The 82,971-nt window shown below is 33.1% G+C and carries 53 protein-coding genes and 2 tRNA genes (1 of these 55 cut by a window edge); 32 read left to right on the top strand and 23 right to left on the bottom strand.

What is annotated here, in order from left to right:
* Positions 1-198: 198 nt before the first annotated feature.
* The 3 genes from AC4FQ3_RS13650 to AC4FQ3_RS13640 form a co-directional block, all read right to left on the bottom strand.
* On the bottom strand, positions 199-4,668 hold the full coding sequence (locus AC4FQ3_RS13650) for a T9SS type A sorting domain-containing protein (protein ID WP_491182196.1): 4,470 nt from the start codon (positions 4,666-4,668) through the stop codon (positions 199-201).
* A gap of 279 nt (positions 4,669-4,947) precedes the next feature.
* Positions 4,948-5,133 (bottom strand): class IIb bacteriocin, lactobin A/cerein 7B family, encoded by a 186-nt coding sequence (locus AC4FQ3_RS13645; protein ID WP_165587183.1) that lies wholly within the window; start codon positions 5,131-5,133, stop codon positions 4,948-4,950.
* Between the two features lie 121 nt (positions 5,134-5,254).
* Positions 5,255-7,267, bottom strand: a complete 2,013-nt coding sequence (locus AC4FQ3_RS13640; protein ID WP_491182195.1) for a M13 family metallopeptidase — start codon at positions 7,265-7,267, stop codon at positions 5,255-5,257.
* 213 nt (positions 7,268-7,480) lie between these two features.
* On the opposite strand from AC4FQ3_RS13640, the gene AC4FQ3_RS13635 reads away from it, so the two are divergent.
* Positions 7,481-8,176 (top strand): pseudouridine synthase, encoded by a 696-nt coding sequence (locus AC4FQ3_RS13635; RefSeq protein ID WP_042563928.1) that lies wholly within the window; start codon positions 7,481-7,483, stop codon positions 8,174-8,176.
* Positions 8,177-8,249: 73 nt separating this feature from the next.
* Here the strand turns inward: AC4FQ3_RS13635 and AC4FQ3_RS13630 are convergent, their stop codons facing one another.
* Positions 8,250-8,708 carry an RNA methyltransferase gene (locus AC4FQ3_RS13630; protein WP_042563926.1) on the bottom strand — a complete coding sequence of 153 codons (459 nt, stop codon included), beginning with the start codon at positions 8,706-8,708 and terminating at the stop codon, positions 8,250-8,252.
* Positions 8,709-8,940: 232 nt separating this feature from the next.
* Here AC4FQ3_RS13630 and AC4FQ3_RS13625 point away from each other — a divergent pair, with 232 nt between their 5' ends.
* Together AC4FQ3_RS13625 and AC4FQ3_RS13620 are read left to right on the top strand one after the other, a co-directional pair.
* Entirely contained in the window at positions 8,941-10,077 is a 1,137-nt protein-coding gene (locus AC4FQ3_RS13625; protein ID WP_491182194.1) for a helix-turn-helix domain-containing protein, read from the top strand.
* An 88-nt stretch (positions 10,078-10,165) separates the two neighbouring features.
* Positions 10,166-10,720 (top strand): porin family protein, encoded by a 555-nt coding sequence (locus AC4FQ3_RS13620; protein WP_042563924.1) that lies wholly within the window; start codon positions 10,166-10,168, stop codon positions 10,718-10,720.
* Positions 10,721-10,893: 173 nt separating this feature from the next.
* Here the strand turns inward: AC4FQ3_RS13620 and AC4FQ3_RS13615 are convergent, their stop codons facing one another.
* Complete coding sequence (locus tag AC4FQ3_RS13615) at positions 10,894-12,018, bottom strand: acyltransferase family protein (protein ID WP_491182193.1); 1,125 nt, start codon at positions 12,016-12,018, stop codon at positions 10,894-10,896.
* Positions 12,019-12,406: 388 nt separating this feature from the next.
* Here AC4FQ3_RS13615 and AC4FQ3_RS13610 point away from each other — a divergent pair.
* The 25 genes from AC4FQ3_RS13610 (at position 12,407) to AC4FQ3_RS13490 (ending at position 45,201) form a co-directional block, all read left to right on the top strand.
* Positions 12,407-12,478: transfer RNA gene (locus AC4FQ3_RS13610), tRNA-Glu, on the top strand.
* A 307-nt stretch (positions 12,479-12,785) separates the two neighbouring features.
* Entirely contained in the window at positions 12,786-13,880 is a 1,095-nt protein-coding gene (locus AC4FQ3_RS13605; protein WP_042563921.1) for a Ppx/GppA phosphatase family protein, read from the top strand.
* Positions 13,881-14,511: 631 nt separating this feature from the next.
* Positions 14,512-15,114, top strand: a complete 603-nt coding sequence (locus tag AC4FQ3_RS13600; protein WP_073397202.1) for a Pvc16 family protein — start codon at positions 14,512-14,514, stop codon at positions 15,112-15,114.
* Positions 15,111-15,953, top strand: a complete 843-nt coding sequence (locus tag AC4FQ3_RS13595; RefSeq protein ID WP_491182192.1) for a hypothetical protein — start codon at positions 15,111-15,113, stop codon at positions 15,951-15,953. The genes AC4FQ3_RS13600 and AC4FQ3_RS13595 overlap by 4 nt, the downstream gene beginning before the upstream one ends.
* An 18-nt stretch (positions 15,954-15,971) precedes the next feature.
* Positions 15,972-18,065 (top strand): phage tail sheath family protein, encoded by a 2,094-nt coding sequence (locus tag AC4FQ3_RS13590; protein WP_491182191.1) that lies wholly within the window; start codon positions 15,972-15,974, stop codon positions 18,063-18,065.
* 30 nt (positions 18,066-18,095) lie between these two features.
* Positions 18,096-18,524: a phage tail protein gene (locus AC4FQ3_RS13585; RefSeq protein ID WP_042563917.1), complete on the top strand. Its 429-nt coding sequence runs from the start codon at positions 18,096-18,098 to the stop codon at positions 18,522-18,524.
* 2 nt (positions 18,525-18,526) lie between these two features.
* Positions 18,527-18,973 (top strand): phage tail protein, encoded by a 447-nt coding sequence (locus AC4FQ3_RS13580; protein ID WP_042563916.1) that lies wholly within the window; start codon positions 18,527-18,529, stop codon positions 18,971-18,973.
* Positions 18,974-18,975: 2 nt separating this feature from the next.
* Positions 18,976-19,134, top strand: a complete 159-nt coding sequence (locus tag AC4FQ3_RS13575) for a DUF5908 family protein (RefSeq protein WP_165587182.1) — start codon at positions 18,976-18,978, stop codon at positions 19,132-19,134.
* Positions 19,135-19,136: 2 nt separating this feature from the next.
* On the top strand, positions 19,137-19,820 hold the full coding sequence (locus AC4FQ3_RS13570) for a CIS tube protein (RefSeq protein ID WP_491182190.1): 684 nt from the start codon (positions 19,137-19,139) through the stop codon (positions 19,818-19,820).
* On the top strand, positions 19,820-21,565 hold the full coding sequence (gene vgrG, locus AC4FQ3_RS13565) for a type VI secretion system tip protein VgrG (protein ID WP_491182189.1): 1,746 nt from the start codon (positions 19,820-19,822) through the stop codon (positions 21,563-21,565). The genes AC4FQ3_RS13570 and vgrG overlap by 1 nt, the downstream gene beginning before the upstream one ends.
* A 4-nt stretch (positions 21,566-21,569) precedes the next feature.
* Positions 21,570-21,860 (top strand): PAAR domain-containing protein, encoded by a 291-nt coding sequence (locus AC4FQ3_RS13560; RefSeq protein ID WP_073397195.1) that lies wholly within the window; start codon positions 21,570-21,572, stop codon positions 21,858-21,860.
* A gap of 2 nt (positions 21,861-21,862) precedes the next feature.
* Positions 21,863-22,273 (top strand): GPW/gp25 family protein, encoded by a 411-nt coding sequence (locus tag AC4FQ3_RS13555; protein WP_042563912.1) that lies wholly within the window; start codon positions 21,863-21,865, stop codon positions 22,271-22,273.
* A 364-nt stretch (positions 22,274-22,637) separates the two neighbouring features.
* Entirely contained in the window at positions 22,638-25,817 is a 3,180-nt protein-coding gene (locus AC4FQ3_RS13550) for a baseplate J/gp47 family protein (protein WP_491182188.1), read from the top strand.
* Positions 25,805-28,507 carry a baseplate wedge protein gene (locus AC4FQ3_RS13545; protein ID WP_491182187.1) on the top strand — a complete coding sequence of 901 codons (2,703 nt, stop codon included), beginning with the start codon at positions 25,805-25,807 and terminating at the stop codon, positions 28,505-28,507. Before AC4FQ3_RS13550 ends, AC4FQ3_RS13545 begins: the two co-directional genes overlap by 13 nt.
* Positions 28,508-28,519: 12 nt before the next feature.
* Positions 28,520-31,948 (top strand): PKD domain-containing protein, encoded by a 3,429-nt coding sequence (locus AC4FQ3_RS13540; protein WP_491182186.1) that lies wholly within the window; start codon positions 28,520-28,522, stop codon positions 31,946-31,948.
* Entirely contained in the window at positions 31,949-33,556 is a 1,608-nt protein-coding gene (locus AC4FQ3_RS13535) for a contractile injection system tape measure protein (protein WP_491182185.1), read from the top strand.
* Between the two features lie 13 nt (positions 33,557-33,569).
* Positions 33,570-34,469, top strand: a complete 900-nt coding sequence (locus AC4FQ3_RS13530) for a DUF6734 family protein (RefSeq protein ID WP_491182184.1) — start codon at positions 33,570-33,572, stop codon at positions 34,467-34,469.
* Positions 34,470-34,528: 59 nt separating this feature from the next.
* On the top strand, positions 34,529-35,782 hold the full coding sequence (locus AC4FQ3_RS13525; RefSeq protein ID WP_491182183.1) for an eCIS core domain-containing protein: 1,254 nt from the start codon (positions 34,529-34,531) through the stop codon (positions 35,780-35,782).
* A gap of 21 nt (positions 35,783-35,803) precedes the next feature.
* The gene (locus AC4FQ3_RS13520; protein WP_491182182.1) at positions 35,804-39,730 is read left to right on the top strand and encodes an eCIS core domain-containing protein; all 3,927 of its coding nucleotides are present in this window, start codon (positions 35,804-35,806) and stop codon (positions 39,728-39,730) included.
* Between the two features lie 16 nt (positions 39,731-39,746).
* The gene (locus AC4FQ3_RS13515) at positions 39,747-40,637 is read left to right on the top strand and encodes a hypothetical protein (protein ID WP_491182181.1); all 891 of its coding nucleotides are present in this window, start codon (positions 39,747-39,749) and stop codon (positions 40,635-40,637) included.
* A gap of 40 nt (positions 40,638-40,677) precedes the next feature.
* Positions 40,678-41,499, top strand: coding sequence for a peptidoglycan-binding protein (locus AC4FQ3_RS13510; RefSeq protein ID WP_491182180.1), 822 nt, complete (start codon positions 40,678-40,680; stop codon positions 41,497-41,499).
* Between the two features lie 3 nt (positions 41,500-41,502).
* A complete protein-coding gene (locus tag AC4FQ3_RS13505; RefSeq protein WP_491182179.1) occupies positions 41,503-42,807 on the top strand; it encodes an ATP-binding protein in 1,305 nt (434 codons plus the stop codon).
* Positions 42,808-42,938: 131 nt separating this feature from the next.
* Positions 42,939-44,465, top strand: a complete 1,527-nt coding sequence (locus tag AC4FQ3_RS13500) for an ArnT family glycosyltransferase (RefSeq protein WP_491182178.1) — start codon at positions 42,939-42,941, stop codon at positions 44,463-44,465.
* Complete coding sequence (locus AC4FQ3_RS13495; protein ID WP_491182177.1) at positions 44,465-45,001, top strand: DUF4269 domain-containing protein; 537 nt, start codon at positions 44,465-44,467, stop codon at positions 44,999-45,001. The genes AC4FQ3_RS13500 and AC4FQ3_RS13495 overlap by 1 nt, the downstream gene beginning before the upstream one ends.
* Positions 45,002-45,128: 127 nt before the next feature.
* Positions 45,129-45,201, top strand: a tRNA-Met gene (locus tag AC4FQ3_RS13490).
* 483 nt (positions 45,202-45,684) lie between these two features.
* Here the strand turns inward: AC4FQ3_RS13490 and AC4FQ3_RS13485 are convergent.
* The 12 genes from AC4FQ3_RS13485 to AC4FQ3_RS13430 form a co-directional block, all read right to left on the bottom strand.
* Positions 45,685-50,382: a hypothetical protein gene (locus AC4FQ3_RS13485; RefSeq protein WP_491182176.1), complete on the bottom strand. Its 4,698-nt coding sequence runs from the start codon at positions 50,380-50,382 to the stop codon at positions 45,685-45,687.
* A gap of 114 nt (positions 50,383-50,496) precedes the next feature.
* Entirely contained in the window at positions 50,497-52,959 is a 2,463-nt protein-coding gene (locus AC4FQ3_RS13480; protein WP_491182175.1) for a TonB-dependent receptor, read from the bottom strand.
* A gap of 7 nt (positions 52,960-52,966) precedes the next feature.
* On the bottom strand, positions 52,967-54,310 hold the full coding sequence (locus AC4FQ3_RS13475) for a PKD domain-containing protein (protein ID WP_491182174.1): 1,344 nt from the start codon (positions 54,308-54,310) through the stop codon (positions 52,967-52,969).
* A gap of 79 nt (positions 54,311-54,389) precedes the next feature.
* Positions 54,390-55,688: an IPT/TIG domain-containing protein gene (locus tag AC4FQ3_RS13470; protein ID WP_491182173.1), complete on the bottom strand. Its 1,299-nt coding sequence runs from the start codon at positions 55,686-55,688 to the stop codon at positions 54,390-54,392.
* 23 nt (positions 55,689-55,711) lie between these two features.
* Positions 55,712-56,557, bottom strand: coding sequence for a hypothetical protein (locus AC4FQ3_RS13465; protein WP_491182172.1), 846 nt, complete (start codon positions 56,555-56,557; stop codon positions 55,712-55,714).
* A gap of 873 nt (positions 56,558-57,430) precedes the next feature.
* On the bottom strand, positions 57,431-61,234 hold the full coding sequence (locus tag AC4FQ3_RS13460; RefSeq protein WP_491182171.1) for a fibronectin type III domain-containing protein: 3,804 nt from the start codon (positions 61,232-61,234) through the stop codon (positions 57,431-57,433).
* A 4-nt stretch (positions 61,235-61,238) separates the two neighbouring features.
* Positions 61,239-66,374 carry a T9SS type A sorting domain-containing protein gene (locus AC4FQ3_RS13455; RefSeq protein ID WP_491182170.1) on the bottom strand — a complete coding sequence of 1,712 codons (5,136 nt, stop codon included), beginning with the start codon at positions 66,372-66,374 and terminating at the stop codon, positions 61,239-61,241.
* A 4-nt stretch (positions 66,375-66,378) separates the two neighbouring features.
* The gene (locus AC4FQ3_RS13450; protein ID WP_491182169.1) at positions 66,379-68,367 is read right to left on the bottom strand and encodes a fibronectin type III domain-containing protein; all 1,989 of its coding nucleotides are present in this window, start codon (positions 68,365-68,367) and stop codon (positions 66,379-66,381) included.
* Between the two features lie 346 nt (positions 68,368-68,713).
* Entirely contained in the window at positions 68,714-69,019 is a 306-nt protein-coding gene (locus tag AC4FQ3_RS13445; RefSeq protein ID WP_491182168.1) for a hypothetical protein, read from the bottom strand.
* A gap of 176 nt (positions 69,020-69,195) precedes the next feature.
* Complete coding sequence (locus AC4FQ3_RS13440; protein ID WP_491182167.1) at positions 69,196-69,726, bottom strand: hypothetical protein; 531 nt, start codon at positions 69,724-69,726, stop codon at positions 69,196-69,198.
* A gap of 2 nt (positions 69,727-69,728) precedes the next feature.
* Entirely contained in the window at positions 69,729-70,346 is a 618-nt protein-coding gene (locus AC4FQ3_RS13435) for a cysteine hydrolase family protein (RefSeq protein WP_491182166.1), read from the bottom strand.
* 238 nt (positions 70,347-70,584) lie between these two features.
* Complete coding sequence (locus AC4FQ3_RS13430; protein WP_491182165.1) at positions 70,585-71,442, bottom strand: leucine-rich repeat domain-containing protein; 858 nt, start codon at positions 71,440-71,442, stop codon at positions 70,585-70,587.
* Between the two features lie 180 nt (positions 71,443-71,622).
* On the opposite strand from AC4FQ3_RS13430, the gene AC4FQ3_RS13425 reads away from it, so the two are divergent.
* Positions 71,623-72,111: a DUF1761 domain-containing protein gene (locus AC4FQ3_RS13425; protein WP_042563884.1), complete on the top strand. Its 489-nt coding sequence runs from the start codon at positions 71,623-71,625 to the stop codon at positions 72,109-72,111.
* 118 nt (positions 72,112-72,229) lie between these two features.
* Positions 72,230-73,384, top strand: coding sequence for a peptidogalycan biosysnthesis protein (locus AC4FQ3_RS13420; protein ID WP_491182164.1), 1,155 nt, complete (start codon positions 72,230-72,232; stop codon positions 73,382-73,384).
* Here AC4FQ3_RS13420 and AC4FQ3_RS13415 read toward each other — a convergent pair.
* Positions 73,381-74,250, bottom strand: a complete 870-nt coding sequence (locus AC4FQ3_RS13415) for a diacylglycerol/lipid kinase family protein (RefSeq protein WP_491182163.1) — start codon at positions 74,248-74,250, stop codon at positions 73,381-73,383. The genes AC4FQ3_RS13420 and AC4FQ3_RS13415 overlap by 4 nt on opposite strands.
* A 62-nt stretch (positions 74,251-74,312) precedes the next feature.
* Between AC4FQ3_RS13415 and AC4FQ3_RS13410 the strand changes: the two genes are divergently transcribed.
* A complete protein-coding gene (locus tag AC4FQ3_RS13410; RefSeq protein ID WP_491182162.1) occupies positions 74,313-75,275 on the top strand; it encodes an App1 family protein phosphatidate phosphatase in 963 nt (320 codons plus the stop codon).
* Between the two features lie 581 nt (positions 75,276-75,856).
* Here AC4FQ3_RS13410 and AC4FQ3_RS13405 read toward each other — a convergent pair.
* Positions 75,857-77,770: an ABC-F family ATP-binding cassette domain-containing protein gene (locus tag AC4FQ3_RS13405; RefSeq protein WP_491182161.1), complete on the bottom strand. Its 1,914-nt coding sequence runs from the start codon at positions 77,768-77,770 to the stop codon at positions 75,857-75,859.
* 74 nt (positions 77,771-77,844) lie between these two features.
* On the opposite strand from AC4FQ3_RS13405, the gene AC4FQ3_RS13400 reads away from it, so the two are divergent.
* Entirely contained in the window at positions 77,845-78,228 is a 384-nt protein-coding gene (locus tag AC4FQ3_RS13400) for a DUF983 domain-containing protein (RefSeq protein WP_491182160.1), read from the top strand.
* Here the strand turns inward: AC4FQ3_RS13400 and AC4FQ3_RS13395 are convergent.
* The 4 genes from AC4FQ3_RS13395 to porM all read right to left on the bottom strand — a co-directional run.
* Entirely contained in the window at positions 78,209-79,282 is a 1,074-nt protein-coding gene (locus tag AC4FQ3_RS13395) for an NAD(P)/FAD-dependent oxidoreductase (RefSeq protein ID WP_491182159.1), read from the bottom strand. The genes AC4FQ3_RS13400 and AC4FQ3_RS13395 overlap by 20 nt on opposite strands.
* 75 nt (positions 79,283-79,357) lie before the next feature.
* Entirely contained in the window at positions 79,358-80,347 is a 990-nt protein-coding gene (gene porN, locus AC4FQ3_RS13390) for a type IX secretion system ring subunit PorN/GldN (RefSeq protein WP_491182158.1), read from the bottom strand.
* Positions 80,348-80,568: 221 nt separating this feature from the next.
* Positions 80,569-81,558 carry a type IX secretion system ring subunit PorN/GldN gene (gene porN, locus AC4FQ3_RS13385; RefSeq protein ID WP_042563878.1) on the bottom strand — a complete coding sequence of 330 codons (990 nt, stop codon included), beginning with the start codon at positions 81,556-81,558 and terminating at the stop codon, positions 80,569-80,571.
* A 44-nt stretch (positions 81,559-81,602) separates the two neighbouring features.
* A protein-coding gene (gene porM, locus AC4FQ3_RS13380; protein WP_042563877.1) for a type IX secretion system motor protein PorM/GldM crosses the window boundary here: on the bottom strand, positions 81,603-82,971 show its 3' portion. The gene runs 173 nt beyond the window's last position; only the last 1,369 of its 1,542 coding nucleotides appear in the window; its start codon lies beyond the right edge, outside the window — the gene reads right to left on this strand; the stop codon is at positions 81,603-81,605.

The raw sequence follows: 82,971 nt of genomic DNA, 5'->3' as shown, positions 1-82,971 counted from the left end.
ATAACAGGGCTAAAAATGAGTTGTAAATCTATTTTAGGATTAAGTATAAATATGTAAACTTTTTTCAGGACGAGACAACTTTGCGTTCACGGGCGGGACGCTCGCGTCAGCAGGGGATTCGTGAGAAAGCGGGAAAACAAAAAACCACATTTTCAAACGGATAAAAATGTGGTTTTTAACTTATAAATATTTTTTAATTTACTCGATTATTATTTTTCTAACAACAGTAGATCCTTCACTTTCTAAATACACATAATAAATCCCTTTTGGGAATCCTGATAAATTGATGCTATTAGTGTTTGAACCATTAGTAAATTTCGTAGCTGTTACCAACTTCCCTAATACATCGTACACGCTTGCTTTTTCTAACACAATGTTGTCAATGTGTAATTCTCCTTTGGTCGGATTAGGATAAACTGCGATTTTCTCAAAAACCACATCTTCGATTCCTAAAGTACAAGCTGTTTTCGAATAAATTGCTGCTGCATCTTTGGCTGTTGACCAATTGGCATTAGCATAAGCAACATCATCTACCACAATACAGGATAGTGAAACATTCCTTTTGAAGTTGACATTTGTCAGTTTGCTATTGTTTCCATTGCTTAAATTCAAAGTAGTCAATTTATTATTAGAACAATTTACATCTGTAAGAAGAGTATTCTTAGAAAGGTCTAAACTTACGATTAGATTGTTAGAACAACTCAATTTGGCCAACAATACATTTTTAGAAACATCTAAGACCGTTAGTTGATTAGCAGCGCTGGTTTTAGAATTGATTTTTTTAGTGGTTGTTACGATACCATCACAATACAGTTCTGTAAGCTGGGTGTTTTTAGAAACATCCAAAGCCGATAATGCATTATTGGAACAATCTAAATATTTAAGTGCAAGATTGGAAGTCAAATTTATTGAAGTCAATAAATTTCCTTGACAGTTTAAAGTTTCTAATTTTGAAAAATATTCGATTCCTGACAAACTGGTGATGCCGGAATTGGATACATCTAAGCTGGTTACATTTGATATATTTGTCAGCAAAACCGTACCGTTTTTACCATCTTTATCAACTCCTAGAGCGATTAATTGGTCTTCAAACGTACTGCTAACTGCAACAACGCCAGAACAATTATCAGAATAACTTGCTGTAGCATCTTTGGCTTTAGCCCAATTGGCATTAGAATAAGCAACATCATCCACCTGAATACAGCTTAAATTAGCGTTGTTTGTAAAATCATTGTATAAGCTTAAATTAACATTCTTTCCATTCTTCAAATTTAAACTTGTTAATTGATTATTAAGACAATATAAACCCGACAAAGCGATATTTTTAGAAATATCTAAATTATTCAATTTATTATCATTACAATATAAATTTTTCAAAGCAATATTTTTAGAGACATCTAAAGTAGTTAATTGATTACGATCACAACGTAACTCTTTTAAAGCTGTATTCCTGGAAACATCTAAGGCCGTTAATGTATTAAGATAACAACTTAAAGACTGTAAAGCAGTATTTGTAGAAACATCTAAAGTAGTTAATTGATTACTAAAACATTCTAAGGTAGTTAAAGGAGCATACTTAACATTTAAAGTAGTTAATTGATTACCTAAACAAGATAGGTAGTTTAAAGCAGTATTTCTAGAAACATCTAAAGTTGTTAATTGATTAGAATCACAAAATAAAGTGCTTAAAGACATAAAATCCTGAATTCCGGTTAAATCCTCGATGGAACTATCAGAAACATCCAAATAACCCACTGAAGAAACATTAGAGGTCAACACTTTTCCGTCAGGAGTACCGGAATCAATCCCCCTAGAGATCAATTTTTTTTCAAAATTTACATCTGGGATAAGGGTGTAAGTAAAAGATGCACAACTTTCACTATAACTGGCCGTAGCATCTTTTGCTGCACCCCAATTAGCATCAGAATAAGCAGCATTATCTACTTGTATACAGCTTAAATCAGGGTTGTTTGTAAAGTTTTTGGTGATTAAATAGCTGTTATTTCCATTCTTTACATTTAAACTCGTTAATTGATTTGAACTACAGTTTAAGGAATTTAAAACAATATTCTTAGAAACATTTAAAACCGTTAATTGATTTCCGCTGCAATTTAATGTATTTAAACCCACAAAGGCTTGAATACCGCTTAAATCAGCAATAGCACTATTGGATACATCCAAAGAAGTTAATGTGTTTATTTTTTTAGTTTGCACTTGTCCATCAACTGTGCCAGAATCAATTCCTAAAGAAATTAACTTTTTTTCAAAATTCACATCATAAATAAACGTGTAAGAAAAGCAATCTGGATTATAACTTGCAGTTGCATCTTTGCTTGTAGCCCAATTGGCATTAGAATAAGCAACACTGTCTACCTGAATACAACTTAAATTAGGGTTGTTTGTAAAATTTTTGGTAATTAAATTAACATTATTTCCATTTTTTAAATTTAAACTTGTTAAGTTATTAGAATAACAATTTAACTCCGTTAAATAAGTACTATTAGAAACATCTAAAACTGTTAATTGATTATTATAACAATTTAAATTTGTTAAACCAATACCCTTAGAAACATCTAGACTTGTTAATTGATTATTATGACACTTTAAATCTGTAAAAGTATAATTAAAACTATTTTGAAAAAGATTTAGGCTTGTTAATTGATTGTCATAACACCATAAAGATCTTAAAGAAGTAATTTTAGCAATACTCAAATTTGTTAATTTATTAGAATAACAATATAAAATTCTTAAAGCATTATTCATAGAAACATTTAAAACCGTTAATTGATTCTGAGAACAATTTAAGTCCAGCAAAGCAGTATTCTTAGAAACATCTAAAGCCGATAACTGATTATTTTCACAATGCAAAGTCTCTAATCCTACAAAATTTTGAATTCCGGTTAAATCAGTAATAGAGCTTGAAGAAACATCTAAAGAGGTCAATGTGTCTATATTAGATGTTAACACTTTTCCGTCAGGAGTTCCAAAATCAATTCCTAAAGAGATTAATTTTTTTTCGAAATTCACATCAGGAATAAGAACGTATGAAGAGCAATTTGTGCTATAACTTGTCGTAGCGTCTTTTATTGAAGTCGCACTCCAATTCTTCTTAGAATTAGTTTCATTATCTACCTGAATACAACTTAAATTAGGGTTGTTTGTAAATTTGTAGGTGCTAAAACTAGAATTATTTCCGTTCTTCAAATTTAAACTTGTTAATTGATTTGAATTACAGTCTATATATCTCAAAACCGTATTCTTAGAAACATCCAAAGTTGTTAATTGATTTGAGTAACAATACAGCTCGACTAAAGATGCATTCTTAGAAACATCTAAAGCCGTTAATTGATTCGAATAACAATATAAATATATTAGAGCAGTATTTTTAGAAACATCTAAAGCTGTTAATTGATTAGAATAACAATATAATTTTGTTAAAACAATACTCTTAGAAATATCGAAACTTGTTAATTTATTAGAATAACAATGTAATTCTTTTAAAGAAACATTTTGAGAAACATTTAAGCTTGTTAATTGATTCGAATAACAACGTAAATTTGTTAAAGCAATATTCTTAGAAACATCTAAGGATGTTAATTGATTATCGTAACAATATAAAGAGGTTAGCGCAACACTCTTAGAAACATCTAAAGCCGTTAATTGATTAGAAGCACAAACTAAACTTGTTAAAGCAGTATTCTTAGAAACATCTAAAGCTGTTAATTGATTAGAATCACAAACTAAACTTGTTAAAGAAGTATTCTTAGAAACATCTAAAGTCGTTAATTTATTAGCGCTACAATTTAATGACTGTAAAGCCACAAAATCTTGAATTCCGGTTAAATTAGTAATAGAACTACCGGAAATATTTAAAGTAGTTACTCCAGAAATCTTAGATGTTGGCACTTTTCCGTCAGGAGTTCCAAAATCATAACCAAGTTGAATTAACTTTTTTTCGAAATTCACATCAGGAATAAGAGTGTATTGAACAACAACTGAGCAATCTAAACTATAACTTGCCTTAGCATCTTTGGCTGTCCAATTGGCATTAGCATAAGCCACATTATCTACCTGAATGCAGCTTAAGTCATTACCATTAAAGGCACTATTTGTCGATAATTTAGAATTATTTCCATTCTTCAAATTAAGTCCCGTTAATTGATTGTCAGAACAATCTAAGTATGTTAAAGCTGAATTCTTAGAAACATCTAAAGTCTTTAATTGATTCTCATAACAATGTAAAATTGTTAAAGCCGGATTTTTAGAAACATCTAAAGTTGTTAATAGGTTATGATAACAACGTAACTCTGTTAAAGCAGTATTCTTAGAAACGTCAATAGTCGTTAAGTAATTGTTTCCAAAACTCAAGTATGTTAAAGCAGTATTCTTAGAAACATCTAAAGAAGTTAATTGATTGGTATCACAAAGCAAAGATTTCAAAGCAGTAAAATCCTGAATCCCGGTTAAATCGGTAATGAGACTTACTCCCCTAACATTCAAAGTAGTCAGGGTGTTTATTTTTGAAGTCAAAACTTTACTATCCGGTACGCCGGAATCAATTCCCTGACGGATTAGTTCTGCTTCAAAATACAAATCGGGGATCAGGGTGTATTGGGCAAAGGAAGATACGCTAGCCAAAAATAGTATAAAGAGTAGCTTTAGTTTCATAGGCGAAATTTTTGTTAAATTAATGCGTCAAATGTATAGAATATTAACTAATATCTTACGTAAACTGTTAAAGAAATAAAAAAGAGAGGAAACAAGTTCCTCTCTTCTTAAAAAAATATAAATTTATTGTTGAAGATAGCATATCATTATTATACAATCAACAAAGTAAGAGCATTAGTTTAAGTTTTTTGTTTGAAAATTTTACTGCCTTTGTATGGGGTAGCTTAACCTCTTAAATTTTCCATGTCTTACAATAAATATTTTTTTGCAAATTCATTATTAATCTGCGAAACAACATCCTCCACCAACTAGAGGATACTCTGGAGGACATGGTCCAGTTTTTAAAATGGCCAGTCCACTTGCAATCCCTTTAACGCAAATTTCTGTTATTCCGCCATTTACCGCTTTTAGCTCATTTTTAGTTAATTCTTGAGCTCCGTCTAATTTCAAAATTTTTTTTAACATAATATAAGGTTTTAAAAAATTAGTTAATACCCCAATCATTTAAAGACACTTGGGATTTTTGTCTATGCTCGCGCAAGAATTTTTCTATATTTTATAAATTGAAGCGTTCGTGAGTGGGATACTACCAAATTGTTATTCTGTCTTTCTTCGGCAAAAACATTTTATCTCCAGGTTTTACATTAAATGCTTCGTAAAAAGGTGTAGTATTCATTAAAGGACCATTTACACGCCAATTTGGTGGAGAATGTGGATTGTTGTTAATCCACAAACGCAGGAACTCGTCTTTCATTTTTACTCGCCATATTTTGGCTATAGAAATAAAGAAGCGCTGGTCTGGAGTAAAACCATCAATTTTTGTGTTTCCTTTTCCTTGTTCGGTCATTTTAAAAGCATCGTAGGCAACTGCTATTCCGGCAATATCTGCTGTATTTTCGCCAACTGTCATTGCGCCATTAATGTGCAGATCACCTAAAACGGTATATGTACTGTACAAATCGATAACTTGTTGTATTCTTGACTTAAACTGTGCATAATCCTCTTTTGTCCACCAGTTTTTTAAGTTGCCATCCTTATCATATTGAGCACCCTGATCATCAAAAGTATGTGTTATTTCGTGACCTATAACCATTCCGATACCTCCATAGTTCAGTGCATCATCTGCATTATTATCAAAATATGGGGCTTGTAAAATACCTGCAGGAAAAACAATTTCATTTGCAGTAGGATTATTATATGCCGTAACTGTTGGAACTGTAGTATACCATTCTGATTTATCGACTGGTTTGCCCAATTTTGCCAATTGAAATTGATATGCAGTTGTAGCGGCCGAAACCATATTCTCAAAATAGGTATTCCTCGCTATATGTACCTTGCTATAGTCTCTCCATTTGTCCGGATATCCTATTTTCTTAGTCATGGCTGCCAATTTTTCTTTCGCTTTTTGCTTCGTACCCTGACTCATCCATTTCAGGTCATCAATTCTATTGGCATACGCTTTTTGCAAATTATTCACGAGGATTAACATGCGTTTTTTGGCATCTTCAGAAAAATATTTCTTTACATACAATTCACCCAACGCTTCGCCTAAGTAAGTGTCAACGACATTAGCCATTTTTTCACCACGTGATTTTTGAACAGCCTGACCAGAAAGCACTTTGGTATATTCAAATGAAGCATCTACAAAAGGTTTGCTTAAATCATCTGCATATCTTTCTAAAGAATTTGCTTTCAGGTAAATTTTCCAATTATTAATAGGGATGGCTTTTAAGAGCTTATTAAGCGCATCATAATAAGCAGGCTGGCCTACATTAATAAAATCGGTTTTAGCACCTAAATTATTCAAAAAAGTGTTCCAGTCTATGTTGGGATGTCTTTTTACAAGATCTGTCAGAGCTATTTTATTATAATTTGCCTGTACATCACGAAGTTCAACTTTTGTTTTATGCGAAACGGCGAGTTGTTTGTCAATATCGTAAACCAAATCAGCATTCTTTTCAGCCTCTTTGACATTGCTGCCTGTTTGTTGAAATAATGTAGCAAGGTATTTTTTGTACGCTTCCTGTATGGCAACAGTTGATAAATCTGATTTGAAATAATAGTCCCTGTCAGGCAAACCAATTCCCGTTTGATAGCTTTGGGCAATGTTCATACTGCTGTTTTTTTCATCCGGTCCCACTCCAAAACCTATAATAGAAGAATTGCCCACTTTTTCTTCAGTAACTACAAAATTCATTAAAGAAGGTAAATCGCTAATTGCTTCAATTTTGGCAAGCAGGGGTTTGATAGGTGCATAACCGCGTTTATCAATCGTTACAGTATCCATACCTGATGCATAAAAGTCTCCTACCTTTTGTGCTATACTTCCTGCCGGATTTTTGCTTTGCGAAATACTGTCCAATATTCCTTGCAGGCGAATTCGTTGTGGAAAATTCATAAACATATAGGCACCAACTCCGGCTTGGGATGCAGGTATTGATACAGAATCGTACCATTTGCCATTTACATATTTAAAAAAATCATTACCAGGCCGCAATGTGGAATCTATTCCAGTGATCGCAATATTTTTTTTACCTTCATGTTTTGAGCACGCTGTAAAAGCTAAGAATGCTACGAAGAGCATTAATGATTTTTTCATAATCTGGACTATTTCTATTAAAATGAACTGAAAAACGGCAGAACAATATACGAATTCAGTTTTTAATTTTAAAGTTTTTATTAGAAATACTACTTATAAAAGTCAGAATTATAAGCGGTAATCCAGCATAACGTTCCGGGACTACGAAGAAAGGTATAAAAACAAATAAGTCATAAAAGTGGTTTTAGTCGAAATCTCTTCTACTTTTGCCAAATGTTAGAAATTCTTTACCAGGACGAATATATTATAGCCATTAATAAACCAAGTGGATTGTTGGTTCACAAATCATTTTATGCACGCGATGCAAAAGTTTATGCTATTCAGGAATTGAGAAATCAAATCGGGCAACACGTTTATCCTATTCATCGGTTGGATCGCAAAACATCTGGCGTATTGTTATTTGCGTTGGATAAAGAAGTTTTGAAAATTATGAATGATCGTTTTGCCACACGCGAAGTCGAAAAAAAATATTTAGCCATTTTACGTGGCTGGTCACCCGAAGAGCTAACGATTGATTATGATTTAACCAATGATGATAACATCACACAAAATGCAATAACATACTTTCATCGTTTGCAAAATGCCGAAGTCGGGTTAGAATTTAATAATAAACCAACATCACGATATTGTTTGGTAGAAGCAATTCCTGAAACTGGACGTATGCATCAATTACGAAAACATTTCAAACATATTTTTCACCCCATTTTAGGAAGTCGTCCACATGGCTGTAACAAACAAAATAAATTATGGCTGGAGAATTATGACCTCAAAGGAATGATGCTTCATGCCCATCAATTAATTTTTAATCATCCAATAAAAAATGAACAACTAATCCTGAATGCAAAGATTAACGAAGAGTTTAGCAGAATAGGTACTATTCTTAATCTGGATTTGAATAAGTATAAATAGAAACAACTTTGCGTTCACAAACAGAACCCTCGCCAGCAGAAGAATAATTACTTATAATAACTGAGGTTTTATTTTAAGATCTCGGTTTAGGCAAATTTCTGTCGTACATAATAATAGTTCCTGCCACAGCCACATTCAGACTTTTTACCGATTTAAATTTTACTAGATGATGGCATTTATCCATAACTTTTTTGGATAGACCATGATCTTCTGCTCCCAATAAATAAACACAACGTCTTGGATGCTCAAAAGTTTCTAAATCAGAAGCTTTTTCGTCTAATTCTACACCAACCAATCGTGCCCCTTTTGGTAAGTTTTCAAAAAAAGCTTCAAAAGTATCATAATGAAAATAAGGAATTGCTTTTACCGCATCATGAGTATCAGAGGCTTGCTTGGCATATCGATTACCAATGGTAAAAATAAAAGTCGCACCTAAATTTTGCGCCGATCTCCATAAAACACCCAAATTTTCAGGCGTTTTACCATTTTGTATTCCAATCCCAAAATATTCATTTATAAAATTATCATTCATAAGGGCAAAAATACAAACTGCAAATATAAAAATCAATTTTTATTGAGCTGAAAGAAAGAGCTTCTTCGGGAAAGAGGCATTTTAGTTAATCATTTCTTAATCCGTTAAAAAAGTCATCAGTATTAATATAAATTCGTCTTATCAATTCGCATGAAATTAACTATGTTTTAAAAATGGTTAATTACCATAATATCCCAAAACAGATCTTAAAAACAACTTTTATATTAAAAAATTGATATATACTACACTTTTAAATATTGCGGTTTTTCAGGGAATAGTCTTAGGCTTAATTATTTTAAAGTCTTCTTTATTCAATAGTAATTCAAATAAATATCTGGCATACTTACTATTTACATTTTCAATTATTTTACTGAACCATGTTTTTGAGATCGAAGATGCATTTACTCCCTATCCTTTTCTACGCTTTATTGACCACATTGAATGGGTATTTCTAATTCCTGCTTTCCTATTCCTGTTTATTATAAATCGGATTGATGATACTGTAAAAAGCAAACAAAAAAATTATTTGTGTCTTATTCCATTTGCCTATTCTGCTGTTCTTAATATTACACAAGATCTTGATCATGTTGCAGGAATTTACACTATTCCTGAGGTAGGTATTGATGTAATCAATATACTTGGTCTGATCCATCTTGCTTTAGCCGTTACATTCATGCCATTCCTACCGATTTATTCTTATTTTATGATAAGACATTTAAAAGATTCACAGGAAAAAAAATGGATAATTACTTTATTAACAATTATTTCTTCATTGGTATTCGCTTTTCTTATTACCGCTCTAGCCGGCTTATTTCTTCAATATGACATTTCTTCTACTATGAGCGTCCTGGCTTTATCTGCAACATTCATAATTCACTGGACGGCTTATATAGGCATTTACAAATACAAACTCGCCAAGAATAAAGATGCTGTTTACAATTTTCTAAATAATGATTTCGCTATTTCATATGGTAATCTGGAAATTGTAGAAAATAGTACACCAGAAGAATATAGGGAATCTATCACGGTAGATAATCTTTATTTTCAAAAACTGGAACTTCTCTGTAAAGAGCATCACATTTATACGGACAGTACATTAAACAGAGAAAAAGTCGCCGAAAAACTAGGCATAAGCGCCGGATATGTTTCACAAATTATAAACACAATAACAGGAGACAATTTTGCCAATTACATCAATCAATATCGGGTTGAAGCTGTTAAGGAAATGATGTCAAATTCTGAATATGAAAAATATAATTTGTTGACGATGGGATTAGAATCTGGTTTTACTTCAAAAACAACTTTTTACAAAGCCTTTAAAAAAGTTACGGGCCAGACACCAAATGAATATAAAAATACCAGCAAATAAGTACCGTTTTATACACTTTTAAGCTTTTGAAACCTCGCCTAATTTTTCTTAAGTGAATTTTGCATCAAATAATTCAAAAACACTTTTTATGAAAAAAATTTTATTACTAGCTGTCGTTACAGTTTTAGGATTTACAAATGTTAATGCCCAGGAAATTAAATTTGGTGTTAAGGGAGGTTTAAACTTTGCAACTATTAGCGGAGATAATACCAAAGGTATTGATGTTGTAACATCATTTAATTTTGGTGTTGTATCTGAAATTCCCATTTCAGATAAATTTTCTTTTCAACCTGAATTAATGTATTCTGGTCAGGGATACGGCTTCAATGATAATACAGTTGCCTTAAGTTATCTGAACGTTCCTTTAATGGGAAAATATTATGTTACAAAAGGATTAAGTGTTGAAGCCGGACCGCAAATAGGATTTTTACTTGCTGCTAAAAATGAGAAGACAGATGTAAAAGATTCATTTAATACTGTTGATTTTGGTGTTAATTTTGGTTTGGGCTACAAACTTGAAAACGGACTTAATTTTGGCGTAAGATACAATCTGGGATTAACTGATATTAATAATGTAGATAATTCTTCTTTTAAAAATAAAAACGGGGTATTTCAAGTATCTGTTGGTTATTTCTTTTTCTAAAACTTAGTAATATCATCATTTTGACACTAAGAATACTTGGAAAAATATTTAAATAATTAAACTAAAAATCCTTATTCAAAAAATGAATAAGGATTTTTTTTTACAATCATAACTAGTTATTAATCTTGTGAATATGCTAAAAAAACAATTGGCTGACTGTTTTCTAAATAACATTATATTTCCTTTATGGTTTTGTTCCTTATTTTCATAAATGGTTTTTCTATTGTCAAGTGAAGAATATATGCCCCTAAAACACAAGTTATCAAACAAATTAGAAGCATTATATTATTCTCTATTTCAAAATGTTTTAATAGTTTGTGGGTTGTGGTAATTATTCCTTTATGTGTCAAATAAATTGAAAAAGAAAGATTAGCTATAAACGTTGTAATTTTTGAATTCATTTTATATAAAAAACTTGTAGGACTAATCGAACCTATAACCATAAAACCAAAGCCAATTGCAATTAATGGAAATCCAAAAACAGATACTTTGAAAGTCTGTAAGTCTTCACATAAAAAATAAGCACCTGTCAAAATACATAAACTTAATACAAGAAACTGATTACCATATTTTGAAAGTTTGATCCATAAATTTGGTAAAAATTGATAAATTCCTGCAATAGAAACACCAACTAAAAGTCCGTCTAAGCGATTGTAAGTCGGATAGTAAATAAATTTATACCAATACATCCAACTATTTTCTTCACCAATTTTCGGCAGATATAAGTAATTAAAACTGTAAAATCTAATTGCAAAACCAAATAAAAACAAGCCTATTAATAGCCAATATGATTTAGAGAACAGTTTTGAAGTCTGTAGAAATATTAAAATAATGGGTAAAAAAAGATAAAAATGTTCTTCTACGCATAGCGACCAGCAATGTGAAAATGTTCCATAATCCTTTAAATTAAGATCAAAATTTTGAGTAAAAGTAAGAAATCTCCAAATTGAAGGCAGTGCTTCTTTTTCCCTGAAATACGGGATGCAAAAATAAATTCCAACTGTTGCTAAATAGGCAGGAACAATTCTAAAAAATCGTTTGATAAAAAAAACTTTAAATGAAATTAATTGCCCTTTTTTAATTTGTAGAAATAGCTGAGAAGAAATTAAAAATCCACTTAACACAAAAAACAAATCAACTCCTGTCCAGCCAAATGAAGCTACATCCGGAAGCCATTCGGGCTTTCCATCACTTATAATATAATAATGAAAAAAGAAAACCAAAATAATAGCACAAGCTCGTAAATGATCAAGCCCATATAGTTTTTCATGAACTTTAATTTCTGATTTATCTATCACTGTATATATTTCTAATTTTAAGTTTAATTTTTCGCTGAATTGTGAACAAACATAACACTTAACTTTTAACTATACCTAAAAAATTTCATTGAAAAAATTTCGATATGTAGCCGTAAAAAACCAAAAGAATATTCTTTCAAAACAAATAACTTTAAAAATAATTTTCAATTTTATCAAAAATTATCATTTTAATAAAAGAAGAAAAAAAACACTTTTCTATGTAATCCAAAAAATTATTAATCAAATAAATACATCTCGAACAGCTAATTTTATTTACGATTGATTATTAACAAATGTGATATTTTGGGAATAACTAAAAACAATTTCTTAAAAAAAATTTTTGTCAATTCTAAAATTAATTGCATTTTTGCACCCGCATAGAAAAACAGGCCCGTTCGTCTATCGGTTAGGACGCATGGTTTTCATCCATGTAAGAGCGGTTCGATTCCGCTACGGGCTACAAAGAGAAAGCTTCAGAGAAATCTGGAGCTTTTTTCGTTTTAATCAGTTTCACTATTAAATCAATTTGACGAATATTCTTTCTCAACATCCTGGAAATAATAAAAATCGTACACAATTGTCCTCAAAACACTATCCTGCTAATTAAATTCCATATTTTGCAATAACTGCATTTATCTTAGTAAATGTTTTTATAAATTTGTGATCTTATATTAAAACCCGTTATTTTTAATTTAAAATTATGACTTTCGCATAATTACTTTAAAAACTTTATTCAAATAAATATATTTTAACCATAATTAAATCAAATGCTTAAAAAAAACAGACCCCAGGTTCTTATTCTTATTCTTTTAAATTTACTTTTTTCCATTAATGCATTTTCGCAAAAAAGTCTTTATGCAGGAATTGAAATAGGTCGCAGAGCTATAAAAGTTTCAGTTCTGGATGTAAACAATATCAAAAAAGCTGATTATAAGATTCTTTATTTCTGGACTGAGAGAATTAATTTTGCCGAACATATTGATAAAACCGGTGAACTTACTCAGGACGATATTGACAGAACAAGTACGATAGTTGTTGATCAATTAAAAAAAATAAGAGCAGAATATAAAATGCCTGAAGAAAACATCTTTCTTGTGGCTGCTCCTCTTTTTACATCTGCCCGCAATATTGACGTTTTAAGAAATAAAATAACTTCTCAAATTAACAAAGATGTTGAGATCCTTAATGTTAACGAAGAAGCTAAAACGCTAGTTAAAGGTGCTATCCCGCCGGTTGATTATGCTAACGCTTTTCTGCTTGACATTGGCGCGCAAACTACCAAAGGAGGATATATCGATGAGCTTAAAGATGACAAATTAGAGTTTATTCCTTTAGAGCTTAATTTCGGCACAATGACACTTACCGATGCTGTACAAAAAACGGTTGTAAACCAAAACCAGGTTAATGATATGTCGGTATATCAGGAAAAATCTTTTGATTTTAATTCGGTGCTGCTTAAGAAAGTAAAAGAAATGTTTGACAAAAATCCTCTTTTATCAAAAAAGGATAAAATGTATTTATCAGGCGGGGCAGTTTGGGCGTTTGCAACTCTATATTACAATGAAAACGTTAAAGAACATTATGTTGCTTTAAGTAAAGAAGATGTTATTAATTACGATGCAATCTTAAAGAATAATTTCACCAAGTTTACTACTCTTGCTAAAACTAACAAAGAAGCTGCCAGAGTTTTAACCACCTATGACCAGAAATACTTAATTTCTGCAAATAACATTTTATTATCTTGTCTGGAAAGCATTCCGGATTTAGAAAAAAAGAAAATATTCTTTGTAAAAGAAGGACAAACAATTTGGCTAATCTCATACATTGCAGATCGCTCTAAAAAAGTAAATACTAATTTTTAATATAGTTTTTCTAGTAAAAAAAGCCTTAGAATTTTAAATTTCTAAGGCTTTTTTGTTATCTAAAAATCATATTTTAATTGCAGCAAATAGACTTACATTAAAGTAAATAGGATATTAAAAAACTACAATAAACTTACAAACATATACTTAGCATTAATATTCTGCAAAACAGGTTTCTCATACATTATTACGTTTTAAACAGCCAGAATAAATTTCACCTGAAAAACTCAAACTTCCGGCTATTCCAAATTCTCCATTTTTTGTTCACGCTTAAATCTAAAATTTGAATGTTTTAGATTTTTTTTCACTAAAATTTTACCGATTTCAATAAATTATGACGTTTGTTTTTTTACAAAAGATAAAATCAAATTTTTCATAAGATTTAAATGCCTGTAAATCAACATACTAGCAAATAGTTTAACCCTAAAAAAAAGGGTCCTTTTCCCCTTTTTTAATACACTCCCGTTTTTCTACTTTAGACAAACCTACCAGCCTTATTTCTATTTCAGTTTTAAAGCAAAGTCAAAAGCCTCTATTTTTATTTTTCTACCTACATATTGATAATGAGCTTTTTAGCAATTTATCATAACTATATAAGTACTGATTTTTAAAATTAAAACTTTATCACAAAATGGTTTTTGAAGTTATTCAAATAATTGCAGAACAAGTAAACAACTATCTCGACGAAATTGGGTTAGAAAAAACCGTTGTGGCTGAAAATATTGCTTTTTTAGAATCTCAAAACGAAACCGTATCCGGAAATTTAGAAGACAAAGTAGCCCTTACCCTAATCAATTTGGATGAGGAAGCTACTTTAAAAAACTTTCCCAATCATTCTGTTGAAAATGCTAAAACAATTTATAAAAATAGCGTCATCAATTTAAACCTGTATTTACTTTTTAGCGCCAATAGAAATATATACATCAACTCGCTTAATGATATTTCAAAAATCATTGCATTTTTTCAAGGAAAAAGACTCTTTACACAAGCTAACACTATTTACAACAGAAATAATATTGCAATGGCAAATATTGATGATTTCAGATTTTCAGTTGAACTCTACACGCCCACTTTTGAGGAACTGAACTATATCTGGGGAACATTAGGAGGCAAGCAGCTTCCCTCTGCTTTATACAAGGTAAGCATGATACAAATTGAACGCAATATTGCACAAGCCGAAGGACAGCTTATCAGCAAATTTAAAGGTTTAACAAAAACAAAAGAGCAATCATGAGTTTTGATTTTACATACGAACTATTATTTGAAGTAACGCTTTTTCACAATTATTTTCTGAATAGCGGTGAAGATACTTATACAGGAATGTCTTTAGCAGATAAAGAAAAAATGCTGCAAAAATTCGACAGCGGTTCTTTTGCAACTATAGTTCCAACTGTAGAAACCAAAACGAGATTAAAAAATTATAAAATGACTTTTAAGCCAACCAAAACGGGTTTTCTGGTATACACTAAAGTGAAGGAAGCTGATGAAACTGATCCGTTTATAAGTATTCCGGCAGATTTGAAACTGGACTTTAAAATCTCCATCAACGATTATCAGTTTGAGAATTATACCGATTTGGATTTTGTCCTAAACCAAATGTTTTTATTCAGTAACGTCAAACCTTTAACTGAACCCATAACGTTTAAATACATTCCAAAAAACAATGAAAATTTCCTGATTTCAAATGATTTTTTAGTATCCGAAGAAACAACAGCACATTTTTTATGCGAACTCCATTCACCAGAAAGACAAGATGTTTTCGGAATCATCTCTTTGACAATGAAAGGCGATACTAATCCGGGAAATATTGTGACTAACTCGGGTAAAATACTAAGCCCTCATTTTAAAATTCATTTTGACAATAGAAAAACGTTCTGGAAATACATCAACAAAAAAACAAAAACCGAGATCAAAACCGATACAGTAAAACCCCTAACCTATTCGGGTTTTGTTGAAATTGACCCTCTCACCGATTTTACACCCAAAGAGCCGGTAAACAGCCAGTATCCAAATCCTTCTGTAAAATCAATAACAAAAAGCAATGGCGATTATTATTCGGAAATATTTATTTAATAATTAAAACAATCAATTATGGCAACAACTTACAAAACACCTGGTGTATATATTGAGGAAATCGTAAAGTTCCCTCCCTCTGTAGCTCAGGTTGAAACAGCGATTCCCGCTTTTATTGGCTATACTGAAAAAGCTACGAACAAGATTAATGGAGATTTAAAATTACAGCCAACCAGAATCACATCTCTTTTAGAATATGAACGTTTTTTTGGCTTTGCAAAACCAGAAACAACAATTAGTGTTACAATTAATGATGTTTCCGGTAATAGTGGCGACACGAGATCTATTATTGTAGATCAGCCAACTTCAAAACAACCTTTCTTAATGTACTATTCAATGCAGTTGTTTTTTGCAAATGGCGGCGGTCCTTGTTACATTATTTCAGTTGGTCGTTATGGAAATGATTTAGATGAAACAGACTCTCCGGTTACAGTAATCACCAATAGCGATGCACTCAATGATGGATTGGCAGAATTAGAAAAAGTAGACGAACCAACACTAATTTTATTTCCTGACGCAACAAAAGTAGATGGAATACTTCCAGATAGTTTTTATGGATTATACAACAATGCGCTTGCACAGTGCCATAATCTTCAGGACAGATTTACCTTAATTGACACTCTAAGTTACGACGAATCAAGTCCAACAGATCCTAACATAGACGCTTTAAGAAATATAATTAGTTCTGAAAAAGATACTATTAAGTACGGTGCAGTTTATTATCCTCACCTGGAAACCATATTGGACTATGCTTTTGATGCCAGTAAAATTACAGTAAAACATTACTCCTATACAGCAAAAGCATATGATCAAATTGCTGCAGGATTGGAGCTTATAGAAGGCCCTGCAGGAATTGACGCAACCGTAGCCAAATTGGTTGACGATTCTGTTGCAGGAGATATTGCCGGTCAGGTCAGTGACATGTTTTTACAAATGTATAGTAACAATGCAACGGGTTTTAATTTAGGAGTGACTTTTGTTACCGACGCAGCCAAAAAAACAGCTTTTTTAAAAAACCTGGATAAAGTACTTGCTACTTTAGAAAGTTTAACACTTTTGAGAAACTCGCTAAACGACGAAGCAAATGCTGCAATCAGTACAATATCTGATGAAGATATGGTTATTGCAGGTAATATCTCAAGTGCCTTGACTGCCTTTAATTTGAATTTTACTGCCACAAATAAAATTGATTCTGTATATAAAAATTTAAAAACATTAAAGAAAAAAATACAGGATGAGAACACAGCAGCTAAAATGCTTAAAATTATATCAACCGATGATGTAAGTTTTGATAAAGAATTAAAAAAACTGCTAATCTATGATCAATTGAACCTTCAAACGGGAATTACAGGACTTACAAATAATTTTTCCGGTGTTAAAGGAACGTTGCTTACACTTTTAAACCACATTAAATCTGTTAACGGAAAAGATGTAAATAATGGAGCATTAAACGGAAGAAAATTAAGCGCTTTAGAAGATATTGACAACGCAACGTTCAATAAAATACTTACTGAAATTTACAATCTGCCTATAACACTTCCTCCAAGTTCTGCTGTTGCAGGGGTTTATGCCAGAGTTGATCGTGACAGAGGCGTATGGAAAGCTCCTGCAAATGTAAGCCTGAACTATGTTATAAAACCAACCGTTAAAATAACAAATACAATTCAGGATAATTTAAATGTTGATACTGTGGCCGGTAAATCCATCAACGCCATCAGAAGTTTTACGGGCAAAGGAACCTTGATTTGGGGATCAAGAACCCTGGCAGGTAATGACAACGAATGGCGTTATGTACCGGTACGACGCTTCTTTAACATGGCAGAAGAATCTATCAAAAAAGCAACCGAACAATTTGTATTTGAGCCTAATGATGCCAATACCTGGATAAGAGTCAGAGCGATGATTGAGAATTTCTTAATTCTTCAATGGAGAGCCGGAGCTTTGGCCGGAGCAAAACCTGAACAGGCTTTTTATGTTAGAATCGGAATAGGACAAACCATGTCGGCTTTGGATATTTTGGAAGGCAGAATGATTGTTGAAATCGGAATGGCAGTAGTTCGTCCGGCAGAGTTCATTATCCTTCGTTTCTCTCACAAAATGCAGGAATCTTAATTAAATATCAACATTAAAAAAATATAGATCATGAGTTATCCATTACCAAAGTTTCATTTCTCAGTTGACTGGGGAGGAACAAAAATAGGCTTTACAGAAGTCTCCGGATTAGATGTAGAAACTGAAGTTATCGAATACCGTCAGGGCGCAAGTCCAGAGTACAGTAAAATCAAGATGCCGGGCATGCAAAAATTCTCTAATATCACCTTGAAAAGAGGAACTTTTAAAAGCGATAATGAATATTACAACTGGTGGAATACGGTAAAATTAAACACTATCGAAAGAAGGGACATTACCATCAAATTACTGAACGAAGAACACGAACCGGTGATTACCTGGAAAGTAAAAAATGCATGGCCAACCAAAGTTCAGTCGACTGATTTAAAAGCCGATGGAAACGAAGTGGCGATAGAATCAATGGAATTGGTTCATGAAGGTTTATCGATTCAAAATGATTAATCATGGCTAACTATTATCCGCCTGTTGGTTTTCACTTTTTAGTTGAATTTGAAGGTCTTGGCTCACAGGCAAAAGACCATCAGTTTCAATCGGTTTCCGGTTTATCTGTTGATATTGAAACTGAAGAGATAGCCGAAGGTGGTGAAAACAGATTCAAGCATAAACTTCCGGTAAAAACAAAATATCCAAACCTGAGTTTAAAAAGAGGAATGCTCATAGATTCTGCAGTAATCGACTGGTGCCGGGATGCTATCGAAAACTTCTCGTTTAAGCCAGTAAATCTGACAATCAAATTGCTCAATGAACAGCATCAGCCTTTGATTTCATGGAATGTGGTTCATGCTTATCCTGTAAAATGGGCTGTTGAGGATTTTAATGCTCAGGAAAGTAAACTCGTTGTAGAAAGCTTTGAACTCACATACAATTATTTCACTTTACTTAAAAGTTAGTCATGCCGATAGAAATAAAAGAGCTTCACATCAAAATAAATGTGAGTGAAGGATCAAAACCGAATTCTGCTGCCAGCGCTCCAAAAAGCAAAGGCGAAGATCCGGTAGCGGAATGTGTAGAACAGGTAATGAAAATTATTGAACGTAAAAAAGAAAGATAGCCATGGCTGGAGAATTAGAAAAACTTAAAGTTGTTGCTTACAGTGATCCGGAATTTAACACAAAAATTGCCGATGGTGAATTTTCTACTTTAATGAATCCGGAAAAGTACACCTATCATTATAAGATTGAAACCGATGAAAATCAGGCTGCAGGCACAAGTACGGTTTCTCCAAAGTTCAATAAAAAATTACCCGAAAATCTGGAACTCGATTTTGTTTTTGACCGAACCGGAGTAATTAACGGCTTCGAAAGTGTTCCAAATGGAATTATGGATGACATTGATAAATTCAAAAAAGTCATCCTTGATTACAATGGCGACGAACACAAGCCCAATTACCTGATTATTTCGTGGGGAACATTGCTTTTTAAAGGTGCTTTGACCGAAATGAATATTGAATTTAAACTCTTTAAACCAAACGGAACGCCAATAAGAGCAATTGCAAAAGCAAAATTTCAGGGTTTTGTTGAAGATCAGTTAAGGGCTGCAAAGGAAAACAATAAATCGCCGGATTTGACACATTTCAGAACCGTAAAAGATGGTGATACATTGCCTCTGATGTCCTTTAATATCTACGGAGATTCTAAATATTATCTGGAAGTTGCCCGGGTGAATAACATTGTCAATTTCAGAAAATTAAAAACAGGGCAAAAACTATTTTTCCCACCCTTACAAAAACAATCCTGATGAACAATAGCGGAGTCATACAAACCAGTAAAAATGCCGATTTAGTAACGCATAAAATTTTAATTGAAGGAACAGAATTATCTAAAACCTATCAGGTAAAAAGTATTGTGGTACAAAATGAGGTCAACCGGATCCCTATGGCTCAAATCGTTCTGACAGACGGAGAAGCTTCTGAAAGAGATTTTAAATTAAGTAATGAAGATTTACTGATTCCGGGGAAAAAAATTGAAATAACGGCCGGTTATCACAATGACGAAGAAACAATTTATAAAGGCATTGTCATCAAGCATTCTATTAAAATAAAAAGCGGGACTTCGTTATTGATTATCGAATGCAAAGATGAAGCGGTAAAACTTACTATTGGCAGAAAAAGCAAATATTTTTATGATGTAAAAGACAGCGAAGCATTTGAGGAAATTATTGGTGCTTACGGATTACAAAAAGATGTAGAAGCGACCAATTTCAGCCACAAAGAACTTGTTCAGTACAATACATCCGACTGGGATTTTATGGTTTCGCGGGCGCAGGCAAACGGCAAACTTTGTTTTGTTGAAAACGGTAAAATTACCATTAGCAAACCAAACGTAAAATCATCATCTGTTGAAACAGTAACTTTTGGAGCCAGCTTATTAGATTTTGATGCTGAAATAGACGCCAGAAATCAATTTGCAAAAGTGTCTTCGTATAGTTGGGATTACAGCAATCAGGAATTGGTTGAAATTGAAGCAAAAGATCCGGGTATTTCCTTAAATGGAAACTTAACGGCATCAGATTTAGCCGAAACCATCGAACTGGAAAACCTCGAGTTACGTCACGGCGGAGCAATCACCGAAGCTGAACTTCAGGATTGGGCAGATGCAAAATTACTTTTTCAGCAATTATCAAAAATTCGCGGAAGAGTGAAATTTCAGGGAATTCCGGCAGTAAAACCCAACACCATTATTACGCTTGAAGGCGTTGGTGATCGATTTAACGGAAAAGCCTACATCACGGGAGTTTTTCATGAAATATCAGAAGGAAACTGGACTATTGATGCGCAATTCGGATTGAATCCGGAATGGTTCTCTGAAACATTTGACATTAATACGCCAACCGGTTCCGGAATTATTCCCGCAATAAAGGGACTTCACACCGGAATTGTAACACAGCTCGAAAGTGATCCGAATGGAGAAGACCGAATTTTGGTGAAGATTCCAATCATCAATAATGAAGAACAGGGAATTTGGTGTCGCGTAGCTTCTCCTGATGCGGGAGAAAACAGAGGCATTTTCTTTAGACCTGAAATTGAAGATGAAGTTATCATTGGTTTTATTAATGAAGATCCAAATAATGCCATCGTTTTAGGAATGCTTCACAGCAGCGGAAAACCTGCTCCGATAACGGCTTCTGATGATAATCATCAAAAAGGAATTGTTACCCGAAGCGAAATGAAAGTTTTGTTTGATGATGAGAAAAAATCAATTGGAATTGAAACTCCGGCAGGAAAAAAAATTACGCTTGACGAAGACAAAGGTGTTATTGTTATTGAAGATGAAAATTCGAACGTAATCACCATTGACAGCAACGGAATAAAAATGGAAAGTGCCGGAAACATCGAAATAAAAGCAACCGGAGATGTTAAAATTGAAGGAACGAATGTTTCGATAAGTGCCACCGCACAATTGAAGGCAGAAGGAAGTGCGGGCGCAGAATTATCGTCTGGCGCAACAGCCATCTTAAAAGGAAGTATTGTTCAAATAAATTAAAATTATGGGAGCACCAGCAGCAAGAGTTTCAGATATGCATGTTTGCCCAATGGTAACTGCAACGGTTCCGCATGTGGGCGGGCCAATTTTACCTGCCGGCGTACCAACCGTTTTAATTGGCGGAGTTCCCGCAGCCTGTGTTGGCGACATGGCGACTTGCAGTGGTCCGCCGGATAGCATCGTAATGGGGTCATCAACAGTTTTAATTGGCGGAAAACCAGCTGCCAGAATGGGTGATTCAACCGCACACGGCGGAACAATAGTAGCCGGATTAGCAACAGTTTTAATAGGATAGTTATGGAAAGTGAGCAAGCTTTTTTAGGCACCGGATGGAGTTTTCCTCCAGAATTTAAAAAAACAACAAAATCTGTTGTCATGATTTCTGATGAAGAGGATATTAAGAGTAGTCTGGAAATTTTATTATCGACCAAAATTGGAGAGCGTATTATGCTTCCAAAATATGGATGTAATATGGATGAACTTCTTTTTAATCCGCTAAACAGAACATTAAAAACCTTTGTAGCTGAATTAATAAAAACCGCTATTCTATATCACGAACCAAGAATTGATGTAGAGAAAATCGACATCAGTCAGGGAGATGACTTAAATGGTGAATTACTAGTGGTTTTAGATTATAAAGTAAGGGCGACCAATTCCAGAACCAATATGGTATATCCTTTCTATAAAGAAGAAGGAACGAATATTTGAATTAAAAATTGAGAATCAAAAATTAAAAATTTTGTGTGTTGAAATATTTGTCCACAGAACATAGCTTTTTTTGATAACGATTTGCAGGCTGAGCGAAAGTCGAATGTCAGGCTGAGCGTCCCGAGACTTCGGGAGAAGCACACGTGCCAATTGGGGAGCCCTTCTCCCGAAGTCTCGGGACGCTCAGGGTGACAATTCAAAAACAAACTATAAGAGAGAAATCTGCTGATCTGCAAAATCTGCGAGAAAAAATTTTAAAACAAAAAAGGAATACCTACAAGGTTTTGAAAACCTTGCAGGATTAGCAGTAAATAAAAGATTAAAAATAATTACACCTCAGCGAAGGTTAATATTTAATAGTATTATGTGTAACAACAGCGACCATACAAACGATATATTATTCAAACGAAATGGCACAGACCAAGGCGATCGCCTGAATACTATTCTGGATCCCAACAATTTGCAGCTTCATGACTTTGATATGGAAGATTGGTTAGTTTTTACCTATAACTTCGCCAAACAGGTTAATTTTTTTGAAACAAATGACAGCCAAAATCCAGCTGGCAACTGGCAGGAAATCTTTGATCATTTTGGTATTCCCAAAGATATTTCTAACAGAAATGACAAGGTTTATAATAATGTAAAACAAAATGTTTCAAAAATACTTCGCAACATTGAGTTTGAAGGCACATTAACACCACATATGACTCTTTTTGTGTGTTTCTTAAAACTATTGGAATTATCTAAAACACGTTTTAATTTAATTACAAAAAAACACCTTGATTTCTTCTATAAAGACATTTTGCAAATCGAAAAACTTCCTGCAAAAGCAGATAAAGTGCATGTTATTTTTGAATTGGCTAAAAAAAGTATCGAAGAAAGAATTGCTCCGTTAACCGAATTAGATGCCGGAAAAGATGCTGCAGGAAACAAACTTATTTACAAAACTACCGAAGAATTAATTGCCAATAAAGCTCAGATTACACAGCTTAAAAGTGTTTATAATGATATTGACCGAGGCAAAATAAAAGCCAGCGAAGTAGCAAACTCGCTTGACGGAAAAGGAGAAAGCCTTAAAGAAGAATCAAAATACTGGTTTCCTTTTGGATATACTGCTGTCGAGGAAAATTATACTGAACTACAGGCGGCTAAACTTGGTTTTGCAATTGCTTCTCCCCTGTTAGCATTACAGGAAGGAGAACGAAATATTGATATTACAATCACTTTTAACAAGGTTCTTGACTTTAAACAAGAATCCTTTACCACAGAGGATCTTGTAAATAATATCAGTGTTTTTTGCAGTGGTGAAAAAAAATGGCTGGGTGAATTTAAATTGGATGGCGAGGCTTCGAGTATTTCAGAAGATCAATTAAGACTTGTTTTTCAGATTTCGAAAGATACTCCGGCAATTGTCAATTACAACCAAAAAATATTGGGCGAGCATTTTTCCAGTACACATCCTGTTATTCGATTTTTAATTCATACTGAAAATACAGAAGGACATTCTTTATTTAGAAATTTAGTCACAAAAACCGTTAATAACATTAATGTAAAAGTAGATGTAACAGATGTTACCTCTTTATTGCTGGAAAGCGACACAGGTTTGCTTAACGCCGCTAAACCCTTCTACCCTTTTACAACCCAGCCTACAAAAGGTTCTTCATTTATAATAAATTATCCTGAAATCTTTTCGAAAAAATGGAAAAATATTGACGTTACCATCAATTGGAAAAATACACCAAACTCTTTCGTAACACATTACGCTGCTTATAAAACCAACTTTCTGGACGGAAACGAGAAGGCAGATCCCATTGTAGGTAAAGATGAATATTTTACAGCTACAGCAGCTGTATTAAATAAAGAAAACTGGGTAAAGAAAGATGAAGAAGTTGTATTGTTTAAAGTAAACGAGGCTACGAAGGGATATGAAACTGATTTTTCTGTAAAGGAAGATAATTACGAGATTGACAAAAGCGGTCCGATACGATTGACATTAAACCAATCCTTTCTGCATTCTTTATACCCAAAAATATATACGCTTGCGATATTGAGCAAAGATGCAAAACCAACGATTCCAAACGAAGCTTATACGCCATTTATCGAAACCATCAGTTTAAATTATACCGCAGAGGAAACTACAAGTTTTACCAATCAAACCGAAGAAGAATACCAGACAGATCGTATAAGATTATTTCACGAAGCTCCTTTTGGACAAAGTGAAGAGCATTTGTATCTAAAAAAACTAGCGCAGCAAAAAGCAGTTCTTGATGTAAATAATACCATTGCAAGCCACCTGGTTCCTGATTATTGCAACGGAGGCGAATTTTATATTGGTCTTGACGAAGCAGAAGTTACACAGCAAATTTCCTTATTGTTTCAGATATTAGAAGGAAGCGAAAATCCGCAGGCTAAATCTTTTACAGGAAAAGAAAAAGTACACTGGTTTGTGCTTTGTGATAATCAGTGGAAAAATATTGAAAACGAACTTTTGGCCAATTCCATAGATAATTTCTTAAAATCGGGTATCGTAAAATTTACTATCCCGAAACAGGCAACAAAAACCAATACTTTATTGCCCGACAACCTCATCTGGATCAAAGCCAAAATGCACAAAGCTTATGATGCTGTCTGCAAAGTTATCGATGTAAAAACACAAGTCGTTACCGCCGAATTTTTTAACAATGAAAATGAATTATCGCATTTAGAAAAAGGATTACCTGCCGAAACGATTTCTAAATTGATTAACAGAATTACACAAGTCAAAAGTGTTTCGCAGCCTTTTAATTCTTTTGGAGGAACACCTATAGAATCTGATAATACGTATTACAAACGTGTAAGCGAACGCCTTCGCCATAAAAACAGAGCGATAACACTTTGGGATTATGAACATCTCATTCTTCAGGAATTTCCAGAAGTATTTAGAGTAAAATGTCTTAACCATACCAATAACACAACCAATTCGTTTCTTTCTCCCGGCGATGTAACCCTTATTGTGGTTCCGGATATTATCAACAAAAATGTATTTGATATTTATGAGCCAAGAGTTAGCACAGCAACCTTAAATAAAATTCAAAATTACATCAGCAATTTAAACAGTATGCACGTCGATGCAGTAGTTATTAATCCGGAATACGAACAAGTGGTGGTTAAATTAAGTGTCAAATTTTATGCTGAATATGATGAGAATTTTTATAAAAAACAATTGAATGAAGATATAGCAAAATTCTTGTCTCCGTGGGCATTTGATACTTCTCAGGATATTCTTTTTGGAATTGAATTACACCGAAGTACCGTAATTGACTACATCGAAAAATTATACTATGTAGACTATTTAGCCGAATTGGAAATGGCAAAACTTGAAAACAATCCAGAACCCGAAAATCCAAATGATGCTGCTTATCAGGCCAAATTGGAATTTCTGCCAATAGTCTCTCCGTCAGACCCAAAACGCATTCTTGTATCGGTAAAAAATCACATTATTTCTACAGATATAAAAACTTGTAAAGATCCAATTATTCAACTACCAGAAAAATGTCAGTATTAAACCCACATAGCACTATTCCTAAAAAAGTTGCCACCGAAAACGACCTGGATTTCTTTTACCTAAGAAAAAAAGGTATTGAATATATCGAGCAGCTTGGAGGCAAATTATGGACCGATTTTAACTCGCATGATCCGGGTATCACGATGTTAGAAATGTTATGCTATGCCATAACAGATCTTGGCATGCGAATGAATCTTCCTATCGAAAACATATTGGCTTCAGATCAAAAGAGCAAGGGAATTGCTTCACAGTTTTTTAAAGCGTCAGAAGTATTGCCTACAAGTCCTGTAACAGCACTCGATTACAGAAAATTGTTTATCGATATCGACGGCGTTAAAAATTGCTGGCCGGCAAAACATAAAAAAACGGTTTATGTAAATTGTAAAGAAGATAAATTATCCTATGATTCTAAAGATTTTAACGAAGTTCCGAGAGGTTTTAAAAAGGAGTTTAATCTTAAAGGTTTATATGATCTTTATGTAGATTTTGAAAGTACAAATCCTTTGGAAATTAACAAAGTTAAAAACAAAATCAGAGAAAAATACCATGCCAACAGAAACCTGTGCGAAGATCTGATCAACATTATAAAAGTAGATGAATTTCCGATAAAAATATGCGCCAGTATTGAGGTAGATACTCAGGCCGATGAAGAAATGGTTCACGCGCTTGTATTGCATGCACTTGATGGCTATTTATCAACAACAGTCAATTTTTATTCTGTTAAACAAATGATGGATAAGGGATATACTTCCTTAGAAATTTTTGACGGTCCTATTCTTGAAAATGGTTTTATAGACACCAAAGAGTTAATCGAAGCCGAACTAACCAGTGAAGTACGATTATCTGATATTATAAAATTAATCATGAATGTGCCGGGGGTTATCTCCATCAAAGATATCGCTATGGGAGATTGCGGAGATGGCGATGCAAATTTAAATCAATGGCTAATTTGCCTTAAAGAATATCAGAAACCGATAATTTGTTATAAAAGTGTTTTCAATTATAATAAAGGTTTACTGCCGTTAAATATCGATAAGGAACAAGTAGCAATTTATCTTGACGAAATTGATGCTGCAAAAGATGCGGCCACTGCTTTTTCAAGTCAAAATAAAGAACTGAAATTACCCGACGGAAGCTATCTGGACATAGAAAGTTATACAACGATACAAAATGATTTTCCGGATACTTATGGTATTGGAGAAGATGGTTTGCCAACAAGAGCCACAACAGCCCGAAAATCTCAGGCAAAACAACTTAAAGGTTATCTTTTATTTTTTGATCAGATTTTAGGAAGCTATTTTAAACATTTAGGACAGGTGAATGAAATGCTTTCGGTAAGCGGTAATCTTACCAAAACATTTTTTACTCAGGCTATAAAAGATATCGACGGGCTTAGTGAACTGGTTTCCAATTACCCAGAAAACAATGATGAACATCTTACAGAAATTCTTTTTGAAAAACTGGATAATAATATAGAGAGAAGAAATGATATTCTGGATCATCTTTTAGGCCGTTTTGCCGAAAGTTTTTCTGAATATGTTTTCATCAACAAAAGTATTTATGGCAATGCTACAGACGAAGTGGTACTGAAAAACAAAGAAGATTTTCTGAAAGATTATAAAATCGTAAGTAAAAATCGGGGCAACTCTTTTAACTACTACAAACAGCCCAATAGTAATTTATGGGATACCGATAATGTTTCGGGAGTAAAAAAGAGGATATCCAGACTTTTAGGAATCAAAGATTATAATAGAAGAAACCTGTCTGATTCTTTTGTTGACTTATATCATTTTATTGATTCAGACAATCAGCTTGTTTACCGATGGAGAATCAGAGATACAGAAGACAATATTGTACTCTCCGGAACTACCGAATATTATGATACTTCGGCGGCCAACAGAGAACTATATTTTGCGGTTTTGCAAATTATTCAAACCAGAGAACACGATGTTGAAGAAGCTTTTAAAAAAGGAATTTCAGATCCTGAGGTTATTGGCAACATTCAGATTCATCAGGCAGATTCAGGCAAATATTCTTATGACATCATTAATCCGTTAATTACAGACGAAGACAACCCTGACCGAATTATTGCAAAACGATATACGTATTATGATACTTTACAGGAACTAAAACAATCTATTCTGGATTTGATTTATTTCATGAAAGAAGTTTTTACAGAAGAAGGCATGTTTATTGTCGAACACATGATGCTTCGTCCCGATGTAAATCTGATTACCGGAAATCCGGAAACATTTTTACCGATTTGTACTGATGAATGCAAAAGCTGCGAACCGCTGGATCCCTACTCCTATCGCATTAGCATTGTCCTGCCCGGATATACGCTGCGTTTTGCCAATACCGATTTTAGAAATTATATGGAAAAGGTCATTAAAGAAGAATTGCCATCGCACGTATTAGCAAAAATTTGCTGGATCGGGTACAGGAAAAATGAAATCGATGACCCGCTCGAAAATGAACTTGTGCAGTTTGAAAACTCTTATAAAGCATATTTGTTTGCCAAAACAGCACTGAACCAGGAACAACCGGAAACAGAATTAATATCATTTATTAAAGCTCTCTCCCACCTTAGCAATATATATCCTACGGGAAGATTATTTGATTGCAGCGACGAAAACGAAAATCAATTCCAAAAAATAATACTGGGAAAAACAAATTTAGGATCACTATAAATACCATTCAAAATGTTAGCAAAACTTTCAACCATAACAACTTTGTACCGAAAATTTACAAAAAATCAGGTACTTACAGAAGGACATCTTAACGAGATTGTAGATTATTTTGATGATCAGGACCGTATTTCCAGAATTGGTCTTAGTGGTGTAGGCATCATTTGCGGGTTTCAGGTTTCTTATAATGAATCGGCAAAAAACATCTCCATAACACAAGGCAACGGAATAACGACTGATGGTGATCTTATCCATTTATACAATACTATTCCTAACGGCGAAAAAGTCATTGATTTTGAAAGCAAACAATACACGCATTACAAAGTACACGACAACAAAAAAGCAGCTTATAAACCTTATTTCTACAATGGCAGCGATCAGCTTGAAATTTTCGAACTCTTAACTTACGAACAACAGGCGCTTGACAGTGCCAATACTTTCCCTATAGAATTTCTTAAAGAAAATACAGGATTAGATCTTACTGATGCCGTAATTTTATTATATATAGAAACTTATGAGAAAGAGGCCGATCTGTGCGTAAGTCTTTCCTGCGATAATCAGGGATTAGAAATTATTGGCAATCACAAAGCTTTATTGGTTAGTAAAGCAGTTGCAGATCAAATTAACAGCCATGATATAATTTTCAACGCAGTCAATTTTGCTAACCTGTATTATAACCTGCCATCGGTAATTTCAAACCGTATCGTTTTACATCCCGAAAATTTTATCAATTATACCGAAATCAAAAAAACATTCACCAACGGTATATTCAAAAACAATGTGATAAAAAAACTGAACGAAGGTTTTGAAATCCTGCTGAAAAGTTTACAAATGCCGGAAATTTTAAATTCAATTCAAAAAAATCTGGCAGAATTATTTGATTTTGATGAGAATAATGTCCCTCCCGATTTTCAATACAGATACGATCTTCTCAACGATTTAATAGATACTTATAACGAGATAAAACACTTACTAGCTCATATGGATGGTGAATTTTGCTGTCCGGATTTAAAATCTTTTCCCAAACATTTAATGCTGGGAGAAATCGTAAAAACCAAACCGTATTTTGAATACCGACACGGTTTTTACAAATCGCCTTTGCTTACCGGTCAAAACCTTAGTACAGCCAATGATTGTTTGCCATTTGACTTGTTTAATGAGCCCGTAAAAGAAGAGGAAGTTTATGAATTTATTATCGATCCGGAAGGTAAGGAAATCAAAATTTGCTACGGAAAAAATACCGATTTACAGCAATTATACAGCCTTATAAAACGCGCTGTACAATTATTGGCCAATTACAATGTCAATTTTAATGACATCAAAATTACGCCTAGTTTTGAGTTGGGTAGTTTAGGTAAAAAAGCGATTCCGTTTTATAATAATGTTGGAAATCATCTTATTGAACTTTGGGATTACGAAAAAACAGCAATAGCAAAACAATACAGCAACAGAAGTTACCACGACCAATATTTGAATACAAAACAACCGCTGGAATTTATCTCAGACCATGATTTTTACAGAATTGAAGGGCATCACGGAAAAAATTACAAGGAAGCCTTAAAAATGATTCAGGAAATAAGACGTCAGCACGGTTTAGGGTTTAATGTTGTCGTACTTGGCGTAACTGATTATGAAGCAAAAGAAGTTATAGAGAATTTTACTTCGTATTATCTCAACAAAAATCATGGCTATGAACACAAAGCAGGTGTAGCACCGGGAGGCACGTTTATCATGATTTATATTGAAGACGAATACAGATCGTATCCGTATTATTATTCAGAAGGAAATTCCTTAGCAGGCGATTTTGAAAGCGAAGGCAGTAAGGAAGAAGCAATTGTATATAATCCCATCATTGCCGATTTTACTTTGCCTTATTTGTGCTGCGACGATAATGTAATATCGCTGTCTTTACCTGTAGACAAACTTTGTTTTGATGAAAAAACTTCCTATTATCCATTTCATGTAACGCCAACCGGAGGTTATGTCAAAGCAGATATCAGCGAATATTTGAATGGAGGAGTTACAAAAAATGAATACGGCGAATTTGTTTTTGATCCAAAACTCGTGAGCGAAGAACTTATAGGACAACCCATAACTTTTACGGTCAATAACATCGAAACAAAATGTGAAGTAACCATTTTTAGAAAACCAAAATTTGATTTTACAACCGTAATCACGCCATCAGAAGAAAGCAATGAAGTTACTGTTGATTTTATTATTACGAGCGATAATCAGGACAAAATACAATACGTTTGGGATTTTGGTGATGGAAGCGGTATCATTATCACTACTGAAACAAAAATCCAGCATATCTATACCTATGAATCGCCAGTAGAAGACAGTTATAGTTTTCCTGTAAAAGTGGTTGGAGATAATGGCAACTGCAGCTATACCGTAAACCATTCGGTAACTTTTGAAATTGCAGATATCAAAGTTAGTATTGACGTTAATACTGTCTGCAGAAATGACGATACTCCGTATGTTTTCACCATCGAATCTAAAGGTAAAAAAGTAATATTAAGCGGCGACGGCGTTTCTTTCGATGAAGATACAAAACAATATGTTTTTATTGGTTATGATGTTCCTCCAGAAGTAAACAAGGTCGTGGTTTACGTAAATGGCAAACCTTCGGATATTGTCATTAAGATGCTAAATCTGCCAATAGCAAAATTTGATTATACTATTGAAAATGATAACCTGACCTTAATCAACAATTCTGAAGACGCTGTAAAATATGTATGGGAAATAGCAGGAGTAGTATTTGAAACCGAATCAACCGAACCCTTAATAAGCTCGATTTCAAAATATGAAAGTGCATCCATTCAGGTAACACTTTATGCCTACAGTAAATATTGCGGTGAAGATACCGATGGTCCAAGAGACATACCGCTTATAGAAAGAATTCCTATAGACAACTGTACAAAAAGTGTCAACACCTTTATCAAAAAAACAAAACTGATGTTTAAAGAAATAGACAGTCTGCCTGAATTAGAAAAATTTGGTAAAGACACTATTTTTATCAAAACCGAAGTTGAAAAGCAAATTCAAAATGTAGCCGAAAAAACAACTGCTTACATAAATGGTGAATTCAACCATTTATTAGTCGAAATGTTTACAGACAGTCTTTACAACAAAGTATTAGTTGCTACAGATACTACAATAAATAGTGAAAAAATAGCTCTGAGTTCCCTTACCGAAAGTCATATCGAGCTGTTTTATTTTATCCTAAAATGCCAGCAAACAAAAAACATCAAAGAATTTACTGATCAGATTAAATCTGTTTTGGATCGTATTAACGCGTTGCTGGTAAGTCTTAAAAAAGTCAAATACAATACAGATCCTAAGGGAACATTAAAAATATTCCTGTCAGATATGAAAGTTGTATTTAATGATGTCACTTTTATAGTAGACGAAATCAACAAACAAATAAACTATCTAAGCTAAATGCAGACTGCGAACCAACATATTATCAACAAGCTATTTCTTGAGGTTAATACGCCTTCAAAAGACAAGGCGTATTACCTGAAAGACAATCTAAACGCGTTTTTAAAAGAGGAAGTTTTTCCTCTTTTAGAAGCTTATTTTGATACGCTTCATGATAAAATGCCATTGCAGAGTATTCAGATAGAAAAATTAAACATCGGTTTTTCAATGCCTGCTGATTTTGATTTTAGTACCCTAAAAATCGAAATCATAAATCAGTTTCAAAAACAAATAGAACAACAAATTGACAAGGGCTTTCCTGATACAACAAATTATAACCTGGTACCTGTCAAAGAAAAAAACATCAATGAATTTTTCAGTTTTTTACAAACCGGAACTACTTCGTGGAGCGCTCTTTCAAAAGATATTCTCAACCTCAGCACAGAGAATCAATTTGAAAAAATGATCAGCGAAAAAGCTTTTGGTTTAAAATTAAAAAAGGCATTAGAAAATCGACAAAGCAGAATCAGATTCATCAAACAATTATCCGATAATCAGATTTATAGTATTCTTGCGAAAACATTTCTTTTCGAATTAAATGCTGCTGAACAAACAACTTCGGGAAATAGTAACAAAATAAAAGACACTATAAATGCCGTTATTTCAAAATCAAAACAAGGATTACATCAGAGAAATCTAGTTTGGGATCTACTTATTTCGCAATTATTAAAGGAAAACGAAAGTCTAATACAGAAAAAATTAGTTGATCTGTTTACTTCTTTTGATGTTATTAAAAAGTACCCTTCAACATTTGTTTTAGAAATTATAAAGAAGCAAATAGTAAATCAATCCGTTTTAGAAATACTAATTAATCTGGAAAATGAAGTTTTGCATGTAGCGAATATTCTCGAACAAAAAACTTCAGAAACACTTCAAAACAAAGACAGTAATTTATCAGAATCAAATTTTACAAAACCCGATAAATCTTCTGTTTCGGATGATAAAAAAGCTGAAGAAATAAATTTGGTTTTCGATACTAATAAAGAAATTTTCAATAATAATAATAAAGATGTTAAAACAGAAGAAATTTTGAATTCTGATTTGTTATTAAATGAAGAAATCCTTGCTGAAACCGCTACTGATTATTACGTAAACAATGCCGGATTAATTCTCATTCACCCTTTTTTAAAACAGCTTTTTGAGAATTGCAAATTACTCCATAAAGATAATACCATAAATGATCCCGAAGTTGCGGCGCATCTTTTACATTATATCGCCACGACCAAAGAACAGGATTATGAACACGAAATGCTGTTCGAAAAATTCTTGTGCAACATTCCGGCAAACCAAACCATAAACAGAAATATTACACTATCAGAAGAATTAAAAAATCATAGTAATGAAATGTTACTGGCCGTTCTGGAAAACTGGTCAATCATAAAAAATTCTTCTGTTGCCTTATTACAAAACGAATATTTACAAAGGCCGGGAAAAATAATATTGTCTGAAGATCATCCGAAAATTATTGTCGAAAGAAAAACACAGGATATTTTGCTGGATAAAATTACCTGGAATTTAGGAATTGTAAAACTGGCCTGGAAAAACAAAATAATTTTTGTTGACTGGTAATAAATAAATGAAGATGAGCACCGAAAATAAAACATTTATGAAAGAAGAACCAAGAATTATCTACAGTCTGGATACTTTTCCTTTACTAAATAACCGCTGGCAAGTGGGCAATAAATTGAAGGAAACCATCTATATGACGGCTTTAAGCATTTTATACAGTCATCTCTGGTACAAAGACATTGAACTTTATACTGACGAAACTGTGTATAAATTCTTGTATATGCTGCCTTGCAAAGTCACAAAAGTAAGCAATGAAAAAAATAAAGAACTCTGGATGAAATCGAAAATTCATGCTATTGAAAAACAGACAAAACCCTTTGTTCATCTCGACACAGATGTGTTTATAAAAAACAAAATCAACTTTAATTTCGACACTGTAATACTGGAAAGAAAAGAATGCGGCTACGAAATGCATTATAAAAGACAAATTGATTTTTTTTCTCAATATACCAAACAACTACCCTATTGGCATTCTAATTTAGGACACGCTTATGGTTGTGGCATATTGGGTTTTAATGATCTCAAACTTCGTGACAATTTTGTAAACGCCTATTACGATCTGGAACAAATTTATATGGCACATCGCGAAGAATTTGCTCCCTTAAAACAACAAGGATTTGAACCCTGCATTGTTATCGAACAATACAATCTGGCAGCGATTTTAAATTATTACAACATCACGCCAACCTTATTGCTTAAAGGACAAAATATCACCGAACATGGCAAATATGCCAATGAATTAGGTTATAGCCATCTCTTTGGTCTTAAAAAGTACAAAAAAAACATTACAGACGAAATTGAATACCGACTGTTTAAAATTTTTCCGTATTGGTATGACCAAATAAAAATTGAATTAGAAAAACATCAAATACTGCAAAAAGAAGATGTGAATCCTAAAATTATGGTTGCTTAAAATAAGCCAATTACGAGTAAAGAAATAATTATCTGTTTTAAATTATAAAAAATGAAGCTATGAGATCTTTAGAAAACAGAAAACAGGACAAGCACTCGCCTTCTCCTTTTTTTGAACCAAAAATTCAGAAAAAATTAAAAACAGGAACGGCAGGTGATCAATTTGAAGTAGAAGCCGATAGAGTTGCAGATCAGGTAACAAACAATCGTTCTTCTGGCGGAGGACTTTTGCAATCGAAAGAAGAAATTCAGCAAAAACCCATTTCAGAAACTATTTCTTCTGTTCAGGCAAAAGATATGAAGGAAGAAAAAGAACCCGTTCAGAAAAAATCGGATAAAAAAGAGGAAGAAAAACCCGTTCAGAAAAAAGGAAAGGACGAAGAGAAACCCGTTCAGAAAAAATCAGATAAAAAAGAAGACGAAAAACCTGTTCAGAAAAAAGGGAAGGACGAAGAAAAACCCGTTCAGAAAAAATCGGATAAAAAAGAGGACGAAAAACCGATTCAGAAGAAAGGAAAGGACGAAGAAAAACCCGTTCAGGCGAAATGCGACAATTGCGAAAAAGAAGATAAAGTTCAGAAAAAAGATCAAAAAGAAGAGGAAAAACCAGTTCAGAAAAAAACAGAAAGTGCAGAAAATGACATTCAGAACAATGAATTGGAAGGAAAATTGGAAAGTTCAAAAGGAAGCGGAAATCTTTTAGACCAAAAAACAAAAAGAGAAATGGAATCAGGTTTTGGCAGCGATTTCAGTAATGTAAAAATCCATACCGATTCAAATGCCGTTCAAATGAGTCATGAACTAGGCGCACAGGCTTTTACCAACGGAAATGATGTTTATTTTAACGAAGGAAAATACAATCCTGATTCTAAAGAAGGAAAACATTTACTGGCGCATGAATTAACACATACTGTTCAGCAAGGAAATCGAAGTAAAAATGTTCAAAAACAAAGCAATGTTGTGCAATTAGCCACAATACCATGGAATATAAACCAATGGACAACACACAAACGTGTATCAAACAACTTTAGTGTTGGCAGTGGTGGTTCTATACAAGTGAGTTCTAATTTGGGTTGGGTTGGTCCGCCCAGATGTAGTGATATAGCCAATGCAATAGAAGTTAAAATATACAGAAGTGCAGATTACTGGTTTGATAGTAATGTGCATTCCGAAACGATTTCATTATCAGGAGGAAGTACCTCGGTTTCAGATTTAAGCAGCGGCACTTATTATGTCGAAATTTATTTGGGAGGGAATAACGGAGATCCAACGCATTGCAGTTTAACCGGAAATATTTCTATAACAACATCATAACGAGACTATAAAAGCTTTTCTATGTCAGCATTTAGCCAAAAATCAAAATCAAATCCTTCCAGCCCATCTGCTTTTAACTCAAGACAGGGCGACGATTTTTTTGGTGTTCAGGCAAAGCTCAACATTGGAAAATCAAATGATAAATATGAAGTTGAAGCCGATAGTGTTGCGGACCAGGTAGTATCAAAAAAACAAAACAGTACTTCCGAATCTTTCTTTAGTCCATCGCCTGCTGTTCAAAAAAAATTAAATGAACCGAAAAAGGACGAAAATACTGTTCAGAAAAAATCATTAGTAGAAAATATCACTCCTGTTGCTCAGTTAAAAACAGAGAAAGAAGAAACCGTCCAAAACAAAACTGAAGTTACTAAGACTGCCGAAAAAACTCCAAAACCAAAACCCCTTGTTCAACAAAAGAAAACCGACGAGGAAATTCAAACCAAAGGAGACGAAGAAATTCAGGCAAAAGAAGAAGATAATGAACTTCAGATGAGTCCGGCCGCAGCATCGGGTTCGTCTGACAGTCCTAATATTGAAAGCACTTTAAACAGTAGTAAAGGCGGAGGTTCTCCCCTTTCGGGAAAAATTAAAACCGAAATGGAATCCGGTATTGGAGCCGATTTCAGTAATGTGCGTATACACAATGACTCCACTGCTGTGCAAATGAATCAGCAATTGGGCGCACAGGCTTTTGCAACCGGAAACAATATTTATTTTAACGAAGGAAAATACAATCCCAATTCGCAGGAAGGCAAGCATTTACTGGCTCACGAATTAACACATACCGTTCAGCAGGGAGCTACTATTCGCAAAAAACCACAAGAAATATCCTCTGCTCCCGAAATGATTCAAGGTTCGTTATTGTCCTTTGCGATTCCCGGTTTTATAAAAGACAACGTCAGACATATTCCGGGTTATACACTGCTTACAGTTGTAGCAGGTTATGATCCCTTGAATGATGTAAATGTCGATAGAAATGCCATCAATCTTATTGAAGGATTTATGGGATTGATTCCCTTTGGGACAGCCATATTTGATAAATTGCAGGAATATGGCATTATTGATCGTGTTTTTGATTGGGTCAACAATCGTTTGAGTGAATTGGGCCTCAGTATGGACGCGTTACTCAAACTCGTTAAAGATGCTTGGGACGAATCTTCAGTTACAACTTTCATAGATGTTGCCAGAACTAAATTTAATGAATTAGTACATCGGGTAACTACTTTCGCAACTTCGCTTGTCGATCAGGTAATTACCTGGATCAAAGAAGCCTTGATTGGTGTTGCTGAACCTCTACTGGCTGAAAACAAAGCCTGGTCATTAATCAAAAAAATAATCAAATACGATCCATTACGCGATGAAGCAGTCAATGCAACAACAGTAGAAATATTAGAAGATTTTCTAATCTTAATAGACAAGCAAACAGAGCTTGAGCAAATGCGCGAGAAAGGCACGCTGCAAAAAACTGCCGACTGGCTTGACACTCAGGTTGGAACTTTCAATTCGTTATTAGGCGAGCTTCGCGGACTTATAACTTCCGCATGGGATGCTATTCAGCCTTCTAACCTAATGAATATTGCTGATAATCTTACAGCACTTGCAGCTCAGGCGGGCGGGTTCCTGCAACGTGTTTGGGATTTTGCCTCTGGCGTAGCGCTCAAAGTATTAGAACTTGTTAAAGACTCATTGTTAGGATGGCTGTCTTCACAAGCCGCAACCGTAAGAGGTTATTCTTTGATAAAAGTAATTATAGGGCGTGATCCATTTACCAATGAAACTGTCGAAAGATCGGTTCCAAATCTCATTAGAGGTTTTATGAGTTTGATGGAAGGCGGCGAAGAACAATACGCCCAAATGGTTGAATCTGGTGCAATAGCCAGAATTGCCGGCGAAATTGAAGCGGCTGTTGCTACTCTAAACATGACGCCTGCTTCAATTATTCAACTCTTTACAGATCTTTGGAATTCGTTTACCATCAACGATCTTATAAATCCTCTTGATGCTTTCATTAGAATTATCGACAAATTCGGAGAACCAATCGGCAGACTGATTGCTTTTGTGGCAGAAATCATCAGGATTGTGATTATGGCGATTCTTCAAATCATGAATTTCCCATTTGATCTTATAGGAAACATCATTACCAGAGCTTTAGAAGCAATTGACGATATTAAAAAAGACCCAATTGGTTTCTTAAAAAATATCTTTAAAGCCCTGAAACAAGGATTCATTCAGTTCTTCGACAATATTGTTACCCATTTAATCAATGGTGTAACGGGCTGGCTTATGAGCGAATTAAAAGATGCCAATATTCCTGTACTTACTGATTTTACTTTAAAAGGTGTTATTACTTGGGTAATGGAAGTATTGAATATCTCAATGGAAAAAATCTGGGAAAAACTAGCGGCACATCCACGCATAGGACCTGCAAGAGTTGCCAGAATTAGAAGCATGATTAATACGCTAGAAGGCATTTGGACATTCATTAAAGATGTACACGAAAGAGGAATGGCTGCTATTTGGGATAAAATTCAGGAACAGCTCAGTAATTTATGGAATACCGTTCTCGATGCTGTAAAAAACTTCGTGATGGAACGCATCGTAAACCGCATAACAGCCAAGCTTTTAAGCATGTTAGACCCAACCGGAATCATGGCAATTATAAACGGGGCAATAGCTTTCTTCAACGCCATACAAAGTTTTATAAAATACCTGCGTGAAATGCTCGAAGTCGTTAACTCTTTTGTCAACGGTGTCGCAGATTTAGCCAAAGGCAATGTAACAACAGCAGCCAATTATCTGGAAAGAACTATGGGACAAGCTATGCCGGTCGTGATAGGTTTCCTTGCCAATCAGGTCGGATTAACAGGAATTGGGGCAAGAATTGGCGAAATGATTATTTCTGTACAACAAATGGTTGATGAGGCGCTTACTTGGCTGGTGAATAAAGCTGTTGATACGGGAATGAATATGTTGGATAGAGTTATGGGAAGAACTCAACCGGAGGCTGCTGCAGCACCCGGAGGCAACGAACAAAATTTTGAAGTTTCCACCCCTACTCATATGAAGGCTGCTTCTCATACATTAAAAGCCGAAGTGATTAACGGCAAATTGCAGTTTATTTTACAATCTGATCCGGTTATTATTGAATCAACATTAGTGCAAATTATAGCTGATATGCCCGATAACAATCCTAACAAACAAGTTCTCACTGGTTTTCTTGGGATTGTTAGAGATATTGAACACGATTATAGCGCAAATGAAAATGAAATTTTAAGAGGGGTAACTGCCAACACTCCTGAAACTCGACGTGCCGCCAAAGAAGCCTATATTCTTAGAAGACAAGCAGAAATTTCGAATACTTTACAAAATGTGGCAAATCTATTTCAAATAACAGAACTCAATGCATTCTTTGCTGCGGCTCCTTCACAACGTTATATCCCAGGAAGCAGCCAGCAGGAAATTGGCGGATTTATTAGATCCAATTTATATGACAATATGCATTCCTGGTCTACTTTTAGAGATAATTATATGAGTACTCACCTCACACCGCTTATTTCCAGAATAAATGGAGTTAAAGCAACAGGAAATATAACTTCATGGCAATTATTAAAAACAGAAGGAGTAATAGAAGAAAATGCTGATATTACAAATTATAACCCATCTACAATTATTTATGCGCTAGATCATGACACTCCTGTAGCACAGTTATGGAATAGTCAGGGATATGATGCAGATAATGACAGTACAAGACGTAATCATTTTTTAGATACAAATAATTTAAAAATAATGACCCGAAGACAAAATTCTGCAAAAGGATCTGGCGGTATACAATATACTAAATATGTAGGTCCTAACTTTGTTAGTAGTATTGCCGATGGAGGTGCTAAGAGTGCAAAACGTATTGCAGGGCAAAAATTTAGAGATGCCAGTGGTAATGAGATTAATTAACATAAACTAAAAGAAAATGTTTTACAAAATTGAATTTCCCGTATTCTCATTTGATATTAATGGAGCGGATTTAATTGCAATCATCTATCAAAGTAATGGAAAAAATGAGTTGACAATTAGGGATCTAAAACTAAACAAAGAATTATTTTTTTATCCTTTAGAAACCTCTGTGTTACATGTAAAAATACGATTTTTAAATACTGAAAAAGCAGTTTGTTTTGATGGCAATAAAATAATATTTATTGATTTCATTAAAAATAACATTTCTACAATCAAACACGATATTGACAACTGTACGATTATTAAAGACAGAATAATTGCTATTTCAACAAAAGGCGAAATTTTTATAATAAACTCAAACAAAGAAATTTCTGTATTGGGTTTAATTGATAATTATGTTTCAACAAAAGAAATTTATTCATCTCAATTAATTGATTTTTCATACGAAGAAGGCAATGTTATTATTGCTTGTAACTCTGAATTTTACTTCATAAATCATATAACTCCTAATTCAGTTCTAATAAAATTTGATTTGAAAAATATGGGTAAAGTAAAATACATCACCATTGGCAATTCATTAGATTTTATAGGATGTATCGTTGAAGAGCATAACAAATTGATTTCCCTGTCAAAAAACAAATCTAATCTCATATCAAACGACTTTTTAGACATTCGAAATTGTGCCTGCATTAAAATTATTGAAAAAACAGACTGTATTATTATCGCATCCAATGTAGGATATCTTTCCATTCTAAATATGAAATCATTATCACTCATTTATTCCGAAAAAAAACATTCCAACACAATAAGGGATTTAAAATTTGATAATGACTGCATTTATACCTCTGGTGATGATGGATTAATTGTTAAAACCGATATAGATAAATTAGATTTAAAAAAAGCATAATCAGATAGAAACTATTTTGAACATTTAAAACAATAAAGTCATGCAAAAAACATCCTACCAAAAAGAGCTGCTTATAAAAGCAACACAACAAAAAAAAGGAGTGAATAACAACAAAAAAGACGTTGAAAAAATTCAGTCCTGGCTAAATTTATTTGCTATACAAAATCCAGAATCAGGAACCGCAACCGGAATTGATGGTGATTTTGGTCCGGCGACAGAAAAAGCAGTCCTTAATTTTCAAAGAGTTAACAACCTACCGCAAAACGGAATTGTAGATCAAAAAGTTTTTGACATACTTGTATCTCCTCTTAAAAATGCTTTTGAAAATTCAGTATCAGGCAATAATTTGAGAGAATTAGTACTGAATACAGCCAAAAACCATCTTAAAAATCACCCTTTCGAACTTGTCATCAACAACCAAAGCAATACGGGTCCATGGGTGCGAAGTTATATGGACGGTCATGAAGGATCTGAATGGTTTTGGTGCATGGGATTTGTTCAGGCGATAATTGATCAGGCGGCTTCTGTTCAGGGAAAAAATTTCAAAACCCTGATGCCTTTAACTTATAGCTGTGATACTGTTGGCGTAACCGGAATTCAGAAAAAAATAGTAACTCGTTTTCAAACGGCAAGAACCAATCCGGCTTTGATAAAACCTGCAGATATATTTCTGATTCAAAAAACAACAAACGACTGGTTTCATACCGGAATTGTAACTGCTGTTAATGGCGATTTAATTGAAACAATTGAAGGTAATACCAATAGTGACGGTTCGCATAACGGAAATGCTGTAATGAACAGAATCAGAAATTACAAACAATCAAAAATAGATTTTTTCTCAATCGAATCTTTAGTCGCATAAAAGATGGAAAACTTAATCACACACTTAAAAAACCAATTTGTATTTCAGCTTGACCAACTTTTTAAGGCAGAAAGTCCTATGGAAAAACCCGTTTCAACACAACAGGGTTCTGATGGATTTATCAGCGAATTTATTATCGAAAATAACCTGACTGAAACGGATATTCTTTTACTGGTTTTGGCACTTATTCCGCATATTAAACCCGATTTTTTAAGTTCTATTATTGCCGAGTATTTACCTAACGGAGGCGAATTACCCGAGTTTGGCGGTATAAAAACAAAAAATCACCGCGGAATCCTGCCAACCGGAGAAACAGCACAATTTTTAATCGCAGGAAATGATCTCGAAAACCGAATGTCATTTTACAATTACTTACACAATGAGTCCTTTTTGTATCAAAAAAGAATTATCAAAATAGAAACTGTTCCATATGGTGAGCCTAAACTAAGCGGCTTGCTAATTTTAGAAGACGAATACATCGAAAAATTCATAACCGGAAAAATTTTAAAACCTCAGCTTAGCAGCATTTTTCCTGCTCAATTAATCGAAACCCAATTAGAATGGGAAGATCTGATACTTAATTCCTCCACTTTAAATCAAATTAAGGAAATAGAAACCTGGCTCAAATTCAACGAAATTTTACTTCACGAATGGGATATGAAAGCCAAGATAAAACCAGGTTTCAGAGTCATGTTTCACGGTGCGCCGGGAACCGGAAAAACACTTACGGCTTCCCTACTTGGAAAATACACCAAAAGAGATGTATACCGAATTGATTTATCTACAGTGATTTCAAAATACATTGGTGAAACCGAAAAAAATCTTTCTTCTCTTTTTGACAAAGCCGCTGATAAAGAATGGATTCTCTTTTTTGATGAAGCGGACGCCGTTTTCGGAAAAAGAACAAATGTTAGGGATGCGCACGATAAATACGCTAACCAGGAAGTTTCGTATTTGCTGCAGCGTATTGAAAATCATCCCGGATTGGTAATTTTGGCTTCTAATTTTAAAACAAATATTGATACAGCTTTCACCAGACGATTTCAATCTATTATTGAGTTTGAAGTACCTTCTTATAGCGAACGCTTAAAACTTTGGCAAAATAATTTACCAAAAGGAATTAGAATTGCTGAAGATGTAAATCTTAATGAGATTTCAAAAAAATACGACATTACTGGCGCTAATATTGTCAATATCATTCAATATGCCTGTTTGAGAACATTAGAAGATGAGAACGAAAGTATCAACCTTGATCACTTGCTTCAGGGGATTAAAAAAGAATATGCAAAAGAAGGAAAAATGATGTAAACCAAATTTAGTACAAATTATTGTTTGATTTATTACTGCAAAATTCTGGTTTTAGTTTCGGTTTAAAATAAATTATATATTAGCTAAAGAAATTAAAACCAAAAACTTTAGTCATAAAAACCAAACGCTCAATGACCAAAAAAACCATAATTTTAATCGGATTTATAATTTTAAAATTTGCTTTACAATATTTATTATTAAGCCCTGAATATGATTTGCAGCGTGACGAATACCTACATCTCGATCAGGCACATCATTTAGCCTGGGGTTATTTGTCGGTTCCACCAGTAACTTCCTGGTTTTCATATCTTATTTTTTTGCTTGGAAATTCTGTTTTTTGGGTCAAATTCTTCCCTGCCCTTTTTGGAGTTTTAACGCTCATAGTCGTCTGGAAAACTATTGAAGTTCTTAAAGGAAATTTATATGCTTTAGTTTTAGGTGCAACTTGTATTTTGTTTTCATCATTATTGCGAATTAATATGCTTTATCAGCCCAATTCACTAGATGTTTTGTGTTGGACAACTTTTTATTATGCTGTTATTCAATATATCACAACCGAGGAAAAAAAATGGTTTTATATTGGTGCTGTCATTTTTGCTTTTGGTTTTTTAAATAAATACAACATTCTTTTTCTGCTTATTGGTCTTTTCCCGGCACTATTACTTTCTGAACAAAGAAAAATATTCACCGAAAAAAAGCTTTATTTAGCCTTGATTTTAGGATTGATATTAATTCTGCCGAATCTTTTATGGCAATACAACAATCATTTCCCTATTGTGCATCATATGAAGGAATTGGCCGAAACACAATTGGTCAATGTAGATCGTTTAGGATTTCTTAAAGAACAATTATTATTTTTTATTGGTGCATTATTAGTGATTTTTTCATCGTTATATTCTTTGTTATTCTTCAAACCTTTTAAAAAATATAAATTTTTCTTTGCATCAATTATTTTCACACTAGCGGTCTTTTTATACTTTAAGGCAAAAGCTTATTATGCAATTGGTTTATATCCAATTTATATCGCCTTTGGATCTGTTTTTCTTTCCGAAATTTTAAAAACAGGCTTGAAGCGTTATTTGCAGCCCGTATTTATTCTGATTCCGTTGTTGCTTTTTATTCCGATGTACAATTTAGCTTTTCCAAATAAAAGTCCGGAATATATAGTTGGACATCCGGAGAAATATAAAAAACTGGGAATGCTTCGCTGGGAAGATGGAAAAGATCATAAATTGCCACAAGATTTTGCCGATATGTTGGGCTGGAAAGAACTTGCCCGCAAAACAGATTCTATTTATGCCAAACTTCCAAATCCCGGGAAAACCCTCGTACTTTGTGACAATTATGGTCAGGCTGGCGCGATTAATTATTATACAAAAAAGAGAATTAAAGCTGTTTCTTTCAACGCCGATTATGTAAACTGGTTTAATCTTGATGTACAATATAAAAACCTAATCAGAATTAAGGAATTTGAGGAAAACAATATCGAATTGAAAGAAACAAGTCCTTATTTTGAAAATTCAAAAATTACAGGCGAAATTACTAATCCAAACGCCCGTGAATACAAAACCACAATTTTTGTTTTCACCAATGCTAAGGTCAATATTAATAAAAAGATAGAACAGGAAATTAAAGAAGAAAAAAATTATAGTAAATAATGACAGACTTTACCAAGATAGAATATTTAAAAAATGGGAATCAAAAACAGGTTCTGGCTTATAAAATACTGTCAGAGTACAAAGTCTTAGCAAACATTGCCGAATTTGACCCCATTTTAGTTGGAACCATTCCGATAAATATTGATATCGAAAACAGCGATCTTGACATTATTTGTTACTGGAAAAACAAACCAGATTTTATTGAAAAATTGGAGTCTTTTTTTGGAAATAAAAATGAATTAACAATTAGAGAAACAACAATTGACAATGAAGAAACAGTCATCGCAAATTTTAAAATAGAGCGTTTTGAAATTGAAATCTTTGGACAAAATATTCCCACCAAAAATCAAAACGGTTATAAACATATGATTATAGAACATGAGATTTTGCAGTCTAAAGGTGATAAATTTAGATTAGAAATTATTAAACTCAAACAAAAAGGTTACAAAACCGAACCGGCTTTTGGTTTTTTATTAGGCTTAAAAGACAATCCATACCAAGAATTACTAAATTACAAAATTGATTCTGCCTCTTAAATCACTTTGAAAAAAAACACAAACAGCTGTATGTTAATGAGTTATTAAATTTAATAGTACTTAAAAAAATATTTTCAATTTTTCTTTGGATAACCGTATATACTGCTTATCTTTGCACCCGAAACATCGCGGGATAGAGCAGTAGGCAGCTCGTCGGGCTCATAACCCGAAGGTCACAGGTTCGAGTCCTGTTCCCGCTACTAAATAAAAAACACCACTTGAAAAAGATGGTGTTTTTTTCGTTTATAGCACTTTGTATTATGGAAGAATTTGTTGTTATATTCTCTTTTCTGAAAAATTCAATAAAAACTATACTGGCTTTACTTTTTAATAGAAAGATTCAAATCCCATGATTTTCTTGAAACAATCTGGATCTTTTTGGTTTTGATTCACATTATTTTATTAATATCTGGCTCATAAGCATATTTTCAGCTTTACTTCCCCTTGCATAGCTTTTACAAATATATCTTTGATTACCTGACTTTAATTTCGCCATATTTTTATCATTTTTTTAATTTCACCAACACATCCAACACCAAGATCGGTTTGAAACACTTTATCGATTTAAGAACATTATAAAATAAAAAAACAACCCGAAGGTTGTTTTTAATTATAAATCATTGATTGAGAATATTATCTAATATCAAAATGTTTAGATATATCACCAAATTTAACTCAAATCATTATCTAAAATTATTATTGTTTTTATATTTATAGACAAACTCGTTCGACTGTTTATCTCCCGGAAGATTGTACTTCATTACTATTTCATAGTTTCCATAGCGCATAAAGAGAAAACTAGCACCCATAAAACGTTTGGCAATTGAATCGGCACTTGCATCTCCATTAACATAAGCGTTAATAATTTGGTTGTTTAAATCAACCCAATCCTGTTTGTAAAGCAATGGCATATTATATTTAAATGGAAAATTCCCTTTTGTCCATGCCTGGTTCACATTATTCTCTATGCTGGACATGTAATATGCATTAAGCGGAATTGCTTTTGCAGGAATAACGCCCAACTCTTCTGTATCTCTATTGTTGATAGAAAAATTACCATTTAGCGGATAATCTTTATATAAGTACGGGAATATATCAGCATTATAATACTCATCATTTAATTTAGACTGCGCAATTATTAAAGCTTTATTATCACTATAAGTAGCTCCTTGCAACTCAGTCAAATCAAATGCTTCCTGACTTGAAATAGTGTTAGTCAGATAAATAACATCTGAGTACAAAACTCCAAAATTGTAATTTTGCGTGTTTATCGCATTCATTTTAGAATTGAATGTTTTGTATTTACTTGTATTAAATGAGTAAGTTAAACGTTCAATACTACCTTCTGCTTTTGATAATGCATCAGCTTGATTTTCTTTTATCTGTATATCATTTCCATCTTCGCTAATTGTATTTGTTTTTGTTGCTGCTGTAGTATTTTTTTGTGCAGCTTGTTTCAAATTACTTACTATAGAAAAGTTGTATTTTTTGTCCTGGTTAATATTTGGCAAATCATAATAAATTTCATTTGAGCCGGTATTATAATTAAAAGCTGTTGCCTTTGAATTAGAGGTTCCGTCTTCATCTACTTTGATACTGGTTTCCCAGCTGCCATCTTCAAACAAGTAATCCTGACCACGCTTAAGTTGAATATAACCTTTTGGATATTCTTCTTCCAGAAAATATTTTTGATCTACAACAGGATAAGAATACTTAACGTTTGTAAGCGGAATATGATTAGGTGCACCACCTGTTGTAAAGAGTCTTTCTTCATATTCTGTTGCTACCTTTCCATCGACTTTTATAGGTTGAAAAACGCCATTTATCATCTTTTGAAAACTAACTTCAACCTGAACTTTAAGTCCTTTATTTGGTGGCAAAATGTCTGATGATACAAAACTAACTTTATCTTTCATTGTTCCCCATTCGAAAACACCTGGAATCTCTGTAGCTCCATCAAAAACCTTGAATTTTTCTAATATTACTTTATAGGTCACATCTCCTGCATCTTCAGGAATTACAAAAGCTTCGTTTACTTTCATTGAAAAAGCAGCTTGTGGTACAGCAAAGACATCTACATCAGTTGAACTTTGTTTTGGAGTTACATCTGTTATCAATTTAAGTCCTCCTAATGGAGATGCATTTTCAAACTGACATTCCTCTCCTAGTTCAAATTTAAAACGGAATTTTCCTTTTATTAATCCTCCAAGAATATTCATGTTTCCGGCCACATAACCTCGCATCCAAACCGGATTTGGTAATTTTGCCTGTAATAAAACTGCAGCTCCTCCTGAGATAATTGGAACTTTGAATTTTAAAAATGATAGTTTAACTCTAATACCTAATTCACCCTGCAGATAAGCATAAGATTGTCCGTTAGCATACCATCCGTTTATACCTACCTGATCTCCTGTATTAGAACATCTTGCTTCCTGATAATCTTTAAGCATAATATCGAATCCCATTCCTGCCTGAAAACGGGCATAAAAAAGCAAGAAACTTAAATCTCCGGTATCAAAATCTAAGCTGGCACCAAAGGCTAAACCACCTCCATTTGCCAAAGCATTTTCGTCACGCATATAATCTAATTCCTGAGCATCAACGCCTAAAATTTGCGCAACAATCGCAGGCGGCGGCGGACTTCCCGGAAGAACTGTTCCAGCCATAAAGTAACTTGTTGTTTTTAAGAACATTCCGGCTACCCCTATTTTAATACCACATCTGTCATCTGGTGTTCCCATATACATGTACCAGTCTTTTGGATCTTTATGGAAAACTCCCCAAACTGCTCGTCCTCCCGGTCCTATTCCTGAAAGGAAATTACCTGGCGTATTAATATATACATCTGTTGTAGCATGCATCGAATTATTTTCAAAATCAAATTCAATAGCCGCTGCCATCTTTATTCCTACCGCTGCTGATAAATCTCCGGGAATAGCTTCTTTAGCTTCCGGAATATATTTACTGGCAAAAGAACCTTTAAGATCACTATCTGTAACTCCTAAGAAACTTTTCTTTGATGTAACATTTGAAGACACTTTGGTCATTAAGTCGGTAACATTTTTTAGCCCCGGTATTTTGGCCATAACATTGGCTTTACCAAAAATGGCTAATCTGTTTATCCCTCCTTTTGAATTAAAAGCCATTTCAAATCCGGCTTCACCATCACAAACAGTTTCTGAACCAACACTAAAATAAATCAAGGCTTTAAGTCCTAAACTTATTTTTTCATCAGGAGTGTAACTAAGCCCTGACAGTGAAAAATCACCTATGGATAAATCTTGATTTCTTCTCATTTTATAATAAGCTCCTCCTCCAAAACCATTAATCATAAATGGTGATGGTACAGGAGGCCATTTAACAGCAGAATCAAAATACCAGTATCTAAAAGTAGAGCGCCCAAAAATAGCTTTAGCCTGCACATTAACAACTCCCGCAACATCAACCACCAGATCTGCATTGAATCCATCTCCATATACGGGATCTTTTTCCATCAGGATAAGACCTCCTTTAATGGTTAATCCGCTAAACTCACAATTAATATTAATGGCAGATAAATCCAAACCATCGTATCGGCTTCGCTGTCTGTATCCGTCATCATACATTTTACCTTTTATACCAATTCTGGCTGTGGCACCGGCACCAATACTTTCCATCAGATTAATTCCTAAATCAAAATCGATTCGGGAATTATCTCCATTAATGGCGACGTTTATATTTCCAATTGAAACAGGGAAATTACCAAAAGCAACTGTGCCTTTATAGCCCATATTTCGAACTGAAATAATAGGTGAAACGGTTTGCAATTGTAAATTCTCAAAAGAAATCCCTTTAAAATCAACTGTTTTTTTTCCTTCAACATCCTTTTCATCAGATGCTCCTTTATTAGTTCCGAAAGTAACTGTTCCGTTTAAATTGGCTTTTGGCAAAAATTTTCCGTTAACCAATTTTAATTCCACAGAACTATTAGGTAATAACAGGGCTTTTGCTTTCCAGATATCAAAAGCTATAGAATCTTTTGTAACAACAATTAATTGCTGTTCTTCCATGGAAATAAAACCATTATAAGCCAAACCTGCTCTATTTGTTTGGGCTGGTTTCGCCGGAGTTGTTGCTGTATTTGCTGTTCCAGTAGCTGGTGTTGTAGTAGTTGGTGTTGCAGCAGCGGCTGTGGTTTCTTTCTTTTCCGGCGTTGCTTTACTTATTGGCAAAAGAATCTGACCGCTCAAATTTGCTTTTACAAAAGTATTGGCGGCGATTGTTACATCAATATGGTCCAGAGAATAAGCCCACGATTTTTCCTGACTTGTGATACCGCGATCGAGTGGAAAAACATTATCTGCATAAAAAGTTCCCGAAACTCCATATTTATCTATAATAAGATTTTGTGCTCCTACATGAAGTCTTTCTTTACTTGATGCAGTATCAGTAGTTTGAAATTCTTTTGGCAGACCTACATCAAAAGTTTGAATGAACACACCTTTCCAGGCTTCCTGACTTGGCACTAAAAGTGCGTTTTTTGCATAATATTCAGGAAATATTACGGTCGGATCGTTTTTTAAATCACTTAAATCTAAAACTGCATTACTGACTAAAAACTGAAAATTACCTTCAAAATCCTTACCGTTTCGTTTGTCTTTTAATGTAAAAGGCTGCAAGCTTACATTCACCAAAATATCATTCCAACTACTTGCCATAAAGCTAAACTCTCCTCTAACCCTATTTGGTATTTGAACAGTTTTTCCGTTATAATAGGTTTTTGGAACTGTAATCTTTGCTTCGTCTACAGTTTTAGTTACAGGATCAATTGGTAATATAAGATTTCTTGAAAACTCTACTGCTCCAGAAATTTTCATTTCTTTAAAACCGTCGCAGTCAATCGTTACATACGTTAAATCCTTAACATCTCCGGTTGCCATTTCAAAACCTCCATATAGAGACACTTGCCATTTATTATCGCTAAACGGAATATCTACATTGCCCAGTAATACCAATTTAGCTTCGCCCATAATACCTCCCTGATGCGATAATTTTACATTATCAGCACCAAAAAACAATTGCATTGGCTCCCCATTTTTGTCTTTTTGCGGAATATCAACTCGACAAAAAACAGTTAAAGTGGTATATTCCGGTGAAAAAACAGCTTTGGTAATCCCGATAGAATACTGAACATTGTTTACTGTATTTCGAATTCCGATTGGTAATTCTACCAAATCCTGATTCGAAAATTTATCTACCCAGCGATCAGAAGCTTCTATTTTTTCAATAGCGCTCGAAGCTGCACCTGCTTCTTTTGGGGCTGCAAGATCCTGCCCGTAAGAAAAGACAACTGAAAGTAAAATAAATAATACCGATAGATGTATTTTGTAAAATTTTTTCATAAGCAAATAATCATATTTTTTTGTAAATGAAGCATAATAACTTCTCTATATTTTAAGCCTGACTTCTATTGAAACGATTCTAAAACCCTTCTTATAAAAAAGAGCAATATCCTTTTAATTAATCTTTAAATATTTAAATTCAACTTCATCATCTTTGACATTTTTAAGGGCTAAATCATGATAAAAAGGAATTAATTTGATTTTTAATTCTTCAATTACTTCTGTATCTGTTTTTTTCTCTTTCATCATTTTAAAGAATTGATTAAGTTCTTGTTTATTAAAATTTGAAAGATTTTCATTTTGGTGAATTTCAGCTGCAGGCGTATTCGCCAATATTGAAATTTCATTAATCATCCATCTATGAACTAATAAAGGCTGTAATTTTTTATTTTTTCGCTCAACTAATTTTAAATACGATTTATAACTTGTTTTATCTGTTATATCTTCTTCATTTACACCGTGTAGTTTATGTTTATTCACTCTTCCAAGCGCCATAACATAATCATTTTCAAAACCTTCATCTTTTCGATTCATTTCTTCTCGTAAACTTTTTACAGTTTCAAGAATATAATTGTTGTACTTGTCTAAGATGTCATTATTTAAATCATATGCTTTTAAATAAGTCAAAGCTTTTTCTTTAAAACTTTCATCATCAGGAGTCAAAGTTGTAAGGGTCAGTAAATGCTGCAATTCATCTGAATCTTCCTTTGGAATTGGTCTTAAAGCAAGCTGGAGATCCTGTAATTGCTTTATGATTTCATCTCTGGTTCCCTGATATGTCTTTTCTTTATAATTTATTTTTAAAACAGGATTTAAAACAATTTCCTTTTCTTTTTTAGGTTCTTTTTTTGCCGGTAATTTTACTTTATCAATTGAGTATGCGTAATTGAATGTAGCTGTTAAATCATTAAATTTCTGAGTATTTGTACTGCTTCTAAACATCGAAATAATATTCATACTAAAATTATGTTGGTCTAGCAGCGTATAGCTATTATTGAACTTAATCCCAAAAACAGAACTCGAATTCATATCTCCCTGAGAATTATTATACAGAAATCCCAAATTAGTATTTAGCTTGTCTTTAAATAACTTCTTTGAGGCTCCAACTGAAGCTCCGGTTGAGGAACTATTGTTTATACCCACTTGATTATTAGTGTAATTAAGTGAACTGTTTAAACCTACTTTCATCTCAATAAAATTTATCGAATGTGCTAAATTATAATTTTGAACGGTACTTGCCTGACCTCTGCGTATCACTCCTCCCTGCTCATTTGCCTGACCAGCAATACTATAATTGAAATTTAAATTTTGATTTCTTTTGCTTCCAAAAGCATAAGACATATTTACATTTGCATTTTGCGACAATTGTCTATAATCTAAAGTATCGGATACTACTACATTTGGGTTGTTTATGAGTTCAAACTGATCCAGCTTTTTATTTGTGTAAGTTGAAAAATTAGAATAACTACCCGTAATATTAATTTGATCTGTTACTCTATAATTCATGTTAATGGAACCAACAACACGCTTGGTATCCTGCTTTTTTTCTTTCGCTAAATCGTCTCTTTGAAATCCTAAACTGGTCGATACCGTAATTTTATCCTGATAAAAGGGACGCGAAAAACGCAGCGCTATATTCTCTAAATCGTTATTAAAATATAATGCACCTAATGTATTGTAATTAGGATCTATACGCTCATAAGTTAGTCCTACAATGCTTTTTTGAATATTATAATCAAAATTTACATTTAATGCGTTCATAAAACTTGTACTTTCTTTACTGGAAAATAACTTATCTCTAAAATTTCCACCAGAAAGGGTATTACTTCTGGTATCATCGGTTAGAACAGACAAAGCATATTCAACATTTAAATTTAAATTTTTGATTACAGATGTACTAAAAGTCAAACTGTTTACAAAATTTTCTTTTGGTGTTACTCCTTTGTCAGTAACCATTGTTAGTGAATTAACATCGTCTTTGGCGTAAAACCCAATCCAGCCAAGTTTATATCTTTCTTTTTCAAAACCTATTTTTGCTCCGTAACCAAAACGTTGGTATACCGGAATTCCGCCTAAAGCTTCTTCTTCTGAAACTGCTTTTAATAATTGCCCTCCCATTAAGGTTATTTTAAAAGGGCTTTGCGGAGTAAGTTCTAAACCAACTCCTTTAAACGGAAAACCACTTAATGTATAAGGCGAAAAAGTCATACTTACATTGCCTATATAAGCTTTTACCCACTTATATTTTGGCATAATACTTAATCTGTTAAAATCAAATGGGGCTGTATAACCTAAGTTATTTCCCTGATTGGTAATACTATAAAATAACGGAACGCTAAAATTAAAAGCACTAATATTTAAATTTCCTGATAACAAATAAGTAAAAGGCTCACGTGAATTTTGCGTATCAGCATTAGATGTATAATACATCATATTCGCATTCACATTTCCTGTTACTTTAAAATTTGGCTTATAAAAATTCTCTAAATCTACATCTTGAGCATATCCCTTCCTGCAAAAACAACAGGCAAAAACAATACATAACCAAAACAAGATCTTCTTATTCTCTCTCTTCATTTATTGGTTATTGTTTTTGTACTTTGATGTCACATAAAATATAAGAACCTGCTCCGTTCTTAACCATATCTTTAATTTTTATGGCTCCTTTTCTTCCGTCTTGTGTTTTAAATAAAATGATTCTTGGGTAGATCAAACCAAACTGCTGTTCTCCCGCAGCGCTGTAACTTATGTTTAAAGATTTTATTGGACTGTCATTTACCATAGCGTCAAACTGCGATTCTGTGAAATTTAACCCACAGTTACACAAATTTTGAGAGTTTATAAAAATGGTACTTTGAGCATTTTGCAATGACAAAAATCCATAATTATTGGCCTGATCCGGAGATATAAATCTATTATAAGTAAAATTGCTGTTTAATCCCTGAAAAACGATATCTATAAGACCACTATTTTGGTCGTTTATTTCATTTGCTTTGTAAACCTGTCTCGTTACTGTCGAGAACATGGCACCAATATTATTGTTGTTATGTGCCGAATTTATTCCTAATTTAATATTAGTTAATGTGCGCAAATTAGTATCTGGTAAAACCGTAATAGTCGATTTAAAAATTTGGCTTGTTTTGTCATTAAAGGCTTCTAAAGTAACTTCATGGCTACCAGCACTTGTAAAAACAACTTTAGGATTTTCTTCTGTTGAAATAGATGGATTTCCACCTTCAAAACTCCATTTATAACTTGTTGCACTAATTGATTTATTAGCAAAATTAATGGTTACGGGAGCCTCATTATCATCGTCTTCAAAATTTGGTTCATACGAAAACAGGCTCACTAAATAAGGAGCAACAGTTATGGTTTGAGTTTGTTTTTCTGACTCAAAACCATTTGAAACAGTTAGTGTTATAAGATGATCACCTGGAGTTGTAAACACCACATTTGGAGGAGTTTTACCTGTAAAAGTTGCTGGAACTCCATCCTGAAAATCCCATTTAAAAGTTAATCCTTCTCCAATAGTAGCGTTCTTTAAAACTACCTCAACCGGAGAGTAATTGCTTTTTATAATTTCATGGGTAAAGTCAATATTAATTCCCTCTTTTATTACTACACTTTTACTAAATTCTTTACGTTCTCCGTCTACATTTGTAGCTATTAATTTAATGGTATAAGTTCCTTGCTTTTTATATAATACTTCACCCGGATTTTTTGCAGACGAAATAGCGGGATCACCACCTTCAAATGTCCATTCGTAAGTATCTGCTCCGGTAATTTTATTATCAATTTTAATAATGACAGGTATTGATTCATCTTCGTTGGCATACGAAGTCGTAAAATCACCCTCTATGACTATAGCGGTTTCCTGGTAACAAGAAGTAATAACAATAAATAAGAGTAAGAGTAAAGTTTTTTTCATTCAATTTATTTTAAAACATTACAGCTTTTTTAAGGCTGTAATGTTTTTTATATTATATAAAATTTCTACTGCTAAAAAATTACAAATAGCGTTTGATTATTTTATCTGTAGAAATAGCCCAAACAACATTGTTTTTATAACTTATTCCTCTAATAGATTGGTCATGTGTATAATCCAGAATCCACGAAACTCCGCCATCTGTAGTTTTGTAAATTTTATTTTCTAAAACTGCCCAACCTGTATTAGCATCTTTAAAAGTAAATTTTGTAAATTTTTCTCCGGTATAAACTTTACTCCAAGTATCACCTCCATTTATTGTTTTGTATATTGATGAATTACCTATTAAAAGAAAACCATTTATCTTGTCGGCAAAAGACACTTCAGCTACAAATGAATTTGGTTCATTTATCAAATAATGCTCTTTCCAACCGTCTGTTTCATTATTTTTAAATAAAATGAAAGGATAATATATTTTTCCAACTGTTTTTTGACCAGCAGCCCAAATATGATTGTTATCAATTTCAGCAGATCTGCTTATAGATCCATCCTCATATCCTTCATCCTTAAAATGGGCATCATAAACTTGCGAAAAATCTACTCCATTAGTCGTTGTATAAACATCTCCTTTTAGAGAAATAATTGTTCCATTTTTCATATCAGAATCAACATAAACAGAGTAATAACTCCCCCCTTTTGCTGTCTCGATAAAATCCATTGTTGAGGAGCCTCCAACTGGTACTTTTTGAATCCAAAAGGATGTATCAGCCCAGCCTTCGTCATTTTTAGTAGCAGAAAAAGCACCAGAAAACCCAGTTCTTCCCCATTCTTTAAACGTAATACCTCCATCTAATGTTCTGTACACTCCACTTCCACCATAATCTGCCATAGAATAATACATGATTTTATCATTAAAAATCTGCATATTATAAATTTTACTATCTTTTTTTAGAACATTTTCCATTGTAAACCATTCCGAAATTGAAGCCTTAGGTAAAATACCTATATTCCCTTGGTAATCATTCTTAACTTCGTTGCTAACTGTTCTATTCTCAATTGTCAAAGATAATTTTGGTACTAACTTTTCAGTAGCTGGTAATTTGAATACAATTTCATTAGCTGTCGATGAAACAATTGTTGCTGCAACACCATCAAAAGTTATTGTGATATCGCTTATTTTATCTGAAAAATTTTCGCCGTAAATACTAATTGTTTCCCCAGTTTCCCCTGAATTTTTAGAATATGATGTTGCTTTTGCTGTTTTTATGATAACAACAGGCGGTTCTGGAGTTGGCTCTGAATCACTTCCTGAATCTGAGCTACAACCGTTTAGAACTAAAAAAAGTTGTAATACCGCTACTAATAAAATTCTCTTTTTCATTTTTCTTTTTTATATATTCTTAATTATTTTTTCTCCAAAGATGGACTTCCTAAAGTATAACCGTTACCTACTAATACCCTTGCGATATTCATAGCCGTAATATCTTTACTCATTTTATATCCTATAGGATTACCTCTATTATCAAAAGTAGCTTTTAGAACTTTTTTATCGAATGTAATCAGCTCCTGATTTAAAAATTTATCATAACCTGAAACCATTCCTGCTTTTGCAAACCATGTCGCTATCAGATAACCATCTAAGTCAGTAACTTCGTATTTTAACTCTCCGTTTGTAGAAGGTGAAGTCATTTTGATATACCCAATTTTTTTATCATCTGGATCTTGATTTTTTGCCTTTACGCTATAAATAACACCTGTATCATCAATTGCTAACTGATAGGTATCTGCCAGGCTGTTTGCTTTGTCAATATCACCTTGGACTCCCAATTTTTTTGCGGCTATACCTGCTGATGGTCCATTAATAAAACTTTCAATTGTTTCTTTATTTAAACCTTCTGCAGTAATATAATTTCTGTCAAACAGTTCATAAATAATACTTCTGTCATAATTAAAGGCACTGAATTTTCTGCTCTTATTCTTAAATTCTAATTCGTTTGACTTTCCTGTAGCTTCATCTTTAAGTTCAATCCACGGAAGGTCCATTGAAGTATCGTTAGGAACACTCTTTAACTCAGCTGTCACGTGATAACTTTTATCTAAATTGTAAATTTTAAAAATTGGTTTTTTACCTTCTATGTAACCAATTATTTTTTCATCGAGTTTAATTTCTCCTTTATCGATTTTTATTTTTTGTGCAAAACTGCAAGTGCTTATTAGCACAATTAGTAGGGTCAAAATGTTTTTTTTCATAGTGTTTATTCTTCTATTTATCTTTTGTTTTTGAAAGTTCTATTTACTTTCGATATTGATAATTTTTAATTATCAATAATTTTTTTTATTTGTCTTATATCATATCTTAAATGGTTAATATTAAGCGCGCTAAGTTAATAAATTTTGTAAGATAAATACTGCTTTTTATCACAACCTCATTATTTTCTCGCTGCGTTCAAGAATATTTTGCTCTAAACGCTATTAACTAGAATGCTATTTAACAATTTTTTGATGAGGTATTAATAATCCATGCCGTGCGAAGTCTCCCACTTCATTTCCTCTCCAATCTATTACAAAATTGTATTTATTTTATTTCAATGAACATTTTTTTTACAATCTATATCTTACTTTATTTTAACAAGAAAGATGTATGCGCAAGCGGGAGATTACCATCAAGCTCTAATCGTCTACATTCTCAAACATTAACTATTTTCTCCTTTTATATATTTTCGATAATATTTCAATATATATAATGGAAAAAAGGCAAGCATAATAGGTAAAAAAATAGAAAAAAAGGCATTCGGAAACTTAAATAGCATAATTTCAATGAGTATAATAATAAAATAAGAAATAACCGGAATTATAAAAAAATGTTTCTTTTCATTTTCTTTATCAAAATAGATAAATACAGAAGAGCAAAATAAAAGAGAGTATAAAAAAAGATTTAGAAAAAAAATTATTAATTCTCCTTTAGTTCTAACGTTTCCTTCGAAATGCAAATTTGTAAAAAATAATATCAACAGAAAACCTATTATGTAATTAAACATTATGAAAAAACCAGATTTATATGAGATATAAACTAGAAAAATAAGAAGACTGACTTGAATTAGATTACTTAGCATATTTATATATTTAATCAATTGTTATTACAAAAGCCTCAGTAGTATTATATGAATTTGGTATGCCTGCACCTTGTGAAGCAAATATTGAACTATTCACAACTAATCTTTTAGTTCTCGTAACTTTTATCTTATTTGCTGGAATCCCTTCTTCTGTAAGATATTTAATTGTGAATTCTGTTGCATCGATAGCTACTTTTTCGTAATTTGTAATAACCGCTGCATCAACTGACGCAAGAAATCTACCATCAGCATAAAACAAAGGAATGTAAAATCTTTTTTGTTTACGAAACTTGGTTATTTCATAATCTATGATACCTTTCATCGAACATTTATTTTTCACAACAAATCTTGTCATTTTCTTAAAAGTTTCCAAATTCAATTTGGAACTATCAAGCTTGAACTTCTCAGAAATTAGCCATGCTAAATTTTGAACATAAAATAAGTACCAATCAGTTCTTAAATAAATCATATCAGGATACCCCCCATCTGAATTAAAATGATCCGTTGTAGGACCATTTGTTCCATACATTATAAAATCTGAAGTTGAATTTTTTAAATAAATATCCTTCAAGACTGCTTTTAAAGTTTTCCCTTGAAAAATAACCCTTTGATGTATTTCATTGTCAAGGAAATCAAATCCATATTTGTTAAGATAATAATTAAAAAATTTTATCCACGGTTTTACATTATAAGACAAACTTGCACCTTCGTCCATTTTCCATGCAGCCATGTATTTTTGTTTTGTGATTGAATCCATACCTTTTAAATCAGCTGTCTCTTTAACATCATCTGGTACTAAGTTATTAATTTTTGTATGAGCATAAGTATCTCCAAATCGATGTAAAAGTTCTCCCAGTTGTTCAACATCGCTTGTAGGAGTATTTAAAAATTTTATTGCAGTCAAAAATTCTTCAATCCCATGAAATCCACCAGTTAATGAATGAATATCTTGTTGTGGTCCACCAGGATGTCCCCAAGTATCATTTAACTCAAATTTCGTTTCACTATGAATTGTAGTATCTGGTGCTTCCGTTGCCCTGGCCAACTCCATAGCTTTGTCAGGATTCATACCCATCATAAGAGAAACTAAATACACTGTAGAATAATGCCCATCCGTTTCGTATTGTCCCTCACTATCCCCTTGAAATAAATACAATTTAAATTTAGGGTCATTAATTTGTTTCCAGTCATTATGCCAAAGCTTTGAACCATTATTATAATCCATTAAAAAATCAGTTTTTCTTTCGTCATTTTTATTTGTAAACGGATGTTCTAATCCAAAAATACCATGGCCTAATTCATGTGCCGCTATTGCTTTATTATCAGTATTAAAAACATACCCAAATTGCCCTTTTAAAGGCATAAAACCTTGAATATTTGACTTATTTGAAGAAAGGTCAGAGTATACCAAATAATAAGCATCTTGCTTATAATCTTTTAATTTTTTTACTAAATCATTAATCTTTTGTTGCTCATCAGTATACGTTTCAAAAAAATCACTGTCACCAACTTCAATCTTTTTATCCGCATCAGTGTAATCAATTTTTTCAGACCTGATAATATTCAATTTTATACCTGCTTTACTATATATAACATTTAAGTCATTTTCAGCAGTGGATGGAATTTGAGTATTTTTATTCAATGGTACTAATACTAAATTCACTTCTTTCTGTGAAATATGCACCAACATAAAAGCTCCAATAACTTTCCATTTATCTCCTTGTTTTATTGTTGCTAATATTTGCTCTTCGGCATAACTAAAGCTTCCTTTTACAGTTAGTTCAAAAACTTTAGCATTTCTTTTAAAGTCTATTTTAGCACCGTTTTGGGTTTTAAAAACAATACTGTCCAATTTTACATTGGTATCTGTTACTGTTACTGTAGCTAACATTATATCAGTATTCCCATTTAAAACTGCTTTGTAAGGCAATACTACGTCGCCTACTTTTTTGTATAAGTTTTGTACATCAACAGGTGCTTTCTCCGGCATTACATCAAAAGCATATTTACTTCCATTGCCAGAAAATGCAATTGAAATTCCTTTGGCAGTAAATGCTGTCGCCTGACCGTTTTTATCTACTCCATCTGTATTTTCAGGAGTTGGCTTTCCTCCCTGAGCAAATTCAGTACCTTGATTGCTGCCATTTCCACTGCTATCTACGTTATAAACTTTAGGCGGAATGTCATTTCCTTCAGCATCTTTTCCTCCACTATCTGTGATAACTGTATCTTTTCCTCCGGGAATGGTTACTTGCTGTCCATCAATACCATTTACAAGTATATCACCATTGGCATTAATAACGATATCTTTTATTATAAACGGAACAGTTTCTTCGATCTGTCCTCCTTGACCTTCACCAGTAAAATCTTCAACATCAGCAATATTTTTCCAATCAGGATTATAGCTTGTCTCAACAACACCGCTAATCAACTGATAATCTGTATTTATCAAAATATTTTTAAACTCTACCGCAATTTTGGTATCTGCTAAGTAAGGTACAATGATATAACCTCGTCCTGAATACGGGCTATGTTGTTCTTCTAACTGTAAAACAGTAACCGGAAAATCTCCAGCTTTAAAGGTTTCACTTTGAATTAAGTTATCCAGTACTTTTTGATTCTGAATATTAATTTGAGGAACAATACCGCAATTATATGCCGGAACTCCACTGGTTTCAGTAGGTGTTGTAAAAGTGTTTATTCCTGAATACGTAAATGACTGAACGCCTTCGCTTACAGGGTCGCAACTTGAGCCTACTCTAAACTGATAGGTAACACCTGGTTCTAAATTGGTGATTAAAGTTTGTTTATTTAAACTGTTTGATGAAAACCACTGCGCGTTGCGAACATCTTGCTTTTTGTATTGTACCTGATAGCGCGTATGTTCAGGCACTCCTTCCCAAGTGATTTTTACACTTTTAGAACTCTGAGATTCACTTAATAAAAAGGTCGGAGCAGCACAGGAAGCCGTGTACTTAAAAGAATATATCTCGCTATAGCCATCATTTTTAAAGACTGCATTCTCTGAAAGTCCGGTAGTCGATATAGCTCTTACACGCCATGCGTATCGCAGGCCTGGAGTAAGAATTGGCATGCTTAAATTATACAACAAAGCGGTTCCGAAAAGTGTTTCCTCGTATAAAATGGGAGACATTTGAAACCCAATTTGAGGATCTAAGGTTGGATCGATTAGCTGTTTTAATTCGAATTTATACGATATATTGGTCGCATTTATTTGACGTGGCGTCCAGGTAAATAAAATATTCGGAAATTCTGTCGACGCAATTTGCTCGTTTTTTTGTGGCGTATTTAATAATGGCGGATCATTTAAAATCAGATATAAACTGGCACAACTTTTCTGTGAGATCTTTTGGTTGGTTAAAAAATCATACATCTCAAAACAAAAATTGTACATTCCTTCCGGCAATGGATTAGCATATTGAGCCGGAGAAATTCCCTGTAGATTTTCTAATCTAAAAAGGGCGGAAATATCGGTATTGGTCAGCGTTTGTAATTCGCCTCCATTTATAAAAATAGGTCGTTGTCCTTGTATAAAATCACTACTCTGTATATTAAGTCCGTTGCCTTGTATGTATAATTTTAAACGTACCTGCCTTTGCGATATAGAAATATCGGTAGGATTTATCAGCAACTGCATTTTAGTATCCATACTAGTCGCATAATCTGATATTTTGACGCTGTACGGACTATTAAAAACAGGTGTTAACTGAACTGGATATAATTGCGCATATCCGGTTACACTAAAAAACAGAAAGAGAACAAATAAATGTATGTTATTGAAAAGGTTTTTCATTTTTTTAATAGATGATAATTTTTTTAACCAATGTTTGTTGTCCTGTTTCTAATACCAGAATATACATTCCGGATTCTAATGACGTCTCAAAATCTATTTCATATTTTTTCTTTCCTGAATCATTTTTCTGAATCATCGTATTTTGTCCCGTCGTAGCAAATAACCTTAAATTTACAGCACTAATATTTTCTAAAGTTACAAGTGCTTTAAAATTACCATTACTTGGATTTGGAGTTACAATAAAATCTACAATAAATTGCGATGTAGTACCTGTATTTGGTAAACCACTTCGTTTTTCAACGGTAATATTTTTACTGAATGTTGCGTAACATTCTCCTTGCGTTTGCTCTAAACCAATGGCATATACGCCTGTTGCATCAAACTTAAGGGTTATGTATTTTTCCTTTTGTTCTACAATTTTTACTCCGTCAGGAATTACCCATTTGGTACTTTCTCCAAAAGGATTACTGGTATTCACTAAGATTACTTCCTCATCTAAATAGGCTTGTGAACTCAATAAAAACTCTGAACTAATAATAGCCTGACTTGTTTTTATTACAATTTCATCTTCGCTAATGCAACCTAGTCCTGAGGTTACTTTTACATGATAAGTTCCTGCTTTTGATACATTTATTTTTGCTTCATTTGATGTAAAGCCATTTGTAGAAGTCCAGCTGTATTGTGCATTTTCGTCGGCAATTGTAGCATCTAATTCCAGACTTTGTTCACTACATAATGTTCTGTCTGGACCAATATTAACAATAACTGCTTCCGGATCTTTTAAAACAAATCTCTTTTTGTACACACAACAATCCGGACAGGTTATAGTCACTTCATAATTTCCTGCTTTCAGATTATTTAAATCTTTAGTAGTAGCTCCAGTGTTCCATAAATAGCTGTATGGTAAGTTTCCTCCAGTAACATTTAGTTCTATTGAACCATCATTTCCTTTAGAACAAACTGGGTTTATAATACTTTCTGTGGTTAATATTCCATTTGGATCACCTACAAAAATACTTCCCTGAACGACACATCCTTTTGCATCTGTTACTATTACAAAGTAATTATTTGTTGTAATGTTTTCTATTTTAGGTGTTATCTCACCATTTGTCCACTCGTAAGTATATGGCGGAGTTCCTCCTGTAACATGCGCTTCTGCCCAACCATCATCTCCTGTTGTACAGCCAACATCAAACTTGGTGAAGGATAATTGTAATTTTGAAGGTTCCGGCATATTTTGTGTAGCGTCTTTTTCTTCAACCAAAACATTATTGATATAAGTTCCCAATTTTATTCCGTTAGCATCTTCAATATTCAGGGCGTAATTGCCATCTGATAAATTTTCTGCAGTTTCATCGTGATCGTTCCAGATAATCCAGGAATTACCTTTTTGTTTTTTCCATGTATAAAAATAAGGTAATCCATTGTTTTTTGTAGCCTCTAACTGAATTCCACCTTTTACATGAGCGAACAGAATACCATCCTGAGATTCATCTCTTTGATTGTCTTGTGGATTTGCATCTGTTTCATTTCCAAATTCATTACCTACATTACAAGAAATAGTACGAACTACCTCAAAAGTTACTTCAAGCGGATCCGGATCATCTAAAGTTGTAATAGAATTGGCAACTGTACAGCTTGTTTTATTTTTAGCCGCATCGTAATTTGCATCACGAACCGTTAAGCTATATAGTTCTTCGCCAACTCCATTTAAAGAAATAGTGTATATATCATTATTAAAATTGGTAGTGGTTGTAGTTTGTATTATTCCTTTACTGTTTTTCCATTCAAACCAATAGGTATTGTCTGAAAAAATGGTTCCACCGGTAACTTCTACAACAATTTTTCCATTGGTTGCCTTATAAAAACTCGGGTTCAGAACTTCTTTATATTTTATAGAAATAGGTGTTTTTGGTTCGGTAATTGTAACCTCTGCTTGTGTAGTACATCCTCTAAAATCTGTAACAGACACCAAATATTTACCCGCTTTTAAAATTGTATTTTCATCAGTTTTCACCTCATTCGACCATACATATTCATACGGAGGTGTACCTCCCACAGCACTTGCTGTAGCCCAACCGTCATTTCCACCGTTACAAAAAACATCACCATGAGTAATAGTTACAGATAATTTTGATGGTTCTTCCATTAATTGAGTAACATCTATTTGCTGTGTTAGTACATTATTAACATAAGTTCCCAGCATAATACCATTTCTGTCCTTCACGTTTAAGGCATAATTTCCATAAGAAAGATTAGAAGCGGTTTCACTTGTAATATTAGGCAAATCTGTCCACGAACCATTTTCCTCCTGTTTTTTCCAATAAAAATAATAAGGCAATCCATTATTTTTATCTAGTGCAAGCGGAGTTCCCCCTGTTACATGCGCCTTCAAAATTCCATCCTGCGATTCATCTCGTTGACCGTCTTGTGGTGTTGTATCTTTATCGTTTCCAAATTCATTACTTGTATTACACGAAATAGTTCTAACTATTTCGAATACAACTTTTAAAGGATCAGGTTCATTTAAGGTTACTTTTGACTCTAAAACAGAACAATTAACAATTTGACTCGCAGCTTCGTTATAATTTTTATCTTTAATTGTCAAAAAATAATCATCAGCCGGAACTCCATTTAGTGTAATGGTATAAACTCCATTTTCTATTATGTCAGTTGTAGTTTGTATTATTCCTTTACTATTTTTCCATTCATAATTATATGATTTATCATCATATGGTGTTCCACCCGTTATCTTCGCTACGATTCTTCCATTTGTAGCTCCTGAAAAAGTAGGTGTAAAAATCTCTGCATAATTAATTTTAACTTCTTCTGTTGGCTCACCAATTGTGATACTATCTTTTATAAAACAGCCATTTGCAGCTGTAACTTCTACAAAATATTCTCCTTTTGTTAAGTTCGAAATTTTGTTTCCTTCAATAGTTCCCGTCCCTACATTAAACCATTTATACTTATACGGAGCTTCTCCTTTGGTTACGGTTGCTATAACCCAGCCATTCTTGCCTCCATGACAGGAAACATTTAGCGAATCAAATACTAATTCCAGTTTCTTTGGCTCTAAAATTTCTTGTGTTGTGGGAATTGCTGTTATTAAATCTTTTGTATCATAAGTTCCTTTTACAATTTTATTAGCATCTTCAACATTTAGCGAATAGATTCCTTCTGAAAGGCCAGTTGCTGTATCGGTTTTATAATCTTCTAATTTATCCCACTTACTTGTTTCTGTATTGTATTTTGACCAGTTAAAGATATAAGGCAAACCACCATTTTGTGTTCCGGTAAACTTAATACCACCTTTTACTGTTGCTTTTAAAATTGCATCTGAAACGACAGTCTCATCTCCGGTTGGATCTAAATTTGCTGTATTACAGGAAATTCCCTGAATAATTTCTAATTCAATTTCAATTGGATCAGGATCATCTAAAACAGTTACTAAATCAGTTACTTTTAATGGATCTAAAGTACAGTTTCTGGCATCTGTAATATATAATGTATAAGTATCAGCAGGTACATTGTTCAGTGTAATAGCAAAAATATCATTTAAAAAAACAGCTGATGATTTACTCGCTGCGACGGTTTCATCCTTACTATTCTTCCAAATATAGGAATATGAATTTCCACTAATTGGAGTGCCCCCAGTAATTGAAGCCGTAATTTTACCATTTTCTGCTTTGTTAAAAGTTGGATTTACCGAAGTAATTTTCACTAATTCAAGTGCACTTGCAGGCTGACCAATATTTTCTGATAATTCTTTATCATTATTGTCTGCTTTTTTTGCTATACAGCCAACAATATCATCTGAATTTCTTAATTTTCGTACTTTTATATAACATAATTCCAAAGAAAGTCCGCTTATGGTAGTTTTATCAACATCTGAAAAATTCTTCCAGCTTGATCCTCTATCTGTTGAATATTGATAAATACCATTTTCAATACCTCCTGTAGCCAAAATGTCAATTTCGCCATCTGCTCCTCCAAAACAATTAATATCTCTTTTCGTGACAACAGAAAAATCAACAGGTGTTGGTGAATCTATATTAAAAATATAAGGATCAATCTCAGTATGTGGAGATCCAGTACTTGATCCGTTTATAAATCCTGTAAATGCAATTCCGTATTGTCCTTTTGAAAAATCACATGGAAATTTGTAACTATTGTTTCCATCAAGAGAAATTAGATCTTGTGGCCCCTGTGATGAACATACAACTGACATCCATTTTCCCTCTTTTTCGTCAAATTGTCTAATACTAAAAGTCAATTTTTCTGTATTGAATAATGGTCTGTTGAATTTTAAAATCAGCTTACCATCTTTGCTATCAAAACAACTCGTTTTTTCTTCTGTCTTTGAGACTATTTCCGGAGCAGATTGTCTAATTACATAAGTTACAGGCTTAGAGAAAACAGTACACGCCTTTTGTCTAAAATAGATGTTTTTTCCATGATTTTCTCCAGCATTTATTCCTAAAATTTCTTTAGCACTAGCACTAAAACTTGATTTTTCAGCAAATTGCGGCATATCAATCCAACTATTAGGGTCTTGTAGATTAAGCGAATATTGCCAATTATACTCTGATGAGGAAAAACCTGTATTCGATGCTATCGTGATTTGTTTGTCCGTAGGTAATTCATTCTTGTTCCCAGGATCCGCAATTACAAGAATTGGGCGAATTTTTACATTAAAAGAGGAGCTTCCTATTCCATCTCCATCATCTACCACATTTTTAAATTGCTTAAATTCAAAGGTGTAATCTAAGCAATGAAACTTATCTGTAGTAGTAATCCTTCCGCTATTATTAGGCCTGTTTCCTCTGCAAGATTGTCTATCATATCTGGAAGCAGAAAAAAACATTGACACCGGAATTTTATCTGCTGTAAATGTAGTTTTTACATTAGTGTATGTATCAGTAACTCTGTTATCACTGTAAGTGATATTTAGAGGGTTGTAGTTATCCCCTGGAGTCTTAAATTCGAGAGTCACAAATGCTACACCACAATTGTGATGTTCATCTCCATAAGCCCAACCATTAAAAACAACTTCGTATGAACCTAATTCTGGAACGGTAGCCTGAGCAAACCCAAATCCTGAAACCAATAAAATGATGAATAAGTAAATTTTCTTCATAGGCTTAATATATAACTGTTAAGGTTTCTGCCTTTGCAGGGCTGTCGCTTTCCAGATTAGGAATCAAATGATATTCGTATTCCTGATTAATTTGTAAATTTTTATCTTCTAAAGTAAAAACGTTTGCGTTTAATTCCTTCCATAAAGTTGGCGGAGTTCCTTTTACATTTTTGTAAATACTTAATCCCAGGACTTTGCCTTTATTTTTTGCATAATCCCAGCTTAATACTATCTTTTTATTTTCTCTATCTGGTAATCCTTGCAAAAATGTAATTACTTTAACAGGAGTAAAGTTTAATACATTTACGGTTATTATAGAATGATCTAATGAAGACCAAAGATTACTTTTATCTTTTGCCAGAATAGCGTACTGGTATGTTTTTCTATTTTCTACCCTGTCATCTGTAAATTCCTGAATGGTATCATTTATCTGTTTAATCTCCAGCCATTTTTCCTGTCCTTTCTCTCTCCTTCTAAGGCTATATCCTACTACATCTTCACTATAACTGCGTATCCATTTTAAATGTACTTTGCCATCTTTATTATCATAATCCTTAAAAATCGGAGCCGCTGGGGGAATTTTATCGGGTTTATCCAACACCAAAACATCAGATGGATCTGAAATATTAAATCGCATGTCTTCGGCAGCAATTCTATAATAGACTTTGCTGTTGGTCATTTTAAGACTTACGCTGTCTTTGTAATTATTTCCCACATACGATTTGTGATAAATATCTACAAATTCTTCATCTGGATTATTGGCTTTTAAAATTCGATAACCTCTTAAATCTTTTTCCAGATTGGCTTTCCATTTCAGTCTCACCACTCCAAGGCTATCTATTACACCTTCTAATCCTATTGGTTTTGCAGGAGGTATAGAATCTACGGGCTGAACCAACATACTTTGAGAAGTCAAACGCTGGTTGTTTTTACCAACAACAGAAATGGTAAAATAATTGGACGGATATAAATTCTCCTTAAAATTGAGTTTTCTCTCCGAAGGAGGAATTATTTTAGAAACTACTTTATACGGACCTTTGTCATTATTGGCTAAATTGATTTCATAACCCTGAATAAAACCTTCAGAATCTTTAGGGTAATCCCATTCTAAATTAACCTCGTTTGAGTTAACAATATTATAATCTACAAGCCTTGCCGGAGTAACTATAGCAGCCACCCCTTTTGCAGTAATAGGTTTTGTCAATTCTCCTTTTTCTCCAAATGAAGTTATACCATATAACCTATATTGATATATTTTGTCGTTTACGCTAAGCGTATCGATATAATACATCGATTTTGAAGGATGCTCATCTTTATCGTTCAGGTTTACTAAAGGCGTAGTAGCGATGGGACTAAAGTTGACTCCGTCTGAAGATTTCTCTACCATAAAAGAAGTGTAAATTCTTTTAAAAGTTTCATAATCCCATGATAGCATTACTTTTTTATCATCAGGAATTGCAATAAAATCAGTAGGAGCAGGTAAAGCGGTATAATCTTTCAGACCAATCATATAAGATGATTCCTTGACCTTTGGACTTTCGAAAACACTCACCTGATAAGCATAAACTTCATTTTTCTTTACATTCGTATCTACAAGTCCCCAACCTGCCTTTAATGCACCTTCAAAGCTCATATCGGCTGCATATAAAGCAAAAGTATATCGCTGATCCAGTTCATCGGCCATATTTACTATTTTAGACAAATCTCCCTCTTTCGCTGCAGTTACTTCAAAACTTTCACCATAAATAGATTGAGCTATAATAGCTATATTATTATCTTTTTGTACTAAATCAAGCCATGAATCTAAAGGCTCAGGCACTAATGGTTTTGGAGTAAGCAGTATTTTTTCGGGTTTTGGCAAAACAACACCATCCCTCAATATAGTTGTCCTTGTAATTACAAATCCTTTTTTATTTGCTTTTTGCCATTCGCTTGGTGAGTTTATTGCCCAACGAATCAAAATTTTATCTTTTTGAGCTCTGGCATTGACCATTACAGTAGCTTTTTTGGTCTGAGAATACGATAAGGATACAAATAATATGAATAAAAAAAGAAGCTTGCTTTTTGACATTAATGTGTAATTATTTCCATGTTAAAAAAGGCAAAAATAATGTTTTATATTAACTAGCAAACAGATGTTTGCTAAATAAAAACAATAAATTAGGGTAAATAGAACATTAATTTAAATATTAGTTAGTAAATACCAAGAAAATACCTATATTATTTAATTATATTAAAAATCGAATGAAATTATGCAATGCGTTTAACGGTGAATTTCAGATAAAAAAAAGACTGTCCAGAAATTGAACAGTCTTTATTTTTTTTATCAATTCTAAAGCCTAAGCCATAAACAAAGCATATTTATTATAATTATATAAAACCTGATCATATGGCACTAAAAGTGGTGCAATTTTTTCTGAAGACGCATTAAATCTAATTCCGTTATGCTTTCTGAATAAATAGATCTCTTTTAAACAATTTGACAAACTTTGGTGAATTGATGTTGTAAAAGTTGGCAATTGTTTGTCGCCTACCAACAAATCAATTTGGTAATTTGAACTACTTTTAGAAAGATTGTTTCCAATGATTCTTATCGTAAATGTGGTCGATTTTCCATATTGTTCACCTTGATACTGTATTACCATAATTTTAGTATTTAGAGTTTTAAAATTAGTTTTTCCTTCACTTCAGATCGTATTCAATATTAAAGTTATGAAAAAAAAAACATGTTGTTTCACAAACTGATTCTTAAATATCAATTTATAGCAAAGTTACTATAAATTCCATTTCAAGAATTTTTTATTTAAGACTTAATAATAATTTAATTCCAAATATCTGCAATTGCTTTACGTTCGATATTAATAGCAAATAAAGGTGTTTCCTCTTCATTATGTAATACAACATTTTGCAGCATCTGACTTTTTACAATTGCTAAATCAGTAATATTAATTGATTTTAATAACGCTAAAAACTCTTCGGTTGCGCTCACAATTACACGATTAGAAAACTCACAGCTGTCATTAGATAACGCTGTAACTTTTAACTCCCAGGTAATCCTCAATTTAGTTGCTCCAAAAGAAGAAATTGAATCTGATACAGAATTTACTCTGCAATGATTTCTACCGCCTATTTCTTCAATATAATGCTGTACTAGAAGATTATCGGCAACTTTTTCAACATTTATTGACATTCTTTTTCCATCTTTTGAAATTGAAATTCCGCCAGCAATATGCCCTTCTGAGCAAGATTGATATTCATGATCTTTCAATGTAAAAAGCCATTCTGAAAGATTTATTTTTTCTGCAGCACAATGAATTTTTACTGTTGCAGTAGATTCAGCAAGTATTTCCATATTTATGACTCTAAAGATTTTACAAATTCAGCTGCAGATAAAAGAGAATGCCCGTAATTGGGAAAATTAGTTTCTACAGTAGCTTTTATTTCTTCCTGATTAAAAGCACCAATTCCGTCCTTAATTAAGGTAACATGATAACCTAATTCAACACCATATCTTGCAGTAGAATCAATACAGGTATTTGCTCGCATTCCAGCAATTATAATATGATCGATATCGTGCATTTTTAAAAGAAAATCCAAGTCAGTATTAGCAAAACCACTTGCTGTCCAATGATTTTGCGCTATTAAATCTCCATCTTCCGGCAAAAGTTCCGGATGAAATTCTGCACCCCAGCTCCCCTCTTCAAAAAGCGTCAAATTTTTACTACCATTATGTGATGGAGAAAAAAATTTCCAATTTAAATAATCTCCTTTTTGAGTATGTCTATGTGGTGCATAAACAATTTGAATTTTATGTTTCCTTGCTGCCGCTAAAACATTTTTCATATTCTGAACGACATTTCCATTCTGGACAGTTTCTTTTACAAAAGGCCAAAGTTTTCCATTCTCAGAAAGGAAATCATTAAAAGGATCAATCAATATCAATGCGGTTCTTTCATTTTGATAAACACTCATAATTTTATATTTAGAAATTAAAAATATTTAGCCTCAAAACCTAAACCAAATCATAACTAATTAATTTTAAACAACTTACAATAAGCAAGATTGTTTAAATATCACTATTACTATGATTATCATCGAAATATCAAAAAATACGGCAAAAAAAAACCGTAACGAGAGTTACGGTTTCAACAATTAACTAAATATATTTAATCAACTTGTTAACGAGAGTAAAATTCATTCATAAGCACGATTAATTTTGGGTAACAATTGTAGTTTCTTTTTCAGTATTAATTTCTAGTAAAACAGGATTCCCGTTTTCGTCAAGCATAGTCATATTTAAAACATCTAATACGGCTAAGTTCTTAGAAACAGTTCCTTTAAATTTATTATGAGACAAATTCAATTCAGTTAAATTATGTAATTTTTCAAGTCCACCCGGAATTTCACCTTCCAAATTATTATCAAATAAACTTAAATTTTGCAAAGCATGAAAATTTATAATTTCAGGATTCAAAATTCCTGTAAGTTTATTATTATTCAAAAGTAATACTTTTAAAGTAGAAATTTTATATAATGAATCAGGTAAATCGCCTTTAATTTCATTATTAAACAAAGCAAGAATTTCCAATTGTGCTAACTGCCCGATTTCCAATGGTAATTCTCCTGAAATTTTATTTTTAAAAAGTTCTAAATCTTTAAGTTTTTTTAATTCGCAAATAGATTTCGGTAAAGATCCGGTTAATTTATTATCAGAAATATTCAAAATTTCAAGTTCTTTCAAGTTTTCGATTGCATTTGGCAATGACCCTTTAAGATTATTTTGATGCAAATCGATGCCTTTTAAAAATATCAAATTAAAAAATTCAGAAGGAAGTTCTCCCTGCAAATTATTATCAGATAAATTCAGTGCAATTACTTTTCCATTTTCAACCTGAACACCATACCAATCTAAAACAGAAGTGGATAAATCCCATTTTATTTTCCAATGCTTCCCATTTGTCGCATTATAAAATTTAATTAAGGCATTTTTCTCTTTTTCTGAAACAGTATCTGCATAAATATTCAATGAAAATATAAAAGCTAGAAAAATTGGGGCTAAGCTTTTCATAACAAAATTTGGGGTTTGTTTCTGCGTGTAAAAATATACTTTTTACAGATAAAAAACATATGGTGTAGATAAACTGTTAATAAGTAAATATTTAATCGTATTTTTACTACTTTTTTAAATATTCAGAAATAAATTAAATTTTAATTAAATTTGACCAACTAATTATAAAAACCTCATATTATGGAAATTAACTTTATCGCATTATTATTAGCTGCAATTGTAACCCTTGTAGTTGGTTTTATTTGGTACAATCCAAAAGTTTTTGGAACGATCTGGATGAAAGAAAATAATTTGACACAAGAAGAACTTCGAACAGGAAACATGCTCAAAATTTTTGGGTTAACCTATGTTTTCTCTGTTATGATTACAATGACACTTATGTCATTAACAATTCACCAGTCTGGAGCTATTGGAATGGTTGGCGGACCACCAATGATAGATAGCGCAAAACCATCATTTCAAGCATTTATGACAGATTACGGAATGGCTTATCGTACTTTTAAACACGGAGCACTTCATGGGTTTATATCCGGTCTGTTTTTTGCTTTTCCAGTAATTGGAATTAATGGATTGTTTGAAAGAAAATCATGGAAATACATTTTTATTCATGCCGGATACTGGCTTGTTACACTAACTTTAATGGGCGGTATTATTTGTGCATTTGCTTAAAAATATAAAAATCAAAACCCGTTTAAAGTAAATCTTAAACGGGTTTTTCTTAATAATAACTTAAACAAGTCCTGTTATTATAAATATTATCTAATTTTGAAGAAATTAGCAATTACTCTTGAATACAACTTATTCTTTTCAATTATATAAAAGCGCATCATTACTACCCATAGAATGGAATTCGCTCGCAACTGAAAACATTTTTTTAACTCGGGAATACCTCGAAGTGCTCGAAAAATCTTCTCCGGTAAATATGATTTGCCATTTTATCGGAATTTTTAAAAGTGAAAAATTAGTTGGAATTGCTTTAACCCAATTTCTCTTTACGGAAAAACTGGAATCTTTTGGCGAACGTGACCAATGTTTAAAAACATCTGTACGTAATTTTGCCTTCAAAAAATTTGCGTCACATGTTTTATTTATTGGCAACAATATGCTGACTGGCCAAAATGCGTTTTCATTTGTCGAAAATGTAAATCAGTCTAAAATTATTAAAACACTCCATAAAGCCATTAATGAACTTAAAAAAGAACTTAAGTCAATTGGCAAAAAAGTGCATATTACCAGCATAAAAGATTTTACCGAAAGTGAAATAGAACCATTAAAAGCTGAATTTAAAAATAATTTTACGTTTTCGACTCAGCCTAATATGATTTTCGAAATCAATAAAAACTGGAAATCAGAACAAGATTATATTGATGCACTCTCTAAAAAATATCGGGATCAATATAAACGTGCAAGAAAAAAAATGGACGGCATCGAAAAAAGGAAAATGCCTTTGGAAGAGATTATCAAACATGAAAATGTGATTTATGATCTTTACTCCCATGTCGCCAAAAATGCACCTTTCAATACTTTCTTTCTGGCTAAAAATCATTTCAGCACTTTTAAGGAAATCATGAAAGAGAATTTTCTTTTTTACGGTTATTTTTTAGACGGAAAACTAATTGGCTTCAATACTTTAATCAAAAACGGAACTGTAATGGACACTTATTTCCTGGGCTACGACGAAAGTATTCAACGCGAAAAAATGCTGTATCTTAATATGCTTTACGACATGATTGCCTATTCTATCAATCAGGGTTTTACCGAAATAGTTTTTGCACGAACAGCGCTTGAAATAAAAAGTTCTGTTGGTGCAAAACCATTAAAAATGTACGGTTTAATTACACATACTAATGCGTTAATTAATAAAAACATAGGTAAATTATTCGATTATTTAGAACCAAAAACCGATTGGAAAGAGCGAAATCCGTATAAAGAAATTAGTTAAGGAACCGCAATTTTCATTTGTTTGTGTAAAATATGAATTTCTAAATTAGTTTGAGCACCGCAATATTCTCCATCAATTTGAAAATTAACCGGATAATCCGTTTTTATAGTCGCTTTATCTGTCGAGATAATTACCACATCATCTGAATCCAGAGGCATATTTCCGGTAATAATTTTTCCGAGCAATAATACATCCAGACTTTTTAAAATCACCAATTCAAATCTGCCATCGTTCATAGCGCCATTTGGATTGATCGTAACACCTGTTCCGTATTTCTGCGAATTGGCAATTACAATAATTCTGGCTGTATGTTCCACTGTTTCTTTATTCGTGGTAATCGTTGCTACAAAAGGTGCGGCAGATTCAACTAAAGTTGTGTAGGCTTGCAACGCATAACCCCAAATTCCGCGTAGATTACTTTGTTCGTAATTTTTTACCAAGTCAGCATTGATTCCAATATCGCTTAAATGGATACTTTTTTTGCCGTTAATACAAATCATATCCATTTCGATATAATGATTGAGAAAGGCAATTTTTAGGTTTTCCTCGATCGTTGTCGGCAAACTTAAATCAACAGACAGGCCATTTGCAGATCCTGCAGGCAAAATTCCAATGATAATGTCCTGATCTTCCATCGCTTCGGCAACCATTTTTATGGTCCCGTCACCTCCGGCAACAATAATTCGTTCTGGCTTATATTGATCATAAAGTGATTGTATTTGTCTTAAATCGCTTTTGCCTGTAGTTTCATAAACTTCAAGATCAAAATGATTTGTAGTTGCAAACTCTTGTACGGCTTCTATTAAATCTGTTTTATCCAGATCTCCCGAAATTGGGTTCACAACAAATATGATATTCTTTTTCAAAATTTTATTTTTTTAACCGATTAAAATAATTAATTTACAGTCTACATAAAAATACACAATTAATGAAACCAATCCTACAATTATATCGCGGTTATGCTAATGAACAAGAATTAATTGTAATGGGACACGTTTTTAAAAGGACTTATGAATACGATTTTCAGAAAAAAAACCTGAAAAATGCCAAATCAATAATCAATCAGTTCAGAATAAAAACCCTCAAAAACCATGATGTCTACCTAAAATGCGGCAGTCAGGAAATACATTCAAAAACGCTGGATGATGGTTATTTTAAATTTTGTATTCCGATAGAAAAAGAATTTGATTTTGGATGGATGGAATATGAAGTAAATATCAAATACGAATCTGAAATTATATCTGCAACAGGAAGTTTCATCAGGCCTCACGACGGAAATCTTGGGATTATATCTGATATTGACGACACTTTTTTGATTTCGCACACCAAAAATATATTCAAAAAAATATATATTCTTTTGTTTAAAAATGTAAACGATAGAAAAGTATTTAAAGACGTCGTTCCACATTATCAAGCCTTAAGCTCAGCCGGAAGAAATAATAAAGACGAGCAAAATGCCTTTTTTTATATTTCGAGCAGTGAATGGAATTTGTATCAATTTATTACAAGATTCACCAAAATACATCAATTACCAAGAGCTGTTATTTTATTGAAAGATATTAAACGCGGCGTAACTGATTTTTTTATGAGCGGCAGAGGAAACCACGATCACAAATTTGATAAAATAAAACATGTTTTAGAGTTTTACCCCAATCTTAAATATGTTTTATTGGGAGACGATTCGCAACATGATCCGATTTTATATGAGCGTATTTGCAAAATATTTCCCGTAACGGTAAAAGCGGTTTATATTAGACAAACCGGCAAACGTAAAAAAGAAGCTACGAAGACTATTTTGAAAAATTTAGAAAATCTAGAAGTTTCAGTTTGTTATTTTAAAGATAGCAGTGAGGCAATTATGCATTCTAAATGTATTGGCATTATTAAGTGAGTTTAATTTGTTTCAGGTTTCAGGTTTTTATTGGAACGTGGATGACGCGGATTTTATTCTCCTTTTGTCTTTTATTTTTTTTTGTTATGTGGCTATGATAAGCTCTTTTTCAGGAGCTAATCCCGCTATCCGTTTCAATCTTTTGTGGCGAACCCCGCCACAAAAGGATTTCCACTTCTATCGGGGCTAGGCAAATCATTTTCATAAGAATATTTTCGTGCAGTTTGTCATTTCCACGGAGGAGAAATCACACTAGAAACTTCTCAATCAAAATCGCCAATCTTTGTAGAGTTCCGTGTGTGATTTCTCGTTCCTCGAAATGACAACTCTCAGCATTCTAGCCCAGATTGAAGTGAAAAGCCCAGAGCTAAAAAAACTAATTTTTCTTGCCGGAAAACAGCGACCAGCGGAAGCTCGTTTTATGGCTTAGAAAAATAGTTTTTTTAGCGTCCCGATAGCTATCGGGATGTAACGGAAAGCTGGATTAGCTCCTGAAAATCATAAAAAAAACCTTTGTCAAAGCTTAAAACTTAGACAAAGGTTTTATAAATGCAATTTACATCTCAACAAACGGAAAGCTGTTAACTATTAAAATTATCAATCTCTTCCTGAACCACTTCCCAGTCTAAAAGTAATTGGTCAAGGTCTTTTTTCTTTTTATTGTATGCTGTAAAAAACGAAGCGTCTTCGATATGTTTGTCGTAATTAGAAGCCAGCAATTTATCGTCGTGCTGAATGTCTTTTTCTAATTGTTTGATTTGACTTTCTACTTTGCTTAATTTGTTTTGAAGTGCTTTTCCTTTTTTCTGGTCTTCGTATGAAGCTTTATTGGTTTCTTTTGGAGCAGCCGCTTTTGCAACATCTTTTTTCTCGACTTCGCGCATGTTTTCAAGATTGCGCTGTTCTAAGAAATAATTGATATCTCCTAAATATTCTTTTATCTTTTGATCTTTAAATTCATAAACAATGTTCGACATTCCTTGCAAAAAATCTCTATCGTGAGAAACCAATAATAAAGTTCCTCCAAATTTTTGCAAGGCTGCTTTTAAAACGTTTTTAGATTTGATATCTAAGTGGTTCGTAGGCTCATCCATCAACAAAACGTTGATTGGCTGCAACAACAACTTACAAAGTGCCAAACGGTTACGCTCGCCTCCTGAAAGTACTTTTACTTTTTTCTCGACATCATCGCCACGGAATAAAAACGAACCTAACATATCACGCACTTTAGATCTGTTGGTGTCCATTGCTGCATCTTCCATTGTTTGTAGCAATGTAATTTCGCCATCAAGATATTCTGCCTGATTTTGAGCAAAATAACCTAATTGAACGTTGTGTCCTAATTTGATGTTTCCCTGATATTCAAACTCATTTACAATAGCTTTAATGAAGGTTGATTTTCCCTGACCATTTTGCCCAACAAAAGCAATTTTGCTACCACGTTCTACCAATAAATCAATATCTTTTAAAATAACTTTATCACCGTAAGCTTTAGTTACATGTTCTGCTTCAACAACCACTCTTCCAGGTTCTTTTGAAACCGGAAAAGAAATATTCATTACAGAATTGTCATCTTCATCGACTTCAATTCTTTCTACTTTATCTAATTTTTTAATCAATGATTGCGCCATCGAAGCTTTTGATGCTTTGGCACGAAATTTCTCGATTAATTTTTCTGTTTCTTCAATTTTCTTAGCCTGATTCTTTTGAGTAGCTAGTTGTTTCTCACGAATTTCATGGCGCAATTCTAAATATTGAGAATAGGGTTTATTAAAATCGTATGCTTTTCCTAATGAAATTTCGATTGTACGATTCGTAACATTATCCAAAAACATTTTATCGTGCGATACAATCACCACAACACCAGGATAATTGCGAAGGAAACCTTCTAACCAAATGATACTTTCGATATCTAAGTGATTGGTTGGCTCATCCAGAAGCAATACATCATTTGACTGAAGTAATAATTTCGCTAATTCAATACGCATTCTCCAACCTCCTGAAAATGTTTCAGTTTGGTTGTTAAAAACTTCTCTTTTGAAACCTAATCCTAAAAGAATTTTTTCTGTATCTCCTACATAGTTATAACCTCCTAAAAGTTCAAAACGGTGTGTGTAGTCTGATAAATCTTCGATAATCTGGCTGTATTCTTCACTTTCATAATCGGTTCTGGTAACCAATTGGTGATTAATTTGTTCCAGTTTTTTTTCAACAATTTTTATCTCTGTAAAAGCTTCGTAAGCTTCTTCGAGAACGGTTCTTCCTTGTTCAAAATCGATATCCTGACGTAAAAACCCCATCCTGATATCTTTCTCCTGAGAAATAACTCCAGAGTCAGGAGCAAAATCTCCTGCTAACATTTTAAGCATGGTAGATTTTCCTGCACCATTTTTTCCAACAAGTCCTACCCGATCACCGGCACCTAACCGAAAAGTCACTTCTTCAAACAGATAAGTACCTCCGAAAGAAACCGATAAATTATGTATATTAAGCATGTATTGTTATTTTATAACTAATTGATTTTGTAAATTTACATTCCCAAATCAATGGGAATATTAATTTTTTGCAAATGTTAAAAAAAGGATCCAAACTAAATAGTATTTTAACAGGAAGTTGTCCAAAATGTCAAAAAGAAAGTATGTATTTAGACAAAAATCCGCTTCATTTGACTAAAGTTCTAAAAATGAACGATCATTGCAGTCATTGTGGATTAAAATATCAGATTGAACCATCGTTTTTTTACGGTGCAATGTATGTAAGTTACGGATTGAATGTTGCTGTGGGAATTGCGGCTTTTATTGTTTCATTTGTATTTTTTGGAGTCACTATAGAACAATCATTTCTAGCCATCGTTATCTCATTAATTGTGCTATTCCCTTTCGTTTTAAGGCTTTCAAGAAACTTATACATTAATATGTTTGTTTCGTACGATCCTAAGGCCGGTCATAAATAAGCATTTTCAAATATTTTTTATGAAATCTTTTAATATCAATTTCAGGACTTAAAGGAATATCATTTTCAATATTATCAAATAAAGCTTTTGCCATAGCAGGTCCAAGCATTACGCCGCGCGTTCCTAATCCGTTAAGAATATGCAGCGATTTACGTTCATGATGAGTCCCAATCAAAGGTCTTCTGTCTTTAACCGTTGGTCGAACTCCGCCAAAATGCTGTATGATTTCAAAATCACACCTCAGGATTTCTCTAATACGATCAATAAGCTCCTGTTTTCCTTCTTCAGTTGGTAAATCGGTTTTGTCCTGCCAATTATAAGTTGCCCCTACTTTAAACAAGTCATTACCCATTGGCAGTATAAATACACTGGTATTTACAATAACATCAAGGTCCAAATCGGGTGCTTTTATAACAAGTAGTTCGCCTTTTGTTCCATCCAAAGGCAAGTAATTAAAAAATGCATTTTTATGTAATCCAAAGCCTTCTGCAAAAATAATATTGCGCGCTTGGATATTTTTGTATTGAATTCCGTAATCAAAAAATTCAACGTAGAGAGAATCAAAAGACTCCTCAATTAATAGATTATTTTCTTGTAAGTATTTCTTATAAGTATCTAATAACAATGCCGTATCTACATATCCTGTATGCAAAACTTCTCCATAATCGTATGGAGAGTCAATACCGCTATACTTTTTAGAAATTATTTTTGTAGATAAAAAAAGTGCCAGATTTTTTTTATCGGAGGCAGCAAACCAATTATTTTGTTCTTCAATCGAAAAAAACTTCCTTAAAATAGGAAGTCTGAAATTAAATTTTGTTTTTAGCTTTCCTTCAATATCATTGTAAAATTCATCCATTAAATTCAATTGTTCCTCTGCATTCCAAACTTCGCTGAAACGTTTTAAAATAACCGGATTATACAAACCACCAGCAACTATTGAAGAAACTTGCGATTTATTATCCATTACTAAAATAGATTTATTGTTTTTAAGGGCTATTTCAGCAAATGAAATTCCGGCTAATCCAGATCCGACAATTAAATAATCAAGCATATTGTAATAGGTAAAAGATAAAAAAACTCTTAATACAAAAGTACTAAGAGTTTTTGTTATAATGTATATCGAGACTTAGTAGTTCCACATATCTTGCTCGAAATTACGGATTTTCTCTTTTACTCTTTCAGATTCAAACAATTGACTTTGCGCATCATCTCTTATATATTGTTTGATCTCACGATCTCCATACATATTTTCTTCTTTATAGATAACTGCATTAAATCGCCTTGAATTTAGTATCTGATCAAAAGAAATTGGCACAGCCGAATTAGCATCATTAAAAGCTTTTGCTTCATGCAATGCAACCCGTGCATCCGGGAAGAAAACCCAAAATAATTCAATATAATCCTTTTCGTCGCTATTCATGGTGTAAACGTCCGGAGTTACGGGACAAATACCCAACAAACGATATTTTAACTCACTTTGACGTTTGTCAAAATACCAATATCCTTTAATTTTATACTGTGTGACATCTGCTGCAGTAAGATCTTGTTTTAAAATATATTCAGCAGGAACCGTTCTTGTCGGCCCTATGGTTTGATCAACATACGTTACGACCTTCTTTTTACCAGTACCTGTTACTACTTTTTTCTTCACTACTCGTGTCTTATAGTCATCAGGATATTGATTAATCAGTTCTCTACCCGCATCTGTTGTGTCAACACGAGACAATGAACCTTGAATGTCTTTTAAAGTTTTTTTGGTATTAAAATAACTATCCGAATACACCTCTGTTATTTTCCCCTCTCTCATTGCCTTGGTCAAAACATCATATAAGGAACGTCTGTCTGGACCAATATTAGCAGAATCTACAGGAAAATATAATGGAAAATTAATTTTTTCATTTAAATCAATAATTTCCCAAACTGTCTTTCCCATCAAAACATCTCTGTCATCAACATAACCATAAGACAATGGTTTATCATTATCTGAAATAAGCTGGGCAGGGCTTTTTTGCCCAATTTGATCAGCAGTTTTTGCATTAAGCAAGTTCGACTGTGCATTAGAAACAAAACTTCCTAAGATCCATACAATAGCGACTAAAATTTTCTTTGCATTCATCATCATATCATTAAAACATATTAAACGTAAAATTACATGTTTTATTGTTATTTTTCCTACATAAATAAAAAAAACAATAAAATTTAACAATTTTCCAAAAGGGAATTAAGGATTAAAAATCCAACCAATCCGGTTTATCAATAATTTTAATTAAGATGGGGCAAAAAAAAACTCTTACTACAAATATAGTAAGAGTTTTTTATAATATTTTGATTTAGAACTTAGTAGTTCCACATATCTTGTTCGAAGTTACGGATTTTCTCTTTCACTCTCTCAGATTCTAACAATTGATTTTGTGCGTTATCCTTCATGTATTCTTTGATCTCACGATCTCCGTACAAGTTTTCTTCTTTGTAGACAACAGCATTAAAACGTCTTGAATTTAAAATTTGATCGAAAGAAATTGGCAATGCTGAATTGCTATCGTTAAAAGCTTTTGCTTCATGCAAAGCTTCTCTTGAATTTGGATAGAAAATCCAGAACAATTCAATGTAGTCCTTTTCGTCACTGTTCATAGTATAAACGTCCGGAGTTACAGGACAAATACCTAATAAACGATACTTCAATTCACTTTGACGTTTGTCAAAATACCAGTATCCTTTAATTTTGTATTGTGTAACATCAGCAGAAGTAAGATCCTGTCTTAAGACATACTCAGCAGGAACTGTTCTTGTTGGCCCAACTGTTTCATCAACATAAGTAACCACTTTCTTTTTACCAGTACCAGTAACTACTTTTTTCTTCACAACACGTGTTTTGTAGTCATCAGGATATTGATTGATTAACTCTCTACCAGCATCTGTTGTATCAATACGAGATAATGAACCTTCAATATCTTTCAAAGATTTTTTAGTATTGAAATAACTATCAGAGTACACTTCAGTTATCTTGCCATTTTTCATAGCTTTAGTCAAAACGTCATATAATGAACGTCTGTCAGCACCAATGTTAGCAGTATCTACCGGAAAGTATAATGGAAAATTAATTTTCTCATTCAAATCAATGATTTCCCAAGTAGTTTTTCCCATCAATACATCTCTGTCATCTACATAACCGTAAGCTAACGGTTTGTCATTATCTGAGATAAGCTGTGCAGGAGTCTTAAGTCCTATTTGTGCAGGTGTTTTTGCATTAAGCAAATTAGATTGAGCGTTAGCAGCAAATCCTCCTGCAATAGAAACAATAGCTATTAAAAAATTTCTTACTTTCATCGTGGTATCATTATAAGATATTGAACGTAGTTTTACCTACTTTATTATTGTATTTCGTAAATTACCGGAGCAGTTCTTGGTAATAAATAACTACCAGCTCCAACAAGTTTAGTTTTAATTTCAGAAATAGTAACCTGATCTCCTTTTCCAGCTCTTGAAAGAATTTGTTTACATTGTGCATTTAATCTGTTACCAGAAACAACAACTGTAGGTTGTCCAGTAACTTTTAAGTTAAATCCAACAACATCCAAACCAACTTCGAAATCAAAATCAAGTAATTTAGCACCAATTGTAGCAATTTCTAAGTTAGATTTAGGCCCTTTAACAACACCCATTTCACCTCTAATTGTACCTGTTGGTCCAGGAATACCTTTAATTCTAAATGTTTTCTTATCTGTAACTTTATCTCCGTTTGGTAATGTTCCGGTAACAGAAATTGTAGCTTCTGTTCCTTGACCCGGGCTCATGTTATATTTACCTGGTTTACCAGCAGAAGCTAATCCTGGCGCGCTTGCAACAATTTTGTTAGCATCAACACCAGCAAAAGACACAGAAATTGGGTTAACAACTCCTCTATAAACAACATTCATTTTATCAGCAGAAATAGTAGCTGAGTTAGGTCTTGGTACTACAACATATTTTCCAGCAAATTTAAGTGGAATGTTTTTACCATCCTCTAAGAATGTAAATTGTCCATTAATATCTTGCTCTCCAACACCACCTGCAGTTAATGAAATAACAGCTTGTCCGTTAACAATTTGTCCAGGACCTTGGAATGAAGTTGGTTTTGTGTTTTCGTCATAACGACCTAAAACTACTTTACCAGTTACTTTTTCTCCTTGGAAATAAGCATTTTTATCTAAAACAACGATCGCTTGATAATTACTGTAAGAAGCAGCAGCAACCGCAGCTTTTCCTAAAGCACTGTTGTAAACATCAGTTTCAGCTTTTTTAACGTCATTTTGCCAAGTTGAAAGTTTTGCAGCCGAAGCAATTGCAGGGAAACCTTTAAAGTGGTAATCTAAGTATTTTTGTTTTACACCTTCTTTATTTTTTACATCAGAAACATCGAATTTTTTTTCAATCTCTGCGATAATTGGAGCATATTTTTTATCTGTTCCTAAAGCAGCTTTCATGTCTGCTTTGTATTTTTGAATTGCAGCAATAATATCGTTACCTTTTTTAGTGTAACCGTCTCCTGTAAACCAGTCGTCGATATTATCTCCTCTATCCATTGCCTCATAAGGCAATTTTCCAGTTTCTTTTTCTACTTCAAAACCTTTGATAGATTGAGCCTTTAAAGTTGCTATATAATCATAAAATCCTTTTGAGATAGCTTCTACTTTGTGAGCAGTTACTGCAGCAATAGCGAATTCTCCTTTTGCTTCAGCAGCTTTTTGATCTAAAGATGTC

The organism is Flavobacterium sp. AK-345 (assembly GCF_058310175.1).
The sequence above is the reverse complement of the archived record's forward strand: the minus strand, read 5'-3'. Positions and strand labels throughout refer to the sequence as shown.

Bases quoted from the DNA above. Each gene is read 5' to 3' on its own strand.
- AC4FQ3_RS13650 (WP_491182196.1), bottom strand. From the start codon at position 4,668: ATGAAACTAAAGCTACTCTTTATACTATTTTTGGCTAGCGTATCTTCC.
- AC4FQ3_RS13645 (WP_165587183.1), bottom strand. From the start codon at position 5,133: ATGTTAAAAAAAATTTTGAAATTAGACGGAGCTCAAGAATTAACTAAA.
- AC4FQ3_RS13640 (WP_491182195.1), bottom strand. From the start codon at position 7,267: ATGAAAAAATCATTAATGCTCTTCGTAGCATTCTTAGCTTTTACAGCG.
- AC4FQ3_RS13635 (WP_042563928.1), top strand. From the start codon at position 7,481: ATGTTAGAAATTCTTTACCAGGACGAATATATTATAGCCATTAATAAA.
- AC4FQ3_RS13630 (WP_042563926.1), bottom strand. From the start codon at position 8,708: ATGAATGATAATTTTATAAATGAATATTTTGGGATTGGAATACAAAAT.
- AC4FQ3_RS13620 (WP_042563924.1), top strand. From the start codon at position 10,166: ATGAAAAAAATTTTATTACTAGCTGTCGTTACAGTTTTAGGATTTACA.
- AC4FQ3_RS13605 (WP_042563921.1), top strand. From the start codon at position 12,786: ATGCTTAAAAAAAACAGACCCCAGGTTCTTATTCTTATTCTTTTAAAT.
- AC4FQ3_RS13600 (WP_073397202.1), top strand. From the start codon at position 14,512: ATGGTTTTTGAAGTTATTCAAATAATTGCAGAACAAGTAAACAACTAT.
- AC4FQ3_RS13595 (WP_491182192.1), top strand. From the start codon at position 15,111: ATGAGTTTTGATTTTACATACGAACTATTATTTGAAGTAACGCTTTTT.
- AC4FQ3_RS13590 (WP_491182191.1), top strand. From the start codon at position 15,972: ATGGCAACAACTTACAAAACACCTGGTGTATATATTGAGGAAATCGTA.
- AC4FQ3_RS13585 (WP_042563917.1), top strand. From the start codon at position 18,096: ATGAGTTATCCATTACCAAAGTTTCATTTCTCAGTTGACTGGGGAGGA.
- AC4FQ3_RS13580 (WP_042563916.1), top strand. From the start codon at position 18,527: ATGGCTAACTATTATCCGCCTGTTGGTTTTCACTTTTTAGTTGAATTT.
- AC4FQ3_RS13575 (WP_165587182.1), top strand. From the start codon at position 18,976: ATGCCGATAGAAATAAAAGAGCTTCACATCAAAATAAATGTGAGTGAA.
- AC4FQ3_RS13570 (WP_491182190.1), top strand. From the start codon at position 19,137: ATGGCTGGAGAATTAGAAAAACTTAAAGTTGTTGCTTACAGTGATCCG.
- vgrG (WP_491182189.1), top strand. From the start codon at position 19,820: ATGAACAATAGCGGAGTCATACAAACCAGTAAAAATGCCGATTTAGTA.
- AC4FQ3_RS13560 (WP_073397195.1), top strand. From the start codon at position 21,570: ATGGGAGCACCAGCAGCAAGAGTTTCAGATATGCATGTTTGCCCAATG.
- AC4FQ3_RS13555 (WP_042563912.1), top strand. From the start codon at position 21,863: ATGGAAAGTGAGCAAGCTTTTTTAGGCACCGGATGGAGTTTTCCTCCA.
- AC4FQ3_RS13550 (WP_491182188.1), top strand. From the start codon at position 22,638: ATGTGTAACAACAGCGACCATACAAACGATATATTATTCAAACGAAAT.
- AC4FQ3_RS13545 (WP_491182187.1), top strand. From the start codon at position 25,805: ATGTCAGTATTAAACCCACATAGCACTATTCCTAAAAAAGTTGCCACC.
- AC4FQ3_RS13540 (WP_491182186.1), top strand. From the start codon at position 28,520: ATGTTAGCAAAACTTTCAACCATAACAACTTTGTACCGAAAATTTACA.
- AC4FQ3_RS13535 (WP_491182185.1), top strand. From the start codon at position 31,949: ATGCAGACTGCGAACCAACATATTATCAACAAGCTATTTCTTGAGGTT.
- AC4FQ3_RS13530 (WP_491182184.1), top strand. From the start codon at position 33,570: ATGAGCACCGAAAATAAAACATTTATGAAAGAAGAACCAAGAATTATC.
- AC4FQ3_RS13525 (WP_491182183.1), top strand. From the start codon at position 34,529: ATGAGATCTTTAGAAAACAGAAAACAGGACAAGCACTCGCCTTCTCCT.
- AC4FQ3_RS13520 (WP_491182182.1), top strand. From the start codon at position 35,804: ATGTCAGCATTTAGCCAAAAATCAAAATCAAATCCTTCCAGCCCATCT.
- AC4FQ3_RS13515 (WP_491182181.1), top strand. From the start codon at position 39,747: ATGTTTTACAAAATTGAATTTCCCGTATTCTCATTTGATATTAATGGA.
- AC4FQ3_RS13510 (WP_491182180.1), top strand. From the start codon at position 40,678: ATGCAAAAAACATCCTACCAAAAAGAGCTGCTTATAAAAGCAACACAA.
- AC4FQ3_RS13505 (WP_491182179.1), top strand. From the start codon at position 41,503: ATGGAAAACTTAATCACACACTTAAAAAACCAATTTGTATTTCAGCTT.
- AC4FQ3_RS13500 (WP_491182178.1), top strand. From the start codon at position 42,939: ATGACCAAAAAAACCATAATTTTAATCGGATTTATAATTTTAAAATTT.
- AC4FQ3_RS13495 (WP_491182177.1), top strand. From the start codon at position 44,465: ATGACAGACTTTACCAAGATAGAATATTTAAAAAATGGGAATCAAAAA.
- AC4FQ3_RS13485 (WP_491182176.1), bottom strand. From the start codon at position 50,382: ATGAAAAAATTTTACAAAATACATCTATCGGTATTATTTATTTTACTT.
- AC4FQ3_RS13480 (WP_491182175.1), bottom strand. From the start codon at position 52,959: ATGAAGAGAGAGAATAAGAAGATCTTGTTTTGGTTATGTATTGTTTTT.
- AC4FQ3_RS13475 (WP_491182174.1), bottom strand. From the start codon at position 54,310: ATGAAAAAAACTTTACTCTTACTCTTATTTATTGTTATTACTTCTTGT.
- AC4FQ3_RS13470 (WP_491182173.1), bottom strand. From the start codon at position 55,688: ATGAAAAAGAGAATTTTATTAGTAGCGGTATTACAACTTTTTTTAGTT.
- AC4FQ3_RS13465 (WP_491182172.1), bottom strand. From the start codon at position 56,557: ATGAAAAAAAACATTTTGACCCTACTAATTGTGCTAATAAGCACTTGC.
- AC4FQ3_RS13460 (WP_491182171.1), bottom strand. From the start codon at position 61,234: ATGAAAAACCTTTTCAATAACATACATTTATTTGTTCTCTTTCTGTTT.
- AC4FQ3_RS13455 (WP_491182170.1), bottom strand. From the start codon at position 66,374: ATGAAGAAAATTTACTTATTCATCATTTTATTGGTTTCAGGATTTGGG.
- AC4FQ3_RS13450 (WP_491182169.1), bottom strand. From the start codon at position 68,367: ATGGTCAATGCCAGAGCTCAAAAAGATAAAATTTTGATTCGTTGGGCA.
- AC4FQ3_RS13445 (WP_491182168.1), bottom strand. From the start codon at position 69,019: ATGGTAATACAGTATCAAGGTGAACAATATGGAAAATCGACCACATTT.
- AC4FQ3_RS13440 (WP_491182167.1), bottom strand. From the start codon at position 69,726: ATGGAAATACTTGCTGAATCTACTGCAACAGTAAAAATTCATTGTGCT.
- AC4FQ3_RS13435 (WP_491182166.1), bottom strand. From the start codon at position 70,346: ATGAGTGTTTATCAAAATGAAAGAACCGCATTGATATTGATTGATCCT.
- AC4FQ3_RS13430 (WP_491182165.1), bottom strand. From the start codon at position 71,442: ATGAAAAGCTTAGCCCCAATTTTTCTAGCTTTTATATTTTCATTGAAT.
- AC4FQ3_RS13425 (WP_042563884.1), top strand. From the start codon at position 71,623: ATGGAAATTAACTTTATCGCATTATTATTAGCTGCAATTGTAACCCTT.
- AC4FQ3_RS13410 (WP_491182162.1), top strand. From the start codon at position 74,313: ATGAAACCAATCCTACAATTATATCGCGGTTATGCTAATGAACAAGAA.
- AC4FQ3_RS13405 (WP_491182161.1), bottom strand. From the start codon at position 77,770: ATGCTTAATATACATAATTTATCGGTTTCTTTCGGAGGTACTTATCTG.
- AC4FQ3_RS13400 (WP_491182160.1), top strand. From the start codon at position 77,845: ATGTTAAAAAAAGGATCCAAACTAAATAGTATTTTAACAGGAAGTTGT.
- AC4FQ3_RS13395 (WP_491182159.1), bottom strand. From the start codon at position 79,282: ATGCTTGATTATTTAATTGTCGGATCTGGATTAGCCGGAATTTCATTT.
- porN (WP_491182158.1), bottom strand. From the start codon at position 80,347: ATGAATGCAAAGAAAATTTTAGTCGCTATTGTATGGATCTTAGGAAGT.
- porN (WP_042563878.1), bottom strand. From the start codon at position 81,558: ATGAAAGTAAGAAATTTTTTAATAGCTATTGTTTCTATTGCAGGAGGA.